General features: G+C 72.0%; 105 protein-coding genes, 1 tRNA gene and 4 pseudogenes (1 of these 110 cut by a window edge). 62 read left to right on the top strand and 48 right to left on the bottom strand.

What is annotated here, in order from left to right:
* Positions 1 to 1,150 carry the 5' portion of a lactate utilization protein B gene (locus tag CXR44_RS18295; RefSeq protein WP_101787268.1) on the bottom strand. 236 nt of this gene lie to the left of the window's left edge, so only the first 1,150 of its 1,386 coding nucleotides appear in the window; it begins with the start codon at positions 1,148 to 1,150; the stop codon falls past the left edge of the window.
* The gene (locus CXR44_RS18290; RefSeq protein WP_101787267.1) at positions 1,147 to 1,884 is read right to left on the bottom strand and encodes a (Fe-S)-binding protein; all 738 of its coding nucleotides are present in this window, start codon (positions 1,882 to 1,884) and stop codon (positions 1,147 to 1,149) included. The genes CXR44_RS18295 and CXR44_RS18290 overlap by 4 nt, the downstream gene beginning before the upstream one ends.
* A gap of 83 nt (positions 1,885 to 1,967) precedes the next feature.
* On the opposite strand from CXR44_RS18290, the gene CXR44_RS18285 reads away from it, so the two are divergent.
* Positions 1,968 to 2,672, top strand: coding sequence for a FadR/GntR family transcriptional regulator (locus CXR44_RS18285; protein ID WP_101787266.1), 705 nt, complete (start codon positions 1,968 to 1,970; stop codon positions 2,670 to 2,672).
* 49 nt (positions 2,673 to 2,721) lie between these two features.
* Here CXR44_RS18285 and CXR44_RS18280 read toward each other — a convergent pair whose 3' ends face one another.
* Positions 2,722 to 4,134, bottom strand: coding sequence for a sulfatase family protein (locus CXR44_RS18280; RefSeq protein WP_245899248.1), 1,413 nt, complete (start codon positions 4,132 to 4,134; stop codon positions 2,722 to 2,724).
* Positions 4,135 to 4,245: 111 nt separating this feature from the next.
* On the opposite strand from CXR44_RS18280, the gene CXR44_RS18275 reads away from it, so the two are divergent.
* A complete protein-coding gene (locus tag CXR44_RS18275; RefSeq protein ID WP_425437429.1) occupies positions 4,246 to 5,247 on the top strand; it encodes an LLM class F420-dependent oxidoreductase in 1,002 nt (333 codons plus the stop codon).
* A gap of 6 nt (positions 5,248 to 5,253) precedes the next feature.
* Here the strand turns inward: CXR44_RS18275 and CXR44_RS18270 are convergent, their stop codons facing one another.
* Both CXR44_RS18270 and CXR44_RS18265 read right to left on the bottom strand, forming a co-directional pair.
* Positions 5,254 to 7,209, bottom strand: coding sequence for an FtsX-like permease family protein (locus CXR44_RS18270; RefSeq protein ID WP_101787263.1), 1,956 nt, complete (start codon positions 7,207 to 7,209; stop codon positions 5,254 to 5,256).
* Positions 7,206 to 7,883, bottom strand: a complete 678-nt coding sequence (locus CXR44_RS18265; RefSeq protein WP_101787262.1) for an ABC transporter ATP-binding protein — start codon at positions 7,881 to 7,883, stop codon at positions 7,206 to 7,208. Before CXR44_RS18265 ends, CXR44_RS18270 begins: the two co-directional genes overlap by 4 nt.
* Positions 7,884 to 7,984: 101 nt before the next feature.
* Here CXR44_RS18265 and CXR44_RS18260 point away from each other — a divergent pair, with 101 nt between their 5' ends.
* Positions 7,985 to 8,632 carry a response regulator gene (locus tag CXR44_RS18260; protein WP_101787261.1) on the top strand — a complete coding sequence of 216 codons (648 nt, stop codon included), beginning with the start codon at positions 7,985 to 7,987 and terminating at the stop codon, positions 8,630 to 8,632.
* 34 nt (positions 8,633 to 8,666) lie between these two features.
* Complete coding sequence (locus tag CXR44_RS18255) at positions 8,667 to 9,383, top strand: DUF4328 domain-containing protein (protein ID WP_101787260.1); 717 nt, start codon at positions 8,667 to 8,669, stop codon at positions 9,381 to 9,383.
* Between the two features lie 145 nt (positions 9,384 to 9,528).
* Here CXR44_RS18255 and CXR44_RS18250 read toward each other — a convergent pair whose 3' ends face one another.
* Together CXR44_RS18250 and CXR44_RS18245 are read right to left on the bottom strand one after the other, a co-directional pair.
* Positions 9,529 to 13,374: a DNA polymerase III subunit alpha gene (locus CXR44_RS18250; protein WP_101787259.1), complete on the bottom strand. Its 3,846-nt coding sequence runs from the start codon at positions 13,372 to 13,374 to the stop codon at positions 9,529 to 9,531.
* On the bottom strand, positions 13,374 to 13,640 hold the full coding sequence (locus tag CXR44_RS18245) for a DUF6504 family protein (protein ID WP_101787258.1): 267 nt from the start codon (positions 13,638 to 13,640) through the stop codon (positions 13,374 to 13,376). Before CXR44_RS18245 ends, CXR44_RS18250 begins: the two co-directional genes overlap by 1 nt.
* Before the next feature lie 266 nt (positions 13,641 to 13,906).
* Between CXR44_RS18245 and CXR44_RS18240 the strand changes: the two genes are divergently transcribed.
* Positions 13,907 to 15,532 carry a serine/threonine-protein kinase gene (locus tag CXR44_RS18240; protein ID WP_245899247.1) on the top strand — a complete coding sequence of 542 codons (1,626 nt, stop codon included), beginning with the start codon at positions 13,907 to 13,909 and terminating at the stop codon, positions 15,530 to 15,532.
* A gap of 172 nt (positions 15,533 to 15,704) precedes the next feature.
* Here CXR44_RS18240 and CXR44_RS18235 read toward each other — a convergent pair whose 3' ends face one another.
* Complete coding sequence (locus CXR44_RS18235) at positions 15,705 to 16,298, bottom strand: TetR/AcrR family transcriptional regulator (protein WP_219601864.1); 594 nt, start codon at positions 16,296 to 16,298, stop codon at positions 15,705 to 15,707.
* 112 nt (positions 16,299 to 16,410) lie between these two features.
* On the opposite strand from CXR44_RS18235, the pseudogene CXR44_RS42195 reads away from it, so the two are divergent.
* From CXR44_RS42195 to CXR44_RS18215, 5 genes and pseudogenes are all read left to right on the top strand, one after another.
* A pseudogene (locus tag CXR44_RS42195) lies at positions 16,411 to 17,220 on the top strand (ATP-binding cassette domain-containing protein); the annotation flags it as partial.
* A gap of 408 nt (positions 17,221 to 17,628) precedes the next feature.
* A pseudogene (locus tag CXR44_RS42190) lies at positions 17,629 to 18,162 on the top strand (ATP-binding cassette domain-containing protein); the annotation flags it as partial.
* The gene (locus CXR44_RS18225) at positions 18,156 to 19,049 is read left to right on the top strand and encodes a Vgb family protein (RefSeq protein WP_342748561.1); all 894 of its coding nucleotides are present in this window, start codon (positions 18,156 to 18,158) and stop codon (positions 19,047 to 19,049) included. The pseudogene CXR44_RS42190 and the gene CXR44_RS18225, both read left to right, overlap by 7 nt.
* Positions 19,050 to 19,104: 55 nt before the next feature.
* A complete protein-coding gene (locus CXR44_RS18220; protein ID WP_101787255.1) occupies positions 19,105 to 20,052 on the top strand; it encodes a quinone oxidoreductase family protein in 948 nt (315 codons plus the stop codon).
* A 44-nt stretch (positions 20,053 to 20,096) separates the two neighbouring features.
* Positions 20,097 to 20,726 (top strand): LysE family translocator, encoded by a 630-nt coding sequence (locus CXR44_RS18215; protein WP_101787254.1) that lies wholly within the window; start codon positions 20,097 to 20,099, stop codon positions 20,724 to 20,726.
* Between the two features lie 60 nt (positions 20,727 to 20,786).
* On the opposite strand, the gene CXR44_RS18210 is transcribed toward CXR44_RS18215, so the two are convergent.
* Genes CXR44_RS18210 through CXR44_RS18200 form a run of 3 tightly spaced genes read right to left on the bottom strand, consistent with a single transcriptional unit; the run spans position 20,787 to position 23,537 of the window.
* Entirely contained in the window at positions 20,787 to 21,854 is a 1,068-nt protein-coding gene (locus CXR44_RS18210) for a PucR family transcriptional regulator (protein WP_101787253.1), read from the bottom strand.
* Entirely contained in the window at positions 21,854 to 22,648 is a 795-nt protein-coding gene (locus CXR44_RS18205) for an ABC transporter permease subunit (RefSeq protein WP_101787252.1), read from the bottom strand. Before CXR44_RS18205 ends, CXR44_RS18210 begins: the two co-directional genes overlap by 1 nt.
* Positions 22,626 to 23,537: an ABC transporter ATP-binding protein gene (locus CXR44_RS18200; protein WP_101787251.1), complete on the bottom strand. Its 912-nt coding sequence runs from the start codon at positions 23,535 to 23,537 to the stop codon at positions 22,626 to 22,628. The genes CXR44_RS18205 and CXR44_RS18200 overlap by 23 nt, the downstream gene beginning before the upstream one ends.
* A gap of 136 nt (positions 23,538 to 23,673) precedes the next feature.
* Here CXR44_RS18200 and CXR44_RS41700 point away from each other — a divergent pair, with 136 nt between their 5' ends.
* Together CXR44_RS41700 and CXR44_RS18195 are read left to right on the top strand one after the other, a co-directional pair.
* On the top strand, positions 23,674 to 23,796 hold the full coding sequence (locus CXR44_RS41700) for a hypothetical protein (protein ID WP_281260282.1): 123 nt from the start codon (positions 23,674 to 23,676) through the stop codon (positions 23,794 to 23,796).
* Entirely contained in the window at positions 23,793 to 24,692 is a 900-nt protein-coding gene (locus CXR44_RS18195; protein ID WP_101787250.1) for a DNA-3-methyladenine glycosylase family protein, read from the top strand. Before CXR44_RS41700 ends, CXR44_RS18195 begins: the two co-directional genes overlap by 4 nt.
* Before the next feature lie 24 nt (positions 24,693 to 24,716).
* On the opposite strand, the gene CXR44_RS18190 is transcribed toward CXR44_RS18195, so the two are convergent.
* A complete protein-coding gene (locus tag CXR44_RS18190) occupies positions 24,717 to 26,246 on the bottom strand; it encodes a cobyric acid synthase (protein WP_101787249.1) in 1,530 nt (509 codons plus the stop codon).
* Between the two features lie 108 nt (positions 26,247 to 26,354).
* Between CXR44_RS18190 and CXR44_RS18185 the strand changes: the two genes are divergently transcribed.
* From CXR44_RS18185 to CXR44_RS18170, 4 genes are all read left to right on the top strand, one after another.
* Entirely contained in the window at positions 26,355 to 27,038 is a 684-nt protein-coding gene (locus CXR44_RS18185; protein ID WP_101787248.1) for a hypothetical protein, read from the top strand.
* Positions 27,035 to 28,333: a hypothetical protein gene (locus CXR44_RS18180; RefSeq protein ID WP_101787247.1), complete on the top strand. Its 1,299-nt coding sequence runs from the start codon at positions 27,035 to 27,037 to the stop codon at positions 28,331 to 28,333. The genes CXR44_RS18185 and CXR44_RS18180 overlap by 4 nt, the downstream gene beginning before the upstream one ends.
* An 86-nt stretch (positions 28,334 to 28,419) precedes the next feature.
* Positions 28,420 to 29,706, top strand: a complete 1,287-nt coding sequence (locus CXR44_RS40990) for a serine/threonine-protein kinase (RefSeq protein ID WP_245899246.1) — start codon at positions 28,420 to 28,422, stop codon at positions 29,704 to 29,706.
* Positions 29,707 to 29,812: 106 nt separating this feature from the next.
* Entirely contained in the window at positions 29,813 to 31,057 is a 1,245-nt protein-coding gene (locus tag CXR44_RS18170) for a hypothetical protein (protein ID WP_144069998.1), read from the top strand.
* A gap of 50 nt (positions 31,058 to 31,107) precedes the next feature.
* Here the strand turns inward: CXR44_RS18170 and cpt are convergent, their stop codons facing one another.
* On the bottom strand, positions 31,108 to 31,695 hold the full coding sequence (cpt, locus tag CXR44_RS18165) for a chloramphenicol phosphotransferase CPT (protein ID WP_101787245.1): 588 nt from the start codon (positions 31,693 to 31,695) through the stop codon (positions 31,108 to 31,110).
* A gap of 325 nt (positions 31,696 to 32,020) precedes the next feature.
* Between cpt and CXR44_RS18160 the strand changes: the two genes are divergently transcribed.
* Entirely contained in the window at positions 32,021 to 32,566 is a 546-nt protein-coding gene (locus CXR44_RS18160) for a GrpB family protein (RefSeq protein ID WP_101787244.1), read from the top strand.
* Positions 32,567 to 32,847: 281 nt separating this feature from the next.
* The gene (locus tag CXR44_RS18155; RefSeq protein WP_101787243.1) at positions 32,848 to 33,075 is read left to right on the top strand and encodes a hypothetical protein; all 228 of its coding nucleotides are present in this window, start codon (positions 32,848 to 32,850) and stop codon (positions 33,073 to 33,075) included.
* Between the two features lie 95 nt (positions 33,076 to 33,170).
* On the opposite strand, the gene CXR44_RS18150 is transcribed toward CXR44_RS18155, so the two are convergent.
* Positions 33,171 to 33,752: a hypothetical protein gene (locus tag CXR44_RS18150; protein ID WP_101787242.1), complete on the bottom strand. Its 582-nt coding sequence runs from the start codon at positions 33,750 to 33,752 to the stop codon at positions 33,171 to 33,173.
* 716 nt (positions 33,753 to 34,468) lie between these two features.
* Here CXR44_RS18150 and CXR44_RS18145 point away from each other — a divergent pair.
* The 3 genes from CXR44_RS18145 (at position 34,469) to CXR44_RS18135 (ending at position 36,976) form a co-directional block, all read left to right on the top strand.
* Positions 34,469 to 34,729 (top strand): helix-turn-helix domain-containing protein, encoded by a 261-nt coding sequence (locus tag CXR44_RS18145; protein ID WP_245899258.1) that lies wholly within the window; start codon positions 34,469 to 34,471, stop codon positions 34,727 to 34,729.
* Between the two features lie 257 nt (positions 34,730 to 34,986).
* A complete protein-coding gene (locus CXR44_RS18140) occupies positions 34,987 to 35,193 on the top strand; it encodes a cold-shock protein (protein WP_101787240.1) in 207 nt (68 codons plus the stop codon).
* A 352-nt stretch (positions 35,194 to 35,545) separates the two neighbouring features.
* Positions 35,546 to 36,976, top strand: coding sequence for a DEAD/DEAH box helicase (locus tag CXR44_RS18135; RefSeq protein ID WP_101787239.1), 1,431 nt, complete (start codon positions 35,546 to 35,548; stop codon positions 36,974 to 36,976).
* 148 nt (positions 36,977 to 37,124) lie between these two features.
* Here the strand turns inward: CXR44_RS18135 and CXR44_RS18130 are convergent, their stop codons facing one another.
* Both CXR44_RS18130 and CXR44_RS18125 read right to left on the bottom strand, forming a co-directional pair.
* Positions 37,125 to 38,453: a serine/threonine-protein kinase gene (locus CXR44_RS18130; RefSeq protein ID WP_101787238.1), complete on the bottom strand. Its 1,329-nt coding sequence runs from the start codon at positions 38,451 to 38,453 to the stop codon at positions 37,125 to 37,127.
* 261 nt (positions 38,454 to 38,714) lie between these two features.
* Complete coding sequence (locus tag CXR44_RS18125; protein WP_245899245.1) at positions 38,715 to 39,113, bottom strand: nuclear transport factor 2 family protein; 399 nt, start codon at positions 39,111 to 39,113, stop codon at positions 38,715 to 38,717.
* Between the two features lie 88 nt (positions 39,114 to 39,201).
* Here CXR44_RS18125 and CXR44_RS18120 point away from each other — a divergent pair, with 88 nt between their 5' ends.
* From CXR44_RS18120 to gdhA, 3 genes are all read left to right on the top strand, one after another.
* Complete coding sequence (locus CXR44_RS18120; protein WP_101787237.1) at positions 39,202 to 39,966, top strand: helix-turn-helix domain-containing protein; 765 nt, start codon at positions 39,202 to 39,204, stop codon at positions 39,964 to 39,966.
* Positions 39,967 to 40,030: 64 nt separating this feature from the next.
* A complete protein-coding gene (locus CXR44_RS18115) occupies positions 40,031 to 41,002 on the top strand; it encodes a threonine ammonia-lyase (protein ID WP_101787236.1) in 972 nt (323 codons plus the stop codon).
* Between the two features lie 123 nt (positions 41,003 to 41,125).
* Entirely contained in the window at positions 41,126 to 42,469 is a 1,344-nt protein-coding gene (gdhA, locus tag CXR44_RS18110; RefSeq protein ID WP_101787235.1) for an NADP-specific glutamate dehydrogenase, read from the top strand.
* 122 nt (positions 42,470 to 42,591) lie between these two features.
* Here gdhA and CXR44_RS18105 read toward each other — a convergent pair whose 3' ends face one another.
* Positions 42,592 to 43,413, bottom strand: a complete 822-nt coding sequence (locus tag CXR44_RS18105; RefSeq protein ID WP_101787234.1) for an NAD(P)H-binding protein — start codon at positions 43,411 to 43,413, stop codon at positions 42,592 to 42,594.
* Positions 43,414 to 43,721: 308 nt separating this feature from the next.
* Between CXR44_RS18105 and CXR44_RS18100 the strand changes: the two genes are divergently transcribed.
* On the top strand, positions 43,722 to 44,153 hold the full coding sequence (locus CXR44_RS18100; protein ID WP_101787233.1) for a MarR family winged helix-turn-helix transcriptional regulator: 432 nt from the start codon (positions 43,722 to 43,724) through the stop codon (positions 44,151 to 44,153).
* Positions 44,154 to 44,205: 52 nt separating this feature from the next.
* Here CXR44_RS18100 and CXR44_RS18095 read toward each other — a convergent pair whose 3' ends face one another.
* The 3 genes from CXR44_RS18095 to CXR44_RS18085 form a co-directional block, all read right to left on the bottom strand.
* On the bottom strand, positions 44,206 to 44,817 hold the full coding sequence (locus tag CXR44_RS18095; RefSeq protein ID WP_101787232.1) for an SUKH-4 family immunity protein: 612 nt from the start codon (positions 44,815 to 44,817) through the stop codon (positions 44,206 to 44,208).
* A 267-nt stretch (positions 44,818 to 45,084) separates the two neighbouring features.
* Positions 45,085 to 45,543 (bottom strand): Clp protease N-terminal domain-containing protein, encoded by a 459-nt coding sequence (locus tag CXR44_RS18090; RefSeq protein ID WP_101787231.1) that lies wholly within the window; start codon positions 45,541 to 45,543, stop codon positions 45,085 to 45,087.
* A 6-nt stretch (positions 45,544 to 45,549) separates the two neighbouring features.
* Positions 45,550 to 45,753 (bottom strand): helix-turn-helix domain-containing protein, encoded by a 204-nt coding sequence (locus CXR44_RS18085; protein WP_101787230.1) that lies wholly within the window; start codon positions 45,751 to 45,753, stop codon positions 45,550 to 45,552.
* Positions 45,754 to 45,827: 74 nt separating this feature from the next.
* Here CXR44_RS18085 and CXR44_RS18080 point away from each other — a divergent pair, with 74 nt between their 5' ends.
* The 4 genes from CXR44_RS18080 (at position 45,828) to CXR44_RS18065 (ending at position 51,212) form a co-directional block, all read left to right on the top strand.
* Entirely contained in the window at positions 45,828 to 46,484 is a 657-nt protein-coding gene (locus CXR44_RS18080) for a DUF998 domain-containing protein (protein WP_101787229.1), read from the top strand.
* Positions 46,485 to 46,662: 178 nt separating this feature from the next.
* Positions 46,663 to 47,529 carry an ADP-ribosylglycohydrolase family protein gene (locus tag CXR44_RS18075; RefSeq protein ID WP_245899244.1) on the top strand — a complete coding sequence of 289 codons (867 nt, stop codon included), beginning with the start codon at positions 46,663 to 46,665 and terminating at the stop codon, positions 47,527 to 47,529.
* 301 nt (positions 47,530 to 47,830) lie between these two features.
* Positions 47,831 to 48,556, top strand: a complete 726-nt coding sequence (locus CXR44_RS18070) for a dienelactone hydrolase family protein (protein ID WP_101787227.1) — start codon at positions 47,831 to 47,833, stop codon at positions 48,554 to 48,556.
* An 862-nt stretch (positions 48,557 to 49,418) separates the two neighbouring features.
* Positions 49,419 to 51,212, top strand: coding sequence for a discoidin domain-containing protein (locus CXR44_RS18065; protein ID WP_101787226.1), 1,794 nt, complete (start codon positions 49,419 to 49,421; stop codon positions 51,210 to 51,212).
* A gap of 165 nt (positions 51,213 to 51,377) precedes the next feature.
* Here CXR44_RS18065 and CXR44_RS18060 read toward each other — a convergent pair.
* A pseudogene (locus CXR44_RS18060) lies at positions 51,378 to 52,424 on the bottom strand (ROK family transcriptional regulator); the annotation flags it as partial.
* A 105-nt stretch (positions 52,425 to 52,529) separates the two neighbouring features.
* On the opposite strand from CXR44_RS18060, the gene CXR44_RS18055 reads away from it, so the two are divergent.
* The 7 genes from CXR44_RS18055 to CXR44_RS40985 are packed head-to-tail and all read left to right on the top strand — an operon-like array spanning position 52,530 to position 60,025.
* Positions 52,530 to 53,774: a Gfo/Idh/MocA family protein gene (locus CXR44_RS18055; protein WP_101787225.1), complete on the top strand. Its 1,245-nt coding sequence runs from the start codon at positions 52,530 to 52,532 to the stop codon at positions 53,772 to 53,774.
* A complete protein-coding gene (locus tag CXR44_RS18050; RefSeq protein WP_245899243.1) occupies positions 53,771 to 55,393 on the top strand; it encodes a beta-N-acetylhexosaminidase in 1,623 nt (540 codons plus the stop codon). The genes CXR44_RS18055 and CXR44_RS18050 overlap by 4 nt, the downstream gene beginning before the upstream one ends.
* Before the next feature lie 21 nt (positions 55,394 to 55,414).
* Positions 55,415 to 56,659 (top strand): ABC transporter substrate-binding protein, encoded by a 1,245-nt coding sequence (locus CXR44_RS18045; protein ID WP_101787224.1) that lies wholly within the window; start codon positions 55,415 to 55,417, stop codon positions 56,657 to 56,659.
* A 3-nt stretch (positions 56,660 to 56,662) separates the two neighbouring features.
* Complete coding sequence (locus CXR44_RS18040; RefSeq protein WP_101787223.1) at positions 56,663 to 57,541, top strand: carbohydrate ABC transporter permease; 879 nt, start codon at positions 56,663 to 56,665, stop codon at positions 57,539 to 57,541.
* A complete protein-coding gene (locus CXR44_RS18035) occupies positions 57,534 to 58,349 on the top strand; it encodes a carbohydrate ABC transporter permease (protein WP_101787222.1) in 816 nt (271 codons plus the stop codon). The genes CXR44_RS18040 and CXR44_RS18035 overlap by 8 nt, the downstream gene beginning before the upstream one ends.
* Before the next feature lie 20 nt (positions 58,350 to 58,369).
* Positions 58,370 to 58,576 (top strand): hypothetical protein, encoded by a 207-nt coding sequence (locus CXR44_RS18030; RefSeq protein WP_144069997.1) that lies wholly within the window; start codon positions 58,370 to 58,372, stop codon positions 58,574 to 58,576.
* Between the two features lie 15 nt (positions 58,577 to 58,591).
* Entirely contained in the window at positions 58,592 to 60,025 is a 1,434-nt protein-coding gene (locus CXR44_RS40985) for a tyrosine-type recombinase/integrase (protein WP_245899242.1), read from the top strand.
* 471 nt (positions 60,026 to 60,496) lie between these two features.
* Here the strand turns inward: CXR44_RS40985 and CXR44_RS18020 are convergent, their stop codons facing one another.
* Together CXR44_RS18020 and CXR44_RS18015 are read right to left on the bottom strand one after the other, a co-directional pair.
* Entirely contained in the window at positions 60,497 to 61,261 is a 765-nt protein-coding gene (locus tag CXR44_RS18020) for a class I SAM-dependent methyltransferase (RefSeq protein WP_101787220.1), read from the bottom strand.
* Positions 61,262 to 61,713: 452 nt separating this feature from the next.
* Entirely contained in the window at positions 61,714 to 62,229 is a 516-nt protein-coding gene (locus CXR44_RS18015) for a hypothetical protein (protein WP_144069996.1), read from the bottom strand.
* 276 nt (positions 62,230 to 62,505) lie between these two features.
* On the opposite strand from CXR44_RS18015, the gene CXR44_RS18010 reads away from it, so the two are divergent.
* Positions 62,506 to 62,919 (top strand): DUF4279 domain-containing protein, encoded by a 414-nt coding sequence (locus CXR44_RS18010; RefSeq protein WP_101787218.1) that lies wholly within the window; start codon positions 62,506 to 62,508, stop codon positions 62,917 to 62,919.
* A gap of 388 nt (positions 62,920 to 63,307) precedes the next feature.
* Here CXR44_RS18010 and CXR44_RS18005 read toward each other — a convergent pair whose 3' ends face one another.
* Both CXR44_RS18005 and CXR44_RS18000 read right to left on the bottom strand, forming a co-directional pair.
* Positions 63,308 to 63,841, bottom strand: a complete 534-nt coding sequence (locus tag CXR44_RS18005) for a flavoprotein (protein WP_101787217.1) — start codon at positions 63,839 to 63,841, stop codon at positions 63,308 to 63,310.
* The gene (locus CXR44_RS18000) at positions 63,838 to 64,761 is read right to left on the bottom strand and encodes a transcriptional regulator (protein WP_101787216.1); all 924 of its coding nucleotides are present in this window, start codon (positions 64,759 to 64,761) and stop codon (positions 63,838 to 63,840) included. The genes CXR44_RS18005 and CXR44_RS18000 overlap by 4 nt, the downstream gene beginning before the upstream one ends.
* A 39-nt stretch (positions 64,762 to 64,800) precedes the next feature.
* Between CXR44_RS18000 and CXR44_RS40980 the strand changes: the two genes are divergently transcribed.
* Complete coding sequence (locus CXR44_RS40980; RefSeq protein ID WP_245899241.1) at positions 64,801 to 64,962, top strand: hypothetical protein; 162 nt, start codon at positions 64,801 to 64,803, stop codon at positions 64,960 to 64,962.
* On the top strand, positions 64,959 to 65,117 hold the full coding sequence (locus tag CXR44_RS40975; protein ID WP_245899240.1) for a hypothetical protein: 159 nt from the start codon (positions 64,959 to 64,961) through the stop codon (positions 65,115 to 65,117). Before CXR44_RS40980 ends, CXR44_RS40975 begins: the two co-directional genes overlap by 4 nt.
* A 221-nt stretch (positions 65,118 to 65,338) precedes the next feature.
* On the opposite strand, the gene CXR44_RS17990 is transcribed toward CXR44_RS40975, so the two are convergent.
* A tRNA-Arg gene (locus CXR44_RS17990) sits at positions 65,339 to 65,412 on the bottom strand.
* A 153-nt stretch (positions 65,413 to 65,565) separates the two neighbouring features.
* Here CXR44_RS17990 and CXR44_RS17985 point away from each other — a divergent pair.
* Together CXR44_RS17985 and CXR44_RS17980 are read left to right on the top strand one after the other, a co-directional pair.
* Positions 65,566 to 66,348, top strand: a complete 783-nt coding sequence (locus CXR44_RS17985) for a phosphotransferase (RefSeq protein ID WP_101787215.1) — start codon at positions 65,566 to 65,568, stop codon at positions 66,346 to 66,348.
* Positions 66,332 to 67,318: a cobalamin biosynthesis protein gene (locus CXR44_RS17980; RefSeq protein ID WP_425437426.1), complete on the top strand. Its 987-nt coding sequence runs from the start codon at positions 66,332 to 66,334 to the stop codon at positions 67,316 to 67,318. Before CXR44_RS17985 ends, CXR44_RS17980 begins: the two co-directional genes overlap by 17 nt.
* A gap of 3 nt (positions 67,319 to 67,321) precedes the next feature.
* Here the strand turns inward: CXR44_RS17980 and CXR44_RS40970 are convergent, their stop codons facing one another.
* Entirely contained in the window at positions 67,322 to 68,077 is a 756-nt protein-coding gene (locus tag CXR44_RS40970) for a hypothetical protein (protein ID WP_245899257.1), read from the bottom strand.
* 21 nt (positions 68,078 to 68,098) lie between these two features.
* Here CXR44_RS40970 and CXR44_RS17970 point away from each other — a divergent pair, with 21 nt between their 5' ends.
* The gene (locus tag CXR44_RS17970) at positions 68,099 to 68,281 is read left to right on the top strand and encodes a hypothetical protein (protein WP_101787213.1); all 183 of its coding nucleotides are present in this window, start codon (positions 68,099 to 68,101) and stop codon (positions 68,279 to 68,281) included.
* Here CXR44_RS17970 and CXR44_RS17965 read toward each other — a convergent pair.
* Complete coding sequence (locus CXR44_RS17965; protein WP_101787212.1) at positions 68,257 to 69,819, bottom strand: ABC transporter substrate-binding protein; 1,563 nt, start codon at positions 69,817 to 69,819, stop codon at positions 68,257 to 68,259. The genes CXR44_RS17970 and CXR44_RS17965 overlap by 25 nt on opposite strands.
* A 164-nt stretch (positions 69,820 to 69,983) precedes the next feature.
* Here CXR44_RS17965 and CXR44_RS17960 point away from each other — a divergent pair, with 164 nt between their 5' ends.
* Positions 69,984 to 71,882 carry a sensor histidine kinase gene (locus tag CXR44_RS17960; RefSeq protein WP_245899239.1) on the top strand — a complete coding sequence of 633 codons (1,899 nt, stop codon included), beginning with the start codon at positions 69,984 to 69,986 and terminating at the stop codon, positions 71,880 to 71,882.
* Positions 71,875 to 72,231 carry a DUF742 domain-containing protein gene (locus CXR44_RS17955; RefSeq protein WP_101787211.1) on the top strand — a complete coding sequence of 119 codons (357 nt, stop codon included), beginning with the start codon at positions 71,875 to 71,877 and terminating at the stop codon, positions 72,229 to 72,231. The genes CXR44_RS17960 and CXR44_RS17955 overlap by 8 nt, the downstream gene beginning before the upstream one ends.
* Positions 72,232 to 72,234: 3 nt before the next feature.
* Here CXR44_RS17955 and CXR44_RS17950 read toward each other — a convergent pair whose 3' ends face one another.
* Genes CXR44_RS17950 through CXR44_RS17920 form a run of 7 tightly spaced genes read right to left on the bottom strand, consistent with a single transcriptional unit; the run spans position 72,235 to position 79,958 of the window.
* Complete coding sequence (locus tag CXR44_RS17950) at positions 72,235 to 73,119, bottom strand: ABC transporter ATP-binding protein (RefSeq protein ID WP_101787210.1); 885 nt, start codon at positions 73,117 to 73,119, stop codon at positions 72,235 to 72,237.
* A complete protein-coding gene (locus CXR44_RS17945) occupies positions 73,116 to 73,853 on the bottom strand; it encodes an ATP-binding cassette domain-containing protein (RefSeq protein ID WP_101787209.1) in 738 nt (245 codons plus the stop codon). Before CXR44_RS17945 ends, CXR44_RS17950 begins: the two co-directional genes overlap by 4 nt.
* Positions 73,850 to 74,692, bottom strand: a complete 843-nt coding sequence (locus tag CXR44_RS17940) for an ABC transporter permease (protein WP_245899238.1) — start codon at positions 74,690 to 74,692, stop codon at positions 73,850 to 73,852. The genes CXR44_RS17945 and CXR44_RS17940 overlap by 4 nt, the downstream gene beginning before the upstream one ends.
* 11 nt (positions 74,693 to 74,703) lie before the next feature.
* Positions 74,704 to 75,720 carry an ABC transporter permease gene (locus tag CXR44_RS17935; protein ID WP_101787207.1) on the bottom strand — a complete coding sequence of 339 codons (1,017 nt, stop codon included), beginning with the start codon at positions 75,718 to 75,720 and terminating at the stop codon, positions 74,704 to 74,706.
* A gap of 4 nt (positions 75,721 to 75,724) precedes the next feature.
* On the bottom strand, positions 75,725 to 77,338 hold the full coding sequence (locus CXR44_RS17930) for an ABC transporter substrate-binding protein (RefSeq protein ID WP_101787206.1): 1,614 nt from the start codon (positions 77,336 to 77,338) through the stop codon (positions 75,725 to 75,727).
* 23 nt (positions 77,339 to 77,361) lie between these two features.
* A complete protein-coding gene (locus CXR44_RS17925; RefSeq protein WP_180903523.1) occupies positions 77,362 to 78,900 on the bottom strand; it encodes a hydantoinase/oxoprolinase N-terminal domain-containing protein in 1,539 nt (512 codons plus the stop codon).
* Complete coding sequence (locus CXR44_RS17920) at positions 78,897 to 79,958, bottom strand: S-methyl thiohydantoin desulfurase family protein (protein ID WP_101787205.1); 1,062 nt, start codon at positions 79,956 to 79,958, stop codon at positions 78,897 to 78,899. Before CXR44_RS17920 ends, CXR44_RS17925 begins: the two co-directional genes overlap by 4 nt.
* A gap of 415 nt (positions 79,959 to 80,373) precedes the next feature.
* On the opposite strand from CXR44_RS17920, the gene CXR44_RS17915 reads away from it, so the two are divergent.
* From CXR44_RS17915 to CXR44_RS17895, 5 genes are all read left to right on the top strand, one after another.
* Positions 80,374 to 82,131, top strand: a complete 1,758-nt coding sequence (locus CXR44_RS17915) for an alpha/beta hydrolase (RefSeq protein WP_101787204.1) — start codon at positions 80,374 to 80,376, stop codon at positions 82,129 to 82,131.
* A 25-nt stretch (positions 82,132 to 82,156) separates the two neighbouring features.
* Positions 82,157 to 82,609, top strand: coding sequence for a hypothetical protein (locus CXR44_RS17910; protein WP_144069994.1), 453 nt, complete (start codon positions 82,157 to 82,159; stop codon positions 82,607 to 82,609).
* 43 nt (positions 82,610 to 82,652) lie between these two features.
* Positions 82,653 to 83,087, top strand: coding sequence for an RpiB/LacA/LacB family sugar-phosphate isomerase (locus tag CXR44_RS17905; protein WP_101787202.1), 435 nt, complete (start codon positions 82,653 to 82,655; stop codon positions 83,085 to 83,087).
* Positions 83,088 to 83,364: 277 nt separating this feature from the next.
* On the top strand, positions 83,365 to 85,842 hold the full coding sequence (locus tag CXR44_RS17900; protein WP_101787201.1) for a Tex family protein: 2,478 nt from the start codon (positions 83,365 to 83,367) through the stop codon (positions 85,840 to 85,842).
* 105 nt (positions 85,843 to 85,947) lie between these two features.
* Positions 85,948 to 87,309, top strand: coding sequence for a hypothetical protein (locus CXR44_RS17895; protein WP_219601863.1), 1,362 nt, complete (start codon positions 85,948 to 85,950; stop codon positions 87,307 to 87,309).
* Positions 87,310 to 87,775: 466 nt separating this feature from the next.
* On the opposite strand, the gene CXR44_RS17890 is transcribed toward CXR44_RS17895, so the two are convergent.
* The 4 genes from CXR44_RS17890 to CXR44_RS17875 all read right to left on the bottom strand — a co-directional run bounded on the left by CXR44_RS17890 (position 87,776) and on the right by CXR44_RS17875 (position 90,501).
* Positions 87,776 to 88,231: a hypothetical protein gene (locus CXR44_RS17890; protein WP_101787199.1), complete on the bottom strand. Its 456-nt coding sequence runs from the start codon at positions 88,229 to 88,231 to the stop codon at positions 87,776 to 87,778.
* A 104-nt stretch (positions 88,232 to 88,335) separates the two neighbouring features.
* Positions 88,336 to 88,692, bottom strand: a complete 357-nt coding sequence (locus CXR44_RS17885) for an STAS domain-containing protein (RefSeq protein ID WP_245899256.1) — start codon at positions 88,690 to 88,692, stop codon at positions 88,336 to 88,338.
* A 71-nt stretch (positions 88,693 to 88,763) separates the two neighbouring features.
* Positions 88,764 to 89,738, bottom strand: a complete 975-nt coding sequence (locus tag CXR44_RS17880) for a phosphotriesterase family protein (protein WP_101787361.1) — start codon at positions 89,736 to 89,738, stop codon at positions 88,764 to 88,766.
* A 322-nt stretch (positions 89,739 to 90,060) separates the two neighbouring features.
* Positions 90,061 to 90,501, bottom strand: a complete 441-nt coding sequence (locus tag CXR44_RS17875; RefSeq protein WP_101787360.1) for a universal stress protein — start codon at positions 90,499 to 90,501, stop codon at positions 90,061 to 90,063.
* Positions 90,502 to 90,583: 82 nt separating this feature from the next.
* On the opposite strand from CXR44_RS17875, the gene CXR44_RS17870 reads away from it, so the two are divergent.
* Positions 90,584 to 90,949, top strand: coding sequence for a hypothetical protein (locus CXR44_RS17870; RefSeq protein WP_101787197.1), 366 nt, complete (start codon positions 90,584 to 90,586; stop codon positions 90,947 to 90,949).
* Here the strand turns inward: CXR44_RS17870 and CXR44_RS17865 are convergent.
* Positions 90,910 to 91,551, bottom strand: a complete 642-nt coding sequence (locus CXR44_RS17865; protein ID WP_180903521.1) for a DUF998 domain-containing protein — start codon at positions 91,549 to 91,551, stop codon at positions 90,910 to 90,912. The genes CXR44_RS17870 and CXR44_RS17865 overlap by 40 nt on opposite strands.
* Positions 91,552 to 91,743: 192 nt before the next feature.
* Entirely contained in the window at positions 91,744 to 92,679 is a 936-nt protein-coding gene (locus tag CXR44_RS17860; RefSeq protein WP_101787195.1) for an anti-sigma factor RsbA family regulatory protein, read from the bottom strand.
* 223 nt (positions 92,680 to 92,902) lie between these two features.
* Between CXR44_RS17860 and CXR44_RS17855 the strand changes: the two genes are divergently transcribed.
* Both CXR44_RS17855 and CXR44_RS17850 read left to right on the top strand, forming a co-directional pair.
* Positions 92,903 to 93,256 (top strand): hypothetical protein, encoded by a 354-nt coding sequence (locus tag CXR44_RS17855; protein ID WP_101787194.1) that lies wholly within the window; start codon positions 92,903 to 92,905, stop codon positions 93,254 to 93,256.
* A 181-nt stretch (positions 93,257 to 93,437) separates the two neighbouring features.
* Positions 93,438 to 94,916: a DUF2079 domain-containing protein gene (locus CXR44_RS17850; protein WP_101787359.1), complete on the top strand. Its 1,479-nt coding sequence runs from the start codon at positions 93,438 to 93,440 to the stop codon at positions 94,914 to 94,916.
* 71 nt (positions 94,917 to 94,987) lie between these two features.
* On the opposite strand, the gene CXR44_RS17845 is transcribed toward CXR44_RS17850, so the two are convergent.
* Positions 94,988 to 95,593 (bottom strand): DinB family protein, encoded by a 606-nt coding sequence (locus tag CXR44_RS17845; protein WP_245899236.1) that lies wholly within the window; start codon positions 95,591 to 95,593, stop codon positions 94,988 to 94,990.
* Between the two features lie 133 nt (positions 95,594 to 95,726).
* Positions 95,727 to 96,848, bottom strand: a complete 1,122-nt coding sequence (locus CXR44_RS17840) for a glycosyltransferase family 4 protein (RefSeq protein ID WP_101787193.1) — start codon at positions 96,846 to 96,848, stop codon at positions 95,727 to 95,729.
* A 38-nt stretch (positions 96,849 to 96,886) separates the two neighbouring features.
* Between CXR44_RS17840 and CXR44_RS17835 the strand changes: the two genes are divergently transcribed.
* The 4 genes from CXR44_RS17835 (at position 96,887) to CXR44_RS17820 (ending at position 103,025) form a co-directional block, all read left to right on the top strand.
* Complete coding sequence (locus CXR44_RS17835) at positions 96,887 to 97,705, top strand: PIG-L deacetylase family protein (RefSeq protein ID WP_245899235.1); 819 nt, start codon at positions 96,887 to 96,889, stop codon at positions 97,703 to 97,705.
* A 49-nt stretch (positions 97,706 to 97,754) separates the two neighbouring features.
* The gene (locus CXR44_RS17830; protein ID WP_101787191.1) at positions 97,755 to 98,813 is read left to right on the top strand and encodes a lysylphosphatidylglycerol synthase transmembrane domain-containing protein; all 1,059 of its coding nucleotides are present in this window, start codon (positions 97,755 to 97,757) and stop codon (positions 98,811 to 98,813) included.
* 63 nt (positions 98,814 to 98,876) lie between these two features.
* Positions 98,877 to 102,284 (top strand): ATP-binding protein, encoded by a 3,408-nt coding sequence (locus tag CXR44_RS17825; RefSeq protein WP_101787190.1) that lies wholly within the window; start codon positions 98,877 to 98,879, stop codon positions 102,282 to 102,284.
* A 210-nt stretch (positions 102,285 to 102,494) separates the two neighbouring features.
* Positions 102,495 to 103,025, top strand: a complete 531-nt coding sequence (locus CXR44_RS17820) for a DedA family protein (RefSeq protein WP_101787189.1) — start codon at positions 102,495 to 102,497, stop codon at positions 103,023 to 103,025.
* Positions 103,026 to 103,045: 20 nt separating this feature from the next.
* Here CXR44_RS17820 and CXR44_RS17815 read toward each other — a convergent pair whose 3' ends face one another.
* Positions 103,046 to 103,243 (bottom strand): YegP family protein, encoded by a 198-nt coding sequence (locus tag CXR44_RS17815; RefSeq protein ID WP_101787188.1) that lies wholly within the window; start codon positions 103,241 to 103,243, stop codon positions 103,046 to 103,048.
* Between the two features lie 113 nt (positions 103,244 to 103,356).
* Here CXR44_RS17815 and CXR44_RS17810 point away from each other — a divergent pair, with 113 nt between their 5' ends.
* Together CXR44_RS17810 and CXR44_RS17805 are read left to right on the top strand one after the other, a co-directional pair.
* The gene (locus CXR44_RS17810; RefSeq protein WP_101787187.1) at positions 103,357 to 104,199 is read left to right on the top strand and encodes a D-alanyl-D-alanine carboxypeptidase family protein; all 843 of its coding nucleotides are present in this window, start codon (positions 103,357 to 103,359) and stop codon (positions 104,197 to 104,199) included.
* A gap of 402 nt (positions 104,200 to 104,601) precedes the next feature.
* A complete protein-coding gene (locus tag CXR44_RS17805; protein ID WP_101787186.1) occupies positions 104,602 to 105,216 on the top strand; it encodes a hypothetical protein in 615 nt (204 codons plus the stop codon).
* A gap of 232 nt (positions 105,217 to 105,448) precedes the next feature.
* Here CXR44_RS17805 and CXR44_RS17800 read toward each other — a convergent pair whose 3' ends face one another.
* Entirely contained in the window at positions 105,449 to 105,946 is a 498-nt protein-coding gene (locus tag CXR44_RS17800; protein WP_101787185.1) for a winged helix-turn-helix transcriptional regulator, read from the bottom strand.
* Between the two features lie 100 nt (positions 105,947 to 106,046).
* Here CXR44_RS17800 and CXR44_RS17795 point away from each other — a divergent pair, with 100 nt between their 5' ends.
* The 3 genes from CXR44_RS17795 to CXR44_RS17785 all read left to right on the top strand — a co-directional run bounded on the left by CXR44_RS17795 (position 106,047) and on the right by CXR44_RS17785 (position 109,673).
* Positions 106,047 to 107,507: an MFS transporter gene (locus CXR44_RS17795; RefSeq protein ID WP_101787184.1), complete on the top strand. Its 1,461-nt coding sequence runs from the start codon at positions 106,047 to 106,049 to the stop codon at positions 107,505 to 107,507.
* The gene (locus CXR44_RS17790; protein ID WP_101787183.1) at positions 107,504 to 107,989 is read left to right on the top strand and encodes a pyridoxamine 5'-phosphate oxidase family protein; all 486 of its coding nucleotides are present in this window, start codon (positions 107,504 to 107,506) and stop codon (positions 107,987 to 107,989) included. The genes CXR44_RS17795 and CXR44_RS17790 overlap by 4 nt, the downstream gene beginning before the upstream one ends.
* 202 nt (positions 107,990 to 108,191) lie before the next feature.
* Positions 108,192 to 109,673: an MFS transporter gene (locus CXR44_RS17785; protein WP_101787182.1), complete on the top strand. Its 1,482-nt coding sequence runs from the start codon at positions 108,192 to 108,194 to the stop codon at positions 109,671 to 109,673.
* A 73-nt stretch (positions 109,674 to 109,746) separates the two neighbouring features.
* Here the strand turns inward: CXR44_RS17785 and CXR44_RS17780 are convergent, their stop codons facing one another.
* Both CXR44_RS17780 and CXR44_RS17775 read right to left on the bottom strand, forming a co-directional pair.
* Positions 109,747 to 110,010, bottom strand: a complete 264-nt coding sequence (locus CXR44_RS17780) for a DUF4235 domain-containing protein (protein WP_101787181.1) — start codon at positions 110,008 to 110,010, stop codon at positions 109,747 to 109,749.
* 157 nt (positions 110,011 to 110,167) lie between these two features.
* The gene (locus CXR44_RS17775) at positions 110,168 to 110,812 is read right to left on the bottom strand and encodes a TetR/AcrR family transcriptional regulator (protein WP_101787180.1); all 645 of its coding nucleotides are present in this window, start codon (positions 110,810 to 110,812) and stop codon (positions 110,168 to 110,170) included.
* 133 nt (positions 110,813 to 110,945) lie between these two features.
* On the opposite strand from CXR44_RS17775, the gene CXR44_RS17770 reads away from it, so the two are divergent.
* Positions 110,946 to 111,398 carry a winged helix DNA-binding protein gene (locus tag CXR44_RS17770; RefSeq protein ID WP_101787179.1) on the top strand — a complete coding sequence of 151 codons (453 nt, stop codon included), beginning with the start codon at positions 110,946 to 110,948 and terminating at the stop codon, positions 111,396 to 111,398.
* Positions 111,399 to 111,454: 56 nt separating this feature from the next.
* Here the strand turns inward: CXR44_RS17770 and CXR44_RS40175 are convergent.
* Positions 111,455 to 111,733 (bottom strand): annotated as a pseudogene (locus tag CXR44_RS40175) (DUF7158 domain-containing protein); the annotation flags it as partial.

The raw sequence follows: 111,733 nt of genomic DNA, 5'->3' as shown, positions 1-111,733 counted from the left end.
GTACCTCGGGGATGTCGATGGCCACCGGGCACACGTCGTAGCAGGCGCCGCACAGGCTGGAGGCGTACGGCAGGGACGCGTCGAGCTCGGAGGACATGCCGCGCAGCTGCGGGGTGAGGATGGCGCCGATCGGGCCGGGATAGACCGAGCCGTAGGCGTGGCCGCCGGCCCGCTCGTAGACGGGGCAGACGTTCAGGCAGGCGGAGCATCGGATGCAGCGCAGCGCCTGGCGGCCCACCTCGTCGGCGAGGACGTCGGTGCGGCCGTTGTCGAGGAGCACCAGGTGGAAGTCCTGGCCCTCGGCGGAGCCGGTCCACGTGCTGGTGTACGGGTTCATCCGCTCGCCGGTGGAGCTCCTGGGCAGCAGTTGCAGGAACACCTCCAGGTCGCGCCAGGTGGGCAGCAGCTTCTCGATGCCGACCACGCTGATGAGGGTCTCGGGCAGCGTCAGGCACATGCGGCCGTTGCCCTCGGACTCCAGCACGACGAGGGTGCCGGTTTCGGCGATCATGAAATTGGCGCCGGAGACGGCGACCTTGCTGCGCAGGAACCGCTCGCGCAGGTGCAGCCGGGCGGCCTCGGCCAGGGCGGCGGGCTCGTCGGTCAGCCCGGGCGGCGCGTCGCCCATCCTGTCGAGGAAGATCTCGCGGATCTCGGCCCGGTTGCGGTGGATGGCGGGCACCAGGATGTGGCTGGGGAAGTCGTCGCCGAGCTGCACGATCAGCTCGGCCAGGTCGGTCTCGTAGGCGGTGATGCCCTCGGCGGCCAGGGCCTCGTTGAGGCCGATCTCCTGGGTGGCCATCGACTTGACCTTGACGACCTCGGTCTCGCCGGTGGCCTTGACGAGGCCGGCGACGACGCGGTTGGCTTCGGCGGCGTCCCTGGCCCAGTGGACGTGGCCGCCCGCCCGGGTGACGGCCTCCTCGAGCTGGACGAGGTAGCGGTCGAGGTGTCGGAGCGTCTCGTCCTTGATGGCCTTGCCCGCCGCGCGCAGCTCTCGCCAGTCGGGCAGCTCGTCCACGACCGCGGCGCGCTTGCCGCGGATGGTGTGGGTGGCCTTGCGCAGGTTGTAGCGGAGCTGGGAGTCCTGTACGGCCCGCGCGGCGTTCTTCGGGAAGTCGCCGGGCATGCCGAGGAAGGTGGCGCTCATGGCCGGGTCCCCTCGTCGGTGGCGGCAAGGATCTCGGCCAGGTGCATCACCCGGATGCCGGTCCGTTGCCGGCTGAGCGTGCCGCCGATGTGCATGAGGCAGGAGTTGTCGGCCGCGCAGAGCACCTCGGCCCCGGTGTCGAGGACGTTGCGCACCTTGTCGGCGCCCATCGCGGCGGAGACGGCGGGGTTCTTGACGGCGAACGTGCCGCCGAAGCCGCAGCATTCCTGCGCCGCGGGCAGGGGGACGAGCTCCAGGCCGCGGACCTTCTCCAGCAGGCGGGTGGGCCGGTCGCCGAGGCGCAGCCCGCGCAGCGAGTGACACGTCGGGTGATATGTCACTCGGTGGGGGAAATATGCGCCGACGTCCTCCACCTTGAGCACGTCCACCAGGAACTCCGACAGCTCATGGACCCGGGGCGCCACCTCGGCGATGGCCGCGGCGCCCCTGCTGCCGGGCCGGACCAGCTTGGGATACTGCTCGCGCACCATCGCGGCGCACGATCCCGACGGGGCCACGACGGCGTCGTACCCGGCGAACACCTCGGTGAAGTGGCGCGCGAGCCGCACCCCCTCGTCGCGGTAGCCCGTGTTGACGTGCATCTGCCCGCAGCAGGTCTGGGCGGCCGGGAAGTCGACGTCGCAGCCCAGCCTGCGCAGGAGCGACACGACGGCCTTGCCCGTGCCGGGAAAGAGCGTGTCGTTCACGCACGTGATGAACAGGGCGACTCGCACGACTCTCCTTCCGAGAGGTTCTCGCGTATGGTCGGACCACAGTATGGTCAGACCATAGCAAACGCACCAGAGGGGGACCCCTGTTGACCGGCTGGCACCCCGTCAAGAAGACACGGACGTTCGAGGACGTCCTCGCCCAGATCGAGCACCGCATCGGCGCGGACGGGCTGACGGCCGGCGACCGGCTGCCGCCCGAGCGCCAGCTCGCCGAGCAGCTCGGCGTGAGCCGCTCGTCGGTGCGCGAGGCCATGCGCGTGCTGGAGACGCTCGGCGTGGTGTCGTCGCAGGTGGGGCGCGGGCCGGACGCCGGCGCCGTGCTCGTGTCCCGGCCCGACAGCGCGCTGACGGACCTGCTGCGGCTGCACCTGGGCCTCGCCGCGCTGGAACCCCGCGAGGTCATCGACGCCCGCCTGATGATCGAGCGCTGGGCGGCGGCGCGGGCGGCCACGAGCCGTCCCGACACCGCCGGGCTGGCCGAGGCCATCACGGGCATGGACGGGGCGCGCTCGCCCGAGGAGTTCGTGGAGCACGACACCGCCTTCCACTGCGCGCTCGCCGAGGCGTCGGGCAACCGGCTGCTCGCGGCGTTCATGCGCTCGCTGCGCGACTCGCTCGGCAGGTACGCCGTCGAGGCGGTCGTGCGGCTGGGCGACACCTCGGGCCTGCAGGACGACCACCGGCGCATCCTGCGGGCCGTGCGCGACGGGGATCCCGGCGAGGCGACGCGGGCGGTGACGGCCCACCTGGCCCGCGCCTACCCCGCGCTGCTGCCCGACCTGCCCGGCTGACGGCCGGCCCGGCAGGTCTGACGCCCGGCCCGGCGGGTCGGGCCAGGCGTCAGCCGCCGGCGGCGTCGGCGTCGCGGCAGGTGGCTCCCGAGCAGGCGACCATGGCCCGCAAGCGAGCGTCGAGGTCGGCCACCAGCGCCGGGTCGGCGACCCGGATCAGGTTGCGCAGCTGGTAGGGATCGTTCGTCAGGTCGTAGAGCTGCCTCTCGCCCGTGGAGTACTTGACGTAGGTGTGGGTCTCGGTGCGCAGCGCGTGGTAGGGCGGCACGGGTGTCTGCGCGGCCGACGCCTGGTCCAGGGGCCTGGCGAACTCGACGAGCGCGTGGCGCCGCCACTGCGCCGGCCGCTGCCCGCGCAGCAGCGGCACCAGCGACCGGCCTTCGGCGAACGCCGCCGCCTGCCCCCCGCCCAGCTCGGTGAACGTCGGGGCGATGTCGACCGTCGAGGCCAGGTCGCTGACGACCGAGCCCGGCCGGACGCCCGGCCCGCGCACCACGAACGGCACCTTGATGGCCTCCTCGAACGGGGTCGTCTTGCCCTGCTTGAGCCGGTGGGTGCCGAGGTGGAAACCGTTGTCGGAGGCGAAGACCACATAGGTGTCGTCGAGTTTGCCGGTCCGCGCCAGGGTGTCGACCACGGTGCCGACCAGGTCGTCCACGCCGAGCATGGAACGCATCCGGGAGCGGAAGCGCTCGTCGACGCGGGCGATCTGGCCGTCGGTCAGCGGGGGCGTCTCGCGCAGCCAGGCGGGCTCCTCGCTGACGTCCGCCTGGTTGAACGACGGCGGACGGGGCGCCTGGTCGAGGACGAACTCGTCCATGTGGCGGACCGCCGGGTTGGCCGGGTTGTGCGGGCCGACCGGCGCGAGGTAGAGGAAGAACGGCCCGGTGCTGGTGGTGATGAAGTCGGCGGCCTTGCGGGCCAGCACGTCGGAGAGGTAGTCGTCCTCCGCCCAGCCGTAGTCGACGAGGCTGCCGTTCTCGTTGAGCCGGTAGCCGTACTCGTGGTAGAGCCGGCGCACGGGCACGGCCCAGTCGTTCCAGCCAGGCGGCACGTGGGTGGGGGCGGCGGCGGCGCCGGGATAGTGGTTGAGATATTTGCCCATCAGCCCGGTGCGGTATCCGGCCTGCTGCATCCACACCCCGAGCGTGGAGCGTTCCAGACCGGTGGCGAAGAAGCGGTCGAATCCACCTTCGGGGGCGGTGTTGGTCAGCACGCGGTGGCTGTGCACGTACTGCGAGCGCAGGATCGACGCGCGAGAGGGGCAGCACCAGGAGTTCGTCACGATGAAGCGGTCGAAGGTGGCGCCCTCGCGCACCAGGTGGCGGGTGATGTTGGGGAAGCGGTCCAGGTGTCCGCTGTCGAGATCGTCGGCCAGCACCAGGATGATGTTGGGCTTGGAAGCGCGGGACTCTCCGGTCGCGATCGTGGGCTCGGCTGCGGTCAAGAGCAGGAGCGCCACGCTGAGGATTCGGCAAAGACCTTTGACCACGGGTTTTCATCTCCCCGAACGATCTTGCATTGACACCCCGGTCCGCCACGGCCGTAATAGAACTAGATTCTGGAGGTGTCCATGAAGCTCGGTTTGAATCTCGGGTACTGGCAGCGGCACGCCGACGACGCCACCGAGACGGTGCTGACCGCCGAACGGCTCGGCTACGACTCGGTGTGGACCGCCGAGGCCTACGGCAGCGACGCCTTCACGCCGCTCGCGTGGTATGGCGCGCGGACCTCACGCATCAAGCTTGGCACATCGGTCGCCCAACTGTCGGCCCGGACCCCCGCCGCGACCGCGATGACCGCGATGACGCTCGACCATCTCACGGGCGGCCGGCTGCTGCTCGGCGTGGGCGCCTCCGGCCCGCAGGTCGTCGAGGGCTGGTACGGCCGGCCGTTCGCCCGGCCGCTGGCCAGGACGCGCGAGTACGTCGAGATCATGCGCAAGGTGTGGCGGCGCGCGGAGCCCGTGACCAGCGACGGCCCGCACTACCCGCTCCCCCTCCCCGGCGGCCTGGGCAAGCCGCTGAAGCTGATCACCCATCCGCTGCGCCCGGACATCCCCGTCTACCTCGGCGCCGAGGGGCCGAAGAACGTCGCCCTCGCCACCGAGATCGCCCAGGGCTGGCTGCCGCTGTTCGCCTTCCCCGGCAAGATCGAGGAGATGTACGGTGACGCGCTCTCGGGCGCGGGCCCGGACTTCGACATCGCCGCCATGGTCATGGTCGTCATCTCCGACGACGTCAAGGCCGCTCTCGACGGCGTCAAGATGATGCTCACCCTCTACATCGGCGGCATGGGGGCGCGGCAGCGCAACTTCCACGCCGACATCATCGGCCGGATGGGCTACGCCGAGGCCGCCGGGCGCATCCAGGCCCTCTACCTGGAGGGCCGCAGGGACGAGGCGTTCCGCGCGATCCCGGACGAGCTGGCCGACGGCATCTCGCTCGTCGGCCCGCCCGGCCGGATCAAGGAGCGCCTGGAGCTGTGGCGCTCCTCCCCCGTCACGTCGCTGCTGGTCATGGGCCCGCGCGACGAGGAGTCGCTGAGGATCGTCCGCGACCTCGTGCTGGGCTGACGGGCGCTAGTCGGGACGCGGCGCCGGGTCGGCGGTCACCGACCGCAGCAGCGGCCGGCTCAGCGCACCCGCGCCGACCACCCCGGCGAACCCCGCCACCACGCAGGCCCCGAGCGTCACCAGGCCCGACACGTTCACCGACATGACCATGAAAGGCATCGCGCAGAACGCGCCCACCGCGATCGCGCCGCCGCCCATCACGGTCAGCGGGACGAGCGTCTCGGCCCGGCGGGCCCGGTCGAGCACCTCCAGCGGCGTGCCCGCCAGCCGCAGCAGCCCGTACGTCTGGCGCCGGTCGAGGATCGACGAGGCGGCGGTGATGCCCGCGCTCGCGATGGCCACCAGGAAGGACACCGAGAGCACCACGATGGTGCCCGTGCCGATGTCTGCGAAGATCTGGACGCCGAAGCGCTCCTCGTCGGCCTCCGTCGTCGGCGTGCGGCCGGGCACGATGCCGGCCAGCGCCGTGCGCGCCCGGTCGACGGTGTCCTCCCCCGCCCCGTGGCCGAGGGCGGCGACGACCGTGTCCTTGACCGGCTTCACCGTGGCGCGCACGCCGGCCCGCTCCAGCCGCTGCCGCGCCTGCTCGGCCACGGCGGTCACCTGACCCGCCGGCACGTTCACGCGGAGCTGGTCGGCGGACGCGTCGCTGGTGAACGCGCCGGGGCTCAGCAGGCCCAGGAACCCGGCGACGAACCCGGTCAGGGCGACGCCGCTCACCGTGCGCCAGGCCGAGCGCGGGTCGTCCACCAGCCGCCGGCCGGCCAGCAGCCGGGCCGGCGAGCGCGCCGAGGCGGCCGTGATGCGGCCGATGAGGCCGACCACCCACGGCCCGACCAGGTTGACGCACAGGAACGCCAGCCCGATCACCGCCACGATGATCGTCACGCTGGTGCCCTGGGTGAGCAGGGGAACGACGGCCAGCACCGCGAGCAGCGCGACGACCCTGACGGCGCGCAGGGCGGGCGGGGTCTCCCTCTTGGCCACGCCGAGCGGGCTGACCACGACCCGGCGCAGCCCCGCCACGGCCGACAGGCCCACCAGCAGCGGCACGGCCACCATCACCCCGGCCAGGACGAGCGGATGCGGCCACAGGTCCGAGACGAACCACGGGCCGCCCCCGATCTCGATGCGGGCCAGCAGCGGGACGGCCAGCGCGTACGCGGCCGTGCCCGCCAGCGCGCCGGCGAACGCGACGATCATCGCCTCGGCCACGGTCATGCCGACCACCTGGCCCGGTGTCGCGCCGACCAGCCGCAGCGCGGCCAGCCGCTGGTCCCTGCGCGCCACGGTCAGCCGGGCCGCCGCGCCCCCGAACACCAGCAGCGGCACGACCATGAGCACGCCGGCGATGAGCGCCAGCACCTGGTAACCCTCGGAATCCTCGGTGGGCTCCCCGGCGAAGGAGGCGATCCTGACCGGGATGGAGCCGACGATCCAGTCACGCGTGCGCTCGGCGGTCAGTGCGGGGGCGTCCGGCCGGTGGCCCAGCACGGCGACCAGCTCGTCCGGGTGGACCAGCGCCTCGTCGCCGAGCACGCCGGCCGGCCGCGGGTAGCGCCGCGCGAGCTGGTTGGCGGGCAGCTCGCCGACCAGCTCCCGCAGGGCCGGTGAGAACCACGCCTCGCCCGGCGCGGGGAAGCGCGGCATCCCCGGCGGGGCGGGCGCCCCGGCGCCGAGCGCGGCCAGGTCCACGACCGTGATCTGCTCGCCGCGCACGTAGTCGTACCGCCTGGCCTCCACCGCCACGGCCGCGCCCTCGGCACCCGCCGGCTGGGCCGTCGCCGCGACCGGGTTGCGCCACGCGCTGCGGTCGGCGCGGGCGGCGAAGGCGAAGTTGGCGGCGACCGCGAACAGCAGCAGCGCCGTGGACACCGCCACGGCGCCCAGCGTGAGCCAGGTGCCGAGCATGCCCTTGCGCCCGCCGCCCTTCAGCAGCCGCCAGGCCAGTCCGAGGTTCATGCCGCCATCCCGGCGGTGAGCAGCCGTCCGTCACGGACCTCCACCGTCCGGTCGCACCAGCGGGCCACGCCCGGGTCGTGGGTGACCACGATGAGGGAGGCGCCGTTGTGCTTGGTGGCCTCCACGAGCAGCCGCATCGTGTCGTGGCCCGTCGTCTGGTCGAGCGCGCCGGTCGGCTCGTCGGCGAAGACCACGGCGGGCTTGGTGACCAGCGCCCGCGCGATGGCGACCCGCTGCGCCTGCCCGCCGGACAGCTCGCCCGGCCGCCTGCCCTCCATGCCGCCGAGCCCGAGCGGGCCGAACCACTCCCGCGCCTGCCGCACGGCCTCGCCCCGGGCGACGCCACCCAGCATGAGCGGCAGCGCCACGTTCTCCTCGGCGGGCAGCTCAGGCAGGAGCTGGCCGAACTGGAAGACGAAGCCGAACCGGGTGCGGCGCAGGGCGCTGCGCTGGCGCTCGCGCATGGCGTCGATGCGCGAGCCGAGCAGGTGCACCTCTCCCGAGTCGGGCTTCATGATGCCGGCGAGGCAGTGGAGCAGCGTCGACTTGCCGGAGCCGCTCGGCCCCATGATCGCCACGGCCTCGCCGGCCCGGATGGCGATGTCCACACCGCTCAGGGCGACCGTCTGGCCGAATCTCTTGGTCAAAGCCCGTCCAGCGAGCACGTCGTTCATGCCGGCGAGTCTCGCGGCGCGGCCAGGGGCGGCGGATCGGTCGTGCGTCCGGTTGTCTCCGGTTGCGCCTCGGCCGAACGGCCGATCCTAGAGTTGGGGCCGTGACTATTCGCGTGCTCATCGCCGACGACCAGGAACTCGTCCGCACCGGCTTCCAGATGATCCTGGACGCGCAGCCCGACATGGAGGTCGTGGCGGCCGTCGCCGACGGCGCCGAGGCCGTGGCCGAGGCCAGGCGGCTGCGGCCCGACGTGTGCCTGCTCGACATCCGCATGCCCAAGCTCGACGGGCTGGAGGTGACGCGGCTGCTGGCGGGTCCCGGCGTCGAGAGTCCGCTGCGGGTGGTCATCGTCACCACGTTCGACCTCGACGAGTACGTCTACGGCGCGCTGCGGGCCGGGGCCACCGGCTTCCTGCTCAAGGACAGCGGGCCGACGCTGCTCATCGAGGCGGTCAAGGCGGCGGCGGACGGCGAGGCGCTGGTGTCGCCGTCGGTGACCGTGCGGCTGCTGCAGCACCTGGCCAAGCCGCGGCGCGTCGCGAGCACGCCGAACGACCCGCTGACCGACCGGGAGCTGGACGTGGTGCGCCTGGTGGCCAGGGGGCGCACCAACCAGGAGGTGGCGGCCGAGCTGTTCGTCTCGCTGTCCACGGTGAAGACGCACCTCGGGAGCATCCAGGCGAAGCTCCGTGTCCGCAATCGCGTCGAAATCGCAGCTTGGGCGTGGGAATCCGGCGTGGTGAGCTGATTAACAACGAGGTCGGCGGGATAGAAGTTAAGCAGTGACCAGCGCATGGCCCAGGGGGGAGAACAACGTGCGCTATGCCCAGCCGCCGCCCACCAAAGCCGCCACCGCCGTCTACGTGACGCTCACCGCGCAGGTCCTCTCCCTGGGCGCGCTCGTGCTGTTCGAGCTGACCCGCGCCGACCGGCTGGCCGAGCAGCTCGCCGCGTTCGGCGGCCGGCCCAGCGGGGCCGACGCCGAGGCGGTCGTCGGCGCCGTGACGCTGTTCGCCGTGCTCATCATGCTGCTCGCCGGCACCACGATCGCCTCGGCGGCCGCCTACACCACCTGGCTCGTCCGTGCCCGGCAGGCCAACGACCGCACCGCCTCGCCCCGCCCGGTCGTGCTGGCCTGGATGGTGCCCGGCGTCAACCTGCTGGCGCCGGCGCTGCTGCTCGACCAGGTGTGGCGGGCCGCCCGGCCGCCGCTCGAACACCGTGACCGCTGGCGCGCGCTGCTGGCCGCCTGGTGGGTGAGCTGGCTGGTCATGCTGGCGCTGGTCGTGGTGAGGCTGCCGCTCGACTCCTCGGGCGGCCTCACGGGGGCGGGGGTGCCGGAGCTGGTCGCGTTCGCGGTGTCGGCCGTGCTGTGCGCGGCGACCGTACGGACCGTCACCCGGGTCCAGTGCTCGCACGGCGCCGAGCTGCACGTCGTGCCCCGCTCGGCCCAGATCCCGCCGGCCCCCGAGTCGGCGCCGATCGGCCAGGCCGGCTGAGCCCGGTCAGGCCCACGCGGCCGCCTCACGACGAGACCCCGGCACGCCACTCCGCGGACACGGCGGCACCGCAGGCACGGCGCAGCCAGGCACGGCGCGGCCAGGCACGGCACGGTCAGGCACGGCACGGTCAGGCACGGCACGGTCAGGCGGCCGTGGGGCCGGAGCTGCCGGGGCTGGAGTGCCACAGTCTGCGCGGCGGGGCGGAGACGGCCGGGCCCAGGTCGGAGTAGGGCGAGAGCCGGAAGCCGTTGGCGTACTCGATCGGCCGCCCGCCGACGCCGCCGGCCACCTGCTCGCCGGAGGGCCGGGCGAGGACCTCCCGCACCGCCTCGATGCCGGCCGACCGCCACAGCCGGTCGAGCGCGGCCAGGTCCCAGCAGTCGAGCGCGCGCAGCGTGACCGCCCGGACGCCGGTGCGCCGCACCACGCCCCGCGCCACCATGAGCCACGCCCCGAACACCGTCGCCGCGCACCTGCCCTGCACCGACTCGAAGAACGTCAGGTCGACGGGCCCCGTCGAGTCGTCGAGGGTGGTGAAGATGATCCGCTGACCGGACCGTACGGCCGGCGTCTGGGTGGCCACCTTGACCCCGGCGACCAGCACCTCGGCACCGTTGCGCTGGGCCTGCAGGTCCTTGGCCCGGACCACGCCGACGGCGTCGAGCAGCTCGGCGTGGAAGGTGATGACATGGCGGCTGACGTCGATGCCGAGGATCTCCAGCTCGGCCTCGACCATCTCGGCCTCGGTCATCTCGGGCAGCTCGCCGGGCGGGATGTGCTCGCCGAACCCCAGAGGGAGCTGCACCGCCGGCGGCTCCCCGGCGGGCCGGACGGGATCGGTGCGGGCGGGACCGGTGCCCGGATCGGTGCGGGCCGGATCGGTGCTGGCCGGGGCGAGGGCGGCCGGGTCGGGTCCGGTGGGTGGCGCGGCGTAGCGCCTGGACCGCCGGGCGGTGCTGATGCCCGAGGTCGAGGTGCGTTCGAGGGCGCCCACCTGGGCCACCAGGTCGCGGCGGGTCAGCCGGCCGGGACGCCAGCGCGGGCCGCCCGGGTGGAGGTCGTGCAGCGCGTCCAGCCCGCCCACCTGGACGATCCGCTCGGCGGTCGGCCGGGACGGGCGGGCACGGTCCCAGAAGTCGGCGAGCGACGTGTACGGCCGCCCCGCGACCATGCGCTCGACCTCGGCCTCGCTCACCCCTTTGACCGCCGAGAACGGCACCCGCAGCGCGTAGCCCCGGCCCAGCTCCTCGGGCCGGAACGCGCGCCGCCGCACCGGACCGGCGCCCTCCCCCGGACCCGTCCCCCCTTCCGGGCCCGTCCCCTCTCCCTGCGTCTCCTCTCCGTGCTCGGTCTCCTCTCCCGGCTCCGGCCCCTCCCCCGGATCCGCCAGCGCCCCGGCGGGGACGCCGATCCGGACCGGGGGACGCGGCCCGAGCCGCTCGACCTGCCAGTCCTTGCCCGATCTGTTGACGTCGAGCGGCAGGATGGTCACCCCGCACTGCCGGGCCTCGTCGATGATGACCCGCTGGGGGTACATGCCGGGCTCGTGCGTGAGCACCCCGGCGAAGAACGCCGCCGCGTGGTGCCGCTTCAGCCAGGCCGACTGGTAGGTGGGCAGCGCGAACGCCGCGGCGTGCGCCTTGCAGAACCCGAACCCGCCGAACGCGTCGAGCACCTCCCAGGCCCGCTCCACGGTGGCGTCGTCGAACCCGTTGGCCCTGGCCAGCGGCACGAACGTCCGGCGTACCAGCTCCCGGCCCTCGGGCGTGCCGAGGGAGCGCCGCAGCATCTCGGCGAACGACAGGTCGCGGCCCGTCATCACCTCGATGACCCTGAGCACCTGCTCGTGGAAGACGACGACGCCGTGGGTCTCCTTCAGCGCGGCGTGCAGCCGCCGGTGCGGGTAGCGCGGCTCGCGCCAGCCGTGCCTGGCCTCCAGGTAGGGGGTGATCATGTCGGAGTTGACCGGGCCGGGCCGGAACAGGGAGATGTCCACGATGAGGTCGTGCATCGTGCGGGGCTCCAGCTTGGAGACGAGCTCGCGCTGGCCGGGCGACTCGATCTGGAAGCACCCGAGCGTGCGGCCGGCGCAGATCATGTCGTAGGTGTCCCGGTCGTCGCGGGGCACGTACTGGACGGCCGGGTCGTCGCCGCCCTGCTCGTCCAGCGCGACCACGACGTCGTCCACCCGCTTGATCTCGCTCAGCGTGTAGGCCATGGCCGACTGCATCCGCACGCCCAGCACGTCGAGCTTGAGCAGTCCCGCCTCCTCCACGTCGTCCTTGTCGAACTGCGACATCGGGAACTCCAGCAGGCTGCGCTCCACCGGGGTGCGGTCGCGCAGGGTGGCGTTGCCGATCAGCACCCCGCAGGGGTGGAGCGCGATGTGCCGGGGCAGCCCGTCGAGCTTCTCGGCCAGCCGGAACACCCGATCGAGCCCCGCCTCGCCGAGCCTGCTGTCGCGCAGCTCCGGCAGGTCGCTCAGCGACGCGGTGATCTGCCGGGCCCTGATGTGCGGGAACGCCTTGGCGATGGCGTCGATCTCGTGCGGCGGCAGCCCCATGGCGCCGGCCACGTCGCGGATGGCGCTGCGCGCCCGGTAGGTCTCCATCATCGACACGCAGGCCACGCGCTCCTCGCCGTAGCGCTCGAAGATGGCCTTGTAGCAGTCGAGCCGGCGCGCGGACTCCACGTCGACGTCGATGTCGGGCAGCCCGACGCGGCCCTCCGACAGGAAGCGCTCCATGAGCAGGCCGTGGTGGAGGGGGTTCACCTCGCCGATGCCGAGCAGGTAGGTGACCAGGCTGCCCGCCCCGGAGCCGCGGATCGCGCACCGGATGCCCATCTCGCGGATCATGTCGGTGATGCCGGACACGGCGATGAAGTAACCGGACAGGCTCTTGCGCTCGATGATGTCCATCTCCGCCCGGAGGCGTTCGCGGGCGTCGCCGGAGCGGGCGAGGCCGCGGGCGGCCAGCCCGTCCTCGACGCGGCGGCGCAGCAGCGGCACCGGGTCGGCGCCGATCTCGGGCAGGTGCAGGGCGGGTGGATCGCCGCGCAGCGCGAGCAGCTCCAGGGGGTCGATCACGCACTGCTCGGCGATGCGCCGGGTGGTGCGCAGCAGCGCGGCCGTCCGGCTCTGGTCGCCGCCGCAGATCCTGGCGGCCACCTGCAGCATGTCCTTGGAGGTCTTCAGATAGGCGTGGGAGGTGGTGCGGTCGAGGTGGCGCGGGTGCAGCGGGACGAGCTGGCGGGCCGCGTCGAGCACGTCGCCCACCTGATGGTCGGCCGGGTCGAGGTGGCGGACGGCGTTGGTGAGCACGGCGGGCACGCCGAGCGACTCGGCCAGGCCGAGCATGTGGGCGGCGTTGGTGGCGTCGCGGTAGCCGTACTGGTCGACCAGCTCGACCACCACGCCGGGCACCAGGGAACGCCAGCGGCCGAGCAGCGCCCTGGCGTGCTCGTCGCGGCGTTCGGCCACCGCCCGGCCCACGTCGGAGCGCGGGCCGAGCAGCACCACCAGCCCGCCGGAGCCGGGGGCGTCGTGCGCGGCGACCAGCTCGCGGGTCACCCGCGGCGCGCCGCGCTCGCCCGCGTGGTGGGCGGCCGTGACCAGGCGTGCCAGGCGGGACCAGCCGTGCGAGCGGGCCAGCACCGTGACCCGGTGCTCGGCGTCGGGCCCGGTGCGCGGCCGTGGCCTGCGGGGGCGGGACTCCAGCGCGGTGAAGCCGGGCAGCATGTCGTCACGCTCGGGGCGGGCACCGTCCTCGGCGCCGGCCAGCGCGAGGTCGACGCCGAAGACGGGGGCGATCCCGGCGTCCGCGCACGCCTGGGCGTGCTTGACCGCTCCGTACAGGCCGTCACGATCGGTGAGGGCCAGGATGTCCATCCCGTCGTCGGCCGCCCGCCGCGCCAGCGCCTGCGGGAAGGCGGTGCCGTAGCGCATCGAGTAGGCGGAGCACACGTTGAGGTGCGGGAACGGGGCCATCAGTCCCACGCCCTCATGAGCAGCCAGCCGCCGCTGGAGGTGTCGAACCTCAGCTCGTACGAGCCGACCAGCCGCCCCGGGGCGGCCTCGACCCGCCAGAACCGGCGCTCGCCGGGGTCACCGTCCCCGGTCTTCCACCACTCGCGCGCCACCACCCAGTGGTCGAGGACGCGGCGCACGAGGTAGAGGCGGTCGCGCCAGACGAACTGGGAGGGCTCCCCGTCCCTGGTCCACACCTCGATCGGGTCGCCATAGAGTCTGCTCAAGATGCTTCTCCCCGCGGCTCTCGTGCCTGTGCTGAGCCGCCCGGGGGAAGGCGGGCGCTTGTGTATCGAACATATGTTCTCAGGGCTCGGAACGCAAGTCGTTCGCCCTCCCGTGCGGCTACCCGCGCACGCCGCGGTGATGCCCCGGACGCGCCCGGACCGCCTGCCCGCGGGCGCCGCACAGTCCCGCCGGGGGCGGGCTCGTCATCGCCGTTCCCGTGTCGGGCCTGCCCGTACCCGACACGTTGTCGGTAAGCTAACCCGCCGTGAGCGGTGAATCCTCGCACATCGGGCGCTACCGGCTGCTGAGCGTGCTGGGGCGAGGCGGGATGGGCACGGTCCATCTCGCCGAGGACCCCGCCGGGCAACGTGTCGCCGTCAAGGTGATCAACCCGGAGCTCAGCCAGCACGAGCAGTTCCGCATGCGCTTCCGGCGGGAGGCGGACGCCGCCGGCAGGGTGCGCAGGTTCTGCACCGCCGCGGTGCTGGAGGCCGCTCTCGACGGCGACCAGCTCTACGTCGTCACGGAGTACGTGCCCGGCCCCAACCTGGAGCAGGCCGTCGAGCAGTCGGGCCCGCTGACCGGGTCGAGCCTGGACGCCCTGGCCGTCAGCGTGGCCACCGCGCTGACCGCCATCCACGGGGCCGGGGTGGTGCACCGCGACCTCAAACCGTCCAACGTACTGCTGTCGCCCGTCGGCCCGCGGGTGATCGACTTCGGCATCGCGCGGGCGCTCGACACGCTCGGCGGGGTCACCGGCACCGGCGAGCTCATCGGCACCCCCCGCTACATGGCGCCCGAGGTGCTGCGCGGGGAGCCGGTCTCGCCCGCGTGCGACGTGTTCTCGTGGGGATGCCTGGTCGCGTTCGCCGCCAGCGGGCAGGCGCCGTTCGGCGGCGGCACGCTGCCCGCGATCGTCTACCAGGTGCTCAACACCGAGCCCGACCTGAGCGCCGTCGAGCCGGGGCTGCGGGAGCTCGTCGTCTCCGCGCTGCGCAAGGACCCGGCCACCCGGCCGACCGCCCAGCAGCTGCTCGACCACCTGGTGGGCCGGTCCGCGCAGCCCGAGCAGGCGGCCCACACCGTCCAGGTGGCCTGGCAGCAGGCGACGACGCCGTTCACCGGCGCGCCGCCGTTCGCGACGCGCGGGAAGCGGGGACGGCTCGTCGCGGGCCTGGCCGCCGGCGCGCTCGCCCTGGCGGCGCTCGGCGCGGGCGCGTGGGCGCTGCTCGCGCCCAGCGGCCCGCCCGAGCTGCCGGTCCTCTACCAGGAGGACTTCACGCAGACCACGGGCGGCTGGCCGGGCACCTACGACACCGACGAGGAAGCCAGCTACGGCTACCGCACCGACGGCACGTACGGGCTCGACGTCGAGGAGCACAGCGAGGAGCGCTGGGCCAGGGCACCCCTGCCCTACCTCACCGCCACGCCCACGACCTCGCCCGAACCGTCGGCCACGCCCACGCCCATGCTGCCCGAGACCGTGATCATCGCCGTCACGGCCAAGGTGGAGCACGTGACCGGCAGCGGCGAGTACGGCGTCTACTGCCATGCCGCCGAGGACGACACGTACTACGAGTTCGGCGTCGACACCACCGGCAAGGCCCGCATCCGGAGGATCTCCGACGGGTCGGGCGGCACGCTGGCCCAGCCGGTCCAGGTGACCGGTCTGCCGGGCACGGCCCGCATCGAGGCGGCGTGCGAGAAGGCGGGCGGCAGCGCGGTGCGGCTGACGATGTGGGTCAACGGCGAGCGGGTGCACCAGGTGGAGGACCCCAACGGCATCGGCAACGGCACGCTGGGGCTGTTCGCCCGCACGCCGAAGGACAGCGAGTCGCTGATGAAGACGACCTTCGACGACTTCGAGCTGCGCGGCTCCAAGGAGCCCTGACCCGCCGCCGGGGCGCATCCCGGCCGGCACCCTAACCCGCCGCCCGCGACTTCCCGGCACGGCCGGCACCCTGACCGCCGCCCGCGACTTCCCGGCACGGCCGGCACCCCCGAGGTGCCCGCGGCTTCCCGGCGCGCCGGCGGCTCTGAGCACCCTCGCGTGGGGCGGCGGCTCAGAGCACCCCGGCGCGGGCGGCGGTCAGGGCGGCGGCGGCCGCCCGGTCGGCGTCGTCCTGCGTGACCGGCTCGTGGGAGACGAAGAGCCGGTAGTAGACCGGCGCGATCGCCACCCGGATCACCTCGTGCGCGTCCACGCCCTCGGGCAGCTCGCCCCGCGCGACGGCCCTGCGCACGACCTGGGCCGACTGCTCGTGCCGCGCGGCGAGGAAGCCGTGCAGCGAGCGCGCGGCGTCGGGGCTCTGCATGGCCGCGGCCACGAACGCCGCCGCCACCGGCCCCGCCTCCGGGTCGTCGAAGCCGGTCCGGACGAGCCGCACGATGTCCCGCAGGTCGCCCTCGATCGAGCCGGTGTCGGGGATCGGCCACGGCTCCTCGCGGGCCAGCTCCAGCGCGTCGGCGATCAGCCCTTCGACGTTGCCCCAGCGCCGGTAGACGGTGGTCTTGTGCACGCCCGACCGTTCGGCGACGTTCTCGACGGTCAGGCCGCCGAACCCGCGCTCCGCCAGCTCGGCCAGCGTGGCCTGCCGCACCGCGTCGCGTACCCGCGCGCTGCGCCCGCCGGGGCGCTTCACAGTCTCCAAAGACAACTCCAGTTGCGTTTATATCCTCGCCGTGGCACACTAACGCTATATTAGTTGCGATTGGAGTTCCATTCTGACCAGCCTCCGCCACGTCTCCAAGTCCTACGACCACCGTCGCGTGCTGTCCGGCGTGTCCCTGTCCGTCCGGCCGGGCGAGCGTCTCGGCCTCGTGGGCGACAACGGCTCGGGCAAGTCGACCCTGCTCCGGCTGCTGGCCGGGGTCGAGCAGCCCGACGACGGCCAGGCCGTCACAGGTGGCGACGTGGGCCACCTAGGCCAGACCCTCGACCTGCCGCCGGAGCACACCGTGCAGCAGGCGGTCGACGCCGCGCTCGCCGGGCTGCGGGCGATGGAGCGGCGCCTGCGCGACCTGGAGTCCGCCATGGCGGCACCCGGCGGCGACGCCGGCGGCCTCCTGGAGGAGTACGGCGAGCTGCTCACCGCCTACGAGGCGCGCGGCGGCTACGAGGCCGACTCCCGGGTCGACAAGGCGCTCCACGCCTTGGGCCTGTCCCACGTCGGACGCGACCGCACGCTGGCCGGCCTGTCCGGCGGCGAGCGGGCCCGGCTGGGCCTGGCGTGCCTGCTGGCCGCCTCCCCCGAGACGCTGTTGCTGGACGAGCCGACCAACCACCTCGACCTGTCCGCCGTCACGTGGCTGCAGGAGCGGCTGCGCGACCACCGCGGCTCGGTGGTCGTCGTGTCGCACGACCGGATCTTCCTCGACCAGGTGGTCACCGCGGTGATCGAGATCGAGGACGGCACGGTCACCCGCTTCGGCGGCGGCTACTCCGGCTTCCTGGCGGCCAAGGCGGCGGCCAGGGCCCGCCAGGAGCAGGCGTACGCCGCCTGGCGCGAGGAGGTCCGCCAGGTCCGCGAGCGCGCCGCGACGACCGCGCACCGGGTCGCGGCGGGCCGGGAGATGCGCGACAACAACAAAATGGCCTACGACCGCGACGCCGGCCGGGTGCAGAGCTCGATCTCCAGCCGCGTCCGCAACGCCCAGGAGCGTCTGCGGCGCCTGGAGGCCGACCCGGTCCTGCCGCCGCCCCGGCCGCTCCGCTTCCACGGCTCCTTCGAGGCCGCCCCGCCGGCCGCCCACGCGCGTACACCGGGCGGAGCCCGCTCCACCCCCGGCCGCGCACCGGGACACGCCCGCTCCGCACCGGGCCGCGCCGCGCAGCCGCCCGGCGCCCTGGCACGGGTCGCCCGATGCCACGCGGAAGCCACCGACGCGCACCCTGACGGGCCGCCCGCCACAGACCCGCACCGTGACGGGCCGCCCGCCACAGACCCGCGCCGTGACGGGCCGCCCCCCACGGGCGCGACGACCGGCCGGGTGCTGGCGGAGCTGCGTGACGTCCGCGTCGGCGACCGGCTCCGGGTGGACTCGCTCACGATCACGGCGGGCGAGCGGCTGCTCGTCCACGGAGCCAACGGCGCGGGCAAGTCCACGCTGCTCCGCGCCATCGCCGAACGCGCCCGCTGCCGGGTGGGCCACCTGGAGCAGGACAGCGAGTTCGACCCCCGCCTGACGGTCCTCGACGCCTACGGCCAGGGCCATCCCGACGAGCGGCGGGCCGCGCTGCTGGCCACCGGACTGTTCCGGCCGGAGACGCTCGACCTGCGCGTCGGCGCGCTTTCCGAGGGCCAGCGGCGCAGGCTCGCGCTGGCCCGGCTGCTCGCCACCCCGTGCGACCTGCTCCTGCTCGACGAACCCACCAACCACCTCTCCCTTGACCTGGCCGAGGATCTGGAGCAGGCCCTCGACCGCTTCCCTGGCGCGATCGTCGTCGTCACGCACGACCGCGCCCTGCGGCAGCGCTTCAGGGGGACGCGGATCGAGATGTCTGGAGGACACCTTTGCTGACCCGAATCCCCGACGGAGCGCCGTACGGCGTCGCCACCGGCCCCGACGGAGCCCTGTGGTTCACCCTCGTGCACCAGGGCCGGATCGGCCGGATGGAGCCGGGCCGGGCCCCGGCGGTCCACCAGCTCACCCCGGCCGACGGCGGCCCGACCGTCATCGTGGCGGGTGCCGACGGGGCGATGTGGTTCACCGAGTTCCAGGGCGGCCGCATCGGGCGGATCACCCTGTCCGATGCGCCCGGCGCCCCGTTCGAGGTCACCTCGTACGAGGTGGGAGGACCGTACGGGCTCGCCACCGGCCCCGGCGGGGCGATGTGGTTCACCCGGCTGCAGGCCGGCAGGGTCGGGCGGATCGACGCCGACGGCACGATCACGGAGTACGACGTGCCGGCCCCGGGCGGCATGCCGTCCACCATCGCGGCCGGGTCCGACGGCGCCATGTGGTTCACGCTCAACCAGGCCCACGCCATCGGCAGGGTCTCGGCGGACGGCGTGGTGACCGTCCATCCGCTCCCCACCGAGGGCGCCGCCCCGGTCGGCATCACGGCCGGGCCCGACGGGGCGCTGTGGTTCGTCGAGATCGGCGCCGGCCAGGTCGGGCGGATCGGCACCGACGGCAAGGTCACCGAGTATCCGCTGCCCGACCGCTCGTGCCGGCCGCACGCCATCGTGGCCGGGCCCGACGACGCCCTCTGGTTCACCGAGTGGGGCGCCGGCCGGCTCGGCCGGATCACCCTGGACGGCGCCGTCGAGGAGTTCGACCTGCCCGCTGTGCCCGGCTCGTCCGCCGCCGAGCCGCACGGCCTCACGGTCGGCCCGGACGGGGCCCTGTGGGTGGCCCTGGAGGCGGGCGGCCTCGCCCGCGTCGCGGTCCCGCCGTCCGGGTGACGGACGGCGGCCACCCGGTGGAATCCGCGGCGGGGCGCGGGAGTTGACTAGAGGCATGCGTGCCATAGTCATCGCCGCCCACGGCGGCCCAGAGGTCCTCGTACACGCCGAGCATCCGGACCCGGTGCCGGGTGACGGCGAGGTCGTGGTCGACGTAGCGGCGAGCGGGGTCAACTTCATCGACATCTACCACCGTTCCGGGGCGTATCCGCTCCCTCTGCCCAGCCCCATCGGGTCCGAGGGCGCGGGAGTGGTGTCCGCCGTGGGGCCGGGTGTGACGGACGTCGCGGTGGGCGACACCGTGGCGTGGGCCGGCGTGCTCGGCAGCTACGCCGAGAAGGCGGTCGTCCCCGCCGGCCGGCTGGTGCCCGTGCCCGGCGACGTGTCCGCCGAGCTGGCCGCCGCCACGATGCTCCAGGGCATGACCGCCCACTACCTCACCCACTCCACCTACCCGGTGCGGGAGGGCGACAACGTGCTGGTGCACGCCGGCGCCGGGGGCATGGGACAGCTCCTGGTCCAGCTCGCCAAGCTGAGGGGCGCCAGGGTGTTCGCCACGGTGTCGAGCGACGAGAAGGAGAAGCTGGCACGCGCCGCCGGCGCCGACGAGGTGCTGCGCTACGACGACTTCGCCGAGGCGCTGCGCGGGCGGATGCACGTCGTCTACGACGGCGTCGGCGCCGCCACCTTCGACGGGGGGCTGCAGGCGCTGCGGCCGCGCGGCCTCATGGCGCTGTACGGCGCGGCCAGCGGGCCCGTGCCGCCCGTCGACCCGCAGCGGCTCAACAAGGAGGGTTCGCTGTTCCTGACCCGGCCGACCCTGGCGCACTACATCGCCGACCGGGGCGAGCTGCTGCAGCGGGCGTCCGACCTGTTCGGCTGGATCGCCGAGGGGCGGCTGCGCGTCAATGTGTCGCACCGCTACCCGATGGCACAGGCCGCGCAGGCCCACGAGGACCTGGCCGCCCGCCGCACCACCGGCAAACTGCTGCTCCTCCCGTGACCTGCCCATGACGCGGCCGGTGGCTCCCGGCTAGGTTCGTCGTCATGGACATCGCAGCATCGGTCGGGTCGTTCGCCGCAGTCGTGGCTTTGCTGACACTCACCCCAGGTCTGGACACGGCGCTCATCCTGCGCACGTCGCTGCTGGCCGGGCGGCGCCCGGCCTGGGGCGTGGTGCTGGGCATCCAGGCGGGGACGCTGCTGTGGGGGCTGCTGGCCGCCGTCGGCCTGTCCGCGCTGCTGGCCGCCTCCCAGCTCGCCTACGACGTGCTGCGCTGGGCCGGAGCGGCCTACCTGGTGTGGATGGGGGCGCGGATGCTGCTCGCCAAGGAGCGGCACGACGGCGACGGCGGCGGGCAGGAGGCCGGGTTCCGCACCGGGTTCCGGCGCGGGCTGGTGACGAACCTGCTCAACCCCAAGGTCGGCGCGTTCTACGTGGCCATACTGCCGCAGTTCATCCCGGAGGACGCGCCGCACGCGGCCATGGGGCTGCTGCTGGCGGGGGTGCACGTGGCCGAGGGGCTGGTGTGGAGCGCGGTGCTCATCGGCTTCGCCACGCTGATGAGCGGCGTGCTGCGGGCGGCCCCGGTACGGCGCGCGCTGGACCGGCTCACCGGCGTCGTGATCGTCGGGTTCGGCCTGCGACTGGCGGTGGACGGCGGCAGGGCGGTGTAGGCGTAGGCGTCCGTCCTGGCCCGGCGGCATTCCCAGGCCGGCGTCAGGGCCGAGCCGGCGTCAGGGCCACGGCCAGTCGAGCAGGCGGGCGCCCAGCACGGCGGTCTGCAGGGTGAACCGCTGTGTCGGGTCGTCCGGCGAGAAGCCGGTCAGGCGGCGGACGCGTTCGAGGCGGTAGGTGACGGCGCGGGCGCTGATGCCCAGGCGGCGGGCGGCGGCCGTCTGGTTGCCCTGCGCGGCGAAGACCGCCTCCAGGGTCTCCAGGAGCGGCTCGTGCCCGCCGCGCGAGCCCAGCAGCGGGCTGAGCACGCTGGTCACCAGGTCCTCCATGGCACTTCTGTCCCGCAGCAGGACGGGGAACACCAGCAGGTCGGCGGCCTTGACCACCTCGGCGGCCAGTCCGAGCCGGTCGGCCAGGTCGAGCGCGCCGGCCGCCTCCCGGTAGGAGGCGACGACCCCGCCGGGTCCGCGCTGCGGCCGTCCGACGCCCACCCGCCAGCCGGGCGCGAAGCGGGTGCGCACGTGATGGGTGAACTCCCCGACCGCCGCGGGCAACGTGGCCGGCGCGACGCAGACGAGCAGGCCGTCACGGACGGCGACGAGCACGTTGTGCGACCCGAACCGGGCGGTCAAATCGCGCTCGATGCGGCCCTGCTCGCCGTCCCTGAGCCCGCGGGCGACGGCCACCAGGTACGACTCGGCGAGCCGCAGCCCGAAGTGCTCGGCCCGCTCGGCCAGCCGTTCGGCCCGGCCCTGCAGCAGGTCGTCCACGAACTCCCTGCGAGCGGCCTCCTCCTCGCGCAGCGCGGCGAGCTGGGCCCGTTCGTAGCCCTCCATCAGCGCGGAGACCGCCCTGCGCAGCGCGGCCATGACGGCGGACGGCACGTCCGTCCCCTCTGCGGCGGCCAGCGACGCGTCGACCAGCGCGCGCAGCGGCACGCCGAGCCGGGCGGCCCGCTCCCCCACCTCGTGGTAGGCGTCGAGCGCCGGCCGGTCCGGCAGCCGGCCGGTGACGGCGGCCGCGGCCAGCACCTGTAAGTGCCCGCCCAGCAACCCGGCAGGCAACTCACCGGCCCACTCACCGGGCGACTCGTCCGGCGACTCGCCGGCCACCCGCGAAGTCGCCATCACACTCCCACATCACGCCTGTCGAACGCGAGGACCGCGGTGAGCGCCAGCACGGCCGCCGCCCCTGCCAGCACAAGATAGTCGCCGGCCGGAAACCCCTGGTAGAGGGGCCTGCCCTCGGCGTAGTAGTGGAACGGCGAGACCCACCTGAGCCACGACACGGCGTCCACGTTCTTGCCGACCGTGACGACCATGTAGCCGAGCACCGCCCACGCCCCGACCGTCGCGGTGGCGACGGCCCGGCGGCCGGTGGCGGCGCCGACCGCCAGCGTCACCGTGCCGAACAGCAGCGCCAGCAGGTAGACGCCGGTGTGCGCGGCGAGGATCCGGTCGAAGCCCACGTCCATCCCGGCGCTCCACGCGACGGCCCAGGCGACCAGCAACGTCACGGCGGCCACGGCGAGCAGGCCGAGCGCCAGGGCGGCGAAGAGCTGGACGACCAGCATGCGGCGCGTGATCGGCAGCGTGACGATCAGCTCCAGCGTGCCCGACTCCTCCGGCCCGGCGAGCGACCGACCGGCCAGCCCCATCGCGCAGACGATGAACAGGGCGGGCAGGAGGAGCTGGTAGACCACCGACTGCAGGTAGCCCGGCGCGGTGGCGAAGTCCTGGAGACCGCCCATCAGGTCTCTGAGCGCGCCGGGATACTTGGCCACGGCCTGCGCGCTGTAGGTGGCCGGGTCCTCGGCGATGCTCGGGTACACCACGCCGACGTACAGGACGAAGAAGACGCTCAGGCCCAGCGTCCATCCGATGAGCGGCCGCCGCTGGTCACGCAGAGACTTGAAGATCATGGTCCCTGCCCTCCTCGCTGTAGTAGGTGAGGAAGATCTCCTCAAGGTCCGGCTCGGCGCTCACCATGTGCACGACGGTGAACCGGGCGGCGGCCTTGACCAGCGGGTCCGGCCGGCCGTCGATCGTGCATCGGACGCTGGCGCCCTCGACGCGCAGGTCGCGCACCCCGGGCAGCCCCTCGAACGCCTCACGCGGCACGGGCGCGTCGAAGTGGAACTCCACCGTCCGCACGGCCCGCTCCCTCAGCGTGGCCACGTTCTCCACGGCGACCAGCCGGCCGGCGCGGACGATGCCGACCCGGTCGGAGACGTGCTCGACCTCGGCGAGCACGTGCGAGGACATCAGCACCGTACGGCCGGCGGCGCGCACCTCGCGCACCATGGCCAGGAACTCCTGCTGCACCAGCGGGTCCAGGCCACCGGTCGGCTCGTCCAGGATGAGGAGCTCGGGCTCGTGCATGAACGCCTGGATCAGCCCGATCTTCTGCTTGTTGCCCTTGGAGAGCTTGCGCATCGGCACCGACAGGTCGGCGTCCAGCCGTTCGGCCAGCGCCTCGACACGGCCCGGCGGCACGCCGCCCCGCTGCCGGGCCAGGAACGCGAGATGATCGCGGGCCCGTTCGCGGCCGTCGAGCACCAGCTCGCCCGGCAGGTAGCCGATCCTGGACCGGACCGCCGCCTGCCGGGCGTCCACGCCGAGGACGCGCACCTGGCCGCGGGTGGGCCTGATCACGTCGAGCATGAGCCTGATGGTCGTGGTCTTGCCGGCGCCGTTCGGCCCGAGGTAACCGAAGATCTCGCCCGCCCGGATGTCGAGGGTGAGGTCCTCCAGCCCCCGGCGCCTGCCGTAGTACTTGGTCAGCCCTTCGGCCTGCACCACTGCTGTCATGCCGCCATGGTGACGTTCGCGCGGGGCGCTGTCAGGGGCGTGTCCCGGCAGCGTGCGCGCGGGTTGCTTTCCGGCATCCGGCAACGCCCTCGGCGGCCGGCGCCCGCAACGCCGGTTCGGCGGTAACGTGCGGGACGTGAGCAGCATCGAGGAACATTCGGCCGACCTGGAGAGCCGGGTCGCCGCGCCGGAGAGCGGGCGCGCCGGGCCGGGCGGCGAGGGCCGCGGAGCCGCCGCCGTCGACGTGGCGAGCGCATGACGACGCACCGGTTCGTGATCGACGCCGAGGGCCCGTTCGACTTCGGCGCCGCGTTGCGGTTCGTGGCGGACTGGCCCGCCACCAGCGCGCTGCCCTTCGACGGGCGGGCGCTGCGCTTCGCCTACTGCGCGGAGTCCGACTGGCTGCCGATCGGCGTGACCGTGACCGCCGCACCGGGCGGCGTCGCCGTCGCCACGACGCGGCCGGCGGGGCCGGGCGTCCGGGGCGAGGTGGCGCGCGTCCTCTCCCTCGACGTGGACGGCTCCGGTTTCGCCTCGCTCGGCGAGGCCGACCCGGTGCTCGGGGAGCTGCAGCGGCACAACCCCGGCCTGCGGCCGGTGTGCTTCTGGAGCCCGTGGGAGGCGGCGTGCTGGGCGGTGATCGTGCAGCGCTCGTCCATGCTCGTCGCCTCGCGGATCAAGCAGCGCATCGCGGAACGGTACGGCGCGAGAGTCACCGTGGACGGACGGGAGTACCCGGCCTTCCCCCCGCCCGTGACGCTCGTCGAGGCCGGCGGCCTCGGCCTGCCCGCCCAGAAGGAGGAGTGGCTGCGCGGGCTGGCCCGCGCGGCGCTCGACGGCGTGCTCACCACCGAGCATCTGCGCGCGCTCGCCCCGGAGGAGGCGCTGGCCGAGCTGCGGGCCCTGCCCGGCGTGGGACCGTTCTCGGCCGGGCTGATCCTGATCAGGGGCGCGGGCGCGCCCGACGCGTTCCCGGGTGACGAGCCGCGCCTGTTCGCGATCCTGCGCGAGGCGTACGGCCTGCCGCGGGACACGCCGCCGGCCGCGTACCGCAGGCTGGCCGAGGCGTGGCGGCCCTACCGTTCCTGGGCGTCCTTCCTGTTCCGGGCGACCGCCTACGGCGTCGCGGACGAGGAGCGGGCACCGTCGCGGTGAGGCCGCGGCAGGCCCGCCGCCGCGCTACCCGGCCGCGGGCACTCCCGGCACACCGGACGCGCCGGGCACACCGGGCGCGCCGGGCGGGAGGACGGGCACGGCGGGCGGGCCGTGCTCGATGAGGCGCAGCAGCGCGTCCGTGTCGAGGTGTCGTTCCACCAGGTCGCCGAGGGCGTCGAGGCGGTCCTCCCGCAGCCGGGCGAAGTCCGTGCCGGGAGCGGGCGTGAAGTCCCGTCCGGCCCGCGCCGCCACGTCGGCCAGGAAGGCGCGGCGGAAGGCGTCGTTCTCCAGGGCTCCGTGCCAGGTGGTGCCCCAGACGTTCGCGACGCGGCAGCCGTCCAGGAACGGCTCGCCGCCCTCGACGGTGGCGACGCCGTGGTGGATCTCGTACGCCGTGACCGGGTGCCCGTAGGCGCGGCCGGACGGCCGGGCCAGCGTCTTGGCGGCGGCGAACTCCACCCGGACCGGCAGCAGTCCCAGCCCCTCGACCCGGCCCGCCCCCGACTCGACCTCGTCGACGATCTCCCGCCCGAGCATCTGGAAGCCGCCGCAGACGCCCAGGATCGGCCCCTGCCGTGCGGCGAGCGCGGTCGCCAGGCCCGTACGCCGCAGCCAGGCCAGGTCGTCCACCGTGGCCCGCGACCCGGGCAGCACGACCAGGTCGGCGTCGTCCAGCTCGCCCGGCCCGCGCACGAACCGCACCACCACGCCCGGCTCCGCCGCCAGCGCGTCGAGGTCGGTGAAGTTGGAGATCCGCGGCAGCCGCACCACGGCCACGCGCAGCGTCTGCCTGCCGTGCGGCTCGCCCACGGCGACGGAGCGGCCGTCCAGGGCCAGGGAGTCCTCGACGTCCAGCCACAGCCCGTCGAGCCACGGCAGCACGCCGTACACCTCCCGGCCGGTGACCGAGCGCAGCATGGCGAGCCCGGGTTCGAGGAGCTCCTTCGCGCCCCGGAACTTGTTCACCACAAATCCTGAAATAAGCGATTGGTCGGCTGCGTCCAGCAGCCCGACCGTGCCGTAGAAGGCCGCGAACACCCCTCCCCTGTCGATGTCGCCCACCACGACGACCGGCAGGTTCGCGGCCCGCGCGAGGCCCATGTTCGCGATGTCGCCCCGGCGCAGGTTGATCTCGGCCGGGCTGCCCGCCCCTTCGCACACCACCACGTCGTACGCGTCCCGCAGCCTGCCGAACGACTCCAGCGCCGTCTCCCGCAGCAGTGACCTGAGCTCGCCGTACTCCATCGCGTCCACGTCGGCGACCGGCTGCCCGAGCAGCACGACCTGGCTGCGGCGGTCGCTGCCGGGCTTGAGCAGGATCGGGTTCATGTCGGCGGCCGGTTCGAGACCCGCCGCCTGCGCCTGGACGGCCTGGGCGCGGCCGATCTCGGCGCCGCCGGCGGTGACGTAGGAGTTCAGCGACATGTTCTGGGCCTTGAACGGCGCCACCCGCACGCCCCGGCGGGCCAGCCATCGGCAGATCCCGGCCGTCACCACGCTCTTGCCCGCGTCGGACGTGGTGCCCGCCACCAGCAACGCCCCTCTGGTTCGCACCCGCCGGATCCTCCCACATCCGCCCGACGTGCCGCCCGGACAGGCTCCGAGGGCACGAAAGCGCCACTTTCCGCGCGAGACCGGCTACACCGCGTTACAGTTCTCGGCATGCTGGTCATCTCGCTGCAGGCCATTCTGGAAGAGGCGACCGCTGCGTACAGGTTCGACGTCGGGCAGATCAAGGACCTGTCGGCCCTCCTGCGGCCCGAGACCCTGCGCCGGTTCCGCGAGCACTCCCCCGTCTGCTGCTTCCTGGCCTTCCACCCGGCCGGCGACCCGCCGATCGTCGACTACGTGCGCTCCGGCACCATGGCCGACGACAGCGGGCCCGACGTCCTCGTCCTGTTCGTCCTGGACCGGCCCGCCCCCATCGCGGTGCCCGTCGGCACGACCGCCTTCGGCCACGGGGCGGAGATCGGCGTGGGGGTGGATCCGGCGCACCGGATGGTGCGGACCCTCTTCGGCGGCTCACGGGTTCCGCCGCTGCCGGGCCTGGTCGTCTTCCGGGACGTCGCCGAGGACACCGACGGGGTCTACCTGCCGCTCGGGCACCTGGAGTCCGAGCGCGAGGTGCGCCTGCACCTGCGCGAGGTGTTCGCCGAGATGGGCCACCTCGCGGCGACGGGCAAGCCGGGGAGGTTCCTCGACGACCTCGGGGTGCAGTGGACCCGTCGCGGCCTGGCCTACGAACGGACCGACCGGCGGCCCATGCGCGAGTGGCTGATCGAGGGCTTCCGCACGGCCAGGGAGAACTACGGCGACATCGTCGGGACGATCGGACTGTTCGGGTGATCCCCACGGCGTGGCAGGTCCGGCGGACGCCGCCCGGAACCGAGGTGCTCGTCGAGGTGCTCGCCGGCCTGACGAAGGAGACGCTGTTCGCCGGCGCCTGCGCCGCCACGCTCGGCCTGCCCCGGTTCAAGGTCCGGTTCGAGGACCGGCGCGCCCGGCACACGGTGGTCCTCCGGTTGGCCATGGGCCTGGAGGACGCCGTCGGCCTGCGCTTCCACCCGTCGATGGACGCCCCCTTCCTGCGCTTGGCGAGGCCGGGCGACGAGGCAGAGCTGAGCGGGCACCTGGCCCGCCGGCCCGGCTATCTCCCGTCGGTCTGGCTGACCGACCTGCTGGCCCGCTGGGACGTGCACGAGACGCTCAGCGAGTCCTGGCGCGCCGCCGGTGACGACGTGCGCGGCAACAGCAGCGCGCTGGAGTCCGCGCGGCTGCTGAGAGCGGCCCTGTGGCACGCGGCGCGGACGGATGGGCCGGCGTCCGCCGTCGGCTATGTCGTGGACGTGGTCACGACGGGCCTGTGCCGTGACGTCACGGGCGCCTCGCGGGCCATCACCCTGCTGTTGTGGGCGTCGGCACAGGCCGACACCGGCGAGGCGCTGGCCAGGGTCCTCTTCGGCGGCCACCTGCCGGACACCGCCCACGCCTGGACCACCGCTCCGCTGACCGAGCCGGCGCCCGCCGCTCTGCCGCCCCGGGCGTCACCTTCGGTGAGGATGCTGGTCGAACGCACCTTCGCCCTGCTGGAGGAGGCCCGGCGGGCCGACGGCTTCGACACCTGGTTCATGGCGCTGACCAGGGCCGCCGGCATGCTCCACTGTGTCGCCCTCGTGCTCCGGTGGGTCACCGAACGGCCGGCTCCCGGCCTGCGGGCGGTCCACGGACACGTGTGCGAGCTCGACGCCCACTACAGCGCCCTCGTGGCCGGGCTCCACGTCGCCGGCTCGCCGCTCATGAACGGCCCCGTCCGCCACGCGCGGGCCCTGGCGGCGCGCTTCCGCGCCGCGGGCGACACGACCGGCGACCGCTTCGCGGGCGAGGCCCTTCTCATCCCGCCCGCGCTCCTCGACGAGGAGCCCCTGCCGGACGCGTGGCGCGACCCCGGCCACCTCACGGCCACGCTGCTGCCGCGGCCCCCCGGCCTGCTCGACCGGCTGGCCCCCCGACGGGCCGTCGTGGCCGACGCCGCGAACCCCGCCCGCTGGCACGCGCTCGCCGCCGAACTCGACGCCGAGGCCGCGCCCTGGGCCGCACGCGTCGCCGCGTACCTGGCGGACGTGGCCGCCGCCGGTCCGTGAGATGCCCTTGATCGCGAGTACGAGACATCCCGACAGCCACGCTGATAGCTTGTCGCCCTGCCTGTCGATGCGTTCGGGGGTCGCGCGTGAGCCAGCCGTTGGTGGAGGACGATCCGCGGCGACTGGGCCCGTACGACATCGTCGGCCGCCTCGGGGAGGGCGGCCAGGGCGTCGTCTACCTGGGCCGGACCGCGTCCGGCGAGCACGTGGCCGTCAAGCTCCTGCACCACGGCCTGCTGACCGACCCGGACGCGCGGCACCGTTTCCTGCGCGAGGTGGAGATCGCGCAGCGCGTGGCCAGGTTCTCCACCGCCCCGGTGCTCCACGCCGACCTCGCCGGCCACCGGCCGTACATCGTCAGCGAGTACGTCCCCGGCCCCTCGCTGCGCCATCTCGTCACCACCGAGGGCCCGCGCCGCGGCGCCGCCCTCGACCGGCTGGCGATCAGCACCGCCACCGCGCTGGCCGCCATCCACCGTGCCGGCGTGCAGCACCGCGACTTCAAGCCCGCGAACATCCTGATGGGGCCGGAGGGTCCCGTCGTGATCGACTTCGGCATCTCGCGCGCCCTCGACGCGCCGGGCACGGCATCCACCGGGCCGCTGATGGGGACGCCGTCCTACCTGGCGCCTGAACAGCTCGGCGGGGAGCCGGTGACGGAGGCGGCCGACATCTTCGCCTGGGGCGTGACCATGGTGTTCGCCGCCTCGGGCCGGCCCGCGTTCGGCGCGGACTCCACCCCCGCGGTGATCAACCGCATCGTCAACGGCAAACCGGTGATCTCCGGGCTCGACGGGACGCTGCTCCGGCTCGTCACCGCCAGCCTGTCCAAGAACCCGGCCAAGCGGCCCACCGCCCACGACCTCGTCACCAGGCTGACCTCGCTCCCCGCGCGTCCACCGGCACGCAGGAGGCACCGCACGGTGATCGCCACGATCGCCGGCACCGCGACGGCGGCGCTGCTCGTCACCGGCGCCGTCCTGCTCGACAGGGGCGACGCCCCGGTGGGGTCGCCCCCCGAGGGCCTCTCGACGTCCCGCTCGCCCGCTCCGTCCAGCGCGCTCCTCACCACCCCCGCCACGGTGTCGGCGCAGACCCGGCAGGCCGAACGGGGAACCTCTCCCCCGACCTCCGTGCCGACGTCCCGCCCGAAGACGCCGGCGCCGACCAGCCGACCGGTCCGCACCCGGAGCCCGGTGAGCCCGCCGACGGCCCAGGAACACCGCAGGACGACCTCGGCGCCCCCGCCCAGCAGCGAGCCCGCCAGGACGCAGGCCCCCGCGCCCACCACCACGGCTCCGGCGTGGCCCCCCACCGACTGGCGGGCCACCCCGCCCGAGAACCCCTTCACCTGCATCCCCTCGCAGTGCTGATCCTGCGGCCCCTGGCCGGGAGCCGAATTGCCCCATACGCGAACAGATGACCCGTCATCCCGCTACCGTTGATCGCGATCAGGACCGAGGCAGGGACGGTAGTGCCGTGACAGACAAAACTCTCCACGTACAGGGCGCCGGGTTCGATCGTTCGGCCGTCAATCTCCAGCACACCACCGAAGATCTGCTGGCCCTGCTGGAGCTCGGCGACGGGACGACTATTGACATAGACGCGGCGTCCGAGTTGCCGGTGGGCGCCCTCGGGCTGGTCGGCGAGGCGGCCCGCATGCGGTACAACAGGGGCTTCACCGGTTTCCGCGAACGCCTGACGGACGGCGCGCGGTCGGCCTCCGCCATGGCGGCGGTCATCACCGCCAACAAGGACGGCTACGCCCAGGCCGAGCACGCGGGCGTCCGCGCGATGCTGGCGCTGCGGGACGGCGGCGAGTCCCTCGACCCCAAGCTCCTGCAGGGCAGCGGCTCGTACTCGAGTGCCAACCCGTTGTTCCCGCCGCCCGGCGGCGGCAGGGAGTGGCAGCAGATGTCGCTGCTCTTCGGCGCGGCCGGCGGCGGCCTGGCGACGCTCAAGCTGGACGACATGATGGCCAAGCGCAAGTACATCTCGTGGTTCAGCGACCACGACGAGGTCTACTACGCCAACCAGAAGGTCAATGAGGCCGAGAAAGGCACCTGGTCGGAGAAGAAGCAGGCGGAGCAGCTCAGAGCCCAGGCCATCAAGTCGCGCGCCGCGCTGCAGAGCAGCCGTACCGCCGCGGTGCTCAAGGCCGCCGCGGGCATGTCGTTCACGGCGGCCATGGGGGCGGCGCTCTGGATGAGCGCACTCGTCCTCAGCGACCGTGAGCTCGACTCGCACGTCTCCTACTGGGCGGAGATCGCGCGGGGACTGGACGAGCTGTTCGGCGGCGGCGACCCCTCGGGCAGAGAGGCCCTGGCCGCGGCGTGGAGCGGCGACGCCATGGAAGCGGCCGACAAGAAGCTGCGGGCTTTCATGACCGCGGGCATCCAGCTCTCCGACCGCGCCGTCGCGCACGCCTACGACCTGGCGCAGGCGGTGCAGACCCTCAACCACATGCACGACCTGGCCTTCGCGCTGACCGCGGCCGAGCTGTTCGCCCTGGCGCTGGTCCGCATGTGGTATCCGATCAATCCCGTCACCGCCCTGTCGCTCCAGGAGGCCATCGGGCGCAAGCTGACCCTGACGGTCGTGGCCCTGCACACCGCGCTCGTCGGCATCATGGGCACGGTGCTGTACGCAGGCATGGACGCCCAGTCACGGAACTACGGAACGGAGGGCGTACCGGCGCAGGACTTCCCCATGACGGAGGCGTAGGGATCACGCGGAGCTCGCATTCGATCGCTGGAAGCGCCCGGAGGACCCGGTCATCCGCTACGAAGACGTGCCGGACTTCCGCGTCGCCGTCGCCGCGCCTCCCGGGATGAAACCGCGGTGGCGATCTCGTGCGCGCACGCCAAGGACTCGGCGCGCGTGGTGTCCACCACCAGGTCGTAGAGCACGCCCTCGTGAACCACGTCCGCCTGCGACGCCGCCATCCCCCTGATGCGGTCGCCCCGGGCGATCTCCCGACCGGCGGCGACCGCGCTGTCGCACCTCACCCCGACCCACAGCACCTCCAGCCCGGCAAGAGCCTTCTGCCACCGCTGCTGGGACGCCGCTCCACCGAGGAACACGTCATCCACGATGACCCGAGCGCCCGCGCGGGCCATCGCGGCGACCCCCTCCGCCCACGCCGCGTCCAGGGCCACGAAGTCCGGCCCGACCTTGACCTGGCCGTCAGGGGTGAAGTCGATCCCGGCCTCCGACGCCTGCATGGCGGCGGGCATCGCGTCGACCAGGGTGTCGACACCGAGGGCGAGCCACGGATCCGGCAGGATCGCCTGCAGGCACCGGACGATCCCGGACTTGCCCGAACTGGATCCGCCGTTCAGCACGATCGTTTGAGTCGTCACCGCGCCAAGCTAGGGGCCCGACCCCGCACATTCCAACCGGATTTCCGTGACCCGTTCACACCGTCCCGGGCGCCTTGGCACGCTGCCAGGTGAGTCTAGGTGCGGAACGATCCCTGAGCGCCGACTGGTCCGAAAGTTCATTGCTTCTGAAGACTCCTCAGTTTGAACTGTCGGGTATTCGTTCGTTCCTCATGTGGCTTCTTCTGTCGGTTGCAGTTGTTGAAGTTGTCCGGTGTTCGTGTCGCTGTCCAGGTTCGGTTGGGATTCCGCCTCGTCTTTGATCGTCTCGGCGCGAAGATGGCCTCACACCGTGGACAATCGGAGCATGGGAGACCCAATCGAGATCGTGGATCATGACCCGGCGTGGCAGACGGAGTTCGCCGCGATCGGGACAGCGTTGCGCGGGGCGCTCGGTGACGTCGCACTGCGGGTCGATCACATCGGCTCGACGTCGGTGCCCGGCCTGGCTGCCAAGCCGGTCATCGACATCCAAATCTCGGTACGCTCGCTGGAGCCGCTGGCCGTCTACAAGGCACCGCTAGAGCGACTCGGCTTGGTGCATCGAGCGAACAACCCGGAGTTGACCAAGCGATACTTCCGGGAGGCGCCAGGCAGCCGCCGTACCCATATTCACGTGCGTGAGCTCGGCAGCTTCTCCCAGCAACTGCCCCTGCTGTTCCGCGACTACCTGCGCGCCCACCCCGCCGCCGCAGCCGAGTTCGCGCAGGCGAAGCGACGATGCGCGAACCAGGTTCGCGACGACCGGCAACAATACGTCTCTGCTAAGGAGCCCTTCGTCTGGGACATCGTGCGGCGTGCCGACACCTGGGCCCAGAACATCGGCTGGCAGCCAGGCCCGAGCGACGCCTGACCCGGCCGACAACAAGACCTGAACGACTCCGCTCGAAACCGTCCGGACCCAGGTGCCGTGCCGCAGGTCAAAACCTGTCCCGCCGCCACATCTTCCTATCAATTGATCTTGTTGTCGTTCTCGTGCTGATCATCGTTGATGAGTCGGCGTGCCTGTTCGGCGTAGCGGATGGCGGTGCTCTCCTCGATGCCGAAGACCACAGCGAGATGGAGCGCGTCCGGGCCCCGGTTGAGCGCCTCCTCCAGAACGCGGTCGGCGCGTAGATCGTCGAGCCGGACCTGGTGCCGGACAAGCAGGTGTTGCTTGAGGTAGTAGGTGCTGACGGGCTCGACTCCGGCAGCGGTGAGCCGGGAGAGCAGGACGTGCGGGTTGGCGGTGTGCGGCCAGCACCGGCGACGCTCGGCGAGGTAGTCGCGCAGGGCGTCGTGGGTCAGCTCGTCAAGGGGGCGGGCGAGGCCGTCGAGGATGATCCGCCGGTTGGGCAGGTCGATGTCGTCGAGGGTGAGTAGGCGGATCGCCTGAGGGCGAGCGGCATGGATCGCGGCCAGGGCGACGATCAGGCGTAGCGCCGGTGTGACGGCGGCACTGGCGGCGGTCTTGAGCGTCAGCTCATCCAGCGGCAGGCGCTCGGGGTAAGGGTGGGCTCCCGGCTGAAGGTGGTGGTGGGGTTGGTGAAGATCCGCCGATGCTTGGTGGCGAAGCGGAACAGCGACTTCAGCGCGGTGACGGCGTTGCTGAGGCGGCGCCCGCGCAGCGCCTCGACGGCGGCGTGGACGTCCTTGCGCGTGACCTCGCGTAGGTGTCTGCGGGTGGGAGCCCAGCTCTCCAGGATCGGCTGGACGGCTCCCAGGTAGACATACAAGGTGGTGTCCGAGCGCGGGCGGGTGCGAACGTCACCGGCATGCAGCCAGCTCAGCCAGTCGCGGACGTCGGCCTGGAAGCCAAAGGGCAGCGTGCTGGTGCGCCGGTCGATCCAAGCCAAGATCGCCTTGGGACGCTGCTCGCGAAGTAAGCCGAGCTCGGCGAGGATCTCGGCGGTCCGCTTGATGCTGCGACCCCGGCCGCGCAGCCGGTCGAGCTGGGCGTAGGTGACCGGTTCGTCAGTGGAATGCCCGGCCAGCAGCAGGACCAAGGTCCGTTCGACGGCGGCGAGGACATCGCGCGACCAGCCACGTTCCTCTCGCATCTGCGCAGCTCGCTGACGTGCCTGGGTGAGCACAGGGTTGTCAGCGGCGGGACTTGTTCGGGTGCGAGGTTGCTGAGGCGAGCTCTGCCCGAAGGAGACGCGGTCGCGGGTTGCCGTATCCGAGCCAGAAAATCTGTAGTGGCCGTAGTAGACATTCGGGGTCGATGGGGCTAGTGTTTCTATCAGCACAAGGAACGATCCTCCGGGCAGCAGCAAGCAGTACTGGCACCACGACGAACTGCCCGGAACAGGATGCAGTCAAGGTTGACGGCAGAAGGTCGGACGTGACGGGCCAGCGCAACAGTCAGGGTCCTGATCGTGGACGCGCTGCCGAAGGTGAAGCCGGACAGTGGTCCGGAAAGAGATGAAGGGAGTGTTGAACGCCATCAGGATCGCCCGTTGCCGGCTGAGTCTCGCCGCTCGGGTACCGCAGTTCCACAGGATTGAGGGGTGGTCTACGGTCACGCATCCGCGATCCCCGCATCACCGCCGCGCAGTACGGCGGGTGCGGAAAACAGTAGGCCGGCCGGATGGCCGGTAGATGGTGTTGAACCTCTTCGGGGCCCCGGCGCAACAGGCGTCGGGGCCCCCTGTTCGCGTGAGGAAAGGCATCTATGGATCAAGTTTCCCGAGTCGGCGCTGACAACCAGGCTCCCGCCGGGGCTGCAGGCAGCGCCGAAGAGCGATTCGACGATGAGGACTACCCCGCCTACAGCATGGGCGCGGCCGCGGAGATGGTCGGGGTCACTCCTACGTTCCTGCGCGCTCTGGGCGCCGCCAAGCTGATCGAACCGCGACGCTCCAGCGGCGGCCACCGCCGCTACTCCCGCTACCAGCTACGCCTCGCCGCCCGAGCCCGCGAACTCGTCGACCAGGGCACACCCGTCGAAGCCGCCTGCCGGATCATCATTTTGGAGGACCAGCTCGCCGAAGCGCTGCGCATCAATGAGGCACGCGGCCACCCGGCCGGGCACTGAGAACGGCAGCGTGGTCCCCGGCCCGCCGCCATTCTGAACAAGGGACGGGGACTGGGCATGCACAGCACGCCTGAATGTGTGCTAGGTTGAATCCTGTTGCAGTTTTGGTACCCATAAGAACTTGTGTGCACCTGACGGTATGTAGCCTCAGGTGCATTTTTGTTTTCCGGTCTTCTCCGGGTGTGGGCCTCTATCGCGGCGACGCGGAGTCCGTCCGACGCGGACTTCGGCTTTGCACCTATCAAGAGGAGATCAACATGGCTTCTGGCACCGTGAAGTGGTTCAACGCGGAAAAGGGCTTCGGCTTCATCGAGCAGGACGGCGGCGGCGCCGACGTCTTCGCCCACTACTCCAACATCGTCTCTCAGGGCGGCTACCGCGAGCTGCACGAGGGCCAGAAGGTGGCCTTCGATGTCACCCAGGGCCAGAAGGGCCCGCAGGCCGAGAACATCGTTTCCGCCTGACACTGACGCACCACGCAGGTGGGGCCCGCGCCGAAGGGCGCAGGCCCCCCGCGTCGCTCGTGCGGCACCCGATGTGCCGTGACGGCCTCACAAACCGCGAGCACAGCCGTCCTTCCGCCGCACGCCGGATGGACCACCGATGGCTCCAGTTCGGGCACGAGTCCGCTCCAGCCCTCTGACCGGCATCGCAGCCGCCGTTCTCGCCGGCGAGTGCCGACCATTATCGACGCCCGGTGCCAGGCCGTTTCCCGCCGGCTCGGTTCGTCTTTTCTTCGGCTCGTGCTCGCTGTTCTTCACGCCGTTCATCGCGTCGAGAAACACTTGACACGTGCCGCATCGAGGAAGGTTCTGCATGAACCACGCTACTCGCGCGCACGACCGCTACTCCCCCGCCCGTACGGGCGGTTCCGCCAACCCCGGCAGGGGCGACCGATTCGGCTCGCCGGCTCGGGGCCGCTCAGACACCCCCAACCGTTCCGGTCGTTACGGGCGGCGTTCGGCCGCACCGCAGGGAGAATTCGCACTGCCGGTCACTGTCACCCCGGCCCTGCCCGCAGCCGCGACATTCGCTGAACTGAACATGCCGCCCGCGCTCATGAAGATGCTCGCCGGCCTCGGTGTGAAAGAGCCGTTCCCGATCCAGGCGGCCACGCTGCCGAACTCCCTGGCTGGCCGGGATGTCCTCGGCCGGGGGCGCACCGGGTCGGGCAAGACACTCGCCTTCGGCCTGGCGCTGCTCGTCCGCACCTCCGGACAGCGTGCCCAATCGCGGCAACCGCTGGCCCTGATCCTCGTTCCCACCCGGGAGCTGGCCCAGCAGGTCACCGACGCGCTCACCCCGTACGCCCGGTCACTGAAACTGCGGCTGGCCACCGTCGTCGGCGGTATGTCGATGGGCAAGCAGGCCAATGCGCTGCGCGGTGGCGCCGAGGTCGTCGTTGCGACCCCGGGACGGCTCAGGGATCTCATCGAGCGCGGCGACTGCCGCCTGGATCAGGTCGGCATCACCGTGCTGGACGAGGCCGACCAGATGGCCGACATGGGCTTCATGCCTCAGATCACCCACCTGCTCGACCAGGTGCGCCCGGGGGGCCAGCGGATGCTGTTCTCCGCCACACTCGACCGCAACGTCGACCTCCTCGTCCGCCGCTACCTGACCGACCCGGTGGTCCATTCGGTTGACCCCTCGGCGGGTGCGGTCACCACGATGGAGCACCACCTGCTGCACGTCGAGGGCTCCGACAAGCAGGCCACCACTGTGGAGATCGCGGCTCGTGACGGCCGGGTGATCATGTTCCTGGACACCAAGCACGCCGTGGATCGGCTCACCGAAAAGCTACTGAAAAGCGGCGTACGGGCTGCCGCGCTGCACGGGGGCAAGTCCCAACCCCAGCGCACCCGCACCCTCGCACAGTTCAAGGACGGCCACGTCACGGTGCTGGTGGCCACCAACGTCGCGGCCCGCGGCATCCACGTCGACAATCTCGACCTCGTCGTCAACGTCGACCCGCCGGGCGACCACAAGGACTACCTGCACCGCGGCGGCCGCACCGCCCGCGCCGGCGAGTCCGGCAGCGTCGTCACCCTTGTCCTGCCCAACCAGCGCCGCGACGTGAACCGCCTGATGGCCGACGCCGGCATCGTCCCGCAAACCAGCCAGGTACGTTCAGGCGAGACCGAACTACGACGTATCACGGGAGCCCAGGCTCCTTCAGGGATTCCCGTGACCATCACGGCTCCTGCCGGGGATCGTCGGGCGGGACGGAACGGCCGTCGCGCCTGATCCTCGAGCGGCGGCACACGAGGGCAAGTGGAATGCGCTTCTGGGCGCGCGCAGCGCTTGTCGACAGCCGGAGCTGGTCCTGGTCGCGTCCTCGGAGCGGGGTGAAAGCTCGGCGAGGGATTGTGCCGCGGATCCACCCGGACGGAGTCTAGGGTTTCGGCGCCGGTTCGGGACTGGAGCGCCGGGACTTGCGCGACTCCCAGGCCCAGCCTCCCGCGATGAGCGCGAAGCCGGCGATCACGAACGGCGGGATCTCCCCCAGGACGCTGTCCCCCCGGCTGGTGAACAAGGTGGCGACGACACCCACGCCGTCCATGGCGAGAGCTGCGGCGCCACCCCCGATGAGGCACCCGGCGATACCCGCGACGACGGCGACGGTCCTGCCGGCGACCGGCGGTACGAAGCGGGCGACCTGCGCGCACAGCAAGCCGACCAGCCCGACGTCGAAGATGACAGCGGTCAGAACGGCGTCGTCCATGTCACCATGGTCGATCTCACGCTCCATCCTGTCCCACGCGATGCCGAGGTCGGTGCAGCCGAGGAGAGCGAGCGCGAAGATGATCGCCATCATCACCGCGACGCCTTTGTGCTGCCACGCCTTCGGACGGGTCTCCTCGGGCGGGAGGATCCTGGTGGCGTCCCGTACGCGGTCGCGGCCCGGTCGGTGTTCGCCGAGCAGGGCCAGCGCCTGCTCGACGGTCGGCCTGTTGCCGGGGTCCTTGTCGAGCAGCCGGGTGATGAGCGGCGCGAGCCGGCCCGCTCGTCGCGGCGGTGGGGGCTCTTCCAGCAGGACCGCGGTCAGCGCGGCCGGCTGGGTGTTGCGGCGGAACGGGGAGACACCCTCGACGGCCTGGTAGAGGGTCGCGCCCAGGGAGAACAGGTCGCTGGCGGGGAGCCCGTCGATGCCGCGCAACCGTTCCGGCGCCATGTACTCGGGCGAGCCGATGAGCATCCCGGCGGTGGTCAGGGTGGTGTCGGTGGTGTGGAGTGCGATCCCGAAGTCGGTGAGCAGGACCTTGCCGTCGCCGGCGAGCATGACGTTGGCCGGCTTGATGTCGCGGTGCACGATGCCGGTCTGGTGCGCCGCGCCGACGGCCTTCAACAGCCCGGCGGCGATCTGCGCGACCCTGTCCACCGGCAACGGCCCGTGCGTCTCGAGGTGCTCGTGCAGCGATTGGCCGTCGACCAGCTCCATCACGATCCAGGGCAGGCCGTCCGAGACGATGTCGTGAATGGCCACGACATTCTCGTGTGCCCGCAGCCGAACGGCGTTGCGCGCCTCCCGCGCGGTGCGCTCCAGCCGCTTGTCCTGCTCCGTCTGTGACATTCCGGGCACCAGTTGCAGCTCTTTGATCGCCACGTCGATGTCCAGCACCTCGTCATGGGCGCGCCAGACCCTCCCGAACCCACCCGACCCCAGTACCGAGATCAGCCGATAGCGTCCGCCGACCGTGTGACCAGGTTGCGCAGATGTCATGCCGCCTCGCCCGTCTTGCCCTGTACGACAGTTGATCAGCGTAGATCACCCGCAGGAGCGCCGTCCCCCATAACGTGATCCGGACAGCTGGGTCAGCGGCGTGGGACCCGGACCACAGCGGCCGTCGGACACCACGCGCGCCGGAAGGTGGAGGTCTGCGGACACCCTGCAGGACGGCGGGCCGGCCCGTCGGGCATCGGGCCGTCCCCGATGCCCCCGGCGTTCACGGTCACGGGGCCCGGTTCGTGGCCGGGTCAGGGATCAGCGGATCTCCCACCAGGTCAGGTTGGCGGCCGCCCGGGAGACCGGCTCGATGATCTCCCATGCCTCGACGATCAGACCGTCGTCGAGCCGCCAGATGTCGACGACCGCGATCTCCGGCCCGCCACCGGGCAGCCGGCGCCGGGAATGCAGCACGACGTGATCGCCGTCGGCCAGCACGTGCTGGATCTCGACCTGCATGTCGGCGAGGTGGACGAGCGCGACGCCCACAGCGGCGAGCCATTCCGGCTTCGTCCTGGAGGTGGCGTCGGGCCGGTGGTGAAGGAAGTCGTCGCTCAGCAGTGGCGCGAGCGCGTCGACGTCGCCGGTCGCCACCAGTGCCGTCAGCGCTTGCTGGACGATCCTCTTGTTGTCCTGGGTCACGTTCTGCGTAGTCACGGGCAGCAGTGTTCCCACCGTCCGGGACGGTTGTCGATGACATCCGATTTCATGGCGTCCGGCCGGGCGATGAGTAGCATCGACGTCCATGCACACGGTGGGGGAACTGCTGCGGCAGTGGCGGCATCGCCGGCGGCTCAGCCAGTTGGACCTCGCGATCGCCGCCGAGGTGTCGGCTCGTCACGTCAGCCTGGTGGAGACCGGCAAGTCACGTCCGAGCGCCGGGATGATCCTGCGGCTGGCCGAGCAGCTGGACGTGCCGTTGCGTGAGCGCAATCGGCTGCTGCTGGCCGCCGGCTTCGCGCCCCGCTATGCCGAGCGGCCGCTCGATCAGGAGGCGCTGTCCGCGGCCCGGGATGCGATCGAACGGGTGCTGCGGGCGCATGAGCCGTATCCGGCGCTGGCCGTGGACAGCCGGTGGAACATCGTGATGAGCAATCGCGCCCTCGACCCGTTCCTCACCGGGGTGGCCGCCGACCTGCTGGTCCCGCCGATCAACATGGTGCGGCTGGGGCTGGACCCGCGTGGGCTGGCTCCGCACATCGTCAACCTGGCGCAGGTGCGGGCGCTGCTGCGTGTCCGGATCGCACGGCAACTCGCCGCGGCTCCCGACCCCGAGCTCACCGCGCTCTACGAGGAGTTCCTGGCTCCCCATGCGGAGGAGGCGAGCCGGCCGGTCGAGTCCGAGGTCGCCATCCCGATGGTCTTCCGCTTCGGCGGACGGGAGCTGCGGCTCTTCTCGACGACCACCACGTTCGGCACTCCGATGGACATCACCCTGGACGAGGTCGCGATCGAGTCGTACTACCCGACGGACGCCGAGAGCGCCGCCTACTTCACCGCACCCGCCTGACCGCCGTGGCAGGCCCGCAGCACCCCGTCTCCGCAGCCGGCACCGGCTGCTAGGCTGCCGCCTCGTGCAGGAGACGCGCCTCGACACGCATCGGATCCGGGCGGCTCGCCGGGTGATCGACCCGGTGTTCCTCGACACTCCGCTGTACCGCTGCGAGGCGCTGGAGCCCGACCTCGGGTGCGCGGTGAGCATCAAGCTCGAAACGGCGAACCCGGTCCGCAGCTTCAAGGGCCGCGGCACCGAGGTGGTCGCGAGCCTGCTCGCTGACAAGGGCCCGCGAGCAGTGGTGTGCGCCAGCGCGGGCAACCTCGGCCAAGCCCTCGCGTGGTCCGGTCGCGGCCGGGGGCTCGACGTCACCGTCGTGGCGTCCCGCTTCGCGCCTGCGGCGAAGCTGGATCGCATCCGCGCGTTGGACGCCAGGTTGGAGCTGGTGGACGGCGACTTCGACATGGCTCGCGAGCGGGCGGCGGCCATGGCACGGCACGACGGCATCCGGCTGGTCGAAGACAGCCTGGACATCGAGACCTGCGAGGGCGCGGCGACCATCGGCCTGGAACTGGTGGACACCGGGCGGTCGTTCGACGCCGTCCTGATCGCTCTGGGCGGCGGGGCGCTGGCCACCGGGGTGGGTCATGTGGTGAAGGCCTTGGCGCCCGACGTCGAGGTGATCTGCGTCCAGCCGCTGGGCGCGCCGGCGATGACGCACTCGTGGCGCCAACGGCGCGTCGTCACCACCGACTCGACCGACACCATCGCTGACGGCGTCGCCGGACGGTGTCCCATCCCGGCCGTCCTGGACGACCTCCTCCTGGTCGCCGACGACGCCGTCCTGGTCCAGGAGTCATCGATCATCGCCGGGATGCGGATGCTCCTCCACCACGCCGGCCTCGTCGTCGAACCGTCGGCCGCGCTCGGCATCGCGGCGATCCTCGAGGACCGTGACCGCTTCGCCGGCCGGCACGTGGTCACCATCGTGTGCGGCAGCAACGTCGACGTCGGCGCCTACCACCGCTGGCTCGGCACGGCTCCCGCCTGACGTGCCGGCTCGCGCGTCGCTGACGGGCGGGGCTGACCTCGGCAGACCCCTCCGGGCCGCATTCTTCTCACAACAGGCCTGACCGTAAAGTGAGGACGATTGCACCAGTGAGGTAGGGAGCACATGTTGCACGAGAAACTGTCGTCGATCTACGACAACGTCCTGCGCCGCAACCCTGGGGAGATCGAGTTCCACCAGGCGGTGCGCGAGGTGCTCGAGAGCATCGGCCCGGTTCTCGGCAAGCATCCCGAATACGCCGAATCGAAGATCATCGAGCGCATCTGCGAACCCGAGCGGCAGATCATCTTCCGGGTGCCCTGGCTGGACGACCGCGGCGAGGTGCAGATCAACCGTGGCTTCCGGGTGGAGTTCAACAGCGCGTTGGGCCCGTACAAGGGTGGGTTGCGCTTCCATCCGTCGGTCTACCTGGGCATCGTCAAGTTCCTGGGGTTCGAGCAGATCTTCAAGAACGGGCTGACGGGCTTGCCGATCGGCGGCGGCAAGGGCGGGTCGGACTTCGACCCCAAGGGCCGTTCCGACCGCGAGGTGATGGCCTTCTGCCAGAGCTTCATGACGGAGCTCTACCGGCACATCGGCGAGTACACCGACGTGCCGGCCGGTGACATCGGTGTCGGCGGCCGGGAGATCGGCTACCTGTTCGGCCAGTACAAGCGCATCACCAACCGCTACGAGTCCGGCGTGATCACCGGCAAGGGCCTCGTGTACGGCGGCGCCCAGGTACGCACCGAGGCCACCGGTTACGGGTGCACGTTCTTCGTCGAGGAGATGCTGAAGGCGCGCGGAACGTCGTTCGACGGCAAGCGGGTCGTGGTGTCCGGCTCCGGCAACGTCGCGATCTACACCATCGAGAAGATCGAGCAGCTCGGCGGCCTGGTCGTGGCCTGCTCCGACTCCTCCGGCTACGTGCTCGACGACAAGGGCATCGACGTGGCGCTGCTCAAGCAGATCAAGCAGGTCGAGCGCGGCCGGCTGGAGACGTACGCGGCCCGCCGCGGCGAGCACGTCACCTTCGTGCCCGGCCGCAGCGTGTGGGAGGTGGCGTGCGAGGTGGCGATGCCGTCCGCGACGCAGAACGAGATCACCGCCCGCGACGCCGCGTTCCTGGTGGACAACGGCTGCATCGCGGTCGGCGAGGGCGCGAACATGCCGACCATGCCGGAGGCCATCAAGGTGTTCCTGGAGGCCGGTGTCGCCTTCGGGCCGGGCAAGGCGGCCAACGCGGGCGGCGTGGCGACCAGCGCCCTGGAGATGCAGCAGAACGCCAGCCGCGACTCGTGGTCGTTCGAGTTCTCCGAGCGCCGGCTGCGGGAGATCATGCAGGACATCCACGCCCGCTGCCTGCAGACCGCCGAGGAGTACGGCCTGCCCGGCAACTACGTGGCCGGCGCCAACATCGACGGCTTCCGCCGGGTCGCCGACGCCATGCTGGCGCTGGGCCTGATCTGAGCGGTGCCGGCTCTGACGAAGGCCACGGCGGGACCCGCCGCAGGACGATCACTGACTGATCCCGTTCCGCGACGTGGCGCCCGCCGGCCGGCGGCGGAGCCGGTGGACGCCCCGTGCGCAGGTCAGGGCTGGAAGGCGGCCGCGTGCTCGCGCGCCCAGGTGGCGAACGTCCGGCCGGGTCGCCCGATCAGGCGCTCCAGGTCCCTGGTGATCTCGGTCGGGACGCCGTCGTTCGACTGCTGCCAGTCCAGCAGCGCGTCGGCGACGGGCCCGGACACGTAGTCGGCCATCTCCGTCTTCCACTCCTCGCGGGTGACCTTCCGGATGGCGATGTCCCGGCCGATCACCCGGCTGAGAACGTCGATCTGCGCCGCGCACGTGATCGACTCCGGGCCGGTCAGGGTGTAGACCCGGCCGCCCAGAGCGGGATCGGTGAGGACGGTGGCCGCCGCCTCGGCGAGGTCGGTCTCGTGGAGGGGATCGTTGTACGACCCCGGGTACGGCAGGCTCACCGGGGCGCCGGCCTTGATGGGCCAGGCCCAGGCGAGGGCGTTACCGGCGAAAGCACCGGGACGGAGCAGCGTGCTGCGGACGGGGGCGACGGTCAGGGCGTGTTCGACGTCCAGGTGGGTTTTGGCCAGCGGGTTGGTCTCAGCGTCCGAAGCGAGCACGGCGGAGGACGAGAGCAGCACGATGTGCTCCACTCCGGCGGTGATGGCCTCCTTCACGAAGGCGTCGACGTACGACGGCTCGGCGTACAGGAAGACCGAGCTGACGCCGGCCAGGGCGGCCGGGAAGGTGGCCGGGTCGGTGAGGTCGCAGGTGGCGATCGACGGGTCGCTCGGACGGCTCGACGCGGGGCGGACCGGCAGGCCGCGCTGTCGCAGGAGGTCGATGAGCGCGGTGGCCACGGCGCCACGAGCGCCGGTGACGAGGATGGTCATGTCGGGACATGCCTTTCTGATGATGGGGACCGGGCCATGAGGGCCTCGGAAGATGAGAGGTCCGCTCCGCTCCCCGCCACACGCAAGGCCGGCGAAAGGAGTCTGGCCACGGCGAGGAACGCCGCTCCGCCGAGCACGATGTCGGTCAGAGGAACGTCGCCCGGCCGAGCACGTCCCCTCCCGGGTGCGGCGGAGGGTAGGGTGTGAGCGTGACACACAAGGTGCGTCACGCAAAAGTTGTGTGACGCAAACAATGTGAGGCATGGGACGGTCGGGTGTCAAATCGAGCCGAATCACTGAAGCGGATCATGGACGAGAGCCAACGGCACTACGCGGCGTACGTGCTGTTCAATCAGGCGTTGGCCGACCACCTGCGGATCCACTCCACCGACCTGCAGTGCGTGGCGCTGCTCGACCTGGAGTCCGGGCCGGTCAGCACCGGCGAGATCGCGCGGCTCACCGGCCTGACTCCCGGCTCCGCCACACGTCTGGTGGATCGGCTGGAGAAGGCGGGCCTGGTGGAACGACGCCCGGACCCCGCCGATCGCAGGCGCGCGCTCGTCGCCCTGGCGCCCTCGGCGCGGGAAAGGATCAGTGCGGCCTGGGAGCAGCCGGGCCGGGCGTTCACCGAGGTGCTGGACAGGTACGAGGACGCCGAACTGGACGTCATCGCCGACTACCTGCACCGAGCCGCCGAAGTGGGCCGCGCCCAGGCCGATCGCCTCAGCACGGAGAACTGAGGAACGCCGTCCGGCTCGCCGACAAGCGGAGCGATGCCGCTTCGGGCGGCGATCACCCGTAGAGCGAGCGGGCTCCCGGGCTCCCGCCCTTGAAGCGCCGGCCCGCGGCGATCTCCTCGCCGACCACCCACCAGACCGTCTCGTCGTCCTGGAAGGGGAGCGGGTCGACACTGCTCGTCTCCAGACGGATACGCTCCACCTCACGCTCCAGACGCTCGAACCCGGCTTCCTCGTCGCCGCCGCTGAAGGTGAACTCGTCGAGCAGGCGCTGGAACCGGAGGGTGACCTGGACGAGGGAGGAGACGTCCGCATGGAGTTCCTGCACGGTCTCCGCGTCGGCGTCGAAGGCGTGCACCCTGCCGGAACCGGGGTCGAGGGCGAGGTGGGCGTTGAGCAGCCAGCCGATGACGGGCCACTCGCCCGCGTCCGTCGAGACCCCCTCGAAGTCCTCGGGGTCGATGACGTCCTCGACGAGGGGCAGCCGGCCGGTGTCCTCGTCGGGCTCACGCAACTGGAGCGTCCCGGTGGGGACGCCGACGGTCTGCAGGAGCCGTGCGCCCCCGGTGTCCCCGGTGGAGGGCGCGAAGGCGGTGGCGGGCAGGGTCGCGATCCGGTCCTCGCCGAAGATGTCGGCGAGTCCGCTGCGGGTCACGTCGAAAAGCACTGCCGGAACTCCGAACTCCACGGCGGCACGGACGCCGCGGGACTCTCAGTGGGTGGAAGCGGACACAACAGCGTCGCGAACGGAGGCGCTTCCGACCGCTCACCCGCCCTCTTGCGAACGAACGCGACATCGATCATGTGGCCATGTGCCGACCGGCGGGAACGCCCAGACGGTGTGCCAGGAGCCAGGACCCGGCGATCCGCTCATGAGCTGGACCCCTGGATCGGCAGGCAGTGACCTGGCAGTGCGACTTCGTCGCGCCGTCGGCTACGGCGCGAGACGGGCGCGGGCGGTCACCCGGTCCACGCCGAGCTCGGCCAGCACGTCAGACGCGGGATCGGTGCGGTCACCGTCCAGGAGCCCGGCCAGCAGGTGGACCGCGGTGACCCGGCGCGCGGGGTCGCGCCTGGCCACGGCGACGGCCCGGGACAGGGCCGCCTTCGCGCCGGAGGTGAAGGGCGTCCGTTTCGACGGTGCAGAGATCGTCGCCCGCTCGACGCCACGCGCGTCCACGCCGATCGCGGCAAGGGCGGCGTCATCCAGGACAGCGAGCGCCGACCGCGCCGATGCGACGTCCACCCCGAGTGCCTGTGCCGCCTCTGCATCATGGAGCACGCCGAGGAGTAGATGCTCCGTGCCGACGCGCCGGTCACCGCGCCGCCGCGCCTCCGCCGGTGCGTGCGCCACCACCGCAGCGCGGGCACCCGCCGTGAACCGTTCGAACATCGCAACTCACTTCCCGTGTTTGGCGTGGGCGGACTGGCGCGAGACGCCGAGGGCGTCGCCGATCTGTTCCCAGGACCAGCCTTCGGCTCGAGCGCGGGCTACTGCGGCGGCCTCGACCTGCTCCGCGAGCCGGTGCAGGGCACCGACGGCGCGCAGCCCCACCGCCGGGTCGTGCGACCGCAGCCGGGCGACCAGTTCGGATTCCTCCATGCCTGTCAGTTTGGATTGACAGCCGCCACTTGTCAATCCAAACTGACAGGCCTCACCTGCTCAAGGAGGGCTCCATGTCCAAGATCGCGTTCATCTGTGGCATCGCCGCCGGCCCGCTGTTCGTTCTCAGCTTCCTGATCCAGGGGGCCGTCCGGAACGGGTACGATCCGCTGCGCCACCCCGTGAGTTCCCTCGCCCTCGGCGACCACGGCTGGGTGCAGAGCGCCACCTTCCTCGTCGCCGGCGTGTTGACCACCGTCTTCGCCGCCGGGCTCCGACGGAATCTGCGCCCAGGGCCCGGCACACCATGGGGCCCGTCGCTCGTGGGCATGTGGGCGCTCGGCCTCGTCGGCGCCGGCCTGTTCACCGCGGACCCGGTGAGCGGGTACCCCGCCGGCAGCCCCGATCTGCTGCCTGCCTACGGCAGCGCCCAGGCGGCTCTGCACGACGCCGCGTCGCTGGTCGCCTTCGTCGCGATCCTGGGGGCCTGTGTCGTGTTCGCCCGCCGGTTCGCCGCCGACAACCGGCGGGGCTGGGCGCTGTACTCGACCGCGACCGCCGTCGTCGTCCTCGTCACCCTCGGACTCTCGAACGCGGCCTTCGCCCAATCGCCGAACCTCGTGGCCCTCGGCGGCCTGTTCCAGCGCATCATGATCGTTGCAGCCTGGGCATGGCTGACGCTGCTCGCCCGGGACATCCATGGCCACAGCGAGCGATCAGAGCTCCGTTAGCCGATCGCGCATCGCACACCGGGCTGGACGACCCGGAGATAAGGAAGCCGCGACGTACCGCCAGACTTCACCCATGCGCTGACCGAACGTGAAGCACGCAGGCCGACACCCGGCGTGCTTCACCATGAGAGCAATGTCAGCTCATCTCCTTGCGCGGGCCACAGCCTCGCTCCATGGCTTGACCCTCGGCGACGCCTTCGGTTCCCAGTTCTTCGTTCCACCCAATCGTCACGCCCTCTCTTCTCGCCTTCTTCCGCCCGCCCCGTGGCAGTGGACGGATGACACCGAAATGGCGTGCTCCATCTACCGCGTCCTGGCCGACCACGGCACCATCGACCAGGACGAACTCGCCACGAGTTTCGCCGCCCGTCATGACTTCGACCGCGGGTACGGCCCGGCGACGAACCGGATGCTCCGGCTGGTACGTCAAGGAGGCGACTGGCGGGCGCTTTCTGCGGCGCTTTTCGACGGCAAGGGCTCGTGGGGCAATGGCGCCGCGATGCGGGTGGCGCCACTCGGTGCCTGGTTCGCCGACGACCTGGCCGAAGCCGTCCATCAAGCCGCCCTGTCAGCGCAGGTCACCCACACTCATCCCGAAGCGGTGGCCGGCGCCATAGCCGTCGCGGTGGCCACAGCCGTAACCGTCAACGACCCCGACCTGCCCGCCGGGCATTTCCTCGACCGCGTCAGGGAGCACGTGCCCGCGAGCATGGTCCACGACGGCATCGCCGAGGCTCGGCAGCTCCTCACCATCAGCGACCCCACGCTGGCCGCCCGGATGCTCGGCAACGGGCGACAGGTCACCGCTCACGACACGGTCCCGTTCACCCTCTGGGTGGCAGCCCGTGAACGCCATGACTTCGAAGCGGCCATGTGGACCACGGCGGCGGCGGGCGGGGACGTCGACACCACGTGCGCCATCGTCGGCGGCATCATCGCAGGCTCCGAGAGCAATCACCTCCCACCCCCGTGGAGAGGAAGATGCGAGCCGCTACCGAGCTGGGCAGGCGCCCCACCACTCGACCATGTGAGAGCCACTTACTGATCAACTGCCTTGAGTGTCGGTGAGAGCGAGAGCCATGCCCGTGGGTCTGGGGCACGGCTCTCGCGACGCTGTGTGAGGGGTGAGCCGGAAGTTGCCAGAAACCTGCCGCGAGGGTCAGCCTCCAGCACCGCGGCAAGGGCAGGTGATCCGATAACGCTGCCGCGAGAACGGGGTTCGTGACGGACCTTGTGAGCCATCGCCGCATTTCAGAGGCACACCCGCGCTGTTCTGCCCACGGTGAACTCTGCCAGCGGTGAACACCGGCCCGACCCGGGTTCTACGATCACTACAGTCCCGTCTTATGACGACAGTGACAACCCGCACGGTCGAGTACCCGGCCGACGGCCTGACGATGATCGGGCACCTTGCGCTGCCTTCCGGCACCGGGCGCCGCCCCGCGGTGTTGCTCGGACCAGAGGGCCCAGGGCTCAGCGACGTCGAGCGCCGCCGAGCCGATGCGCTCGCCGAGCTGGGATACGTGGCGCTGGCCTTCGACCTCCACGGCGGGCGCTTGCTCACCGACCCCGAGGAGATGCTGGCCCGTTGCATGCCGCTGCTCGCCGACCCTGACCGGATGCGGGGCATCGGCCACGCGGCGCTCGACGTGCTGCGCGCCGAACCGCGGACCGACCCCGACCGGATCGCCGCCGTCGGCTACGGCACCGGGGGCGCCATCGGGCTGGAGCTCGGGCGCGACGGCGTCGACCTCCGCGCGATCGGGACAGTCAACGGGCTGATCACGGGCCGACCGGGCGAGGCGGCGCGCATTCGCTGCCCGGTGTGGGCCGGGGTCGGTTCGGAAGACCCGATCATGCCGCCCGCGCAACGGGACGCGTTCACCGCCGAGATGCAGGCCGCGGGCGTCGACTGGCGCCTCGTGGTCTACGGCGGCGCCTTGCACGCCTTTCACCACCCGCCGGTCGACCACGCCGTGGTCCCCGGCGTCGGCTACCACCCACGGCACGCGCAGCGAGCCTGGCGCGACATCGTCGACCTGCTCGCCGAGTGCCTGCCCCTGACGGATTGATCTGGTCCCGCCCGTCCAAGCTCGGCCACCCGCTGACCTGCGCCTACCGGTCATCACGGCAGGTTTCTGGCGTATTCCGGTCCCACCCTGTGAGTGTGGTCAGCTGGCTTGTTCGGCTCTGGCTCGGGTTCGGGCGTTCGGGCGATTTGCCCATCGGGTGACGCGCGAACCCGGCGGCGAGGGCTCGCCGGGTTGTGGGTACAGCGCGCGTCAGGCCGGCGCTGGGCTGGTCGGTGCCGCAGGGCGCCCGGGTGATGTCGCGGGGGATGCACCGCACCGGAGGGCCGCGCGGTTGCCCAGGCCGTCGTCGTCCAGACCCGCGCTCGTACCCTCCCGGAAGCGCACGGTGGAACCTTGCTCGACAACGCCGAGCCAGCCGTGCTCACGCGACCAGCGAACCCAGCACTTCACGATCGCTCTGCACAGGCCGGTCCGCTCACAGATGCCCGCCAGCACATGGCCCTCCAGTCGGCCGCCCAAGCGACCATCTGGGCGACGCAGAGCAGATTGCCGTACCCGTCATAGCGAAGGACCAGCACTTCGCTGAACTTGCCCTGGGGACTGCTGACCCGCACTCCCCTGCCCGACGAACCGGGTGCGGAACTCGGCCGCCAGCCGGTGGATCGTGCGGCCTTCAGGCAAGGCCTCTCCCATCGCCGCACTGTCCACTCCTCGGTTTATCCGGCGATGTTTATTTAGGAGTCCATAAATAGTCACCGCGAAGCCCTTGCAGCATCACTCCGATGCCGCAATGATCTCGAAGGGAGGGGTCACATGTGGGAAAACTTCCTTTGGAGCCTGTCGATAGTGGGCTTCACCCGTGTGCGACCCACCTCTCGATCCCCCAGTAGAAGGACTGCACATGCGCCGCTTGATCCCTCCCCTGGCCGCCGCCGTGGCCCTGACCGGACTGCTCTCCGCGACCACCACCAGCGCCACCGCCGACCCCGCGAACAAGCCGGTCCACCGGCTCGACTGCGACGGTACGGGCGGGCCGGGCAGCACCTGCACGGTGATCGCCACCGGCAAGGCGCGCCCCCATCGCGTCGAGGAGTTCGTCACCACGGTCAAGACCGGCGACCAGGTGTGGGCACGAGACACGATGTACACCCGTGACGGCCAGGTCCGCAGCCGTCCCTTCACCCTTCCCGCCGGGGAGGTGACGGTCGACGTCTCGCTGACCTCGCTGCCGGAGAAGCACGTGGGCACCCAGCTGCGGCTGATGGCGTTCAACCTGTTCGTCGGCGGCACGTTCGACCGCAAGGAGACGACCGGCGAGAACCTCGCCCACATGATCGACTACATCAACGAGGTCAACCCGGACATCTTCTTCGTGGTCGAGGGCTACGGCTCGGGCGAGAAGATCCTCGACGGGCTCAACGCGGGGCGGTCCGAGGGCGACCGGTTCACGGGTGTGCGGCTCACCCACCCGGAGGACAACAGCCACAACGGCGACAACCTGTGGTTGTACACCAAGCTGGAGGTCCAGAAGGTCTACCCGCGCTACGCCGACGCCGAGATCGACTCCTTCAACATCGGCGGCGCCCGCCTCGGCCTGCCCAACGGCCAGCACGTCCACGCCTTCAGCCTGTGGACCTGGCACGACGGCTGGGCCTACGGCGACACGCACAACGCGGCGGTGGAGAACACTCACGGCCTGCCGCGCTCCAAGACCGACGCGCAGATCCTCGAGGGCGACTACCTGCGCCGCATGGCCATGGGCAAGTCCATCCTGGAGAAGGCCATCCCGCAGTTCACCGAGAACGACGGCGCCCCCGTGCTCATGGGCGGCGACCTCAACGCCCAGTCACACCTGGACTGGAGCGAGCAGTTCGCCGACTCGCCCGGCCACGGCGGCCTGGTGCTGCCCTGGCCGTACACCAAGCAGTACACCGACCACGGCTTCATGGACACCTTCCGCTACGCCAACGCCGACGCGGGGCTGTACCCGGGCCGCACCTGGAGCCCCTTCCACGGCATGGGTGCCATCCCCGGCCGCATCGACTACGTCTTCGCCCGCGGCGAGGACGTGCGTGTCCTGGGCTCGCGCGCCGACATCCAGCGCCTGCCCCGCCACCAGCAGACGCCGCTCTACCCCCAGTACCCCTGGTACTCCGACCACGGCGCGGTCGTCACCGACATCCTGATCCGCGGCAAGGGCACCGGTCCCGACCGCGAGATCGTCGCGGAGGAGCCCGGCAAGGGACGCCACATCTGGCCGGCCGAGCCCGCGGGCCGCCGCATCCCGCCGGCCGAGCTGAAGGCCACGGCCAGCACGTTCAAGCCGGGCATCGGCGACCCGAAGCGGGCGGTCGACGGGAACCTGACCACCGACTTCCATTCCGACTACCCCGTGGTGCCGCCGCAGCCGCACACGATCACCGTCGACCTCGGCAGGGTCAGGGAACTGTCCGCAGTGCGGTTCCAGCCCAAGCTGCGCACCAACATGAACGGCACCATCCTCAAGGGCATGGTGCAGGTCAGCGACGACGGGGTGACGTTCAGGGACGTCAAGGCCGTCGAGTGGGCGCGCATGACGGCGCCCAACGACGTCAGCCTCGACGGGGTTTCGGCCCGCTACATCAGGCTGCGGTCCGACTACGGCATCGGCGGCGCCTCCGCCCTCGCCGAGATCCTCCCGTACGAGAAGGCCTGACGCGCGGGGCCCCGCCCCCCCCCCCCCCCCCCCCCGCGGGGGGGGGGGGGGGGGGGGGCCCGCGAGCGTGCCCTCGGGCGAGAAGAAGTGCTCGTCGACGTGGTCGAGCGCCAGGCAAGCGCCGCCCAGGGCGACGCACTCCTCGCCGAGCGCCGAGGGCCGGATGGACGGCACGCGCAGGCAGTGGGGTTCGAGGGCTCGCTGGAGAGCCGGCAGCAGGATGTCGGCCGAGCGGGAGAACCCGCCGCCCAGGATGACCAGCTCGGGATCCAGTGTGAGCACCATGGCAGCGGTGCCGAGCGCGAGCTGGCGGGCGTAGGCGTCGACGGCGGCCATGGCCTCCTGGTCTCCGGCGCGGGCGGCGCCGAAGACGAGCCGGGCGGCCTCCTCCGGCGGGGCGCCTTCTGCTGCGGGGCTGTCTTTCAGCAGGTCGGCCATGGTGCGCCATCCGGTGATCTCCATGAGGCCGACCTCGCCGGTGGCACCGCTGAATCCGTGGTGGAGGTGGCCGTTGAGGATGAGCGCGGCTCCGGGCCTGCGGCCGACGTGAAGGTAGACCAGGTCCTGCACGCCCTCGGCGACGCCGAGCCGCTGCTCGGCGAGGGCGGCGAGCTTGCTGTCGTTCTCGATCGTGATCGGGCAGGGCAGCCGCTGCCCGAGGTGGCCGGCGAGGTCGACACCCGGCCAGTCGGGAAGGTCCTCGACCCGGGTGACCAGCCCTTCCCTGTTGACGACGCCGGTGCTGCCGGCGGTCACGCCCCACACGTCGCCTGCGGTCAGCCCGGCGGCGACGAGGGCGGCGTCGACGGCCCGCCACACGGCCTCCAGCCGCTCGGCGCGCGGGGTGTGCCGGTCGACGGCGACCCTGCCGCTGGCGACGATGCGGCGCGCCAGGTCGGTGACCACGGCCAGGACCTTGTGGACTCCTATGTCGATGCCGAGCACGTGACCGGCGTCGGCGCGGAAGCGGTAACGCTTGGCGGGCCTGCCCATGGTGCCCGGCGCGGGCTCGACCTCGGCGATCCAGCCGCGCTGGTGGAGGTCAGTGACGACGTCACCCACGGAGGCCCGCGACAGCCCCGTCTGGGCGGACAGCTCGGTGAGCGTCAGTGGAGCCCGCGCGTCCCGCAGAGCGCGGATGCTGCTCAGGGAGTTCAGCTGACGCAGACGCTGAAGATCCCCACCACTGACCTGCACAGATTCGCTCCTCATCGTCAACGGTCTCCGAGACTTAATGAAATCATCCGGCAAAGCGGGGCTTGACTGCAAGGCGGGATCCATGACTATTTATGGAGTCCACAATAAAGGGGTCCGTGAATGACTGTGACTATAGCCGTCGCCGGGGCCGGAGCCCGCGGCCAGATCTACGCCAGGGCCGCCGTCGCCGACGGCAGGGCGCGGATCGTGGCCGTGGCCGACCCGGATCCGGCCAGGCGAACCGCGCTGGCCGCCGAGCACGGCCTGTCGGAGGAAGCCTGCTTCACGGGATGGGCCGAGCTGGCCGCCGTGCCGAAGCTGGCCGACGCAGTGATCATCGCCACCCAGGACCGGATGCACGCCGACCCGGCCGTGGCCTTCGCCGACCTGGGCTACGCCATCCTGCTGGAGAAGCCGCTGGCCCCCACCGAGCCGGAGGCCCGCCGCATCGTCGAGGCGGTCGGGCGCAACGGCGTCGTCTTCGCGGTCTGCCACGTGCTGCGCTACACCCCCTACACCAGGGCGTTCAAGGAGCTCCTGGGCAGCGGCAGGCTGGGATCGATCTCCAGTGTCCAGCACCTGGAGCCGGTGGGCTGGTGGCACATGGCCCACTCCTTCGTGCGGGGCTCCTGGCGCAACGCCGTGGAATCGGGGCCGATGCTGCTGACGAAATCGTGCCACGACATCGACTGGCTGCTCCACATCATCGGCGAGAAGCCGGTCGCGGTGTCGTCGTTCGGCTCGCTGACCCACTTCCGGCCGGAGAACCGCCCGGACGGCGCGGGCGCCCGGTGCGTGAGCTGCCCGGTCGAGCCGTCCTGCCCCTACTCCGCCACCCGCCTCTACCTGGGCTGCCTCGGCGACCCGGTGCGCGAGTTCTGGCCGCTCGGCGCGGTCACCTCGGACGCCAGCACGGCAGGCGTCATGCACGCGCTGGAGACCGGCCCCTACGGGCGCTGCGTCTACGACTGCGACAACGACGTCGTGGACCAGCAGGTCGTCACGCTGGAGTTCGCCCACGGCGCGACCGCGTCGTTCACGATGACGGCGTTCACGCCGCTGGAGCACCGCAAGACACGCGTGTTCGGCAGCCACGGCTTCGCCGAGGGCGACGGACAGCGGATCAGGGTCGTCGACTTCGTGACCGGGGCCGAGGAGATGATCGACACCGGGAGCGGTGCGGGCGCGTCGTTGTCCGACGGGCACGGCGGCGGCGACGCGGGCCTCGTCAGGGCGTTCGTCGAGGCCGTCGCCGCGGGTGACCAGGCGCCGCTCGGCGCCGGACCGGACGAAGCCCTGGCCGGGCACCTCGTCGTGTGGGCGGCCGAGCGCGCCCGCGAGAGCCGTACGGTGCAGGCCCTGTGACCGCGACCCCGGCGACCCCGGTGACCGCGATCCCGGCTCCCTCCTCCTGCGTCACCGGAGAAGGACGCTTCACCTTCACCTCCACGACCCGGCTGACCGCCGACCCGGCGCTGGCCAGAGCGGCGGAATGGACCCGCCAGGTCCTCACCCCCGCCACCGGCCTCCGGCTGCCCGAGGGGCCGGGCGGCGTCGAGTTTCGCCTCGTCGAGGGCCTGGCTCCCGAGGAGTACCGGCTCACCGCCACGACCCGGTCCGTCCTCATCGAGGCCTCGGCCCCGCCCGGCGCCTTCTACGGCGCGCAGACGCTGCGCCAGCTGCTCGACCCGGCCGCCTACCGCGCCGCCCGCACCGGCGAGCGCGCCTGGAGCATCCCCGAGGTCACGATCCGCGACGCCCCCCGGTACGGTTGGCGCGGCTGCCTCATCGACGTGGCCAGGCACTTCCTGCCCAAGCCCGACCTGCTGCGCTACATCGACCTGCTGGCCGCCCACAAGCTCAACGTCCTGCACCTGCACCTGACCGACGACCAGGGCTGGCGGCTGGAGATCAGGAAGTACCCGAAGCTCACCGAGGTCGGGGCCTGGCGGCGCGAGTCGCCGCTGGGCGCCCGGCGCCACCGCCTGTTCGACGGCCGTCCGCACGGCGGCTACTACACCCAGGACGACATCAGGGAGGTCGTCTCCTACGCCGCCGACCGCTTCGTCACGATCGTCCCGGAGATCGACCTGCCCGGCCACACGCAGGCCGCCATCGCCGCCTACCCGCAGCTCGGCAACCTCGCCACCCCTCTGGAGGTGCGCACCGAGTGGGGCGTCGGCGAGAACGTGCTCAACGTCTCCGACGAGACCATCGCCTTCTTCACCGACGTGCTCGACGAGGTCCTCGAACTCTTCCCGGGACGGTACGTCTGCGTCGGCGGCGATGAGACGCCCAAGACCCAGTGGAACGAGAGCGTCCCCGCCAAGGAACGTATCCGCGAGCTGGGCCTGCGCGACGCCGACGAGCTGCAGTCGTGGCTCATGCGACACTTCACCGACTACCTGCTGGCCCGCGGGCGTAAGCCGCTCGGCTGGGACGAGCTCCTGGAGGGCGGCCTGCCGCCGGGCGTCACCGTCGGCGCCTGGCGCGGCCACACGTGCACGGCCACGGCCGCACGGGCAGGCCACGACGTGGTCGTCTCCCCGTTCGCCGAGACCTACCTCGACTTCCGCCAGGCGGAGGGCGACCAGGAGCCGGTGCCGATCGGCAGCGTGACCTCCCTGGAAGCCGTCCACTCCTTCGACCCGGTCCCGCCCGGCCTCGCCGAGCGCGACCGCATCCTCGGCGCGCAGGCGGCGCTGTGGACCGAACACATCGACTCGCCCAGGCTGCTCGACTACATGGCCTTCCCGCGCCTGGCGGCCTTCGCCGAGGCCATGTGGAGCGACGAGCGCGACTTCGACGACTTCCTCGTACGGCTCGCCGTACACGAGAAGCGGCTCGACGCGCTGAGCGTGGAGTATCGCCCGGCCACTGGCCCGCACCCCTGGCAGCGACGTCCCGACGCCCCCGGTCACCCCCGGACCAGGGCCGAGATCGACCGCGAGCTGGCCATCTGGACCTCCAACCTCCACCCCTGACCCCCCAACCTGGAGCCAACCATGCGTTTTCGCCTCCCCCTCGCCCTCCTCGCCGGATCAGCGGTCCTGATCGCGGGCTGCGGCTCGTCCGGAGAAACGGCCGCCTCGGGCAAGGCTACGATCAGCTACGCCATCTGGGACAAGAACGACCAGGCGAGCGCCGAGAAGATCATCGCCGCCTTCCAGCAGGCCAACCCGAACGTCACGGTCAAGCTCGAGATCACCCCGTGGGACCAGTACTGGACCAAGCTCCAGACGGCCGCGTCGGGCGGCTCCGCGCCGGACGTGTTCTGGATGAACAGCCTCAACGTCCGCATGTACGCCAAGGGCGGGATCATCGCCCCGGTCGACGAGTCGAAGGCCCAGGGCCTGCCCGCGGCGGTCGTCGACGGCTACCGTTACGACGGCAAGCTGTACGGCCTGCCGCACACCGTGAGCATCCCCGCGCTCTGGTACGACAAGAAGCTCTTCGACGCCGCCGGGGTGGCCTACCCGACCGCCGACTGGACCTGGGACGACGTCAAGGCCGCCGCCAAGAAGCTGACCGACCCGTCCAAGGAGCAGTTCGGCATCCTCGCCCACATGTGGGACCAGGGCGCCTTCTACCCCACGATGATCCAGGCGGGCGGCAACGTGCTGTCGGCCGACGGCAAGAAGAGCGGCTTCGACGACCCCGCCTCGATCCAGGGCCTGGAGTTCTGGACCTCCATGATCGAGGAGAAGGTCGCCCCCATCGCCGAGGTCTACGCCGACACCGACGTCATCACGCTTTTCCAGTCGGGCAAGTACGGCATGTTCTACGGCGGCGCCTGGCTGGCCGCCACGTTCTGGGCCAACCCCGAGGTGCGCGACCGGATCGATGTCGCGCCGCTGCCCAAGGGACCGGCCAAGGAGGCCGTCATCCTGCTGGGCCTGGCCAACGCCGTCTCGGCCAAGAGCGAGCACCCGAAGGAGTCGGCGGCCTTCGCCGAGTTCGTCGCCTCCGAGCCGGCCCAGAAGATCCTCGCCGACGCGGGCGGCGGCGCACTCTCGCTGCGCGACGGCACACAGGAGGGCTGGTACAAGGCCTTCCCGTCGTTCCACCTGAAGGAGACCTACGACGCGTCGATGCCGCACGGCGTGCCGTACCCGGTGTCGCTGAACACCGCGCAGTGGCAGGACGTGCAGAACAAGCTGCTCGCCGAAGCCTGGGCGGGCAAGCGGCCGGTAGCCGAGGCCGCCAAGGAGATCGCCACGCAGATGAACGAGATCCTGGCCAAGGAGTAATTGATGCACACCAGGCGCGAGTGGGCGTGGGGGTACCTCCTCATCGCCCCGATGGCGCTGGGGCTGGCCGTCTTCTACCTGTGGCCCATCGTCCAGACCCTGTTTCTCAGCTTCACCGAGTCGGGCGTCTTCGGCGGTTACACCTGGGTGGGGACGGCCAACTTCACCGACCTGTCCGTCGACGAGGAGATGTACGGCGCGCTCGGCAACACTCTGCTCTACGCGGTGCTGGTGCTGGCGGGCGTGCCGCTGTCGATCGTCGTCGCGGCGCTGCTCAACGTCCCCGGGCTGCGCGGGCTGAGCCTGTACCGGACGCTCTACTTCCTGCCCGTGGTCACCATGCCCGCCGCAGTGGGCCTGACCTGGAGCTACCTGTTCAACGGCGACTTCGGCGTGATCAACCACCTGCTCGGCTACCTCGGCATCGACGGGCCGTACTGGCTCGGCGACCCCGACTTCGCGATCTACGCCATCGCGGTCGTCGGGATCTGGAGCTCGATCGGCTACAACGCCGTGTTGTTCCTGGCCGGGCTGCAGGGCATCCCGCGTCACTACTACGAGGCCGCCGAGATCGACGGAGCCGGGCGGCTGCGGCAGTTCCTCCGCATCACGCTGCCGCTGCTCACGCCCACGACCTTCTTCGTCCTGGTCATCACGATGATCAACGCGTTGCAGGTCTTCGACCTCGTCTACCTCATGGTCGACCCGAAGAGTCCATCCCTGGAAGGCAGCCGCACGATCGTCTACCTCTTCTACGAGAAGGGCTTCGTACAGAACCAGCGCGGCCTGGCCGCGGCGATCGCCGTCGTCCTGCTCGGGATCATCCTGGCGCTGACCGCGATCCAGTTCAGGCTCCAGAAGAAGTGGGTGCACTATGAGTAAGCCTCGGACCTGGCCCGCGCACGTCTTCCTGGCGGCGGGCGCCCTGGTCATGCTGGCGCCGTTCGCCTGGCAGCTCATCGTCGCCCTGCAGACGCTGACCGACTCGCTGCGCGTACCTCCGAAGTTCACGCCCTCCTGGCAGTGGTCGAACTTCGTCGACGTGTTCCGGTCGGTGCCGCTGGCCAGGCAGTTCGTCAACACGGCCGTGGTCACCGCCGCCGTGACGGCCGGGCAGCTGCTGCTGTGCTCGCTGGCGGCCTTCGCCTTCGCCCGGCTGCGCTTCCCCTTGCGCGGCATCCTGTTCATGGCCTTCCTGGCCGTGCTGATGGTGCCCGGCGAGCTGTTCCTCATCCCGCGCTACGAGATCATGCAGGGGCTCGGCTGGCTGAACACCCTGCAGGCGCTGATCGCGCCGGGTGTCTTCGGCGCCTTCGGCACGTTCATGCTGCGGCAGTTCTTCCTGTCGCTGCCCAAGGAGCTGGACGAGGCGGCGGCCATCGACGGGGCCAACCCGCTGCAGATCTACTGGCACATCCTGCTGCCGCTGGTCAGGCCGGGCCTGCTGGCGCTGGGCATGTTGACGGTCATGTGGTCGTGGAGCAGCCTGCTTTGGCCGCTGGTGGTCAACACCGACCCCGAGATGATGACGCTCTCGGCGGGGCTCGCCTCGCTGCGCGGGCAGTTCCTGACGAACTACCCGATCCTGTTCGCGGGGTCGGTCGTGGCGTCGCTGCCGGTGATCGTGCTCTTCGTGGTCATGCAGCGCCAGCTGATCGCGGGGATCGCGTTCACGGGGTCGAAGGGATGACCTCGGCCGGCGCCGCCTGCATGACGCCCAGATGCCCGACCCAGAGCGCAGGCTCGGCACGCTGCGGCCGCACGACGCCCGCCACCCTCGCCTACAGCCTGTCGCAGACCTCCGGCCACAACCGGGCCGAGCTCGAGCGGCGCCTGGGCCATGCCAACGACCGCTACCTGCGCCTGTACACCAACCCGCCCGACGACATCGCAGCCGGCTACATCGAGGGCCTGTGACCCAGCGCTGATTCAGTGGCTCGCGGCCCTGGAGGACGCCGCCTGACCTACGACGTTCGCGTCTACAGGACCGAGGCCTACAAGGGCAAGAAGGCCAGCACGTACTACGTCCGCTGGAAGGTGGGGAAGCAGCCGTGGCGTAAGCCGTTCCGCAACGCGGCGCAGGCCGCCACCCGCCGGGGCGAGATCCAGGCCGCCGCACGGAAGGGAGAGGCGTTCAGTCTGCTCACCGGTGAGCCGGTCTCCTGGAACCGCACGGAGCGCCCGGACATGACCTGGTACGGCTTCGCCTGCAAGTTCGTGGACATGAAGGGGAAGAGCGCGTCGGCGAAGTACCGCCAGGACATCGCCCGCGCGCTCACGGCCGCGACTCCCGCCATGCTCTCGGGCGGGCGGGGCAAGCCGGCTGACCTCGCGCTCCGCACGGCGATGCGCCGCTGGGGCTTCAACACCAAGCAGCGTGATGAGGCGTCCGGGGAGGTGGCCGACGCGCTTCGCTGGCTGTCGGCGAACACCCGGCCCGTGTCCGCGCCGGCCGATGATGCCGTTCTGGTACGAACCCTGCTGGACACGGCTACGTGCCGACTCGACGGCAAGCGGGCAGCCACCAGCACCGTTCTCCGGAACAAGACCATCCTGCAGAACGCTCTCGACTACGCCGTCGAGCTGAAGCTCCTTCCGGTGAATCCGCTCAAGGGCATCAAGTGGAAGGCGCCCAAGACCAGCCACGAAGTGGACCGTCGCAGCGTGGTCAACCACGTCCAGGCTCGCGCCCTGCTGGCCGCCGTAGAGGCTCAGGAACCGAGCGGCAAGCGTCTGGTGGCGTTCTTCGCCCTCATGTACTACGCGGGGCTGCGTCCGGAGGAGGTCGTCAACCTGCGTGACCACAACGTCACCCTCCCGCCCTTGGTGCTGAACGAGGAGACCGGCGAGTGGGAGGAGTCCGGGGAGTGGGGAGATCTGCGCTTCGCCAAGGCGGCCCCGTTCGCCGGGCGGGAGTGGACCGACGACGAGACACTCCGCGAGGAGCGCGCTCTGAAGCACCGGGCGGATGGGCACACCCGGCCCGTGCCGATTCCGCCCGTCCTGGTCCGGATTCTCAGGGCGCACCTGGCCGCACCGTACGGCAAGGCCGCCGACGGCCGGCTGTTCTCCGGCGTGCGCGGAGGAGAACTGCCCAGCATCACCTACCGGCGCGCCTGGGCCAAGGCCCGGCAGGACGCCCTCACCCCAACGAAGGTCGCCTCCCCACTGGCCAGGAGGGTCTACGACCTCCGCCATGCCTGCGTCTCGACGTGGCTCAACGCGGGGGTACCGCCCACACAGGTAGCCGAGTGGGCCGGCCACAGCGTGGAAGTCCTGCTCAGGATCTACGCCAAGTGCATCGTCGGCCAGGACGAAGCCGCCAAGCGCCGGATCGCCGACGCGCTCAAGGAGGACGCCGAGTGATCGGGAACCGCCCCGAGAACTTGCGCACGTATTTGGCACAGCCAACCGCAGTCACCCGCCGCTGACCGCACACCACCGCACACACCAAGAGAGCCCCGGACCCGCGTTCCCGCTGGTCAGGGGCTCTTTTGTGCTGCTCACAGAACGCGCGCCCTGCAGGATTCGAAGCTGCGACCGTCGGATTAGAAGTGGAGTGTGGCTGGTGAGTCGGCTGGCGGCGTGACCTGCCATCTTCCATGGTGTCGAGCAAGCCAGGCTGAGACCATTCCGTGCATGTTCCGGATCTTCCGGGGATGCCATCCCCCATCACCAGTAGGGGTCCCAGATGGCCGACTGTTCCAACGAGAGCGGTCTCGGGCGTAGTGAGCTATACACCGCTGACCCGCTCGGCAAGGTGTGAGTGAGCGTTTCAGTTGACGGGAATCGTCCACTGAAACGCTCAATCACCGCAATTGATCTTTACAGGCGCCGTTAACCGGCTTCGAGAACGAAGAACAGGAAGCACAGGAACCTCGGGCCGGTGATCTCGCGGAACTCCTCGGGAAACACCTCGCGGGCTTCCGGCACAAACGGCGGTTCGCTGATGACGCTGATGCGAAAGCCAGCCGCGGTGAAGGCCTCGGTCATCGCGTGCAGCGGCCGGTCCCAGAAGCTCATCTGGCCGGTCTGCCCGCCCATGGTCCATTCTTCGGTCCGGTTGCGGGTCTCGAAGTACTTGGGCTTTTCCCCGGCCATGCGCAGCATGAGGGTGCTCATGAATGGATGATCGACCGAGAGGAGGAGTCTGCCACCAGGCCTCAGCACGCGTCGCAGCTCGGCCAGCGTCGGTCCCCAGTCCTCCAGGTAGTGCAGCACCAGGGACGCGATGACGTCGTCAAACGCCTCGTCGAGAAAGGGCAGTGGACCGGCCAGGTCAACGACCCGCAGATCCGCGTCGGCGCCCAACCGCCGTCGGGCCATCTCCAGCATCCCGGCGCTCGCGTCGATGCCGGTCACGATGGCACCTCGATCGCGCAGCGCGGAGAACAGGGGACCCGAGCCGCAGCCGGCGTCGAGGATACGCCTTCCGGTCACGTCCCCGGCGAGCTCCAGCATCGCGGGCCGTTCGTAGTACGCGTTCAGGAGGCTGGTCTCGTTCTCGGCCGTGTACCCCTCGGCGATCCTGTCGTAGTCGTTGAATCGCGACGAAGATGCGGGCTCAACATGTTTCTCGGGCATAGCAGACATGCGGGCCATTGTGGCCCATCGATCACGGGCAGCGCAGGCGTACGGCCTGGTTGCCGTGATTGAGCGCTTCGATCGGCGAAATCGCCACGCTGTTTAGTAACGGTCTGCTTACGTTGGACTGAAGTCGATCACCCTCCTAACGGGCGCGCAACATGGCACGACGCCAGACCCACCGCCCAAACCGCATTAGCAGCTCGGATCTCGGCCGTCCGGATCAGTTCAACCTGGACCACCTGGCCATGCTGGTTCTACTGGAACGGCGCTGTACGAGGCTGGATTGCAACCAGAGCTGCAACTAGAGCTGCCCTCGGCCGGGGGTCATCCGTGTGGACGCAGCCCTCCAACGTCTGGCCCTTCCTGCTCCAGCTGAACCCAGCCGGGCCGATGTGCGGACTGTTGCACGCCGCTACGCCGGGAACCGTGGCGACGAGCAATCCCATCATGGTTATGCGAGCCGCCGGTCACCAGCACATCCAGCAGTAGAGCAATTGATCGCTTTCTCTCGCTCGACGAGCCAAACCGACAAGGTCCTTGATGAGCGACAGCATGTAACCGTCGTCATCGTCGGTGAAGTGTGAGAACTCCTCGATGGCCGCCCATTGTTCGGCCAGTGCCGGCAAGCGTGCGTCGTCCACATCGGCAAGCACGTCGCGTACCTTCACCGACAGCTCCGCGATTCCCGGCCCATCCACGTATGGAGAGTCCTCCGGCAGGGCATCCCACTCCTCGTCGCTTCGCGGGGCCCCCTCCGGGGGCGGGTACAGATCCTCGGTCTCGACCAGGTCCACGGACCAGCCCACTTCGCACGCGAAGGCCACGAGTTTGCCCAGGACCACCATAGGGTCGATCCATTTGGTCTCCACCACGTCGAACACCGGGACCCCACGAGAGGCGTCGGCGATCACACGCGAATGCTCTGGATGGACGGTCGCCGCGACGCGGTCCGGGGCACGGTAGTACTCATAGAAAACACCCACGAAAGCGCTCCTGTGCTGGTCTTGCACCATGGTCAACTCTTCGATGGACGGACACGGTAGAGCACGCGACCGACATTTCCGCGCAAGCGAAGCTGCCTGCCTAAAGGGGCGGGGCCGTTGGGCGACAGTCGGAAGGCTGTAAAACCGTCGGATCAGCCTACGCAAGTTCCAACCTTGCACCTGCCACACCTGGCACGACGATCATGCGCTGGTCCTGTGATTGCCCTTTCAAGTCATGCAGGCGTCCGCCAACCCTTGAACCGCTACCGTATCCACGTGGTCGTCGAGCAGCAGGTCTACTTCATGATCCAGTCCGATGAACTGGATCCTGGGCAGATCGCCCAATACGTAGGTGTCGAGCCGACTCGGTCTGAGGCGAAGGAGTCACGACGCGGCGGGAAGAGTGGGCGCCTGATACCGCCACGACACGAATGGATGCTCGACTCCGGTCTTGCGGGGACCACCTCACTAAATGAGCAGGTGGAAGCTGTGATGAATCAGTTAGCCGGCGCCTGGGATCGAATCGGAGAGCTGACCGCTGGTGGCGCAGCGGCCACGTTGGTCATGCTTCGGTCGTTCGAACCGGGAGAGCACTCCAGCCTGCGAGGGCTCGTTCTCGACGAAGAAGCCATCAGTATTCTTCACAGAGCTGGCGCCGATCTGTGGATCGACGAGTACGACTTATCGTAGGGCTGGCAATGAGGACGCTCGCACGGTAACGGAGGGCTCGGAGTGCACGAACTGAGCGCTGAGCCTGATCGCCGTCTACCGTTTATAAGGTGATCAGCCACGTTGCCCGGTGGGCCGGGGCTGAGGGACGAAGCCCTGGACCTTCGATCGCCCCCAGCCACGTACAGCGGCCAGCCACGCTATGGCGATCGTGGGGGCGCATCTGTGCGGCGGCGTGGCAACCTTGGTCGGAGCGTTCGGTCCCTACGGCGCGGCTGGCTTGCGGTACCCGGCCCGGTGTCCCGCCGCCGTCCGGGACCGGCCCCCAGGGCCGCACGCCCGGACGGCGGGCGGGCGGAGGGCCGGGGGTACGGCGGCGCGCCGCGCCGCCGCCTTGATACCTAACAGATCAATTCGGCAAGTTCTCCAGTGCCGCAGCCCAGGGGTAGCTGTCGATGCGTTCCGCTCCGGAGCTTGGCGGGTGCGGCTCGAACTGGCCTGGGCCGAGCAGGACGCGGACGCCTTCGGCGCGGAGTTGGTCGACGCTGCGTTGGAACGGTGTGCGTGAGGCCAGTGCTGTGTTGACGAAGGGCAGGATCACCACCGGGATGCCGAGTCCTGGGGCTTCGGACAGGAGGCCGAGGGCGTAGGTGTCGGCGATGCCGTGGGCGAACTTGTTGATGGTGTTGTAGGTCGCGGGGGCGACGATGATGGCGTCGGCCCTGGGGGACTTGGGTTCGTGGGGCTTGCGGTACTGGCTGCGGACGGGGCGGCCGGTCTGCTTCTCCAGTTCGGTGACGTCGATGAAGTCGAGGGCCGATGGGGTGGCGATGATCTGGACGGTCCAGCCGGCGTCTTGGGCGAGGGTGACGAGGCGTCCGACGTCGGGGGCGGGGCCGGCGGCGCAGACGATGATGTGGAGGACCTTGCCGGGTTGGGTCACGCGATGACTCCCAGGGTTGCCGCGTACTCGTCGGCTTCGCGGCGGACGCTGATCGGGGCGGTTGCCAGGATGTCACGTACCAGCCGGAGGGCTGCGGGGCGGCCGGTGATTTCCTCGGGGGCGATCTCGCCTGCGGCGCGCAGGATGTGCAGGGCCTTGTCGTGCTGGTTCCACATGAGGAACGCGCGGGAGGTGTCGAGCAGCAGCGTGGCCTTGCGTTCGTTGATGGGGAGCTTGTCCAGCTCGACCTGGCGGGCGTAGTCGATGGCGGTGCCGGCGTCGCCGAAGCGCAGGGCGACGTTGACCCGGTGGCACAGGACGTTGTTGGGGCCGAACGCGGTCCACATGTGGTTGGCGTCGTGGCCGAGCCGGGTGCCGGCCTCGGCGGCTTCGTCGAGGAGTTCGGCGGTGTTGTGCCGGTTGCCGGTGTTGGCGGCGGCGATGGCTCCGCGTAGCAGCAGAGACCCGTAGATGGACAGGTCGTCCGGGGATGGGGTGGTGAGGTCGGCGTCCATGCGTTGGGCTGCGCCGCGTGCGTTGTCGGTGGCGGCGCGGTGGTGTCCGCCGTCCATAAGGGCGTGGGTGATGATGCGGGAACTTGAACCGATCATGAGCGGGCTCTGGCTGGCGTGCACGGCTTGGACACTGCGGTCCGCGGCGAGCCATGCCAGGCCCTTGTCTTCCTGCTTGAGCAGGATGGAAGCGGTCACGTGGTACGCCTCGGCGCACAAGGCGTGAGCTCGTAGCCGGTCGTCGCCGTGCAAGGATGCGCAGGCGGCGCGGAGCCGGCGCAGGAGGACCGGCAGTTTGGCGGTCACTTCGGCGTATCGGCACGCCTGGTAGTTGCGTTTGGCGGCGGCGACCGCGCCCGCGAGCGCTTCGATGTCGATGGGGCCGTCTGCGGGAGTGGAGTAGTCCACGAGTACGGCGGCGATTCTCTCGATGTCCTGTTCGGCGCTTTGGGCGGGTTCGGGCTGGGACAGCTCAGCACGCCCGTCCCGGCCGGCCTCGTCGCCTGGGCGCTGACCGACCGCGCCGGCTTCGCCCGCTGGGTGGGCTACCGGCTGCTGGCCTGGTGGCGGCTCGTCTGGTCTACCGGCGTCACTGGCACCCGGTCATGACCGTCTCCGGCCTCGGCCGGCACCTGCGAGGCCGCGACTACCTGCCCCGGCTCGACAAGGTCACCTGCACCTCCTGGGCCGACACCGTCACCGTCCGCATGCTCTGCCAACGGGACGTCGCCAACCGGCGCATCCTGGAAGCACTCGCGGCGTGACCACAACCCACGGCAGGACCCCGGGACATCTCGGGGTCCTTTCGCCGTTCCGGGGCTCGAAACCGCCGCACCGACCTGGGCAAACGCTCCTGCGAGCATTCCGCGTATGTTCCGTGACCACTGGCACAGGGCTGCTCGCGGCGGCCTCCCGCTGCCTGCCGCGCCACGCCGCCGATCATGCAAAAGACCAGCTCAGACGGTGTTTGAGCTGGTCTTGGTTGCGCGCCCTGCAGGATTCGAACCTGCGACCGTCGGATTAGAAGTCCGGTGCTCTATCCAGCTGAGCTAAGGGCGCTCCCGCCTTATTGTGCATGATCCGGCGACGTGTCACGCACACGTTCTGCCGGTGCCAGCGTGCCGTGCCCATCCGTCTGCCCGGTGTACGGGTGGTTACGGTCGCCGAAAACGCCAGGCGGGAGCCGTACATATGGGGCTAAGGTGTCGTGGCATGGTCGCGACGCTCCTCCATGAGATCCCTCTTCAGGGCGGGGACGTGACAGACGGGGTGGTGCGTGTCGGTGACACCGTGCGCAGGCCCGTCGGCCCGTTCACACCTGCCGTGCACGCCCTGCTCCGCCATCTCGAGGCCGCCGGTTTCGACGGGGCGCCGCGGGTGGTGGGCGTGGACGAGCTGGGACGCGAGGTCCTCACGTACCTGCCCGGGACGACGGGGTTGCGGGCGGCGGTCGTCGGGGACGAGGCGTTGGCGGGGGTGGCGGGGCTGCTGCGGGAGTTCCACGACGCGACCGCCGGGTTCCCGCTGGAGCGGGGCGGGTGGCAGGCCGGGTCGAACGACGACGCGCCGCCCGAGGTTGTCGGGCACTGTGACGTGACGCCGGACAACGTGGTGTTCAGGGACGGGCGGCCCGCCGCTCTGATCGACTTCGATCTGGCGCGGCCGACGACGAGGCTGTTCGACGTGGTGACCGCGCTGCGCCACTGGGCGCCGATCGCCGACCCGGTCGACCGGCATCCGCTGCTGCGCGGGCTGGACGTCGGGGCGCGGCTGCGGTTGTTCTGCGACGCGTACGGCGTGCCGCCCCGCGACCGGCGCCGGCTGCTGGAGCTGGCCCGGCTGCGTTTCCACCGTTCGTACGACGTGATGCGCGAACGGGCGGCGACTGGCGGCGGCTGGGCCCGGATGTGGGCCGACGGGGCCGGGCAGCGCATCCGCCGGGCCGCCGCGTGGCTGGACGCGCAGGAGGAAGAGCTTCGTGTCCATCTGGTCTGAGCGGGCCCGCTCGCGCGCCGCCGGCATCGCCGCCGGGGTGCTGTTGGACGCGCTCATCGCCGATCCGCGGGCCGGTCATCCGGTGGCGCTGTTCGGCCGGGCGGCGGCGGCCGTGGAGCGGCGCCTGTACGGCGACGCGCGCCCGAACGGCGTGCTGCACGTGGTGGTGTGCGTGGGCGGTGTCACAGGCCTCGGCCTGGCTGCCGAGCGCGTACGGCATCCTGTGGCGCACGCGGCGCTGACCGCCGCCGCCACGTGGGCGGTGCTGGGGGGCACGACCCTGGCGCGGGAGGGCGCCTACCTGGCCGGGGCGCTGGAGGACGGCGACCTGGAGCGGGCGCGGGCCCGGCTGCCCCATCTGTGCGGGCGCGACCCGTCCGCGCTGGAGGCGCCCGAAGTGGCCCGCGCCACCGTGGAGTCGCTGGCCGAGAACACCTCCGACGCCGTCGTGGCCCCGCTCTTCTGGGGCGCGTTGGCGGGTGTCCCGGGCCTGCTGGCCTACCGGGCGGTCAACACGCTGGACGCGATGGTGGGGCACCGGTCGCCGCGGTACGAGAGGTTCGGCTGGGCGGCGGCGCGGCTGGACGACGTGGCCAACTTCGTCCCGGCGCGGATCACGGGCCTGCTGGCCGTGGCCGCCGCCCCTGACCGGCGCAGGGCGCTGGCCGTGCTGGCCAGGGACGGCCACCGGCATCCCAGCCCGAACGCGGGCCGGTGCGAGGCGGCGTTCGCCGGGGCGCTGGACGTCACGCTGGGCGGCGTGAACGTCTATGCAGGCCGGACCGAGCACCGTCCCGAGATGGGCGACGGCCGCAAGCCGGAGGTGCGGGACATCCGCCGCGCGGTGCGGCTCACCCGGGTGGTGAGCCTGGCCGCGGCCGGTCTCGCGGTGGCCGCGGCCTGGTCCCTGGGAAGGCGCCGCCAGCTGTTCTGTCCCATGAGGTCGGGCGCGCGGGCCGGGGCGGTGTGAGCGTCACGCCACCGGGCCGGAGCGCTCCACTCCCACGGTGATCTCGTTGCCGAGCTTGTGGTCGCCGAGCAGGTCGAGGGAGTCGCCGCTCCAGAACCTGCCCGGGTCGTACCAGTGGGGGCGGCGCCCGGTGGGCAGCAGCCCCATCTCCTCGTAGGTGAGCGCGACGACCTCGGCGCAGTAGGCGCTCTCCAGCGCGCGTTCCTCGATGCGCCGCGCCTCGGTGCGCCGCGCCTCGGTGCGCCCCTGCCTGAGCCGCCGTGCCTCGGTGCGCCCCTCCCCGGCGTGCTGCTCCCCGGTGGGCCCCGGGTCGGTGCGCGGCCGCCACCGCGGGAACCGCGGCCTGGGGACGCGGCCGCGCGCCCAGCGGGCGGCCAGGCGGGCCGTGCTGGGGAACGGGGTGCCGTCCAGCCGGGCGACCGTGCGCAGCGCGGCGTCCTCCATCTCGGCGGTGGCCTGGGGTTCGAGCTGGCGCAGCCAGGCGCGCTGGCCGTAGCGGTTGGCCCACACCGTCACGGCGTCGCGCAGGTCGTGCAGCTGCACCCCGCGCCGGTGGGTGCCCGACCACAGGTCGAGCAGCGATCTGCCCAGCTCGGCGTGCCACATCATCGGCGGCAGGTCGTCGACGACGATGGCCATGCCCACGTGGTTGACCGGGCTGTTGGTCATCGTCTGGATCGCGCGGTCGGGCACGGAGCGCCCGCGGAACACCCACAGATCGCCGGTCCGGGTCAGTTCGACGGCCTCATCGAGAGTCAGCACGCTCGCTAGCCTAGGCACATGCGTTGGTGGAAGATACTCGGGCTGGCGGGGGTCGCGGGGGTCGCGGCGACGGGTGTGGCGATCGCGCGGGCGGAGCGCCGCCGCCGCGCCTACACCCCTGAGGAGATCAGGGTACGGCTGCGCGAGCGCGTGGAGGGCCGCCGGTCGGAGGGCCGTCAGCCGGAGGGCCGCAACCCGTAGACGAAGACCACGTCCGGGTAGGCCGGGTTGTCCTCGTAGCCCTGGACGCCGCCGAGGTAGGCCCGCTGGTAGTTGACCACCCAGGGCAGCGCCGCGGCGGCGTGCCGGTCGAGCACGCGGTCGGTCGCCTCGGCGAAGGCGCGCTGGGCGGCGGTCCGGTCCCTGACGGTCAGCTGGGGCAGCGTGTCGATGAGCTCGTCGGTGGCGGGGTCGTGGAGGTAGGTCAGGTTGAAGACGGTCGGGTCCTGGCTGCGGAAGACGTTTCCGAAGTAGGAGTAGCCGTCGGCGTAGTCGGGCCACCAGTACATGACGAAGATGTCCTGGCCGCGTTTCTTGCCCAGGTCCCACTGGGCGGTCCACGGCATGGCCCGGGGCGTCAGCGTGACGTTGAGCGGCTTGAGCGCCATGGCCAGCCGGTTGACGAGCAGCCGCTGGTCGGTGTCGCCCTCGGCGTAGGTGAGGCTGAGGCGCAGCGGCCGGCCGCCGGGGCCGTACCCGGCCCGCTGGAGGAGCCGCCGGGCGCCCGCGAGGTCCTGTCCGGGCACCCGGTCGGGAACGTGCCCGACCAGCCCCTCGGGCACGATGCCGCTGGCGGGTGAGACGGCGCCCTTGAGCAGGCGGACGACGCCGCGGTAGTCGACGGCCTTCTGCACCGCGCGCCGCACCCGCACGTCGGCCATCGGCCCGTTCGCGGTGTTGAACAGCAACATCGCGACCTGGAACGACGGCCGCTGCGAGGTGCGGACGCCCGGTGTCGCCCTGGCCCGCGCGTACAGGCGGGGGTTGAGGCGCTCCACGAACCCGGCCTCGCCGCGCAGCAGCATCCGCCAGGCCCGGTCGGGGTCGGGCACGACGCGGTACTTGACCGTGCGGTAGTGCGGGCCGGCCCAGCCGCCCCAGTAGCCGTCGTACGCCTTGAGGGTGAGCTCGTCCTCCTTGCCCTTGCGCCAGGACGCCACCGTGTACGGCCCGGAGCCGGCGTCCCTGCCGCCCCGGAACCAGCCGCGCAGGTCGGCGGCCGCCTGGGTGTCGTAGATGTAGGCGGCGTAGCCGGCCGAGGCGACGAGGTCGAGCGGGACGGCGTACTTCAGCGAGAAGGTGACGGTGACGGGGTCGTCGGCCCGGATGCGGGAGACGGCGTCCCAGATGTAGGCGGCGCCGCCGCCGACCTTCATCGTGCGCTCGATCGACGCCTTGACGGCCGACGCGTCGAGGGGCCTGCCGGTGTGGAAGGTCACGCCGGGGCGGAGGGTGAACGTCCAGGACCGGCCGTCGGCGGACGTCCGCCAGGACGTGGCCAGCCGGGGGGCGGCCTTGCCGGTCACGGGGTTCCAGAGGGTGAGTGTCTCGTAGACGTTCTGGAAGGCGATGATCTCGTTGGAGTAGGAGGTGGCGGGGTCCCAGTCGGTGACGACGTCGAGGTTCTGCACGATGACGAACGCCGACTCGCCGCGGGGCGCCTGCCGCACCTGGGCGGGGGCCGTGCACGCGACGAGGGAGAGCAGCAGGGCGGCGGCCGCTGCGAGTCGACGGCGCAACGCTGTCTCCCTCGGTGATGGACGTACGCCCGGAAACCTACTAGATGATCAACGCCACAAACCCAAAAGTCCCGAAAAATTAGGACTTCCAGAGATCGAATTGCTATTCTCGTGCGTTGTCCCGTCCGGGGTTCACCAGCAGGGGACCGACCGGAAGAGGTGCCATGGGTCGCAGCCGCACGATCCGCCTGAAGATCATCGGCCTGCTGCTGGTCCCGCTCGCCTCGATGGTGGTGTTGTGGGGTGTCATCACCGCCGTCACGGCGAGCGAGAGCTTGGAGCTGCGGCAGTACAAGACGCTCTGGACGAACCTCCGGCACCCCGCCGACCAGCTCACCGCCGAGCTTCAGCGCGAGCGGCTGGCCTCGGTGAAGCTGCTGCGCGGCAAGAGCACCGCCGTCGTGCAGGAGCTCGCCGCCCAGCGCGCCCGCACCGACGCGGCCGACGAGCGGTTCCGGCAGCTGTCCGCCCGTTCGATGCACACCTCGGAGGCGATCCGCACGCAGGTGGATGTGGTGCTGACGCAGGTGCAGCGGCTGGACGCGATCAGGGGTGACATCGACACGGGCCTGTCCGGCCGGCTGCAGGTGATCGAGGCGTACAACGCGATCACCGACGCGCTGTTCGGCCTGCACAAGCGGGTGGCGTTCATCGACGACATCCCGCTGTACGAGCAGTCGCGCGTCGTCATCGACCTGGGGTACGCCCGGGAGCTGCTGAGCCGGGAGCAGGCCATCGCCGCGGGGCCGACCACGGCCGCCGAGCGCCGCCTGTTCACCCAGCTCGTCGGCAACCGGCGCTTCCTCATCGACCAGGCGCTGGGCGAGCTGGACCCGGGGCTGCGCGAGGTCCAGGTGTCGCTGGTCACCTCACCCGGCTACCAGCGGCTGCGGCTCATGGAGGACCAGATCATCGCGGGCGGCGCCCCGCGGTCCTGGCTGAGCGCCAGCGAGGCGTTCAGCACGTCGTTCCAGGACGCGCAGACGCAGGCCGGGGCACTGCTCACCGAGCGGGCCGAGCCGGTGGCCGACGCCGTCCTGTGGCGGGCGTTCCTGCTGGCCGGCACCTGTTTCGTGCTGGTGATCGTGTCGATCGCGTTCTCGCTGCGGATGGGCACCCGGCTGTCGAAGGAGCTGGGGGCGCTGCGCGAGGCGGCGCTGGAGGTGGCCACGAAGCGGCTGCCGCAGGTCGTGGAGAAGCTGCGCCGGGGGGAGACGGTCGAGATGCCCGAGCTCTCCGTGGCCACCACCACCGCCGAGATCGGCGACGTGGGGCAGGCCTTCTCCACCGTCCAGCAGACGGCCGTGGAGGCCGCGGTCGGCCAGGCGCAGCTGCGCGACGGCGTCGGCCACGTCTTCCGCAACCTGGCGCGCCGCAGCCAGACCCTGCTGCACCGCCAGCGCATCCAGCTGGAGGACATGCAGCACCGGGCCACCGACCCGGACGCCCTGGACGACCTGTTCCGGCTGGACCACCTGACCACCCGCATGCGCCGCCACGCGGAGGGCCTGATCATCCTGTCGGGCGCCACGCCGGGCCGCGGGTGGAGCAAGCCGGTGCCGATGCTGGACGTGGCCCGGGGCGCCTCGGCCGAGGTCGAGGACTACCAGCGGGTCATCGTCGAGCCGATGCCGGCCCAGCGTCTGGCCGGACCGGTCGTCGGTGACGTGATACACCTGATAGCCGAGCTGATCGAGAACGCCACCGTCTACTCGCCGCCGCACACCCCGGTGCAGGTGCGCGGGGAGGTGACGGCCCGCGGCTTCGCCTTCGAGGTCGAGGACCGCGGTCTCGGGATAGGCGCCGAGGAGCTGGCCGGCCTGAACGAACGGCTGGCCAGCCCACCGGAGTTCGACCTGGCCGACAGTGATCGGCTCGGCCTTTTCGTCGTTTCCCGCCTGGCCGCCAGGCATGACATCCGCGTGACACTGCGCGGTTCACCATATGGAGGGACCACCGCCATCGTGCTGATCCCGGCAGAACACGTGAGCGATCCGCCGGCCGAGCCGGAGGAGCGCCCGAAGGAACCTGTCCGTCCGATGCGGGTGGTGCAGGGTGAGTGACGAGCGCTGGCTGGACGAGGACGCCGGTCCGATCGTCCCGGCCTACCTGCTGACCAAGGGCCGTACGGTGCCCGCGAGCGAGGCCATCGACCTCATCGCGGTGATCATCACGGCCGGCGGCCTCACCCCGCCCGTCGGACTCGGCCCCGAGCACCTGATCATCCTGCAGAAGTGCACGACCCCCACCCGGCTCGTCGACGTGGCGGCCGAGCTCAACCTGCCCATCGGCGTGGTCCGGGTGCTGGTCGGCGACCTGCACCAGCAGCAGCTCGTGCAGGTGGAGCTGCCGCCGCCCGCCCCGTCCGCCAGCGTGCTGCTGGAGGTGATCAGCGGCCTGAAGGCCCTGTGACGCTCAGCGGCCCCGGAGGACCTCCTCGGCCCGGTGGCAGGCCACCCGCCGGCCCTCGATCTCCCTGAGCGCGGGCGTCCGCCCGCACTCCGCCACGGCCAGCGGGCAGCGCGAGCGGAACGGGCAGCCGCCGGGCTCGCCGACCGCCGACGGCTCCGGGCGGGCCGCGACCCGGGGCGGCTCCCCGCCGAGCCTGGGCACCGCGTCCCGCAGCGCCCGCGTGTACGGGTGCGCGGGCGCGTCCAGCAGCTCCGCCGTGGGACCCGACTCGACCACCCGGCCCGCGAACAGCACGTACGACGTGCGGCAGAGCCGGCCGACCACCGCCAGGTCGTGGGTGATGAGCAGCCGTCCGGTGCCGAGCCGGGCGAGCAGGTCCAGGATCTTCGCCTGCACGGTCATGTCGAGGGCGCTCGTGGGCTCGTCGAGGACGAGCAGCCGGGGGCCGGCCGCCAGCGCCCTGGCGATCACCACGCGCTGGCGCTGGCCGCCGGAGAGCTGGTGCGGCCTGCGGCCGGCCAGCTCGGGGTCCAGGCCGACCTGCTGGAGCAGGCCGGGCACGCGATCGCGGGCGGCCCGGGGAAGGGCCTCGGCGATCGACGCGCCGACGCGCATGCGGGGGTCGAGGGCCTCGCCCTGGAAGACGGGCTGAACGTCTCGCCGGAACCGCCTCATATCCGCTTTTTTCAGGTTCTGGTCGCCGTACCAGATGGTTCCGGACATGGGGGTGAGGAGGCCGAGGAACGCACGCGCCAGCGTGGTCTTGCCCGACCCGCTCTCCCCGATCAGGCCGACGCCGCCCTCGGTGATGTCGAGGGTGACGTCGTGGACCACGGGCGTGCGGCCGTACCCCAATGTCACCCCCTCTGCCCGCAGCAGCGTGGTCACGGCAGCGCCTCCAGCAGTTCGCGCGTGTACGGATGGGACGGCCGCGCCAGCACCTCGGCCGCCGGGCCGGTCTCGACCACCTCGCCGTCCTTCATGACGAGCACCCGGTCGGCGATGGTGGAGACCAGGGCGAGGTCGTGCGAGACGAGAAGCAGCGCGAGGTCGCGCTCCTCGCGCAGCCGGCGCAGCACGCCCATCACCTCGGCCTGCACGGTCACGTCGAGGGCGCTGGTCGGCTCGTCGGCGAGGACGACCCCGGCGCCGAGCGCGATGGCCAGCGCGATGGCGAAGCGCTGCGCCTGCCCGCCGGAGATCTCGTGCGGGTAGCGGCGCAGCAGCTCAGGGTCCAGCATGACGGCCGCCATCGCCTCCCGCGCCGCGCGGTCCGGCGCGTCGACGCCGTGCAGCCGGAGGGCGCGCCGCATGAGCACGCCGAGGCGGGTGGTGGGGCTGAGCGCGGCCTGCGGCGCCTGCATGACCAGCGCCACGCGCGCGCCGCGCAGCTCGCGCAGCCGCCGCTCCGGCGCGCGCAGCACGTCCACCCCGCAGACCCGGACCTCGCCCGACACGTGGGCGCCCTCGGCCAGGCCCAGCAGCGACAGCAGGGTGGTCGACTTCCCCGATCCGCTCTCCCCCACGATGGCCACGCACTCCCCCGCGCGCACGTCCAGCTCGGGGACGCGGGCGGCGGTGCGGCCGCCGTAGCTCACCCGCAGGTCACGTACCTCGATCACCTGACCACCACCCTGCGCGGATCGAGCGCGTCGCGCAGCCCCTCGCCGACGAGGTTGGACGCGAACGCCGTGAGCATGATCGCCAGCCCGGGGAAGGTGACGACCCACCAGTTCGTGGTGAACAGGGTCTGGCTCTGCTGCACCATCAGCCCCCACTCCGCCGTCGGCTCCTGCGCGCCCAGCCCCAGGTACGACAGGGCCGCCGCGGTCAGGATCACCCCGCCCGCGTCCTGGGAGAGCTGGACCAGCACGGGGGTGAGGGAGTTCGGCAGGACGTGCCGCAGCACGATCAGCGGCGCCGGGACGCCCAGGCAGCGGGCGGCGTCCACGTAGGGGCGGGTGGCGACCGAGGCGGCGACGGAGGCGGCCAGGCGGGCGTACCACGGCCACCAGGTGACCGCGAGGGCCACGATCACGGTGGTGACGCCGGGCTGGAGCACCACGGCCAGCGCCAGCGACAGCAGCAGCGCCGGGAACGCCAGGAACACGTCCGTCACCCGCATGATCACGTCACGGACCCAGCCTCCGGCGTATCCGGCGACCACGCCGAGCAGCACGCCGACGGTCGCCGCGACCCCGAGCACGGCCACGGCGATGACCAGCGACGTCCGCCCGCCGTACAGGACCCGGGTGAGCACGTCGCGGCCCGCGCTGTCGGTGCCGAACCAGTGCGCGGCGCTCGGCGGCAGCAGCGCGTTGACCGGGTCGGGCTCGTCGGCCGGGTACGGCGCGAGCCAGGGCGCGAGGACGGCCGCCAGCACGATCACCGCGAGGAGCGCCGCGCCGAGCACGGCCGGCCGGTCCCGCGCCGGGGCCCCCGCACCGCGGCCCCACCTCACCACGGCCCCCCTCACCGCGGCCTCGCCCTCGGGTCCACCACGCCCTGCGCGAGGTCCACCAGCAGGTTGGCGAGCACGTACACGAGCGCCACCAGCAGCGTGACGCCCGCGATCGCCGGTGTGTCCAGGTGGCGGATCGACTCGACGGCGTACCGGCCGAGGCCCGGCCAGTTGAAGACCGCCTCCACCAGGAAGCCGTTGACGATCGCGTAGGCGAAGACCAGGGCGATGAGCGACAGCAGGGGGTTGAGCGCCGGCCGCAGCGCGAACCTGGTCAGGACGGCCGTCTCGCCGAAGCCGAGCGCCCGCTCCATGCGCGCGTGGTCCTGCCCCGACTCCTCGATCAGCGCCGCGCGGGTCATCTGCGCGATCACCCCGGTCGGGTACGCGGCCACGACGAGGGTGGGCAGCACCAGGTGCTCCAGGGTGCTGGTGAAGATGGGCCAGTTGCCGGTGATGAGGGCGTCCACGACGGTGATGTTGGTCCAGAGCGTGAGCGGGCTCGTGGTGTCGAGCGCGGCGTCGTACTCCCCGGCGACCGGCAGCAGGTCGAGATGGCCGGCGAAGACCGTCTGCAGGGCCAGGGCGAGCCAGAACACCGGGACGGAGACGGCCAGCATGCTCGTCACCCGCACCCCAATATCCGGAAATTTCCGCTTATAGCGGGCGGCGAGTATCCCGACCGGGATGCCGACCACCACCGCGACGAGCAGCGCCGCGCCCACCAGTTCCAGTGAGGCCGGGAACGCCACGTACAGGTCGTCGAGCACGGGCTGCCGGGTGCGCAGGCTGGTGCCCCAGTCGCCGGTCACCAGGTCCCTGACGTAGTTCCAGAGCTGGGCCGGCAGCGGGTCGTCCAGCCCGAACCGCTCCCGCGCCTCGGCGAGCTGCCGGGGCGTGGCCTTCGGCCCGGCGAACGCCACCGCGGGGTCGCCCGGCACCATCCGCATGATGACGAACGTCAGCCCCACCACGCCGGCCACGACCAGGAGCGCCTGGCCGAGCCGGCGGGCCACGTAACGCGGCACGACCTCAGCCGGCGGGCTTGAGGTCGTAGAAGAAGACCACGTTGGGATAGGCCGGGTTGTCGGCGTACCCCTCCACGCCGGCCGACAGCGCGCGCTGGTAGGTCTGCACGTACGGCACCGCCACCGCGGCCTCCTCCTGGAGGATCTTCTTCTGCAGCCCGGCGTACGCCGCGTCGGCGGCCAGCGCGTCGGTGGCCGTGAGCTGCGGCAGGGCGTCGATGGCCCGGTCGACGGCGGGGTTCTTCAGGTAGGAGAGGTTGAACTGCGGCTTGTCCGCGCTCTTGAAGACGTTGAGGAACCACGAGTAGGCGTCCGGGTAGTCCGGATACCAGTACATGACGAAGATGTCCTGGCCCTGCTTCTTGCCGAGGTCCCACTGGGCGTTCCACGCCATCGGCTTGGCCTGCAGCGTCACGTTCAGCTTCTTGAGCGTCGAGCTGAGGAGCGTGACGAGCAGCTTCTGGTCCTCGTCGCCCTGGGCGTAGGTGAGGGTGAGCTTGAGCTCCTCCAGGTCGGGGCCGTAACCGGCCGCGTTCAGCAGCTCCTGCGCCCGGGCGAGGTCCTGCCGCGGCTCCATGCCGGCGACGTGGCCGAGCAGCCCCTTCGGCACCAGGCCGGAGGCCTTCGTCCCGGCGCCCTTCAGCGCCGCGACCAGGCCGTCGTAGTCGATGGCGAGCTGCAGCGCCTGGCGCACCTTGACGTCCTTCATCGGTCCGGACGCGGTGTTGGGCAGCAGCAGCAGGTTCTGGAAGGACGGCTGCTGCGCGGTGCGCACGCCCTCGGTCATGCCGGCCTGCTCGAACAGCTGCGGGTTCAGCCGGGGGACGAAGTTCACCTCGCCCTTCTGCAGCAGCTGCCAGGCGGTGGTGATCTCCGGTGTGACGCGGAAGCTCACCTTCTTGTACTGCTCGGGCTTCCAGCCGCCCCAGTAGCCCTCGAACGCCTTCAGCGTGAGCTCGGTCTCCTTGCCCTTCTGCCACGTGTCGATCGTGTACGGGCCGGTGCCGGCGTCCTTGGCCCCGTCCTTGAGCTCGTCGGCCACGGACGTGTCGTAGATGTGGGCCGCGTACCCGGAGGAGGCCACGAGGTCGAGCGGGGCGGCGTACTTGAGCGTGAACTTCAGCGTCGCGGGGTCCACGGCCTCGATCGTCTTGACCGAGCCCCAGATGTAGGCGGCCCCGGCGTTGACCTTGATGGTGCGCTCGATGGCCTTCTTGGCCGCCTCGGCGTCCATGGGCGCCCCGGTGTGGAACTTCACGCCCTGGCGCAGCTTGAACGTCCACTCCTTGCCGTCGTCCGCCGAGGACCACTCGGTGGCCAGGCGCGGCTCCGGCTTGCCGGCCTCGGCGTTGTAGCGCGTGAGCCCCTCGTAGATGTTGGCCATGGCGATGATCTCGTTGGAGTACGAGCTCGCCGGGTCCCAGTCGGTGACCACGTCCAGGTTCGGGGCGTAGACGAAGGTGGCGTCGTTGGCCTGGGCCGCCGCCGACGGGCCGGTGGAGGTGCTCGGCTGGGGAGTCCCGCCGGCGCCGCGTACCTGACCGCCCGCGCACGCGGATGCGGCCATGGCCACGGCGCCGGCGACTCCGGCGACGAGCAGTCGCTTGTGCCAGCGCATGGATGAGGGTCCTTTCGATGTCGTCACCGGGCGAGAGGTCCGGCGGCCTTGACGTGTACCCGCACGGCGGGCTCGGAGAGATAGCTCAGCGGCACCTCGACGAGGTCGACGATCTCGACCTGCGCTGCGTCGGCACCCGCGGCGACGGCTCGCGCCGCGGCCTCCTCCTTGGCCCTTTCGATCGCCTTTGACCGGCTTTCGCCCGCAGGCAAGATCGTATCCACTCTGCCGCTCGCCAGCGCGATGGCGGCGCCCACGGCGTTGGCCACCTCGGCGTGGTCGGGGCGGACGACGCGGCTCGCACCGGGGATCCGCGGCGCCAGCAGGAACGCCCCGCCGCCGACCGCGACCAGCGGCCGGTCGCCGCGGCCGAGCGCCATCCGGTCCACGGCGTCGGCGACCATCTCGTCGGCGCGCGCCACGGCCGCCCGCATCAGGTCGTCCCGCCGGAGCGCCTCCCGCCGGTCCGCCAGGCCCGGAGGGACGCGGCCGGCGGCCACCGCCGCGTCGGTCATGGTCACCGTGCCGCCGCCGAACACCAGCGCCTCCTCGGTGATCCGGTATCCCACCGAGTCGGGCCCCACGCCGTGCTCGCGGACCACGCTGCCGCCGCCCAGCGCGATGGCCAGGATGTCCGGCATGCGGAAGTTGGTCAGCACGCCGCCGATCTCCACCGCCGCCGCCGACTCCCGGGGGAACCCGCCCACCAGCACGCCGAGGTCCGTGGACGTCCCGCCCACGTCGGCCACGATCGCCTCGGCCACACCGGACAGGAACGCGGCGCCGCGCAGGGAGTTCGCCGGCCCGGAGCCGATGGTCGCCACCGGCAGCCGCGCCGCGTGCTCCACCGTCATGAGCGTGCCGTCGTTCTGGGCGAGGTACGGCCTGGCGGCCAGCCCGCGCCCGGCCAGCGCCGCGGTCAGCGCCTCGACGACGTGGGCGGCCACGCCGTACAGGGCGGCGTTGAGCACGGTCGCGTTCTCGCGTTCGAGCAGCCCGAGCGAGCCGACCTCGTGGCTGAGCGACACGGGCAGCCCGTACTCCCGCCCGACCAGCTCCGCCACCTCCCGCTCGTGGCCGCCGTCCGCCGGGCTGAACACGCCGGTCACCGCGACGGCGTCGGCCGCCACCCCGTCCAGGAAGCGGCGGATCGCGTCCCGGTCGAGCGGGCCGATCTCGCGCCCGTCCACGTAGTGCCCACCGGCCACCACGGTCTGCCCGGCGCAGACGGCCTCGCGCAGGTCGGCGGGCCAGCCGCACAGCGGCGGCACGGACGTGGTGGCGGGCGCGCCGAGCCGGAGCACCGCGACCCGGCCGAGGTTGCGGCGTTCCAGGACGGCGTTGGTGGCGTGGGTGGTGCCGAGCATGACCCGTCTCACGTCCGGCGCCGCGGCGCCCGCCTCGGCGAGGACGGCGTCCAGCGCGGCCCGCAGGCCCTCGGTCACGTCCGGCGTGGTCGGCCGCTTGGCCTTGGCGACCACCCGGTCGGCGGCGTCCAGCACGACGGCGTCGGTGTTCGTGCCGCCGACGTCGATGCCGACACGCAGCGCTTCCTCGATCACTTCGTCAGCTCCTCGACGGGCACGTAGTCCAGGTCGTAGCCGAACGCCCGGGGGCCCGCCGTACGGAGCCCCTCCGGCGTGCGCCAGAGCGGGTCGCACGGCCAGGCCAGCACCGTGACCCGCTGGCCGTAGCGCAGTGCCTCGGTCTGGATCGCGGCGGCGGTCTCGGTGTCGACCACGGTGATGAGGTCGGGCACCATGGCTCGGACCCGGCCGTCCTCGACCGCCACCAGGTTCTCGTTCTGCAGCTCCAGGGTGAGCCGCCGGCCCCGGTCGTCGCCGGTGCCCTCGATCGTGGCCGTGCCCCTGACGAACCCGCCGGTGGTGCGCCGCTCCACGTCGGTCAGCTTGCCGCTGATCAGCTGGACGGCGCCCAGCTCGTCCCGCAACGCGCGGAGCGGGGCCGGGCCTTCGGTGGCCCGCCCGACGGCCAGCGCCCGCGACACCGTCCCCTCGATCAGCGCGCCCCTCGCCCGCCCGGCGGTGAGCACGTAGTCGGCCATCAGCGCGTGCGAGCCGGCCGCGACGCACACGGCCCGGGCCAGCCGCTCCGACCACAGGCCGTCCACCGGTCGGATGGTCACCACGTTCCCGGCCACGTCGGCCATGATCACGAGGTCGGCCGGCAGCCCCGCCACGTACATCGAGACCATCTGCACCTCGGGGAACGCCCGGCCCATCCCGTCGGCGTCCAGCAGCGGCAGGCCGAGCTGCGCGGCCCAGGCGACGGGCGCCACGCCGTTCGCGCCGCCGATCTCCGAGGACATGACCACGTCCGGCGGCCGGCCGAAGATCCGTTCGATCTCCTCGGCGATCCGCCGTGGCTCCTCCTCGCCGTGGATCATCTCGTGGCTGACGGTGGGCGCCCCGATGCCGGACAGCGGCACGATCAGCGCGTCGGCGGCCAGATCCCGTGGCCGGACGAGCGGCACCGCCCCGTACTCCTCGATCGCCCTGCGCGCCGCCAGCGCGCCCGTACGCACGTCTCCTCCGCCCCCGGTGCCCAACACGGCACATCCCCGGGCAAGAGCGGCAACATCCCCTAAATCAATCTTCATATGGCGACACAACCAAGCACATGCCACCGGCTTTCGCCAGTCGGCATGAGGACCGAAGCGACTTATCGCCGCGAAGTCCCGTTTCACCGCACGATCTCGCCCCAGGCTGAGACCCTGATCCCGCCATGCCCGAACTCCACCAGGCACCCCGCACGGCAGGAGCCCACGAGACCGGCCGCGCCGGACGGACGCCCGCGCGCCATGGCCGTCAGCGCGGCCTGCCGGCTCACCGCCGGCCCTGCCCACAGCCCTGCCTATGGCACCTGGACGGCGGGGCGTACCGACGGCACCTGGACGGGAGGACGTGCCGACGGCACGGGGACGGCGGAACATACCGACGGCACCGGGGCGGCGGGACGTGGCGTCGCCGGCGGGCGGGACGCCTGTGACGGCGTCCCCTGCAGGCGAGACCTCCATGCGAGCGCCGTCCGCCGGCGAGGCTTTCCGCAGGGTCGCCCTGCTCGCCGCCGAGCACCACACCGACCTCGACACCCCGACCCGGCTCATGGTGGCGCACGCCTGGGTCGGCGGCGGCGCGCCGCACTTCGCGGCCGGGCTGGCCACCCATCGAGGCTCCCTGCAGTCGGCGCTCGCCCTGGCCCTGGCCTCCCTCGCGCAGGCGGCGGCCCGCCTGGGCGCCCCGCCGCCCCCGCCCCCGTCCACGTCCACCCAGGTGCCGACGGCCCCGGCCACCCACGGTCCCTTCCGCGGCATCGACACCGGCGCCATGACGGCCCTGATCGCCGCCCTCGAAGCCGCCGCCGACCGGCTCGGCACGGCCGGCCACCGGCTGCGCGCCGAACTGGCGGCGCTCGGCCTGCCGCTCTCCCCCGCCTGGACCGTCCTGCGCGCCGCCGAGTGGACCGCCGCCCAGTGCCCCGATCTGCGCCGCCGCCTGGCCCGCATCCGGGGCTCGGCCCGCTGGATCCCCGCCGGGGTGGCCGCCCACGACCTCTTCGGCACGTACGCGGTCTCCCGCGACGCCCTCCTGGCCCGCCTGGCCACGGGCGACCAGGCGGCCCTCGCCCAGTTCCTCGCCCTGCGCGACGCCGCCGTGCCCGCCCAGGTCGCCTCCTGGTGGCGGCGCCTGCCCGACGGCGTCCGGCGGCGCCTCGTCACCCTGCCGGGCTTCGGCGCGCTCAACGGCCTGCCCGCCGCCGTGCGCGACCAGGCCAACCGCCACCTGCTCGCCACCGAGAAGGCCCGGCTCACCGCCGAGCTGTCGCGCCTGTACGGCCCCGGCGCGCTCGCCTCCATCACCGCCGACCTGCGTCACCTGGCGGTGCCCGCGGCACTGCTCGCCCAGGACGAGGCGGTCCGCCTCCTCAGGAACATCGCCATGATCGAACGCGCCCTCGCCCTCGGAGGCGTGTCCGGCCATCCCCCGGCCTACCTGCTCTCCTTCGACCTCACCGGCACCGGCCGGCTCGCCGTCTCCTGGGGCGACCCCGACACGGCCGCCGTCACCGTCACCTACGTGCCCGGCCTGAACACCCGCCTGAGCGCCTTCGCCGGCGACATCGACCGCGCCCGCGTCCTGTGGCAGCAGGCCCAGGCCACGGCCGGCTCGCGCACCATCGCCTCCATCGCCTGGCTCGGCTACGACCCGCCCCAGATCTCCGGCACCCTCACCCCGGGCGCCTCCGTCATCGGCGACGCCCCGGCCCGGCGCGGCGCCACCGAGCTCGCCGCCTTCGCCGACGGCCTCGCCGCCGCCCGCACCGGACCGGGCAGGCACGTCGTCCTCGGCCACAGCTACGGCTCCCTCGTCACCGGCCAGGCCGCCCTCCTGCGCCCGGGCCGCCTGGCGGACGAGCTCGTCTTCGTGGGCAGCCCCGGCGTCGGTGTCGACCACGCCAAGGACCTCGGCCTGCCCGCCGACCGCGTCTGGGTCGGCGAGGACCGCAACGACCCGGTCGCCAAGCTCGGCCACTTCGGCCGCGACCCCGGCAGCCCCACCTTCGGCGCCCGCCCCTTCCCCGTAGGCCGCAACCTCCTCCAGAACGCCCACTCGTCGTACTGGGATGTCGATTCCGCCTCGCTCCGCAATCTCGGCCGTATAGTCAACGAGCAATATCAGGAGCTGGAAAACCCGCCCGCCTTGTCACCTCTGCCACAACTCCTCATGCCACAATTCGGCCAGAACGAAAATATCGGCAATGCCTCTCACTAGATTCGCACGCACCATTGCCCTGATCATGACCGTGAGCGCCTGCATGCCCGAACAACCGACGCAAGAGACCGTCACCCATGTCCAAGCCCTCGAACGGGTCGAACGACTCATCCGCCAGACGGCCGCGGCCCTGACACCACCGGCAGAGCTCGAGCTCATTCCTTATTCGACTCCGCCCAACCCGTGCGCTTGGTCCGAAGACGGCATACCAGAGCGTTTCTCCATCAATCGCAAATATTGGCTTCGGGGCCTTCCCGGCGAGGGCATCGTCACAGCCGCTCGGCAGGTGCACGACCACTGGGAGGCACAAGGACACGCGATAACGTCCACCGGCGGCTTCGAAACGGGTCACCCCAGCATCACCGGTACCAGCAACCCGGACGGTTTCGTCCTCGCCCTGGCGTGGGCCGAGGGTGACAATCTCTACCTCGCCGCCACCTCCCCCTGCCTGCCGCCCCAGGACGCACCCCACCCGTGACCACGGCAGGACGCGGCCGCGCCGTTCCTGGTAGACGTGGAACATGAGAATCGCCGTTGCAGCCGACAGCCTCGACGGGGTGGCCCGGCGGGTCGTCGCGGGGCTGCGCGACCGGGGGCACCAGGTGATCACGCACGGCGCGCTGAACGACGGGGAGCGCGACGACTGGGCATGGGCCTCGGAGGCGGCGGCGCGTGATGTGAGCGAGGGCAGGGCCGACCAGGCCGTGGTGTGCTGCTGGACCGGCACCGGCGCGTCCATCGCGGCCAACAAGGTGCCCGGGGTGCGGGCCGCCCTGTGCGTCGACGCCTACACCGCCGACGGCGCGCGCCGGTGGAACGACGCGAACGTCCTTGCGCTCAGCCTGCGGCTCACCTCCGACGTGCTGCTCGACGAGATCCTCGACGCCTGGCTGGCCGGCCGGCCGAGCACGGACGAGGCCGACCGGGCGAACGTCTCGCACCTCGACGACATCTGACCCTCCCGCCCGGGAGCATTGCAGGACATGTGCCCTGATAGTGCTGCCGGGGGCATCCGGGCAGGCGAAGAAACCCCGGTCGAGCCCGGTCGGGGGCCGGAAATCGTCGGTGCCTGGCTCTAGGGTTCTCGGCATGAGCGACGCTCCCGCCCGCACCCGCCCCGTCCGCGGTGTCGGGCCCGCCGCGGGGAAGCGCGTTCACCCGTCGCGGACTCTGGTCATGAAGAACGGCTCGGTCCTGCACAATTGACCGGCGGGACCATCGAAAGGCAGGCAAGTGCTCTCTATTCACCAGCGGATCGCCGCGGAGCTCGGCGTACGCGACGGGCAGGTGCTCGCGGCCATCGAGCTGCTCGACGGCGGCGCCACGGTGCCGTTCATCGCCCGATACCGCAAGGAGGCCACCGGAGCCCTCGACGACGCGCAGCTGCGCACACTCGAGGAGAGGCTGCGCTACCTTCGCGAGCTCGAGGAGCGCCGCTCGGCGATCCTGGAGTCGATCGAGTCCCAGGGCAAGCTCGACGACGAGCTGCGCGCCCAGATCATGGCGGCCGAGACCAAGGCCCGCCTCGAGGACATCTACCTGCCCTACAAGCCCAAGCGGCGCACCAAGGCGCAGATCGCCCGCGAGCTCGGCCTCGAGCCGCTCGCCGACCGGCTGCTCGCCGACCCGACGCTGGACCCGGCCGCGGAGGCGGAGGGGTTCGTCACCGAGGGGGTCGCCGACGCCGGGGCGGCGCTGGAGGGGGCCAGGGCGATCCTCATCGAGCGGTTCGCCGAGGACGCCGACCTGATCGGCGGGCTGCGCGAGCAGCTGTGGGAGCGCGGGCGGCTGGTCGCCAAGGTCCGCGAGGGCAAGGAGGAGGCCGGCGCGAAGTTCTCCGACTACTTCGACTTCGCCGAGCCGTTCACCAAGCTGCCCTCGCACCGGATCCTGGCGATGTTCCGGGGCGAGAAGGAGGAGATCCTCAGCGTCACGCTCGAGCCGGACGACAGCCCCGACTACGAGATGCGCATCGCCTCCCGGTTCGGCGTCTCCGACCAGGGCCGGCCGGCCGACCGCTGGCTGAGTGAGACGGTCCGCTGGGCCTGGCGCACGCGCATCCTCGTCCACCTGGGCATCGACCTTCGGATGCGGCTGTGGCAGGCGGCGGAGGACGAGGCGGTGCGGGTGTTCGCCGCCAACCTCCGCGACCTGCTGCTGGCCGCCCCGGCGGGCACGCGCGTCACCATGGGGCTCGACCCCGGCCTGCGCACCGGCGTGAAGGTGGCCGTCGTCGACGCCACGGGCAAGGTGGTCGACACGGCCACCATCTACCCGCACGAGCCCAAGCGGCAGTGGGACCAGTCGCTGGCGGTGCTCGGCGCCCTGGCGCAGAAGCACGGCGTCGAGCTGATCGCGATCGGCAACGGCACCGCCTCCCGCGAGACCGACAAGCTGGCGGGTGAGCTGGTCAAGCACATGCCGTCACTCACCAAGATCGTGGTCTCGGAAGCCGGCGCGTCGGTCTACTCCGCCTCCGCGTACGCCTCCCAGGAGCTTCCCGAGCTGGACGTGTCCCTGCGGGGTGCGGTGTCGATCGCCCGCCGGCTGCAGGACCCGCTGGCCGAGCTGGTCAAGATCGATCCCAAGTCCATCGGCGTCGGCCAGTACCAGCACGACCTGGCCGAGACCAAGCTGTCCCGCTCGCTCGACGCGGTGGTGGAGGACTGCGTCAACGCCGTCGGCGTCGACGTCAACACCGCATCCGCGCCGCTGCTCACGCGCGTGTCCGGCATCGGCGCCACGCTGGCGGAGAGCATCGTGCGGCACCGCGACTCCAACGGCCCGTTCCGGACCCGCACCGCGCTCAAGGAGGTGTCCCGGCTGGGGCCGAAGGCGTTCGAGCAGTGCGCGGGTTTCCTGCGCATCCGCGACGGCGACGACCCGCTCGACGCGTCCAGTGTGCACCCCGAGGCCTATCCGGTGGTCCGGCGCATCCTCGGCTCGGTCCGGACCGACCTCAAGATGTTGATCGGCAACACGGCGGTGCTGCGCTCCATCAAGCCGCAGGAGTTCACCGACGACACGTTCGGCCTGCCGACGGTCACCGACATCCTCCGCGAGCTCGAGAAGCCCGGACGCGACCCGCGGCCGGCCTTCAAGACCGCCACCTTCAAGGAGGGCGTCGAGAAGATCTCCGACCTGGCGTCCGGGATGATCCTCGAAGGCGTGGTCACCAACGTAGCGGCGTTCGGCGCGTTCGTGGACGTCGGCGTTCACCAGGACGGTCTGGTTCACGTCTCCGCCATGTCGCGCACCTTCGTCAAGGACCCGCGCGACGTGGTGAAGCCGGGCGACATCGTCCGGGTCAAGGTTCTCGACGTGGACATCCCGCGCAAGCGCATCTCCCTGACCCTGCGCCTGGACGACGAGGCGGCCCAGTCCTCCGCCGACGGGCGCGGCCAGCGCGGCGGCGGCCCCCGCCAGGGCCGCGACAACGCCCAGCGAAGCCGCGGCGACGGCGCCCGGGGCGACGGCGGCACCGGGCAGGGCGCCCAGCGCGGCCACGGCGACGCGGGCCAGCGCGGCCGGGGCGACGGCGGGCAGCGCGGCGGCGACAACGGCCAGCGTGGCCGCGGCACCGGCGGGCAGCGCGGCACCGGTCAGGGCGGCCAGCGCGGCGGCCAGCGTCAGGACCGCCCCGCCCCTTCGGGCGCCATGGCCGAAGCCCTTCGCAAGGCGGGCCTGGCCGACCCCGGCAACACCCGCTGACCTCCGGCGGCCACCTCACGCGGCCTCGCGCAGCCCTTTCCGGGCGGCCCGAGGCCGCGTCGCACCAGGACCGTGGCGGGGTGCCGCGAGCGATACGGTCGGAGGGTGAGCACTTCGACGTTTACCATGGCGATCGCACAGGCCCGTGACCTGCTCAGGTGGCGTTCACCGCTGCGCACCGAGCTCTGGGCGGCCGGACTCGCCGCGGGGTTGGAGCAGGGCGGCGCGGCCGAGTTCGTCCGCGAGCTCATCGCCACGGACACGGCGGAGGCGCGGCTGACCCTTGCCGCCCTGCTCGGCGTGGACGGTGCTCCCCTCGCGCGGTACGGCTCCGGTGGACGTCCCGGCGAAGACGCGGGCCGAAAGGCCGGCGACGGTCGTCCGGAGGATGGCGGGCACTTCGGCGACGCGGGACTCGACGACGCGGGACTCGACGACGCGGCCGAGCCATCCGCGGCGAAGGCCGGCGCTCCGCGCGCGAGCGCCGCAGGTGGCGGTCCCACGGTGAAAGCCGGCGGGCCGGACGAGGGTGCCGCAGGTGGCGATACCGCGGTGGACGCCGGCGGCCTGGACGAGGACGCCGCGGGTGGCGGTTTCACGGTCGAGGCGGGTGCCCTGGCGGGAGGCGGCGGGGTCGGGGCGGAAGCAGGGGAGGTGCCGGCCGCCGCTGGTCGGGTGGGCACGGCCGCGGACGTCGTCGCGTGGATCGAGGCGGGGCGGGCGGCGGTGCGGGCGTCACCCGAGTGGGTGGCTCGCATGGGCCGGGTGACGTGCGAGGGGGCCAGGTACGGCAAGGCCGACCGCTACGGGCTGCAGACTCTCGCCGCGTTGCGCTTCGGCTACCCCAACGGCAAGGAGCCGCACGTCCTCGTCGTGGGCATCGACCAGGTCAACGGCGGCCTGGCGGTGGACGCGCTGGTCGATGAGCCGAGATTCCTGGACGACCTGCGGCTCGAGCCCGCCGAGCCGGGCGTGGTGGCCGGGCGGATGCTCGACGCGTTCGAGCTGACCGAACGCGTCATGGGTGCGATGGTCGCCGACACGTTTCCGTCGGTGCGGCCGTTCGCGCTGGGCCGGGCGCTTGCCGTGCCGCATGCCGTGCGGTCCGCGCCGGATGGCACGGTCTCCAGCTTCCGGGAGTTGCCCGACCTGCCGGGAGCGGCGGAGGCGTTCGAGAAACTCGTCGAGTTCGTAGGGGATCGTCCGTTGTGGTGGAGTCCTGCGAGGGTGTCCCAGTTCCTCACGGCGTGGCTGCCGCGGGAGGCCATCCTGTCGGAGGAGGCCGTCGCCGCCATGCCGGAGGTGGTGCGGGCGTGGAGCCGGTTCAACGGCGGCCATCGTGAGGTGCTGGAGCGGGTGGACGCGGACGCGCCGTCGCTGGCCGCGCTGATGGCGGATGAGTCACTGGCCGGCCTGGGCAAGCGGATCGCGCTGAACCGGCTCCGCGCCGAGGACCACCGGCGGTGAAGCCGCGTTCCGGGGGCGCCCGCAGGTGGTGATGCCCGCGCCGACCGGACTGCGCGACGTGTCCGGGGATGCGGCGAGCGCGGAAACGGCAAGGGCGACACGGCGACGGGCTGACGCGGTGGTGCTGAGAGGTCGTGGTGCTGAGAGGTCGTGGTGCTGAGAGGTCGTGGGTTGGATCGGGGACGTGGGCGGGCGGGCTATGCTGCGCAGTGACGTGTACGCCGCCCCATGGGCGTGACAAGGGAGATCGACCGATGTACAAGGAGTTCGCTGCCGAGGCCGTGGTCTGGGTGGTGCCGATCGTGGTACTCATCGGCCTGGCCCTGCTGATCACTTCCTGACCCGCCGGGGGCCGAGCCAGGCTCGGACCCCTGGCTCCCTCCCCGCCACCGGGTCCCCGCCACCGGGTCTCCGCCACCGGGTCCCCGCCTTCGGGTGCCGCGTTCCCCGCGCAGGCAGGCGGCGGTCAGCCGTAGTACTCGTAGGCGACGACCGTACGGGCCTCCCGGTCCCAGCGGATCTCTCCGTCCAGCCAGCGGTTCCACAGTTTGGCGAGTGTGCCGGAGCGGACCGTGCAGCCGGCCCACCGGGTGGCTCGGGGGCGGATGCTGCCGACGTAGTCGTAGCACGACCCGGCCTTGCGGTTGTTGATCTCCAGGCGGGCGTTCAGGGTGACGTCGTAGAGCCGCTTGCCAGAGACGTTCTTGATGCGAACCTTGATCCGGCAGGTGTCCTTGCAACGGCCGAAGTAGATCTTCGTGCGGATGAGTTTCGGGCGTGCGGCAGTGGCCGTCGCCTGGACGCCGGCGGCGGCCACGGACGTGCCGGTGGTCACCGTGGCGTGGGCGGCCGGAGAGGCCGCGGCCAGGGTCGTGGCCGTGACCGCGGCCGATAAGAGCAGGGCGGACAGGCGAGTGCGCATGGAACCCCCAGCGTGGCGAGTGGCCGCTTCCCCCGTCGAAAGCAGCCTGAGCCCCTTCGATTAACCATCACGAAGGCAACCGGGTCAACACATGTGCGGGCCGGCTACCCCGCGAACGGCGGCGCGTCCCCCGTCTCGTTGAGCTCCGCGATGGCGAGCTCGGCCGTGGTGCGGATGTCGAAGAACTTGTCGAGGGCCGTGATCGCGAACAGGTGCTTGCACCGGCCGTTGAGCCCGGACAGCAGCAACCGCCCGCCGGAGGCGGTGACCGCCTTGTGCAGGTAGACCAGGACCGACAGTCCCGAGGAGTCGCAGACGCTCACGGCCTGCATGTCGATGACGAGTAGCGGCGGCTGGGTGAGGTCGAGGGCCTTGGTCACGCGGTCGCGCACCTCCGCGGCCGACGCGAAATCGAACTCCCCCGTGAGCCTTGTGATGACACAGGAGCCCTGGAGCCCCATGCTGATCGACAAGGCTTGCTCCGAAGTCACCCAGCTCCACCTACCCGCATTGCTTGACCGATGTCACCACTTTACGCAAAGTAGCGTCTCGGGTTGAACACCAGCATCTGCCCGATCTGCTCCCGCGTCACGCCGGAATGGAGAAGTGCGGCCACGACGTCATCGTGAATGTGATCGTATCGCCAGTTAGGGGCCACCGCGCCGCGGGCCTGCTCCCATGCGCCGCCGAAGTAGTCCATGAAGCAGGCGGTGTCGTGGCTGAGCACCATCCGGTCGGCGTAGCCCCGCTCGCACAGGGCGGCGATGGTGGCCACCCGCTGGGCCGTCGGGTTGTAGATGTCGAGGCCGAACCGGTCCATGCCGAGCGTGGCCCCGGTGTCGGCCATCCGCATGAGGTAGTCGAGGTCGTTGGAGTCGCCCGCGTGCCCGACGACGACCTTGGTCAGGTCGACGCCCTCCTTGGCGAAGAGGTCGAGCGCGAGCGGCCCGGTGCCGGCGAAGGAGTTGGTGTGCACGGTGATCGGCGCGCCGGTGCGCAGGTGGGCCTGCGCGACGGCCCGGCAGATGCGCTCGACGCCGGGAACCAGGCCCTTCTCCTCGACCACGCACTTCAGGAACGCCGCTTTCACCCCGGTGTCGCCGATTCCTTCGGTCAGGTCGCGCACGAAGTCCTCGACCATCGGCTCCGGCATGTCCAGCAGCAGGCCGGGGCCGCGATGCTCGTACTGGTGCGGCAGTTCCTCGAAGCAGTAGAGGCCGGTCGCCACGATGATGTTCAACTCCGGCACCTCGGCCGCGACGCGCTGGATGCGGGGGATGTAGCGGCCCAGACCCCACACGGTCGGGTCCACGATGGTCCGCACCCCCTTGGCCGCGGCGGCGCGCAGCTTGCCGACGGCGTCGGCGACCCGGACCTCCTCGTCCCACCACGCGCCCCGGCCGTAGCTCTCCATGTGCTCCGGCGACAGGACGAAGACGTGCTCGTGCATGAGCGTCTCGCCGAGTTGGTCGAGTTCGACGGGGCCGCGGACGGTTTCGACGGGCATCAGCGCCTCCATACCGGCTGGTCGGTCGATGACTGCGGTCAGCCTAGGCCTGCCGGGCCGCCGTAACAACGGCCGCGACCGGCGGGCCCCTCCGCCGTCCCTCACCCGGGCCTCTCCGCCGCCCCCCCCATCCGGGACCTCTCCGCTGTCCACCACCCGGGACCTATCCGCCGTCCGCCGTGCGGGCCCCGTGACCGCGCGGCGGCCCGCCGCCGCCGTGGGATGCACGCCGGTCCGGCCGCACGGGTGCCGGGGCTGCTGGTGGCCGCCTGTCAGCCGGGGTCACTGAACCGGCCGTGACCTCGATCAGCGTGCCCGGTCATCAGGTCTTCGGGGCGGGCACGACCAGCACGGGCCGGTCGGCGTGGTGGAGCACCCGGTTGGCCGTGCTGCCGACCAGCAGTGACGTCAGCCCGCCCAGCCCGCGCGTACCCGTCACGATCAGCGTCGCGTCGAGCTCGTCGGCGACCTCCACGATCGACGACCACACGGCGGCCGGATGGACCTCGGCCCGCGGCGTCGCGTCGAGCCCCGCCTGGCGGGCCAGCTCGGCACCCTCGGCGGCCAGCCGCGCCATCGCCTCGCGCATCGCCTCCTCCTCCTGCGCCGACTGCCCGACCGGCATCATCAGCCCCACCGGCACCGCCACCGCCCGCTCCCACACGGTGAGCACGACGGCCCGCTGCCCCTTCAGCAGCGGGCCCGCGAACGCGATCGCGGCCTTGGCGTCCTCCGAACCGTCGTACGCGATCAATATGGTCATCGTCACCACGTCCCTCAGCCGTTTTCCTGTCCTCTACCGATCCGTGCCTGTTTCACGCCTGCGAGGCGGGTAGCCCCATGTCATGACCGTTACGAGGTTCCAGGACCTGCCGCTGGCCGACCGCGACCGGGCGTGGGACGCCGCCGCGGCGGACAAGAGGGTGCGCGCGTGGGCGGGGGCCGAGGACCGGCCCAACGAGAAGTACCGGCAGGCCCATGTGTGGTACGACGGCGACGACGCCGGCGCGTTCGGCTCGTACAAGCTGCCGATCGCCGACGTCGTCGGTGGTGAGCTGAAGGTCGTGCCGCGGGCCGTCATCGCCGCCGCCGGGGTCATGGACGGCGCCCGGGGCGGCGTCGACCTGCCCAAGGACGACATTCCCCGCGTCAGGGCGCACCTGGCGAAGTACTACGCCAAGCTGGGCGACACGCCGCCCTGGGAACGCTGAGCGGCCCGCGTGGCCGACGCCCTGAGCATCGACAGTCCCGCCGCCGCCAGCACGCCGAGCTCGGTGATCACGACGATCCGCTGGGTCAGCCCGGCCGGGATGTCGCCGTCGCCGAGCGGGATGCCCGCCATGCGCACCACGTACGGCGTCACGACCAGCACCAGCGCGCCGAGCGCGACCCCGCTGAGCACCCGCACCGCCTTGGCGTAGCGGGTCTGCGTCCTGGCCAGCAACATCCCGGCGGCAGGCATGGCGAGGAAGGCGGCGAAAGCGGCGTAGCGGTGGATGCCGCCCGACAGCGACAACGGCACTCCCGGCCGGTCGGTGGGGAAGGCCCCGATGAGGAACATGCTGACCGACCAGGCGGCGAGCAGCGCGACCACCCAGCCGCCCGCGCCGGCCCTGCGCAACGCCTCGGCGGTCAGCACGCCGCCCACCGCGAACAACGTCAGCGACGTGGGCAGCAGCCAGCCGTCCTGGTGGAAGGCGTACGTGCTGATCACGTCGTACAGCGGGTCGAGCCCGGCCCGGGCGTGCAGGGCGAGCATGGCGACGGTCCCGGCGGCGTTGGCCGCCAATCCACTCACAAGCAGAGCCTTCATGCTCCCAAGCTGGTGGAACGCGGCCTGACGAACCATCGGAGATCGGCCCGAACCGGCCCTGAGCCGACCCCTACGACCTCGGTCGGAGCATCCCTGACCCGGCCACGGTGACCTGCGCGAAGCCGGCCCCTGGTAGGGCGGGCCCCCTCAGGGTGGGGGCGGCCCGCCTCACCCGTGGCCCTGCCGCGCCGGTCAGCGGACGGGCAGGTCGAAGTAGGCGCGGATGGCGGTGCCGCCCGGGTGGGTGTGCACCCGGACGAGGTCGCTCAGCAGGTTGACGATGAGCAGCCCGCGCGAGCCGGCCACGTGGGGGTCGACCGGCCGGCGGCCCGCCAGCGGGTCGGTGATGTGGCCGGTGTCGCTCACCTCGCACACCAGCCGGCCGCCCTCGGTCCAGGCCCGCAGGACGCCGGCGCCGCCGCCGTGGTCGAGGCTGTTGGCCCCCAGTTCGGCGACCACCAGGCGGATGTCGTCGAGCCGGGCGCCGCCGAAGCCCAGCTCGGCGGCCCGTCCGGCGGCCAGCGTGCGGGCGTCCGCCAGGTTGGTGCGGTCGAACCGGAGCACGGCCGGCACGGCGGGCGCGGCCGGCTCGTCGAAGGGCAGGTTGTGCTCCATGACGACCTGGAGGGGCGCGTAGGCGTCGCTGGGGCGTTCGCCCCGCGCGTCGCGGATGACCGGGTGGGTCAGCGCCGCCTCGCGCAGGACGCGGGGCGCGAGCCGGTCGGCGTCGTACGGGCACAGGATCGTGACCTGCCGCCCGGTGAACGCGAAGTTGATCAGAGCCTCGTGCTGGGCGCAGGCAGGGTATTCGGTCACCGTGCGGCCGGGCCAGATCGGCTCGCCGATGATCCGCACGTGTGAGCCGGGGTGGCGGTCGGCGAAGGCACGCAGGACGGCGGGGATGATGCGGCCCGGGTTGCGGCCGGCCTGCTCCATGTCGAGGAGGTGGACGCGGGCGGCGTCGGCGCCGAGCGCCGACTCGATCAGCTTGAGCCGGCCGGCGGGGACCGCGACGGCGACGGGCTCGCCGGCGGCGAGGCCCTCGCCGATGAAGGCGCTGGTGGCAGCCACGTATTCCCGGTCGCCCTGGTAGAAGAGCGCCGGGTGCACGAACGGGTCCGCCAGCATCAGACTCACGGTACCCGCTCGTGCGCTGTTCACGACAAACACCTGGGTATCCCGATCGGGTGCGGGAGCCTCCCGGAGCCGCGCGGCGACGCGTAAGGCGGAGATAAAGGCTCTGTTAGTGTTGTGCAAGCGCCGATCAAGGGGCTGGCCATAATGTCCCTTCCAACACCTGACGAACGATGAAGGGCATCCGACCATGACTCCCCCTCGCCGGCGTATCGCCATGACCATCGCGACGCTTTCCCTCGCCGGCCTCACCACCGCCTGCGGCGCTCTCGGCCAGGCGGTCGACTGCAACGAGGTGGCCAACGAAGTCACCAAGATCTCGAGCGAGTTCAGCAGCTCGATGGCCAACGTCGGCACCGACCCCAAGGCCTTCGAGGCCGCCGGTGACGAGGCCGCCAAGAAGGTCAAGGACCTGGCCGGCAAGTACGACGGCGAGCTCGCCTCCGCGCTGAACGACCTGGCCGCCACCTTCGACGGGTTCGCGATCGACGAGAAGAACCCGACCGGCGCCATGGAGTCGGTGAACAAGCTCCAGGGCTTCACGACGAAGATCCAGAGCGCCTGCTCCTGACGGGCTTCCGGCCGTCGCGTCGCCTGCGGGGGGCAGTGCGCGCGGCGGCCGGCCTCTTCCCGGCGCCCCTCTTCCCGGTGCCCCTCTTCCCGTCGCCCCTCCCCCCGTCGCCTCTCCCCGGTCGCCTCTCCCGGCGCCCGTAGCGGAGCACCCGGGGTGAAAGCGGTCTAAGGTGGTCGCCGTGACGGGCGACACGCTCGCGGCCGAGTCCGAGGCGACCGCCGCCCCCCTCCCCCGCCGGCGGCTCCTCCCGAGCGGTCACCGGCTCGGCGTCGGGCTCCTCGCCCTGCTGGCCGCCGCCGCCTACTCCGTGCTCGGGCTGGTCAAGCTGGCCACCTTCCGCGCCTCGGTCTTCGACCTGGTGATCGTGGACCAGGCCGTCCGCAACTACGCGAACTTCCGCCCCCCGTACGTGCCGGCGGTGGGGAGCTTCCACCATCGGGGGCTCGACTACCTCCAGCTGGCCGACCACTTCTCCCCCGCGTACGCGCTGCTCGCGCCGTTCTACTGGGTGCACGACGGGCCGGAGTCGCTGGTGGTCGCGCAGGCGCTGCTGTTCGCCGCGGCGATCCCGTTCGTGTGGCTGTTCGCCCGGCGGGTGCTGGGCACCGGCCCGGCCTACCTGGTCGCGGCCGCCTACGCCGTGTCCTGGCCCGTCGCGCAGGCGGCGGCGTTCGACGTGCACGAGGTGATGTTCGTCCCCGTGCTCACGGCGATCATGATCGAGCGGTACCACGCGGACCGGCCGTTGCCCGCGTTCGCGGCGATGTTCGGGCTCCTCCTGGTCAAGGAGGACATGGGGCTGATGATCGTCGGGTTCGGGGCCTACCTGTTCGCCGTCGGCGACCGGTTCCGCGCCGGGTGCTGCGCGGCCGTCGGCATCGGCGGGGTGCTGCTCACCAGAGGTGCGCTGATCCCCATGCTCGGCGGCGACACCGGGGACTTCTGGGCCTACGGCCACCTCGGCCCCGACGCCCCGAGCGCCGTCCTGGCGCTGCTGCGCGACCCGGTCTCGGCCGTGCAGCTGCTGTTCGGCGCCGAGGACAAGGTCGACACGCTCTTCCTCATGGTGTGGCCGACGCTGCTGCTGTGCCTGCTGTCGCCGCTGACGCTGGCGGCCCTGCCGCACGTGCTCGAACGGATGCTGTCCGACCGTGTGCCGTGGTGGCAGGCCGACTTCCAGTACAGCGCGTTCACGGTGGTGATCCTGCTGTGCGCCGGCGTCGACGGCCTGGCCCGGCTGCTGCGCCTGCTCCGGCGTCCCGGCGACCGGTCGCTCGGGCTCGCCTGGTCGGTCGCGGTCTGCGCGGTGGCGGTGACGCTCGTGCCCAGGTTCGCCCTCGACCAGCTCTACCATCCGTCGTTCTACAAGGGTGACGAGGCCAGGATCGCGGCCGCCCGCGAGGCCGTGTCCAAGGTGCCTCCGGGGGTGGTCGTCGAGGCGGTCAACTCGGCCGGGCCCGCCCTCACCTCACGCGCCACGGTGCTGCTGTGGACCGGGCAGTCGCGCGGCGCGCCGTGGGTGGTGGCCGACACCGCCCGCTGGGAGTTCCCGTTCGGGTCGGCCGAGGACCAGGCGGCGCAGGTCGGCCGGCTGGTGGCGGAGGGCTACGCCAAGGTCTTCGAGCGTGACGGCTACGTGGTGCTGCACCGGCCCTAGGCGTACCCGGCCGTTCGCGTCCTTCGCCGGAGCCCTCGTTCGCGAGCCGGCCCGGCGGACGCGTCGCGGCGCTACTGGCCGACGCGGCCGTCGATGCGCTCGCGCAGGAGGTCGGCGTGGCCGCAGTGCCGCGCGTACTCCACGATCTGCGCCACCAGCATGTCGCGCAGCTGCAGGTTCGCCCCGTCGGGGCCGAGGTCGGAGACTCCGGCGTTCCAGGTGCCGAGGTCGGCGACACCGGCCACGAACCGGTCGGTGAGCTCCACCTCGGCCCGCCACTGCCGGAAGGCGTCCGCGACGACGTCCGGGTCGGCGGTCGCGCCGTTCCAGTCGCCGTCACGGTCCTCGTCGGTGCAGTAGAGCTTCGGAGCGTCCTCGCCGGCCATGACGCGGCGAAGATGACGCTCCCCCTCCGCCAGGTGCCGCACCAGCCCGAGCAGGGACATCGTGGACGGTGGGACGGATCGCCGGGAGAGCTGCTCGGCGTCCAGGCCCGCGCATTTCATCTCCAGGGTGAGGCGGTAGTGGCGGAGATAGTCGAGGAGTACGCCGCGTTCGTCGACGGCCGCGGCGGCGGTTTCGCGCGGGTCGTCGTCGGGGTCGACCCACATGTCGAGGTAGACGGTCGACTTCGTCCACCGCGCGGGGACGGGCTCACTCGCATCCGAGGTGGTCACCTCGGCATCGTCGGTCATCGGACCGGCGGGCGCCACCGAATATCCGGCGGCGGCCTGGATGGCCGCCGGCGCCGGGGCCGCCTGTCCGCGCCGTCGCCGGATCGAGACCGTCATCGCGTGGGCGAGGCCGCTCTCAGCCTCGGGCTCCGCGGCGCTCCGCCGTACGGACGGCCTGCTCGTACGCGCGGTCGAACCCGTCGAGGACGGCGGGCCACGATCCCGCCGCCGGCGGCGTGGCCCGGTTGTGCGCGGTGATCCGCTCGCGCAGCGCGGCGTCGGTGGCCAGGCGGGCCACGGCCTCGGCCAGCGCGCCCAGGTCGCGGCCGAGCAGCCCCTCGGTGCCGTGCGTGACGAAGTCGGCGACGCCGCTCTGCGATCTGGCCACCACGGGCAGCCCCGCGGCGCGCGCCTCCAGGGCCGCGATACCGAACGACTCGCGCGGCGCCGGGGCCACGAACACGTCGGCCGACTCGAGCACCTTGGCGATCTGCTCGCGGCTGTAGCGGCCGGGCAGCGACACCCAGTCGGTCATGCCGTGCCTGGCCAGGTAGCGCTCCATCGAGGCGCGGGCCGGGCCGTCGCCGACCACGGTGGCACGCAGCGGGATGTGCGCCGGGACGCGGGCGCGGGCCGCGCCGAGCAGCCTGAGCAGGCGTACCGGCTGCTTGCGCGGCGCCAGCCGGCCGACCGCCACGATGTGCACCTCGTCACGCGGGTCGGCGGCGGGCGGTACCCCGGTCGCCGGGGAGGCGCGCCAGGCCGACAGGTCGAGGCCGTTGGAGACCACGTGCACCGGCACGCCGCGGCCCGCCACCGAGCGGATGGGGACCGCGGCGGCGGTGCTGACCGTGGTGGCGACCAGCCCCCACCGCTGCCAGCCGTACGCCGCGCCGAGCAGCCGGTGGACGAGCCGGGTGAGCGGGTCCCACATGCTGTGCACGGTCACCACGCACGGCAGCCCGGCGCGGACGGCCGCGCGCACGCCCATCCAGGCGAACGGCGAGACCGCGCCGGCGTGCACGTGCACCACGTCGGGCCGCGAGGACGTCATGCGCCGTGTGAGATGCCCCACCCCGAACGGGTGCACCGGCAGGTCGAAGGGCATGCGGGCGACGACGCGGTGGACGCCGGGCAGCGCCTCGCCCCGGGTCGCGGTCGCCACCTCGACCTCGTGGCCGGCCTGCCGCTGCATCCGCACCAGGTCGGCGACCTGGACCTCGATGCCCCCGAGCCGCGGCAGGTAACAGTCACTCACGTGAAAGATCCGCACCCCTCCCAGACTAATCTGGGCGTGTGCCTCCACGTACCGCTGTGTTCTTCCATGCCCACCCCGACGACGAGGCCCTGCTGACGGCGGGCACGATGGCGATGCTCGCGGCCGAGGGGCACCGCGTGGTGCTCGTGGTCGCCACCGCGGGCGAGCGCGGCCTGGCCGAGATGGAGCCCGGCGAGGAGCTGGGGCGGACCCGGCTCAAGGAGCTGTACGAGTCGGCCGCGCTGCTCGGCTGCGCCCGGGTGGAGTGCCTGGGCTACGGCGACTCGGGCCTGAGCCCCAAGGGCGGCGTCGCCGAGGAACGCCCCGACAACGCCTTCATCGACGCCGACACCGAGGAGGCGGCCGGCCGCCTGGCCGCGATCCTGCGCGAGGAGGACGCCGACCTGCTGTCGATCTACGACCCGGCCGGCGGCTACGGGCATCCCGACCACGTGCAGGTGCACCGGGTGGGGCGGCGGGCCGCGGAGCTCGCCGGCACGGAGATCGTGCTGGAGGCGACGGTCAACCGCGACCCCCTGCTGCGGCTGCTGCGGCTGGCGGGCAAGGTCTACCGGTTCCCGCCGGAGTTCGACGTGCGCACGTTCGAGAGCGCCTACTCGCCGGGGGAGGTCATCACCCACCGGGTGAACGTCCGCAGGTACGCCCGGCAGAAGCGGGCCGCCATGTCGGCGCACGCCTCGCAGGCGACCGGCGGCGACAGCGACCGCACCCTCGCCGTGCTGCTCAAGGTGCCGGGCCCGCTGTACCGGCTGGTGTTCGGCACCGAGTGGTACGTCCGCCGCGACCTGCCGCCGGGCACCCGCCTGAGTCACCCTCTGGACCGATGGCCCAGATGAGACCTGAGGGTGATCCGCGGTCGCCGCGCGCCGGGCAGACTGAGGCCCGATGAGGAACAAGTGGCTCCAGATCGCGTTGTCCGTGCTGTCGCTCGCGCTGGCGGTGGCGCTCGTCGTCTACCTGCCGCAGATCGTGCAGGCGCTCACCGGCAAGGAGGTGTCCTGGCGCGACGTCGGCGCGGTGTTCGCCACGCTCAGCCCCGGCGTGGTGGCGCTGATGGCGGCGACGTGGCTGCTCAGCCTGCTCGCCTACACGTTCGTGCTGACCGGGTCGCTGCCGGGGCTCGGGCGGCTGCAGGCGCTGACGCTCAACGCGGCGGGCAGCGCGGTGAGCAACCTGCTGCCGTTCGGCGGCGCGGCGGGGGTGGCGCTGACCTTCGCGATGACGCGGAGCTGGGGGTTCGCCAACCGCTCGATCGTGGTGATGACGCTCGTCAGCGGCATCTGGAACACGTTGTTCAGGTTCGTCCTGCCGGCTGTCGGCATCATGGCGCTGCTGCTGGCGGGCCAGGTGCCCAACCCGCAGGTGGCGCGGGCCGGGTGGGTGGGCGCCGGGTCCATCCTGGTGCTGTGCGCGGTGGTGGCCGCCGCCCTCTACTGGGACCGCGCCGCCGCGCTGCTGGGCCGGGGCCTCGACGGGCTCGCCCGGCTGGTGCGGCTGCGGGCGCGTCCTTCCGGGGCGCTCGACCGGCTGCGCGCGGACACCGCCGGCATCGTCCACACCCGCTGGCCGGGTCTGTCGCTGGGGATGGTGTTCTTCCTCGGGTTCCAGTGGGTGATCATGGTGGTCTGCATGCGGGCCACCGGCGCCTATCCCGGGCTGGCCGAGTCGATCGCCGTCTTCGCCCTGTCGCGGGTGCTGACCACCGCGCTGGTCACCCCCAGCGGTGCGGGGATCATGGAGGGCGGGGTCGCCGCCCTGCTGATCGTCTTCGGGGTGGGCACCCCTCAGGCGACGGCCACCGCACTGCTTTTCGGCTTCTGGACTTACACTATCGAGATCCCGTTCGGCGGCCTGGCTCTGGGCGCGTGGGCACTCCTGCGCAGGCGTGATGGCCGTGGCGCCGCCACGGAGCCCCCGTCCGCGATACCGAAGGCCACCCAGTGACGATCCCAAACAGAACACAGACCTTGTGCGTGATTCGGAAGCCCGCATAGCGTGGCGGCTGACATGGTGGCGTTCCGGGTTCTGGGGCCAGTCGAGGCGTACGGCGACGACGAACTCGACCTCGGCGGGTTGCGGCAGCGGGCCGTCCTCGCCCGGCTCCTCGTTGCCAGAGGGCAGGTCGTGCCGGTCGACACGCTCCTGTACGACCTGTGGGACGACGACACGGCCAAGGGGGCTCAGTCCGGTCTTCAGGTCTACATCTCGCGGCTGCGCCGGGTGCTCGAGCCGGGCCGGCCGCGCGGCGGCCCCAACCGGCTGCTGGTGACGGTCGCCTCCGGCTACGCGCTGCGGGTGGCGCCCGACCAGGTCGACGCGCTCAGGTTCGAGCAGCTGGTCCGGGCCGCGGGCGAGCATCTGGAGGAGGGCGACCCGCAGTCGGCGCGCGGCCGCCTGGAGAAGGCGCTCGGCCTGTGGCGGGGCACCCCCTACTCCGACTTCGCCGACCAGCCGTGGGCCGAGGCGGAGGTCAACCGGCTCACCGAGCTGAGGCTGGTGGCGCGCGAACGCCACGCCGACACCGGGCTGCGTCTCGCCATGCCCGCCGAGACCGTGCCCGACCTGGAGGCGCTCACCTCCGAGCATCCACTGCGCGAGGAGGGCTGGCGGCTGCTCGCGCTGGGCCTCTACCGGTGCGGCCGGCAGGGCGACGCGCTGGCCGCGCTGCGCCGGGCGCGCAACATGCTGGCCGACGAGCTGGGCATCGACCCGGGGCCGGCGCTGCGCAAGCTGGAGTCCGACATCCTCGCCCAGTCGCCGGAGTTGGAGCTGGTGCCGCCCCAGCGGCCGGCGCGGGCCGTGCCGGCCGCCGACACCTGGCCGCCGCGACCGGCCGCGGCCGTGGAGCCGCCGCCGCTGGAGCCCGAGCCGTTCGTCGGCCGCGAGGCCGAGCTGGCCCGGCTCACGTCGGCCGCGGCGCGCACCGGCAGGTTCCAGGTGGCGATCGTCACCGGCGTCGCGGGCGCCGGCAAGACGACTCTGCTGCGCCGCCTGCAGAGCGGGCTGGCCGGCGACGGCTGGATCACCGCGTCGGGCGCCTGCCCCGACTCCAGTGCCACGCCGCCCGGCTGGGCGTGGGTGGAGATCCTGCGCTCGCTCGTCGGCGTGACGGGGGCGGGCGAGTACGCCCAGCTCCTGGCGCCGCTGCTGGACGACGCCGCCCCCGACCCCGATGACGACGAGGTGTCGGGCGGGTTCCGCCTGCACCGCGCGGTCGGCGGCTACCTCGCCGGGGTGGCGCGCCGCGCGCCGGTGCTGCTGACCCTCGAAGACCTGCACTGGGCCGACGACCAGACGCTCGCCCTGCTGCGCGCTCTGCCGAGCCTGCTCGCGACCAGCCGGGTGCTGCTCGTGGTCACCTGCCGCGAGAGCGAGCTGGACGACCGCCAGTCCGACGTGCTGGCCGCGCTCGCCCGGCTCGGCCCGGTACGCGTGGGGCTGTCCGGCCTCGACCCGAAGGCCGTGGCCGAGCTGGTCCGGGCGACCTGCGTGCGCGAGATCGACGAGGACGCCGTCGAGTCGATCGTCGAGCGGACCGCCGGAAACCCGTTCTTCGTCCGCGAGACCGTGCGGCTGCTCGACTCCGAGGCCGCCGCCGACCGGGCCAGCGCGGCCGAGGTGCTGTCGCGGGTTCCGTCGGGCGTGCGCGACGTGCTGCGGCGGCGCATCTCGCGGCTGCCCGCCGGCGCCCAGCAGATCCTGCTGCAGGCCGCGGTGATCGGCCGTGACGTGGACGTGGACGTGCTGGTCGACGTGGCCGGTGACATGGAGCGCAGAAGCTCGCGTGCGGACGGTGACGCCGGTGACGAGCGCGGCGGGCGCGGTGACAGCACGGACGCCGTGGTGGAGGCGGTGGAGGCGGCGCTGCTGGCCGGTCTGGTGACCGAGCCCGGCCCCGGTCTGCTCAGGTTCGACCACGACCTGGTCCGCGACACCATCTACTCCGACGCCTCGCGGCTGCGCCGCACCCGGCTGCACGCGGCCGTGGCCGCGGTCATCGAACGGCGGGCGCCGTCCGACGTGGCCGCGCTCGCCCACCACTACTACGCCGCCGACGCGGCCGAGAAGGCCGTCCACTACGCGGGTTTAGCGGCCGAGCAGGCCGAGCGCCGCTTCGCGCATCGCGAGGCGGCGACGTTGTGGGAGCAGGCCATCGCCGCGTTCAGCCGGACGGGCGGCGACACCAAGGACCGGCTGCAGCTCATGCTGCGCCGCATCCGGGCCCTGGCGCTGTGCGGTGACATGGCGGCGGCCCGGCTGCTGCGCCGCGAGGCGATGGACGCCGCGCTGCCGCTCGGTGACCTGGAGATCACCGCGCGGGTGGCGGCGTCGCTGGCCGTGCCGCACAAGGGCATGGCCCGCGATTTCACCCGCACCGCGTGGGAGATCGTCGACGTCACCGAGAAGGCGCTGATGGAGCTGCCGGAGGGCGAGCAGACGCTGCGTGCCAGCCTGCTCACCACGCTGGCGCTGGAGCTGGAGGGGTCCTCCTCGCCGGAGCGGGGCCGGCAGGCGTCGCTGGAGGCGCTGGAGCTCGCCCGGCAGAGCGGCGACCCGGTGCTGCTCGCCGCCGCGCTCAGCGGGCGGCTGCGGCAGTCCTACGACATCCCGGCCGTGGACACGCGCGAGGGCATCGGGCGCGAGCTGCTGGAGGTCGCGCAGCGGTCCGGGCAGATGGCCACCCAGGCGCTGGCGCACCTGGTGCTGCTGGAGTGCGCCGCGGCCCGCGGCGAGTTCGCCGTGGCCGACGAGCACGCCGCGGCGGCCGACCGGCTGGCCCGCCAGTACGACCTGTCGGCGCCGGCGGCGGTGTGCGCCTGGTACTCCGGGCAGCGGCTGATGATCGCCGGTGACTGGGCCGGGGCCGAGCGGGCCTACCGTGAGGCGGCCCGGATGACGGCCCGGGCCGGCATGCTGGAGGGCCGCCAGGACCTGCCGCTGATCACCATGTTCTGCCTGCACCTGGTCGACGGCCGGGCGGCCGGGATGGTCGAGGCGCTGGGCGAGGCTCACCAGCGCGGCGCCAAGTGGACGCTCGACGCCTACGCGCTGGCGCTGGCCTCGGCGGGTCACCTCGCCGACGCCAAGGCGGTGGCGGCCGTCCGGCCGCCGGTGCGGCCCGACTTCCTGTACGAGCTGGCGATGACGTGGCGGGCGCTGGCCGGGATGCTGCTCGACGACCGGGAGCGGATGGTCGACTGCTACGACAAGCTCAAGCCGTTCGCCGACCGGGTGGCGGGCGCCGGCACCGGCGTCGTGGCGCTGTGGCCGGTGGCGCTGACACTGGGCGACCTGGCCGTCCGGCTGGGTCAGCCCGACGCGGCGCGCGAGCACTACGCCAAGGCGCTGGAGGTGGCCGAACGGGTCGGCGTGCCCCGCTGGGTGGAGGCGGCGCGGCGGTCCGCCGGCGTGTGACGCCGTGGTGGCCAGTGCCACTGTGCTTCTCGTCACCATGATCAGCGCTCCTCCCTCGACCGCCTTTAAGGTGGAGAGGAGGGTGGTTGTGGCCCGCTTGTCCGCGCGCGCGCCGTTTGCGGAGACCGTGCGGTCCGGCATGGCGACCTTTGACGCCTTGAACTAAGGTTAGGCTGACCTTTGTACTCCCAGGGGTGGTGATGTTCTCCGATGTGGCGTCCGGTCCTCGCCGTCCCCGCCCCCACCGAGCCGTTCTGGCTGGGCCTGCCGTACTGGCTGGTGGGCGTCATCCTGATCATCGCTCTCTTCGGAGCGTTCCAGGTCTACTACTGGGTGGGGCGCCGGCTCGGTGAGCGGCTCTACGACTCGCGCATCGGGGTCAAGCTGGGCCGGGAGCGCATCGGCAAGGTCGAGGCCATCGTGCAGCGGTGGGGGGCGCTGGCCGTCTACGGGTGCTTCTGGGTGCCGATGCTGCGGCACACCCTGCCGTGGGTGGCGGGCGCGCTGCGGGTCTCCTATCCGTGGTACGTGGTGGCCAGCGCGCTCGGCTGCCTGACCTGGGCCCCGATGTGGTGGTTCGGTCTGACGGCGCTGGTGTGGGGCTGGCTGCAACTGGCGGCCCAGTCGCCGGTGGCGGCCGGCGGGGTGGCGGTGCTGGCGGCCGCCGGCGCGGCCGTGCTCGTCGCCCGGCGCCGCCGCAGGCGGGCCGCGAGAGCGGAGGCGGAGTCGCTGTCCCGCTGACGCCCGCCGGCTCCGGGGTGTCAGGTGGCCGTCGCGGGGACGGTGCGGTCGTCGATCGTGGCGTCCGCGGCGATCCGGCGGACCGATTCGATGCCGTTCACGCAGGCCGGCTTCGTCCGGAACGGCGCGCTGACGGCGACGGTCTGGCCGTTGGCCGCGACCAGCGCGAAGCGGAAGTCGCCCCGCTCGTCCTTGGTGATCACATACCTGCCCGCCATGGTCTCCCCCGTTCGCCGGCGTAACAGCGGTTTACCCCGGCCTGACGGCGTTTTCGCGGCTATGAGGTCAAGTTCGGCAAACCGCGCCTTGATCACCTGCGACCATGTCTGTCATGCGCATCGGTGCTCTCCTCGGTTCCGCCGTTCTCACTCTGGTCATCGGCCTGGTCTCGCCCTCGGCGGCGGCACGGGCGGCGGACGTCCCCGCGGTCGGGGCGAAGACGGCGTACATGGTCGACTCGGCCGGAACGATTCACTACGCCAAGCGGCAGACGCGCCGGGTGCCCGTCGCGAGCCTCGTCAAGGTCATGACGGCGTACGTGGTGCTGCGCGAGGCGCAGCTCGGCGAGCGGATCGAGGTGACCGCCGCCGACGTGCGCTATGCGGCGAGCAACGGAGCCACCACCGCGGCGCTGGCCAAGGGCGAGCGGCTCACGGTCCGCGACTTGCTCTACGGTCTGATGCTGCCGTCGGGCGCCGACGCGGCCAACGCCCTGGCCCGCAGGTACGGGCCCGGCAAGACGGCGTTCGTGGCCAAGATGAACGCCACGGCCCGGCGCCTCGGCCTGAACGACACCCGCTACACCAACGCCGACGGCCTCCCCTCGCCGTCGGGCGCCTATTCCACGGCCGTCGACCAGGTGAAGCTGGCCAAGATCGCACTTGAGGACGATACGTTCCGGACGATCGTGTCGCGCGAGGTGCACAAGGTGGCCCGGTCGTCGCTCCAGCGTGCGCACACCTGGCGCAACACCAACAAGCTGCTGCAGTCGGCCGACGGTGTGCTGGGCGTCAAGACGGGTTACACCAGCGCGGCGGGCTTCTGCCTGCTGTTCGCGGGTGAGCGCGGAGGCCGGCGGGTGATCGGCGTGCTTCTCGGCGACCAGGACGCCCGCCGTTTCAGCACGGCGGAGCGGCTGCTCGACCACGCCGGCGAGCAGATCGCCGGGAGCTGACCCGATAGTGACAGCGAATTGCGGCTTTTGAGCGATCTGAATACGGGGACAAGGTCCGAAGAAGCGCGGTAAGCGACCGAGGAAGCACAGCGCGCCGAATTCCGCCGCACATCCCGCATGTCGCTTGACACCGTATTCGTTGTCGCTTTTTCACCTTTGTTTTCCCTGTATGGGGAAGTCCATTTCGGCGTGGCGTCGTCGTGATTGTCGCAGCGACTGTAAGCATCTTTACCGTCACGCTGGGTCGCCAGCGGGCAGGCATGGGCCGTCTTCCGGCCAGTGGTCAGCCGCGGTCACGGCCGCGCTCCGAAAGAAACGGTACCTTCTATGTTCACAGACAAGCCCAGAACGGACTCTTCGGCTACGCGTTCCCGCCCGCGGCGGAACCGGTCGGCGAAGCGCATGGCGATGTTCGCCACGGCCGGCTCGCTCTCCCTGGCCCTTGCCGCCTCGACGTCCCCGGCCGCCGTCGCCGACGACCCCGAGGAGAAGAGCAAGAGCACCTCCACCACGGTCACGACCGTGGACAAGGGCGGCGACCACGGCAGGCAGTGTGAGGCCGGGCACTTCTTCCGGTTCCACAACATCCGCCCGCACAACTTCTTCGTGCCGCGCACCAAGTTCATCGACGGCCCCGGCGGCGAGATGACCGTGACGGTCGAGCGCGAGCACGAGGTCCTCGCGTTCCTGGAACTCGACAAGACCGCGTCGCGCTCCGTCACCATCGAAGACGTGGTCCGCGAGCTGTCGAAGTCGGTCACGCCGCACCTCGAGGTGAGGCACATGGTCTTCACCGGCCACAACTACACGCAGTCGATCAGCGACGGCATGTACGGCAACATGTGGTACCGCGTGTTCGGCTACCGCGTCGGCTGGTCGCAGTGGGCCCAGCTCCGCGACTGCCGCGCATGGAAGGTCTCCACCGGCATCGCCAGCGTCCCGTCACGCGTCGAGGGCTGGCGGTACTGGGAGACCAAGCATCCGAGGCTCTTCGGCCGCAAGCTGTCCGACAAGTAAGGCGACCCGACCCGGACGGTACTGGCACAGGCCCCCGGTGATGGCGGCGACTTCGGTCGCCCGCCGTTCACCGGGGGCCTGCCGCATGTCCGGCCCACCGTTCTCCGGGCCTGCCGCAGGTCCGCGCGGGTCCGGCGGGCTGCCCGGGTCCGCGCCGGTCCGGCAGGCCGCCCGGGTCCGCGCCGGTCCGGCGGGCCGCCCGGGTCCACGCCGGTCCGGCAGGCTGCCTCCGTCAGCGGCGGGCGAGGTCGCCGAGCGCCCGGCGGGCCAGGGCCGCCTGCCGTTCCGCCTCCTCCCGCGCGGCCTGCTCCTCGGCCGCCACCCGGGCGTCGTAGGCGGCCCGCGCCGCCGCGATCTCGCGCTGATGGGTCTCGGTCCAGGTGACCAGGGCGCTGATGGTGTGGTGCAGGGTCGCGCCCAGCGCCGTGAGCTCGTAGTCCACCCGCGGCGGCACGGTGGCGTGCACGGTGCGGCTCACCAGGCCGTCGCGTTCGAGGTGGCGCAGCGTGCGGGTGAGCATGCGCTGGCTCACCCCGTCGATCATCCGTCGCAGCTCGGTGAAGCGCAGGCTGCGCCGGTCGAGCAGGGCGATGACCTGGAGTGACCACTTGTCGGCGATGCGGTCGAGGATCTGCCGCACCTCGCAGTCCTCGCGGGTGTCCCACTGCAGGACGTCGTAGTCGCCGGTATCCCTGCAGTAACCGAGGGACGCCGAAGTGCCGTCTTCCATGGCGTCCCATCCTGACGCACGATGCTGCCGGTATCAAGAAGGAACCGGCATGCGTGAAGAGAACCATGGCCGGTTCCTGGCTGTCGAGAGGAGCCACGTCATGTCCGCAACCCATGCCCGGATGGACGCACGCGCCTGGGGGGTGCTGCTCGTCCTGGCCGGCGCGATCTTCCTGGAGGGGATCGACGTCGCGATGCTCAACGTGGCGCTGCCCGCGATCCGCGCCGACCTCGGACTGTCGACCGGGACGCTGAGCGGGGTGGTCAGCGCCTACGTGCTCGGCTACGCCGGGTTCATGCTGCTCGGCGGCCGGGCCGCCGACCTGCTGGGCCATCGCCGGATGTTCCTGTTGTGGCTGGGCGTCTTCCTGCTGTTCTCCGGGCTCGGCGGCCTGGCGACGGAGGGCTGGATGCTGCTGGCCGCCCGTTTCGTCACCGGCGTCTCCGCCGCGTTCATGACCCCGGCCGGGTTGGCGCTGGTCACCGGGAACTTCCCCGAGGGCCCGCAGCGCACCAGGGCCCTCGGCGTCTACGCCGGCACGGCGGCGGGCGGGTTCTCGCTCGGCCTGGTCGCCGGCGGCCTGCTGGCCTCGATCGGCTGGCGGTGGGTCTTCTTCGCGCCGGTGGTGCTGTCCGCCGTGATCCTCGTGGCCGCTCTGCTGCTGCTCAAGGACGCCGGGACGCCGGAGCGGGCGGCGGGCGGCTTCGACCTGGCCGGCGCGTTCAGCATCACCGGGGCGATGCTGCTGCTGGCGTACGGGGTGGTGCGCCTGGAGGACACCGGCGAGGGCACGGTGGGCACGCTGGGCGTCCTGGCCGCCGGCGCGGCGCTGCTGGGGGTCTTCGTCCTGGTGGAGCGGCGGGCGGCGAACCCGCTGGTGCGGCTGGGCATCCTGCGTTCCGGGCCCCTGGTCCGGGCCAACCTCGGGGCCCTGCTCTTCCTCGGGTCGTTCGCCGGGTTCCAGTTCCTGGCGACGCTGTACCTGCAGGAGCTGCGCGGGTGGAGCGCCCTGCAGACGGGCGTGGCCATGCTGGTCATCGGTGTGGACACCGTCCTCGCGCCGACGCTGACGCCGCGTCTGGTCAACCGGTTCGGCAACGTGCCCGTGCTGCTGGCCGGGCTGGTGGCGGCCGGTGCCGGCTACGCCCTGTTCCTCGGGCTCGACCTCGACTGGACCTACGCGGCGATGCTGCCGACCATGGTCCTGCTCGGCCTGGCCTTCTCGCTGGCGTACGGCCCGCTCACCATGGCGGCCACCGAGGGCGTCGCCGAATCGGAGCAGGGCCTGGCCGGCGGGCTGCTCTACACCTCCTTCCAGTTCGGCACGGCGCTCGGCCTGTCGGCGGTGACCGCGGTGAGCGTGGCCGCCCTCGGCGACGCCACGGCGCCGGAGGCGCGGCTGGAGGCGCTACGGAGCGCGCTGGCCGTTCCGGTCGCCGCGGCGGTGGCCGCCGCGGTGATCACCGCCTTCGGCCTGCGCCGCCGTGCGCGCGGCCGGCGCCTGCCCGAAGCCGGGCCCGCGACCGGGGAGGTCCACGTGGCGGCCGAGGGGGTCCGGTGACCGGCAAGGTGTCCTCGTTCACGGAGATCCACGAGGAGTTCGCCGCCTACATCGGCGACATCGTCTACGCCACCATGACGACCGTGGACGCCAAGGGACGGCCGCGGGCACGGGTGCTGATCCCCGTCTGGGAGGTGGTCGACGGCCGCCCGCTCGGCTGGCTGGCCACGTACCGCACCCCGGTGAAGGCGGCGCACCTGGCGCGGAACCCGCACGCGACGTTCTCCTACTGGACGCACCGGCAGAACGCCGTGGCCGTCGACACCGTGGCCGAGTGGGTGGCCGACGTGGAGGTCACCCGCCGGGTGTGGCGGCTGTACGAGCAGGGCAGCCCGCCAGGGGCGGGCTACGACCTGGGCGCCTTCTGGAGCGGCGTGGACGATCCCGGCCTGCACGTCCTGCGGCTCACGCCGTGGCGCGTCCAGGTCATCCGCGGCCGCGACCTGCGCAGCCGGATCTGGCAGGCGGACGGCACCGCGTGACCGCGTGAGATGCGGGCCGCCTGGCCGACATGGTCCGGCAGGCGGACGGCACCGCGTGACCGTGTGAAATGCGGATCGCGCGGTCGGCGTTGTTCCCTCTGGAGGCGGGTGGCGGGTTGTGGGCCGGAACGCCACGGGAAGCATCGGGTGCCTCCCGGGCGGGGCGGGCGCGTGTCCCGCGGCCGCCGCGGAGGGAGGCCCCATGAACCCCGGACCCGTCCAGGCCGGGCCCGACCCACGCCGGTGGAAGGCCCTCGCGGTCACCCTGGTCGTCGGTTTCATGATCCTGCTCGACGTGACCATCGTGGCCGTGGCGCTGCCGTCCATGCAGCGGGGCCTCGCCGCCTCGCCCGCCGAGGTGCAGTGGGTGGTGTCCGGGTACGCGCTGACGTTCGCGCTCTCACTGGTGCTGGCGGGGCGGTTGGGCGACGCGATCGGGCGGCGGCGCATCTTCCTGACCGCGTTGGGCGCCTTCGTGCTGTGCAGCATGGCGGCGGGGGCCGCGCCGACCGTCGAGCTGCTCGTGGCGGCGCGGCTCGCGCAGGGCGTCGCCGCCGGCTGCCTGGCCCCGCAGAACTCCGCCCTGATCCAGCAGCTCTTCACCGGCGCCGAACGGGGGCGCGCGTTCGGCTTCTTCGGCGCGACCGTCGGGATCTCCAGTGCGGTCGGCCCCGTCACCGGCGGCCTGATTCTCGCGCTCGCGTCCGGCGACGAGGGCTGGCGCTGGATCTTCTTCGTCAACGTGCCGATCGGGGTGGGCGCGCTCGCCCTCGCCGCCCGGCTGCTGCCGGGCGGCCGGGGTGCCCGGCGCGGCTCTCTCGACCTGGTCGGCGTGACCGCGCTGGGCGGCGGCGTGCTCCTCGTCATGCTCCCGCTCGTGCAGGCCGACTCGGGTGGCGTGCACCGCCTGTGGTGGATGTTCCCGGCCGGGGCGGCACTCCTCGCGATCTTCGCGTTGTGGGAGCGGCGGGTCGCGCGCCGGGGCGGCGAACCTCTCCTCGATCCCCGGCTGTTCAGCGAGACCCATGGCTTCGCAGCCGGCGCCGCGCTCGCGGCGGTGTACTTCGTCGGATTCAGCGGGGTCTGGCTGGTCTTCGCGCTCTTCTTCCAGGACGGGCTGGGCTTCTCGCCTCTCGTGTCCGGGCTGTGCGTCACGCCGTTCGCGATCGGGTCGGCCGGCGCGGCGGTCGTCGCCGGTCGGCTGGTGGAACGGCTGGGCCGGCTGCTCACCGTGCTCGGGCTGGCCGGTGTCATGGTGGGGCTGTCGGCGGCGGCCCTGCTGCTGGGCTTCGCCGCACCGCCCGTCGCCGTGTGGGCCGCGGTCCCCGCCCTGCTGGTCGGCGGCATCGGCAGCGGCTTCGTGATCTCGCCCAACGTGACGATGACGCTGAAGGAGGTGCCGGTGCGGATGGCCGGCGCGGCCGGTGGCGCCCTGCAGACCGGGCAGCGCCTCGGCGGGGCGGTCGGCACGGCGGCGTTGCCCGGTCTATACTACCTGGCCCTCGCGTCGAGCGGCGGCGACATCACGGACGCCGTCGCCGTGGCGCTGGGCGCCGCGGTCGCCGCCGTGGCGGTCGCCCTCTCCATCGCGGTGGCGGAGTGGCGGCGCGACGGCCGTGCCGCCGCGGCCCGCCCGCTCCCGCCCGAGGTGACCCACGGGCACACCCACGCCCGCCACGGCTGACCGGACGGGCACCGGCCGGCGGCTCTGCGCGCAGGCGCCGTACGAGCGCACACTGTTTACGGGCTCGGCGGGGTCAGCGCTTCCTTCCGCCGCCGATCTCCCTGCGCCGGAAGGTCTGCGCGCCCGCGCGGTGCACGGCGGCCTTGACCGCGCCGAACAAGGCGCCCTGGATCGCGGCGGCGATGACGACCTCCGCCCAGCCCCGGCCCAGGTCGTCGGCGTCGGGCGCGTCGTCCTGGCCGGAGGCCAGCTTCCAGACCCGCTTGAACAGCGCCGCCGCCAGCGCGCCGCTCAGCATACCCATCCCCAGTGATGTGGCCTTCTCTACAGGTTGCATCTCAACTCCTCACGACGGTGACTGACAGTGCCCCGTGTGAAGGTCCTAAACGCGGCCGGGCTCGACGACGGCGACCGGGTCGTCCTGCCGGCGCTCCCTGTCTCCCGGACGGCTTCGGGACGCGTCGAGCCGGCGGCGGGGGCCCAGGACGTGCGGGCTACCGCGGCGGCCCCTTCACGGTGAGTTCGAGGCTCGCGGGGATGGACCGGTAGGCCTGGTCCAGGCGGGCGAGGAGGGCGGCGCGCCCTCCTGCGGCGTCACCGCGGACCCAGGCACGGGCCGAGACGCTCCAGCAGGTGGTGGTGAGCTGGGCCAGGACGTGGATGCGGAGGTCGTCGGCGTCGAGGCCGAGCTTCCCGGCGAGACAGGAGACCGCCTCGTCCTCGACCCCGGTGCGATAGGAGTCGACGTAGGCCAGGAGCGCCGGGGCGGTGAGGATCAGCCGGCGGGTGGCGACGTAGCGGTCGTCCCAGGCGGGGTCCAGCCGGGTCACCGCGTCCGCCAGGCAGTCGCGCAGCTGGGTGATGACCAGCCCGGACAGCTCGCGCTCGCCCAGGAGGGCCAGGTACGCCGTCCACACCTCGGTCTCGGCTTCGATCGCGACGGCCTCCTTGGCGGGGAAGGCGCGGAAGAAGGTGCTCTTGGAGACCTCCACCTCCTGGACCAGCTCGTCGAGCGTCGTCGCGTCGAACCCCTTCTCGCCGAACATCCGCAGGGCCGCGTCGGCCAGCGCCCGGCGGGTGCGCAGCCGTTTGCGCTCGCGCAGCGGGAGCGAGCGGTCGTCAGGAGGCGAGGCGGTCATGCCGCCCAGCCTAGACGAGGCGAGACCCGGACGCGAACGTGGCTCGCTATCTATTGGGACTTGTGCTCAAACGAGACTCAGTGTCATTATCTACTCGTCGCCGGGAAGCACCGGCGGGAACCAAGGAGCAGACATGACCGTCACCGCACGCCCGGCCGCCCCCCTCTTCGGCACCCAGGTCATCGGCCAGACCGAGAAGGCCCTCAACGCGATCCTGGAGCGGCAGCTGGCCGGGACCGGCCTCACCGAGCCCCAGTGGGTGGCCCTGACGCTGACCGTGGTCGGCGGCGGCGAGCTTGACCGCCCTCAGCTCACCGGCCGGGTCGCCGGGGTCCTGAAGATCGGCGAGGCGCGGGCGGCCGAGATCCTCGGCGAACTGGCCGCCGCGGGTCTGCTGCACGTCCCGGACGAGGGCGCGGCCACCGCCACCGGCGACGGCCAGGCGCTGTGGAGCAGGATCCGCGCCACCATCGGCGAGATCACCCAGCAGCTGTGGGGCGACCTGCCGCAGGACGAACTGGCGACCGCCGGACGGGTCCTCAACACCGTCCTCACCCGTGCGAACACGCTGCTGTCCGCCGCCTGAACCGCCCGGCGACGGGATCTCGGCGACCACGTCGCGGCCGGCCGGATGGCCCTCCGTCAGTGGCGGTGGTGGTTGTCGGGCTGAGTGGGATCGCCGGGGTGCTCCAGCCCCGGCACCAGGCGCAGCCGGTGGGCGCGGGCGTGGTCGAGCCACCGCACGAACGCCAGCCGGCGCGCGGCGTCGAGGAGACCGCCGACTGGGCGGGGCGGGTCCGGCTCACGGCGGGTGATGAGGGTGGCGGTCCAGGGGCCGGCCGTCACGGTCCGGCCCGGCACGGCGGAGCCCAGCGCCCTGGCCAGCTCCGCGGGCAGCGACCCCGGCTCGGCGTCGAACTC

Source organism: Nonomuraea indica (assembly GCF_002850745.1).
In the GTDB taxonomy this organism is placed as follows: domain Bacteria; phylum Actinomycetota; class Actinomycetes; order Streptosporangiales; family Streptosporangiaceae; genus Nonomuraea; species Nonomuraea indica.
Note: the sequence above shows the minus strand (reverse complement) of the source record. Positions and strands in the feature narration are given on the sequence as shown.

Excerpts from the sequence above, each read along its gene's own strand:
- CXR44_RS18275 (WP_425437429.1), top strand. The coding sequence starts at position 4,246 with ATGAAGCTCGGTTTGAATCTCGGGTACTGGCAGCGGCACGCCGACGAC.
- CXR44_RS18270 (WP_101787263.1), bottom strand. The coding sequence starts at position 7,209 with ATGAACCTCGGACTGGCCTGGCGGCTGCTGAAGGGCGGCGGGCGCAAG.
- CXR44_RS18265 (WP_101787262.1), bottom strand. The coding sequence starts at position 7,883 with ATGAACGACGTGCTCGCTGGACGGGCTTTGACCAAGAGATTCGGCCAG.
- CXR44_RS18250 (WP_101787259.1), bottom strand. The coding sequence starts at position 13,374 with ATGGCCCCGTTCCCGCACCTCAACGTGTGCTCCGCCTACTCGATGCGC.
- CXR44_RS18220 (WP_101787255.1), top strand. The coding sequence starts at position 19,105 with ATGCGTGCCATAGTCATCGCCGCCCACGGCGGCCCAGAGGTCCTCGTA.
- CXR44_RS18215 (WP_101787254.1), top strand. The coding sequence starts at position 20,097 with ATGGACATCGCAGCATCGGTCGGGTCGTTCGCCGCAGTCGTGGCTTTG.
- CXR44_RS18210 (WP_101787253.1), bottom strand. The coding sequence starts at position 21,854 with ATGGCGACTTCGCGGGTGGCCGGCGAGTCGCCGGACGAGTCGCCCGGT.
- CXR44_RS18205 (WP_101787252.1), bottom strand. The coding sequence starts at position 22,648 with ATGATCTTCAAGTCTCTGCGTGACCAGCGGCGGCCGCTCATCGGATGG.
- CXR44_RS18200 (WP_101787251.1), bottom strand. The coding sequence starts at position 23,537 with ATGACAGCAGTGGTGCAGGCCGAAGGGCTGACCAAGTACTACGGCAGG.
- CXR44_RS18195 (WP_101787250.1), top strand. The coding sequence starts at position 23,793 with ATGACGACGCACCGGTTCGTGATCGACGCCGAGGGCCCGTTCGACTTC.
- CXR44_RS18185 (WP_101787248.1), top strand. The coding sequence starts at position 26,355 with ATGCTGGTCATCTCGCTGCAGGCCATTCTGGAAGAGGCGACCGCTGCG.
- CXR44_RS18160 (WP_101787244.1), top strand. The coding sequence starts at position 32,021 with ATGGGAGACCCAATCGAGATCGTGGATCATGACCCGGCGTGGCAGACG.
- CXR44_RS18150 (WP_101787242.1), bottom strand. The coding sequence starts at position 33,752 with ATGCGAGAGGAACGTGGCTGGTCGCGCGATGTCCTCGCCGCCGTCGAA.
- CXR44_RS18145 (WP_245899258.1), top strand. The coding sequence starts at position 34,469 with ATGGGCGCGGCCGCGGAGATGGTCGGGGTCACTCCTACGTTCCTGCGC.
- CXR44_RS18140 (WP_101787240.1), top strand. The coding sequence starts at position 34,987 with ATGGCTTCTGGCACCGTGAAGTGGTTCAACGCGGAAAAGGGCTTCGGC.
- CXR44_RS18135 (WP_101787239.1), top strand. The coding sequence starts at position 35,546 with ATGAACCACGCTACTCGCGCGCACGACCGCTACTCCCCCGCCCGTACG.
- CXR44_RS18130 (WP_101787238.1), bottom strand. The coding sequence starts at position 38,453 with ATGACATCTGCGCAACCTGGTCACACGGTCGGCGGACGCTATCGGCTG.
- CXR44_RS18120 (WP_101787237.1), top strand. The coding sequence starts at position 39,202 with ATGCACACGGTGGGGGAACTGCTGCGGCAGTGGCGGCATCGCCGGCGG.
- gdhA (WP_101787235.1), top strand. The coding sequence starts at position 41,126 with ATGTTGCACGAGAAACTGTCGTCGATCTACGACAACGTCCTGCGCCGC.
- CXR44_RS18105 (WP_101787234.1), bottom strand. The coding sequence starts at position 43,413 with ATGACCATCCTCGTCACCGGCGCTCGTGGCGCCGTGGCCACCGCGCTC.
- CXR44_RS18100 (WP_101787233.1), top strand. The coding sequence starts at position 43,722 with ATGGACGAGAGCCAACGGCACTACGCGGCGTACGTGCTGTTCAATCAG.
- CXR44_RS18090 (WP_101787231.1), bottom strand. The coding sequence starts at position 45,543 with ATGTTCGAACGGTTCACGGCGGGTGCCCGCGCTGCGGTGGTGGCGCAC.
- CXR44_RS18085 (WP_101787230.1), bottom strand. The coding sequence starts at position 45,753 with ATGGAGGAATCCGAACTGGTCGCCCGGCTGCGGTCGCACGACCCGGCG.
- CXR44_RS18080 (WP_101787229.1), top strand. The coding sequence starts at position 45,828 with ATGTCCAAGATCGCGTTCATCTGTGGCATCGCCGCCGGCCCGCTGTTC.
- CXR44_RS18070 (WP_101787227.1), top strand. The coding sequence starts at position 47,831 with ATGACGACAGTGACAACCCGCACGGTCGAGTACCCGGCCGACGGCCTG.
- CXR44_RS18065 (WP_101787226.1), top strand. The coding sequence starts at position 49,419 with ATGCGCCGCTTGATCCCTCCCCTGGCCGCCGCCGTGGCCCTGACCGGA.
- CXR44_RS18055 (WP_101787225.1), top strand. The coding sequence starts at position 52,530 with ATGACTGTGACTATAGCCGTCGCCGGGGCCGGAGCCCGCGGCCAGATC.
- CXR44_RS18045 (WP_101787224.1), top strand. The coding sequence starts at position 55,415 with ATGCGTTTTCGCCTCCCCCTCGCCCTCCTCGCCGGATCAGCGGTCCTG.
- CXR44_RS18040 (WP_101787223.1), top strand. The coding sequence starts at position 56,663 with ATGCACACCAGGCGCGAGTGGGCGTGGGGGTACCTCCTCATCGCCCCG.
- CXR44_RS18035 (WP_101787222.1), top strand. The coding sequence starts at position 57,534 with ATGAGTAAGCCTCGGACCTGGCCCGCGCACGTCTTCCTGGCGGCGGGC.
- CXR44_RS18030 (WP_144069997.1), top strand. The coding sequence starts at position 58,370 with ATGACGCCCAGATGCCCGACCCAGAGCGCAGGCTCGGCACGCTGCGGC.
- CXR44_RS18020 (WP_101787220.1), bottom strand. The coding sequence starts at position 61,261 with ATGGCCCGCATGTCTGCTATGCCCGAGAAACATGTTGAGCCCGCATCT.
- CXR44_RS40975 (WP_245899240.1), top strand. The coding sequence starts at position 64,959 with ATGACCGTCTCCGGCCTCGGCCGGCACCTGCGAGGCCGCGACTACCTG.
- CXR44_RS17985 (WP_101787215.1), top strand. The coding sequence starts at position 65,566 with ATGGTCGCGACGCTCCTCCATGAGATCCCTCTTCAGGGCGGGGACGTG.
- CXR44_RS17970 (WP_101787213.1), top strand. The coding sequence starts at position 68,099 with ATGCGTTGGTGGAAGATACTCGGGCTGGCGGGGGTCGCGGGGGTCGCG.
- CXR44_RS17960 (WP_245899239.1), top strand. The coding sequence starts at position 69,984 with ATGGGTCGCAGCCGCACGATCCGCCTGAAGATCATCGGCCTGCTGCTG.
- CXR44_RS17930 (WP_101787206.1), bottom strand. The coding sequence starts at position 77,338 with ATGCGCTGGCACAAGCGACTGCTCGTCGCCGGAGTCGCCGGCGCCGTG.
- CXR44_RS17920 (WP_101787205.1), bottom strand. The coding sequence starts at position 79,958 with ATGAAGATTGATTTAGGGGATGTTGCCGCTCTTGCCCGGGGATGTGCC.
- CXR44_RS17915 (WP_101787204.1), top strand. The coding sequence starts at position 80,374 with ATGCGAGCGCCGTCCGCCGGCGAGGCTTTCCGCAGGGTCGCCCTGCTC.
- CXR44_RS17910 (WP_144069994.1), top strand. The coding sequence starts at position 82,157 with ATGACCGTGAGCGCCTGCATGCCCGAACAACCGACGCAAGAGACCGTC.
- CXR44_RS17905 (WP_101787202.1), top strand. The coding sequence starts at position 82,653 with ATGAGAATCGCCGTTGCAGCCGACAGCCTCGACGGGGTGGCCCGGCGG.
- CXR44_RS17890 (WP_101787199.1), bottom strand. The coding sequence starts at position 88,231 with ATGCGCACTCGCCTGTCCGCCCTGCTCTTATCGGCCGCGGTCACGGCC.
- CXR44_RS17885 (WP_245899256.1), bottom strand. The coding sequence starts at position 88,692 with ATGGGGCTCCAGGGCTCCTGTGTCATCACAAGGCTCACGGGGGAGTTC.
- CXR44_RS17880 (WP_101787361.1), bottom strand. The coding sequence starts at position 89,738 with ATGCCCGTCGAAACCGTCCGCGGCCCCGTCGAACTCGACCAACTCGGC.
- CXR44_RS17875 (WP_101787360.1), bottom strand. The coding sequence starts at position 90,501 with ATGACCATATTGATCGCGTACGACGGTTCGGAGGACGCCAAGGCCGCG.
- CXR44_RS17870 (WP_101787197.1), top strand. The coding sequence starts at position 90,584 with ATGACCGTTACGAGGTTCCAGGACCTGCCGCTGGCCGACCGCGACCGG.
- CXR44_RS17865 (WP_180903521.1), bottom strand. The coding sequence starts at position 91,551 with ATGAAGGCTCTGCTTGTGAGTGGATTGGCGGCCAACGCCGCCGGGACC.
- CXR44_RS17860 (WP_101787195.1), bottom strand. The coding sequence starts at position 92,679 with ATGCTGGCGGACCCGTTCGTGCACCCGGCGCTCTTCTACCAGGGCGAC.
- CXR44_RS17855 (WP_101787194.1), top strand. The coding sequence starts at position 92,903 with ATGACCATCGCGACGCTTTCCCTCGCCGGCCTCACCACCGCCTGCGGC.
- CXR44_RS17830 (WP_101787191.1), top strand. The coding sequence starts at position 97,755 with ATGAGGAACAAGTGGCTCCAGATCGCGTTGTCCGTGCTGTCGCTCGCG.
- CXR44_RS17825 (WP_101787190.1), top strand. The coding sequence starts at position 98,877 with ATGGTGGCGTTCCGGGTTCTGGGGCCAGTCGAGGCGTACGGCGACGAC.
- CXR44_RS17820 (WP_101787189.1), top strand. The coding sequence starts at position 102,495 with ATGTGGCGTCCGGTCCTCGCCGTCCCCGCCCCCACCGAGCCGTTCTGG.
- CXR44_RS17815 (WP_101787188.1), bottom strand. The coding sequence starts at position 103,243 with ATGGCGGGCAGGTATGTGATCACCAAGGACGAGCGGGGCGACTTCCGC.
- CXR44_RS17810 (WP_101787187.1), top strand. The coding sequence starts at position 103,357 with ATGCGCATCGGTGCTCTCCTCGGTTCCGCCGTTCTCACTCTGGTCATC.
- CXR44_RS17805 (WP_101787186.1), top strand. The coding sequence starts at position 104,602 with ATGGCGATGTTCGCCACGGCCGGCTCGCTCTCCCTGGCCCTTGCCGCC.
- CXR44_RS17800 (WP_101787185.1), bottom strand. The coding sequence starts at position 105,946 with ATGGAAGACGGCACTTCGGCGTCCCTCGGTTACTGCAGGGATACCGGC.
- CXR44_RS17795 (WP_101787184.1), top strand. The coding sequence starts at position 106,047 with ATGTCCGCAACCCATGCCCGGATGGACGCACGCGCCTGGGGGGTGCTG.
- CXR44_RS17785 (WP_101787182.1), top strand. The coding sequence starts at position 108,192 with ATGAACCCCGGACCCGTCCAGGCCGGGCCCGACCCACGCCGGTGGAAG.
- CXR44_RS17780 (WP_101787181.1), bottom strand. The coding sequence starts at position 110,010 with ATGCAACCTGTAGAGAAGGCCACATCACTGGGGATGGGTATGCTGAGC.
- CXR44_RS17775 (WP_101787180.1), bottom strand. The coding sequence starts at position 110,812 with ATGACCGCCTCGCCTCCTGACGACCGCTCGCTCCCGCTGCGCGAGCGC.
- CXR44_RS17770 (WP_101787179.1), top strand. The coding sequence starts at position 110,946 with ATGACCGTCACCGCACGCCCGGCCGCCCCCCTCTTCGGCACCCAGGTC.